This window comes from Acrocarpospora catenulata (genome assembly GCF_018476525.1).
Taxonomy (GTDB): Bacteria; Actinomycetota; Actinomycetes; order Streptosporangiales; family Streptosporangiaceae; genus Acrocarpospora; species Acrocarpospora catenulata.
Map to the genome: position 1 here is coordinate 57672 of NZ_JAHCST010000001.1, position 115343 is coordinate 173014.

101 protein-coding genes (2 of these 101 cut by a window edge) are annotated in these 115343 nt (G+C 71.2%); 59 read left to right on the top strand and 42 right to left on the bottom strand.

Features of this window, described 5'->3' with window-relative positions; genetic code table 11:
• On the top strand, positions 1–1145 hold the 3' end of the coding sequence (locus KIP79_RS00245; protein ID WP_214102598.1) for a cation-translocating P-type ATPase. The gene continues 3121 nt to the left of window position 1, outside the view; 1145 of the gene's 4266 nt are visible here — the last part of the coding sequence; its start codon lies off the left edge, out of view; its stop codon occupies positions 1143–1145.
• A gap of 163 nt (positions 1146–1308) precedes the next feature.
• The gene (locus tag KIP79_RS00250) at positions 1309–1689 is read left to right on the top strand and encodes a cellulose binding domain-containing protein (RefSeq protein WP_214102599.1); all 381 of its coding nucleotides are present in this window, start codon (positions 1309–1311) and stop codon (positions 1687–1689) included.
• Here KIP79_RS00250 and KIP79_RS49100 read toward each other — a convergent pair.
• Both KIP79_RS49100 and KIP79_RS00260 read right to left on the bottom strand, forming a co-directional pair.
• The gene (locus KIP79_RS49100) at positions 1670–4135 is read right to left on the bottom strand and encodes an ATP-binding protein (protein ID WP_214102600.1); all 2466 of its coding nucleotides are present in this window, start codon (positions 4133–4135) and stop codon (positions 1670–1672) included. The genes KIP79_RS00250 and KIP79_RS49100 overlap by 20 nt on opposite strands.
• Before the next feature lie 47 nt (positions 4136–4182).
• Entirely contained in the window at positions 4183–4887 is a 705-nt protein-coding gene (locus KIP79_RS00260) for a cellulose binding domain-containing protein (RefSeq protein ID WP_214102601.1), read from the bottom strand.
• A gap of 291 nt (positions 4888–5178) precedes the next feature.
• Between KIP79_RS00260 and KIP79_RS00265 the strand changes: the two genes are divergently transcribed.
• Entirely contained in the window at positions 5179–6390 is a 1212-nt protein-coding gene (locus tag KIP79_RS00265; protein WP_214102602.1) for a cytochrome P450, read from the top strand.
• Positions 6391–6436: 46 nt separating this feature from the next.
• Here the strand turns inward: KIP79_RS00265 and KIP79_RS00270 are convergent, their stop codons facing one another.
• On the bottom strand, positions 6437–7255 hold the full coding sequence (locus tag KIP79_RS00270) for an IclR family transcriptional regulator domain-containing protein (RefSeq protein WP_214102603.1): 819 nt from the start codon (positions 7253–7255) through the stop codon (positions 6437–6439).
• Between the two features lie 332 nt (positions 7256–7587).
• Here KIP79_RS00270 and KIP79_RS00275 point away from each other — a divergent pair, with 332 nt between their 5' ends.
• The 25 genes from KIP79_RS00275 to KIP79_RS00395 all read left to right on the top strand — a co-directional run bounded on the left by KIP79_RS00275 (position 7588) and on the right by KIP79_RS00395 (position 32562).
• Positions 7588–8910: a Rieske 2Fe-2S domain-containing protein gene (locus KIP79_RS00275; protein WP_214102604.1), complete on the top strand. Its 1323-nt coding sequence runs from the start codon at positions 7588–7590 to the stop codon at positions 8908–8910.
• Positions 8907–9146: a ferredoxin gene (locus KIP79_RS00280; RefSeq protein ID WP_308169481.1), complete on the top strand. Its 240-nt coding sequence runs from the start codon at positions 8907–8909 to the stop codon at positions 9144–9146. The genes KIP79_RS00275 and KIP79_RS00280 overlap by 4 nt, the downstream gene beginning before the upstream one ends.
• The gene (locus KIP79_RS00285) at positions 9143–9469 is read left to right on the top strand and encodes a type II toxin-antitoxin system HicB family antitoxin (protein ID WP_214102605.1); all 327 of its coding nucleotides are present in this window, start codon (positions 9143–9145) and stop codon (positions 9467–9469) included. Before KIP79_RS00280 ends, KIP79_RS00285 begins: the two co-directional genes overlap by 4 nt.
• Before the next feature lie 65 nt (positions 9470–9534).
• Positions 9535–10566: a thiolase family protein gene (locus tag KIP79_RS00290; protein WP_214102606.1), complete on the top strand. Its 1032-nt coding sequence runs from the start codon at positions 9535–9537 to the stop codon at positions 10564–10566.
• Entirely contained in the window at positions 10563–11846 is a 1284-nt protein-coding gene (locus tag KIP79_RS00295; RefSeq protein ID WP_214102607.1) for a CaiB/BaiF CoA transferase family protein, read from the top strand. The genes KIP79_RS00290 and KIP79_RS00295 overlap by 4 nt, the downstream gene beginning before the upstream one ends.
• A complete protein-coding gene (locus tag KIP79_RS00300; RefSeq protein WP_214102608.1) occupies positions 11843–13069 on the top strand; it encodes a CaiB/BaiF CoA transferase family protein in 1227 nt (408 codons plus the stop codon). The genes KIP79_RS00295 and KIP79_RS00300 overlap by 4 nt, the downstream gene beginning before the upstream one ends.
• Positions 13070–13091: 22 nt before the next feature.
• Positions 13092–14201 carry a zinc-binding dehydrogenase gene (locus KIP79_RS00305; RefSeq protein WP_214102609.1) on the top strand — a complete coding sequence of 370 codons (1110 nt, stop codon included), beginning with the start codon at positions 13092–13094 and terminating at the stop codon, positions 14199–14201.
• Complete coding sequence (locus KIP79_RS00310; RefSeq protein WP_214102610.1) at positions 14201–15382, top strand: NAD(P)/FAD-dependent oxidoreductase; 1182 nt, start codon at positions 14201–14203, stop codon at positions 15380–15382. Before KIP79_RS00305 ends, KIP79_RS00310 begins: the two co-directional genes overlap by 1 nt.
• Positions 15382–16632, top strand: coding sequence for a cytochrome P450 (locus KIP79_RS00315; protein ID WP_214102611.1), 1251 nt, complete (start codon positions 15382–15384; stop codon positions 16630–16632). Before KIP79_RS00310 ends, KIP79_RS00315 begins: the two co-directional genes overlap by 1 nt.
• Positions 16629–16832 carry a ferredoxin gene (locus tag KIP79_RS00320; protein WP_214102612.1) on the top strand — a complete coding sequence of 68 codons (204 nt, stop codon included), beginning with the start codon at positions 16629–16631 and terminating at the stop codon, positions 16830–16832. Before KIP79_RS00315 ends, KIP79_RS00320 begins: the two co-directional genes overlap by 4 nt.
• Entirely contained in the window at positions 16829–18304 is a 1476-nt protein-coding gene (locus tag KIP79_RS00325; protein ID WP_214102613.1) for an aldehyde dehydrogenase family protein, read from the top strand. Before KIP79_RS00320 ends, KIP79_RS00325 begins: the two co-directional genes overlap by 4 nt.
• Positions 18305–18328: 24 nt before the next feature.
• The gene (locus KIP79_RS00330; protein ID WP_214102614.1) at positions 18329–19093 is read left to right on the top strand and encodes an SDR family NAD(P)-dependent oxidoreductase; all 765 of its coding nucleotides are present in this window, start codon (positions 18329–18331) and stop codon (positions 19091–19093) included.
• 16 nt (positions 19094–19109) lie between these two features.
• Positions 19110–20552 (top strand): aldehyde dehydrogenase, encoded by a 1443-nt coding sequence (locus KIP79_RS00335; RefSeq protein ID WP_214102615.1) that lies wholly within the window; start codon positions 19110–19112, stop codon positions 20550–20552.
• Entirely contained in the window at positions 20549–20974 is a 426-nt protein-coding gene (locus tag KIP79_RS00340; protein ID WP_214102616.1) for a Zn-ribbon domain-containing OB-fold protein, read from the top strand. Before KIP79_RS00335 ends, KIP79_RS00340 begins: the two co-directional genes overlap by 4 nt.
• Positions 20975–21025: 51 nt before the next feature.
• Complete coding sequence (locus KIP79_RS00345) at positions 21026–22471, top strand: aldehyde dehydrogenase family protein (protein ID WP_214102617.1); 1446 nt, start codon at positions 21026–21028, stop codon at positions 22469–22471.
• A gap of 29 nt (positions 22472–22500) precedes the next feature.
• Positions 22501–23001 (top strand): cupin domain-containing protein, encoded by a 501-nt coding sequence (locus KIP79_RS00350; protein ID WP_214102618.1) that lies wholly within the window; start codon positions 22501–22503, stop codon positions 22999–23001.
• Complete coding sequence (locus tag KIP79_RS00355; protein ID WP_214102619.1) at positions 23001–24005, top strand: dihydrodipicolinate synthase family protein; 1005 nt, start codon at positions 23001–23003, stop codon at positions 24003–24005. The genes KIP79_RS00350 and KIP79_RS00355 overlap by 1 nt, the downstream gene beginning before the upstream one ends.
• Positions 24002–24634, top strand: coding sequence for a nuclear transport factor 2 family protein (locus tag KIP79_RS00360; RefSeq protein WP_214102620.1), 633 nt, complete (start codon positions 24002–24004; stop codon positions 24632–24634). The genes KIP79_RS00355 and KIP79_RS00360 overlap by 4 nt, the downstream gene beginning before the upstream one ends.
• The gene (locus KIP79_RS00365) at positions 24631–25914 is read left to right on the top strand and encodes an FAD-dependent oxidoreductase (RefSeq protein WP_214102621.1); all 1284 of its coding nucleotides are present in this window, start codon (positions 24631–24633) and stop codon (positions 25912–25914) included. Before KIP79_RS00360 ends, KIP79_RS00365 begins: the two co-directional genes overlap by 4 nt.
• A 58-nt stretch (positions 25915–25972) precedes the next feature.
• Positions 25973–27160, top strand: a complete 1188-nt coding sequence (locus KIP79_RS00370; protein WP_214102622.1) for an FAD-dependent monooxygenase — start codon at positions 25973–25975, stop codon at positions 27158–27160.
• 22 nt (positions 27161–27182) lie between these two features.
• A complete protein-coding gene (locus KIP79_RS00375) occupies positions 27183–28052 on the top strand; it encodes a DODA-type extradiol aromatic ring-opening family dioxygenase (RefSeq protein ID WP_214102623.1) in 870 nt (289 codons plus the stop codon).
• Positions 28049–29497, top strand: coding sequence for an MFS transporter (locus tag KIP79_RS00380; RefSeq protein WP_214102624.1), 1449 nt, complete (start codon positions 28049–28051; stop codon positions 29495–29497). The genes KIP79_RS00375 and KIP79_RS00380 overlap by 4 nt, the downstream gene beginning before the upstream one ends.
• Before the next feature lie 191 nt (positions 29498–29688).
• Positions 29689–30504, top strand: coding sequence for an ABC transporter ATP-binding protein (locus tag KIP79_RS00385; protein WP_214102625.1), 816 nt, complete (start codon positions 29689–29691; stop codon positions 30502–30504).
• The gene (locus KIP79_RS46290; RefSeq protein ID WP_214102626.1) at positions 30501–31394 is read left to right on the top strand and encodes an ABC transporter permease; all 894 of its coding nucleotides are present in this window, start codon (positions 30501–30503) and stop codon (positions 31392–31394) included. The genes KIP79_RS00385 and KIP79_RS46290 overlap by 4 nt, the downstream gene beginning before the upstream one ends.
• A 58-nt stretch (positions 31395–31452) precedes the next feature.
• Positions 31453–32562, top strand: a complete 1110-nt coding sequence (locus KIP79_RS00395; RefSeq protein WP_214102627.1) for an ABC transporter substrate-binding protein — start codon at positions 31453–31455, stop codon at positions 32560–32562.
• Between the two features lie 46 nt (positions 32563–32608).
• On the opposite strand, the gene KIP79_RS00400 is transcribed toward KIP79_RS00395, so the two are convergent.
• Positions 32609–33772 (bottom strand): CaiB/BaiF CoA transferase family protein, encoded by a 1164-nt coding sequence (locus KIP79_RS00400; protein ID WP_214102628.1) that lies wholly within the window; start codon positions 33770–33772, stop codon positions 32609–32611.
• 80 nt (positions 33773–33852) lie between these two features.
• Between KIP79_RS00400 and KIP79_RS00405 the strand changes: the two genes are divergently transcribed.
• Positions 33853–35040, top strand: a complete 1188-nt coding sequence (locus tag KIP79_RS00405; protein WP_214102629.1) for a thiolase family protein — start codon at positions 33853–33855, stop codon at positions 35038–35040.
• Here KIP79_RS00405 and recD2 read toward each other — a convergent pair.
• The 3 genes from recD2 to KIP79_RS00420 form a co-directional block, all read right to left on the bottom strand.
• Positions 35037–37172, bottom strand: a complete 2136-nt coding sequence (recD2, locus tag KIP79_RS00410) for an SF1B family DNA helicase RecD2 (RefSeq protein ID WP_308169482.1) — start codon at positions 37170–37172, stop codon at positions 35037–35039. The genes KIP79_RS00405 and recD2 overlap by 4 nt on opposite strands.
• A gap of 91 nt (positions 37173–37263) precedes the next feature.
• Positions 37264–38922: a hypothetical protein gene (locus tag KIP79_RS00415; protein ID WP_214102631.1), complete on the bottom strand. Its 1659-nt coding sequence runs from the start codon at positions 38920–38922 to the stop codon at positions 37264–37266.
• A 320-nt stretch (positions 38923–39242) separates the two neighbouring features.
• Positions 39243–39710, bottom strand: a complete 468-nt coding sequence (locus KIP79_RS00420; protein WP_214102632.1) for a MarR family winged helix-turn-helix transcriptional regulator — start codon at positions 39708–39710, stop codon at positions 39243–39245.
• A 396-nt stretch (positions 39711–40106) separates the two neighbouring features.
• Between KIP79_RS00420 and KIP79_RS00425 the strand changes: the two genes are divergently transcribed.
• Complete coding sequence (locus tag KIP79_RS00425; RefSeq protein ID WP_214102633.1) at positions 40107–40643, top strand: NUDIX hydrolase family protein; 537 nt, start codon at positions 40107–40109, stop codon at positions 40641–40643.
• Here the strand turns inward: KIP79_RS00425 and KIP79_RS00430 are convergent.
• The 3 genes from KIP79_RS00430 to KIP79_RS00440 are packed head-to-tail and all read right to left on the bottom strand — an operon-like array spanning position 40640 to position 42380.
• Positions 40640–40969, bottom strand: a complete 330-nt coding sequence (locus KIP79_RS00430) for a YnfA family protein (protein WP_214102634.1) — start codon at positions 40967–40969, stop codon at positions 40640–40642. The two genes, KIP79_RS00425 and KIP79_RS00430, sit on opposite strands and share 4 nt — an antisense overlap.
• Positions 40966–41736, bottom strand: coding sequence for a nucleotidyltransferase domain-containing protein (locus KIP79_RS00435; protein WP_214102635.1), 771 nt, complete (start codon positions 41734–41736; stop codon positions 40966–40968). Before KIP79_RS00435 ends, KIP79_RS00430 begins: the two co-directional genes overlap by 4 nt.
• Positions 41733–42380: a nucleotidyltransferase domain-containing protein gene (locus KIP79_RS00440; RefSeq protein ID WP_214102636.1), complete on the bottom strand. Its 648-nt coding sequence runs from the start codon at positions 42378–42380 to the stop codon at positions 41733–41735. The genes KIP79_RS00435 and KIP79_RS00440 overlap by 4 nt, the downstream gene beginning before the upstream one ends.
• Positions 42381–42570: 190 nt before the next feature.
• On the opposite strand from KIP79_RS00440, the gene KIP79_RS00445 reads away from it, so the two are divergent.
• The gene (locus tag KIP79_RS00445; RefSeq protein ID WP_214102920.1) at positions 42571–44610 is read left to right on the top strand and encodes a spermine/spermidine synthase domain-containing protein; all 2040 of its coding nucleotides are present in this window, start codon (positions 42571–42573) and stop codon (positions 44608–44610) included.
• On the opposite strand, the gene KIP79_RS00450 is transcribed toward KIP79_RS00445, so the two are convergent.
• The 5 genes from KIP79_RS00450 to KIP79_RS00470 all read right to left on the bottom strand — a co-directional run bounded on the left by KIP79_RS00450 (position 44611) and on the right by KIP79_RS00470 (position 50200).
• Positions 44611–47010, bottom strand: coding sequence for an ABC transporter permease (locus tag KIP79_RS00450; RefSeq protein ID WP_214102637.1), 2400 nt, complete (start codon positions 47008–47010; stop codon positions 44611–44613).
• A 94-nt stretch (positions 47011–47104) separates the two neighbouring features.
• Entirely contained in the window at positions 47105–47524 is a 420-nt protein-coding gene (locus KIP79_RS00455; RefSeq protein WP_214102638.1) for a DUF6221 family protein, read from the bottom strand.
• 18 nt (positions 47525–47542) lie between these two features.
• On the bottom strand, positions 47543–48721 hold the full coding sequence (locus KIP79_RS49105; RefSeq protein WP_214102639.1) for an NADAR family protein: 1179 nt from the start codon (positions 48719–48721) through the stop codon (positions 47543–47545).
• 25 nt (positions 48722–48746) lie between these two features.
• Positions 48747–49076 carry a hypothetical protein gene (locus KIP79_RS00465; protein WP_214102640.1) on the bottom strand — a complete coding sequence of 110 codons (330 nt, stop codon included), beginning with the start codon at positions 49074–49076 and terminating at the stop codon, positions 48747–48749.
• Entirely contained in the window at positions 49073–50200 is a 1128-nt protein-coding gene (locus tag KIP79_RS00470) for a serine/threonine-protein kinase (RefSeq protein WP_214102641.1), read from the bottom strand. The genes KIP79_RS00465 and KIP79_RS00470 overlap by 4 nt, the downstream gene beginning before the upstream one ends.
• 1292 nt (positions 50201–51492) lie before the next feature.
• Between KIP79_RS00470 and KIP79_RS00475 the strand changes: the two genes are divergently transcribed.
• Positions 51493–52812, top strand: a complete 1320-nt coding sequence (locus KIP79_RS00475; RefSeq protein WP_214102642.1) for a condensation domain-containing protein — start codon at positions 51493–51495, stop codon at positions 52810–52812.
• Between the two features lie 32 nt (positions 52813–52844).
• On the opposite strand, the gene KIP79_RS00480 is transcribed toward KIP79_RS00475, so the two are convergent.
• Both KIP79_RS00480 and KIP79_RS00485 read right to left on the bottom strand, forming a co-directional pair.
• A complete protein-coding gene (locus KIP79_RS00480) occupies positions 52845–55916 on the bottom strand; it encodes a non-ribosomal peptide synthetase (RefSeq protein WP_214102643.1) in 3072 nt (1023 codons plus the stop codon).
• Between the two features lie 96 nt (positions 55917–56012).
• Complete coding sequence (locus tag KIP79_RS00485; RefSeq protein ID WP_214102644.1) at positions 56013–57233, bottom strand: hypothetical protein; 1221 nt, start codon at positions 57231–57233, stop codon at positions 56013–56015.
• A gap of 214 nt (positions 57234–57447) precedes the next feature.
• Between KIP79_RS00485 and KIP79_RS00490 the strand changes: the two genes are divergently transcribed.
• Together KIP79_RS00490 and KIP79_RS49110 are read left to right on the top strand one after the other, a co-directional pair.
• A complete protein-coding gene (locus KIP79_RS00490) occupies positions 57448–58638 on the top strand; it encodes a protein kinase domain-containing protein (protein ID WP_214102645.1) in 1191 nt (396 codons plus the stop codon).
• A 4-nt stretch (positions 58639–58642) separates the two neighbouring features.
• The gene (locus tag KIP79_RS49110; RefSeq protein ID WP_214102646.1) at positions 58643–59257 is read left to right on the top strand and encodes a 4'-phosphopantetheinyl transferase family protein; all 615 of its coding nucleotides are present in this window, start codon (positions 58643–58645) and stop codon (positions 59255–59257) included.
• Here KIP79_RS49110 and KIP79_RS00500 read toward each other — a convergent pair.
• Genes KIP79_RS00500 through KIP79_RS00515 form a run of 4 tightly spaced genes read right to left on the bottom strand, consistent with a single transcriptional unit; the run spans position 59238 to position 63435 of the window.
• Complete coding sequence (locus KIP79_RS00500) at positions 59238–60218, bottom strand: alpha/beta hydrolase (RefSeq protein ID WP_214102647.1); 981 nt, start codon at positions 60216–60218, stop codon at positions 59238–59240. The two genes, KIP79_RS49110 and KIP79_RS00500, sit on opposite strands and share 20 nt — an antisense overlap.
• A gap of 8 nt (positions 60219–60226) precedes the next feature.
• Positions 60227–61102, bottom strand: a complete 876-nt coding sequence (locus tag KIP79_RS46310; RefSeq protein WP_214102648.1) for a carbohydrate ABC transporter permease — start codon at positions 61100–61102, stop codon at positions 60227–60229.
• On the bottom strand, positions 61099–62064 hold the full coding sequence (locus KIP79_RS00510; protein ID WP_214102649.1) for a carbohydrate ABC transporter permease: 966 nt from the start codon (positions 62062–62064) through the stop codon (positions 61099–61101). Before KIP79_RS00510 ends, KIP79_RS46310 begins: the two co-directional genes overlap by 4 nt.
• 24 nt (positions 62065–62088) lie before the next feature.
• Positions 62089–63435: an ABC transporter substrate-binding protein gene (locus KIP79_RS00515; protein WP_214102650.1), complete on the bottom strand. Its 1347-nt coding sequence runs from the start codon at positions 63433–63435 to the stop codon at positions 62089–62091.
• A 160-nt stretch (positions 63436–63595) separates the two neighbouring features.
• Between KIP79_RS00515 and KIP79_RS00520 the strand changes: the two genes are divergently transcribed.
• Positions 63596–64597, top strand: coding sequence for a LacI family DNA-binding transcriptional regulator (locus tag KIP79_RS00520; RefSeq protein WP_214102651.1), 1002 nt, complete (start codon positions 63596–63598; stop codon positions 64595–64597).
• Here KIP79_RS00520 and KIP79_RS00525 read toward each other — a convergent pair.
• Complete coding sequence (locus tag KIP79_RS00525; RefSeq protein WP_214102652.1) at positions 64594–65412, bottom strand: metallophosphoesterase family protein; 819 nt, start codon at positions 65410–65412, stop codon at positions 64594–64596. The genes KIP79_RS00520 and KIP79_RS00525 overlap by 4 nt on opposite strands.
• A gap of 154 nt (positions 65413–65566) precedes the next feature.
• Between KIP79_RS00525 and KIP79_RS00530 the strand changes: the two genes are divergently transcribed.
• The 3 genes from KIP79_RS00530 to KIP79_RS46315 all read left to right on the top strand — a co-directional run bounded on the left by KIP79_RS00530 (position 65567) and on the right by KIP79_RS46315 (position 68486).
• Complete coding sequence (locus KIP79_RS00530) at positions 65567–66145, top strand: AAA family ATPase (RefSeq protein ID WP_214102653.1); 579 nt, start codon at positions 65567–65569, stop codon at positions 66143–66145.
• A 272-nt stretch (positions 66146–66417) separates the two neighbouring features.
• A complete protein-coding gene (gene ligA, locus KIP79_RS00535; RefSeq protein WP_250212473.1) occupies positions 66418–68316 on the top strand; it encodes an NAD-dependent DNA ligase LigA in 1899 nt (632 codons plus the stop codon).
• On the top strand, positions 68313–68486 hold the full coding sequence (locus KIP79_RS46315; RefSeq protein WP_250212474.1) for a BRCT domain-containing protein: 174 nt from the start codon (positions 68313–68315) through the stop codon (positions 68484–68486). The genes ligA and KIP79_RS46315 overlap by 4 nt, the downstream gene beginning before the upstream one ends.
• On the opposite strand, the gene KIP79_RS00540 is transcribed toward KIP79_RS46315, so the two are convergent.
• From KIP79_RS00540 to KIP79_RS00550, 3 genes are all read right to left on the bottom strand, one after another.
• Positions 68483–69679, bottom strand: coding sequence for a low temperature requirement protein A (locus KIP79_RS00540; protein ID WP_214102654.1), 1197 nt, complete (start codon positions 69677–69679; stop codon positions 68483–68485). The genes KIP79_RS46315 and KIP79_RS00540 overlap by 4 nt on opposite strands.
• 232 nt (positions 69680–69911) lie before the next feature.
• Positions 69912–70532: an FMN reductase gene (locus KIP79_RS00545; protein WP_214102655.1), complete on the bottom strand. Its 621-nt coding sequence runs from the start codon at positions 70530–70532 to the stop codon at positions 69912–69914.
• A gap of 22 nt (positions 70533–70554) precedes the next feature.
• Complete coding sequence (locus KIP79_RS00550; RefSeq protein ID WP_214102921.1) at positions 70555–71643, bottom strand: LLM class flavin-dependent oxidoreductase; 1089 nt, start codon at positions 71641–71643, stop codon at positions 70555–70557.
• A 103-nt stretch (positions 71644–71746) separates the two neighbouring features.
• On the opposite strand from KIP79_RS00550, the gene KIP79_RS00555 reads away from it, so the two are divergent.
• The 3 genes from KIP79_RS00555 to KIP79_RS00565 are packed head-to-tail and all read left to right on the top strand — an operon-like array spanning position 71747 to position 74135.
• Positions 71747–72298, top strand: a complete 552-nt coding sequence (locus tag KIP79_RS00555) for an NUDIX domain-containing protein (RefSeq protein ID WP_214102656.1) — start codon at positions 71747–71749, stop codon at positions 72296–72298.
• Between the two features lie 57 nt (positions 72299–72355).
• On the top strand, positions 72356–73030 hold the full coding sequence (locus KIP79_RS00560; protein ID WP_308169486.1) for an HAD family hydrolase: 675 nt from the start codon (positions 72356–72358) through the stop codon (positions 73028–73030).
• Between the two features lie 52 nt (positions 73031–73082).
• Positions 73083–74135 (top strand): hypothetical protein, encoded by a 1053-nt coding sequence (locus tag KIP79_RS00565; protein ID WP_214102657.1) that lies wholly within the window; start codon positions 73083–73085, stop codon positions 74133–74135.
• On the opposite strand, the gene KIP79_RS00570 is transcribed toward KIP79_RS00565, so the two are convergent.
• From KIP79_RS00570 to KIP79_RS00585, 4 genes are all read right to left on the bottom strand, one after another.
• Positions 74124–74852 carry a PP2C family protein-serine/threonine phosphatase gene (locus KIP79_RS00570; RefSeq protein ID WP_214102658.1) on the bottom strand — a complete coding sequence of 243 codons (729 nt, stop codon included), beginning with the start codon at positions 74850–74852 and terminating at the stop codon, positions 74124–74126. The two genes, KIP79_RS00565 and KIP79_RS00570, sit on opposite strands and share 12 nt — an antisense overlap.
• Positions 74853–74922: 70 nt before the next feature.
• Complete coding sequence (locus tag KIP79_RS00575) at positions 74923–77025, bottom strand: tetratricopeptide repeat protein (protein WP_214102659.1); 2103 nt, start codon at positions 77023–77025, stop codon at positions 74923–74925.
• A gap of 126 nt (positions 77026–77151) precedes the next feature.
• Complete coding sequence (locus KIP79_RS49115; RefSeq protein WP_214102660.1) at positions 77152–80901, bottom strand: CHAT domain-containing protein; 3750 nt, start codon at positions 80899–80901, stop codon at positions 77152–77154.
• A 36-nt stretch (positions 80902–80937) separates the two neighbouring features.
• Complete coding sequence (locus KIP79_RS00585) at positions 80938–81177, bottom strand: hypothetical protein (protein WP_214102661.1); 240 nt, start codon at positions 81175–81177, stop codon at positions 80938–80940.
• Between the two features lie 281 nt (positions 81178–81458).
• On the opposite strand from KIP79_RS00585, the gene pgm reads away from it, so the two are divergent.
• Both pgm and KIP79_RS00595 read left to right on the top strand, forming a co-directional pair.
• Positions 81459–83102: a phosphoglucomutase (alpha-D-glucose-1,6-bisphosphate-dependent) gene (gene pgm / locus KIP79_RS00590; RefSeq protein WP_214102662.1), complete on the top strand. Its 1644-nt coding sequence runs from the start codon at positions 81459–81461 to the stop codon at positions 83100–83102.
• Between the two features lie 37 nt (positions 83103–83139).
• Complete coding sequence (locus tag KIP79_RS00595; protein ID WP_214102663.1) at positions 83140–84108, top strand: acetylxylan esterase; 969 nt, start codon at positions 83140–83142, stop codon at positions 84106–84108.
• Positions 84109–84124: 16 nt separating this feature from the next.
• On the opposite strand, the gene KIP79_RS00600 is transcribed toward KIP79_RS00595, so the two are convergent.
• Both KIP79_RS00600 and KIP79_RS00605 read right to left on the bottom strand, forming a co-directional pair.
• Positions 84125–87400 carry an ATP-binding protein gene (locus KIP79_RS00600; protein WP_214102664.1) on the bottom strand — a complete coding sequence of 1092 codons (3276 nt, stop codon included), beginning with the start codon at positions 87398–87400 and terminating at the stop codon, positions 84125–84127.
• Complete coding sequence (locus KIP79_RS00605; protein WP_214102665.1) at positions 87400–87768, bottom strand: hypothetical protein; 369 nt, start codon at positions 87766–87768, stop codon at positions 87400–87402. The genes KIP79_RS00600 and KIP79_RS00605 overlap by 1 nt, the downstream gene beginning before the upstream one ends.
• 85 nt (positions 87769–87853) lie before the next feature.
• Here KIP79_RS00605 and KIP79_RS00610 point away from each other — a divergent pair, with 85 nt between their 5' ends.
• A complete protein-coding gene (locus tag KIP79_RS00610) occupies positions 87854–89116 on the top strand; it encodes an FAD-binding oxidoreductase (protein WP_214102666.1) in 1263 nt (420 codons plus the stop codon).
• 360 nt (positions 89117–89476) lie between these two features.
• Positions 89477–89650: a hypothetical protein gene (locus KIP79_RS00615; RefSeq protein WP_214102667.1), complete on the top strand. Its 174-nt coding sequence runs from the start codon at positions 89477–89479 to the stop codon at positions 89648–89650.
• A 32-nt stretch (positions 89651–89682) separates the two neighbouring features.
• On the opposite strand, the gene KIP79_RS00620 is transcribed toward KIP79_RS00615, so the two are convergent.
• The 4 genes from KIP79_RS00620 to KIP79_RS49120 all read right to left on the bottom strand — a co-directional run bounded on the left by KIP79_RS00620 (position 89683) and on the right by KIP79_RS49120 (position 93811).
• Positions 89683–91026: an MFS transporter gene (locus KIP79_RS00620; protein WP_214102668.1), complete on the bottom strand. Its 1344-nt coding sequence runs from the start codon at positions 91024–91026 to the stop codon at positions 89683–89685.
• Between the two features lie 52 nt (positions 91027–91078).
• Positions 91079–91717 carry a TetR family transcriptional regulator gene (locus tag KIP79_RS00625; RefSeq protein WP_214102669.1) on the bottom strand — a complete coding sequence of 213 codons (639 nt, stop codon included), beginning with the start codon at positions 91715–91717 and terminating at the stop codon, positions 91079–91081.
• A 196-nt stretch (positions 91718–91913) separates the two neighbouring features.
• A complete protein-coding gene (locus KIP79_RS00630) occupies positions 91914–93074 on the bottom strand; it encodes a thiolase C-terminal domain-containing protein (protein ID WP_308169487.1) in 1161 nt (386 codons plus the stop codon).
• Positions 93071–93811 (bottom strand): Zn-ribbon domain-containing OB-fold protein, encoded by a 741-nt coding sequence (locus tag KIP79_RS49120; RefSeq protein ID WP_308169488.1) that lies wholly within the window; start codon positions 93809–93811, stop codon positions 93071–93073. The genes KIP79_RS00630 and KIP79_RS49120 overlap by 4 nt, the downstream gene beginning before the upstream one ends.
• Here KIP79_RS49120 and KIP79_RS00640 point away from each other — a divergent pair.
• From KIP79_RS00640 to KIP79_RS00705, 14 genes are all read left to right on the top strand, one after another.
• Complete coding sequence (locus KIP79_RS00640; RefSeq protein ID WP_308169489.1) at positions 93801–94643, top strand: MaoC family dehydratase; 843 nt, start codon at positions 93801–93803, stop codon at positions 94641–94643. The genes KIP79_RS49120 and KIP79_RS00640 overlap by 11 nt on opposite strands.
• A gap of 71 nt (positions 94644–94714) precedes the next feature.
• Complete coding sequence (locus tag KIP79_RS00645) at positions 94715–95632, top strand: SDR family NAD(P)-dependent oxidoreductase (RefSeq protein WP_214102925.1); 918 nt, start codon at positions 94715–94717, stop codon at positions 95630–95632.
• Positions 95629–98019 carry a CaiB/BaiF CoA-transferase family protein gene (locus KIP79_RS00650; protein WP_214102671.1) on the top strand — a complete coding sequence of 797 codons (2391 nt, stop codon included), beginning with the start codon at positions 95629–95631 and terminating at the stop codon, positions 98017–98019. Before KIP79_RS00645 ends, KIP79_RS00650 begins: the two co-directional genes overlap by 4 nt.
• A gap of 130 nt (positions 98020–98149) precedes the next feature.
• Positions 98150–99505, top strand: coding sequence for a cytochrome P450 (locus KIP79_RS49125; protein ID WP_214102672.1), 1356 nt, complete (start codon positions 98150–98152; stop codon positions 99503–99505).
• 4 nt (positions 99506–99509) lie between these two features.
• Positions 99510–99749, top strand: coding sequence for a ferredoxin (locus KIP79_RS00660; protein WP_214102673.1), 240 nt, complete (start codon positions 99510–99512; stop codon positions 99747–99749).
• Positions 99746–100993 (top strand): NAD(P)/FAD-dependent oxidoreductase, encoded by a 1248-nt coding sequence (locus KIP79_RS00665; RefSeq protein ID WP_214102674.1) that lies wholly within the window; start codon positions 99746–99748, stop codon positions 100991–100993. The genes KIP79_RS00660 and KIP79_RS00665 overlap by 4 nt, the downstream gene beginning before the upstream one ends.
• A gap of 23 nt (positions 100994–101016) precedes the next feature.
• A complete protein-coding gene (locus KIP79_RS00670; RefSeq protein WP_214102675.1) occupies positions 101017–102132 on the top strand; it encodes an NAD(P)-dependent alcohol dehydrogenase in 1116 nt (371 codons plus the stop codon).
• 21 nt (positions 102133–102153) lie between these two features.
• Positions 102154–103596: an aldehyde dehydrogenase family protein gene (locus KIP79_RS00675; protein WP_214102676.1), complete on the top strand. Its 1443-nt coding sequence runs from the start codon at positions 102154–102156 to the stop codon at positions 103594–103596.
• 35 nt (positions 103597–103631) lie between these two features.
• On the top strand, positions 103632–104090 hold the full coding sequence (locus KIP79_RS00680; RefSeq protein WP_250212518.1) for an HtaA domain-containing protein: 459 nt from the start codon (positions 103632–103634) through the stop codon (positions 104088–104090).
• A 325-nt stretch (positions 104091–104415) separates the two neighbouring features.
• The gene (locus tag KIP79_RS00685) at positions 104416–104640 is read left to right on the top strand and encodes a hypothetical protein (protein ID WP_214102678.1); all 225 of its coding nucleotides are present in this window, start codon (positions 104416–104418) and stop codon (positions 104638–104640) included.
• A gap of 31 nt (positions 104641–104671) precedes the next feature.
• On the top strand, positions 104672–105709 hold the full coding sequence (locus KIP79_RS00690) for a LysR family transcriptional regulator (RefSeq protein WP_214102679.1): 1038 nt from the start codon (positions 104672–104674) through the stop codon (positions 105707–105709).
• A gap of 156 nt (positions 105710–105865) precedes the next feature.
• Positions 105866–107095 carry a cytochrome P450 gene (locus KIP79_RS00695; RefSeq protein ID WP_214102680.1) on the top strand — a complete coding sequence of 410 codons (1230 nt, stop codon included), beginning with the start codon at positions 105866–105868 and terminating at the stop codon, positions 107093–107095.
• 27 nt (positions 107096–107122) lie between these two features.
• Entirely contained in the window at positions 107123–107338 is a 216-nt protein-coding gene (locus KIP79_RS00700; RefSeq protein ID WP_214102681.1) for a ferredoxin, read from the top strand.
• A gap of 125 nt (positions 107339–107463) precedes the next feature.
• Positions 107464–108576 carry a DUF3500 domain-containing protein gene (locus tag KIP79_RS00705; RefSeq protein ID WP_214102682.1) on the top strand — a complete coding sequence of 371 codons (1113 nt, stop codon included), beginning with the start codon at positions 107464–107466 and terminating at the stop codon, positions 108574–108576.
• 26 nt (positions 108577–108602) lie between these two features.
• Here KIP79_RS00705 and KIP79_RS00710 read toward each other — a convergent pair whose 3' ends face one another.
• The 7 genes in view from KIP79_RS00710 to KIP79_RS00740 are tightly spaced (at most 31 nt apart) and all read right to left on the bottom strand, a layout consistent with a single transcriptional unit that may run on beyond the window.
• A complete protein-coding gene (locus KIP79_RS00710) occupies positions 108603–109772 on the bottom strand; it encodes a CaiB/BaiF CoA transferase family protein (protein WP_214102683.1) in 1170 nt (389 codons plus the stop codon).
• Entirely contained in the window at positions 109762–111078 is a 1317-nt protein-coding gene (locus KIP79_RS00715; RefSeq protein WP_214102684.1) for a CaiB/BaiF CoA transferase family protein, read from the bottom strand. The genes KIP79_RS00710 and KIP79_RS00715 overlap by 11 nt, the downstream gene beginning before the upstream one ends.
• Positions 111079–111088: 10 nt before the next feature.
• The gene (locus KIP79_RS00720; RefSeq protein ID WP_214102685.1) at positions 111089–111409 is read right to left on the bottom strand and encodes an antibiotic biosynthesis monooxygenase family protein; all 321 of its coding nucleotides are present in this window, start codon (positions 111407–111409) and stop codon (positions 111089–111091) included.
• On the bottom strand, positions 111406–111708 hold the full coding sequence (locus tag KIP79_RS00725) for a Dabb family protein (protein ID WP_214102686.1): 303 nt from the start codon (positions 111706–111708) through the stop codon (positions 111406–111408). The genes KIP79_RS00720 and KIP79_RS00725 overlap by 4 nt, the downstream gene beginning before the upstream one ends.
• Positions 111709–111739: 31 nt before the next feature.
• Positions 111740–112900 carry an iron-containing alcohol dehydrogenase gene (locus KIP79_RS00730; RefSeq protein WP_214102687.1) on the bottom strand — a complete coding sequence of 387 codons (1161 nt, stop codon included), beginning with the start codon at positions 112898–112900 and terminating at the stop codon, positions 111740–111742.
• Positions 112897–115047, bottom strand: a complete 2151-nt coding sequence (locus KIP79_RS00735) for an acetate--CoA ligase family protein (protein WP_214102688.1) — start codon at positions 115045–115047, stop codon at positions 112897–112899. Before KIP79_RS00735 ends, KIP79_RS00730 begins: the two co-directional genes overlap by 4 nt.
• A 14-nt stretch (positions 115048–115061) precedes the next feature.
• Positions 115062–115343 carry the end of an enoyl-CoA hydratase-related protein gene (locus KIP79_RS00740; protein WP_214102689.1) on the bottom strand. 636 nt of this gene lie beyond the right edge of the window, so only the last 282 of its 918 coding nucleotides appear in the window; the start codon falls outside the window, past its right edge — the gene reads right to left on this strand; the stop codon is at positions 115062–115064.

Genomic DNA, 115343 nt, shown 5'->3' on the forward strand with positions numbered 1-115343 from the left:
GCCAGGGCTACCGGGTGCTCGCGGTCGCCGAGCGGCCCGCCTCCGACCGCCGCGACCTGGACGAGTCGCGCATCGACGGGCTGACCCTGCTCGGCCTGCTCGCCCTGGCCGATCCGGTACGGCCGACCGCCGCCCTGGGCGTGGCCCGCCTCCAGCGGGCCGGGGTGCGGCACGTCATCGTCACCGGGGATCACCCCAGCACCGCCGAGGCGATCGCCGTCGAGCTGAACGCGCTCAACGGCGGGCGGATCCTCACCGGCGCCGAGCTGGACGCCCTGGAGGAGGGGAAACTGGCCGCGGTGCTGCCGCAGGTCACCGTGTTCGCCCGGGTCACCCCCGCCCACAAGGTGCGCATCGTCAAGGCGTTCAGGGACAGCGGCCGGGTGGTCGCGGTCACCGGCGACGGCGCCAACGACGCCCCGGCCATCCGGCTCGCCGACGTGGGCATCGCGCTCGGCGCGGGCGCGACCCAGGCCGCCCGCGACGCGGCCGACGTGGTGGTCACCGACGACCGGATCGAGACCATCACCGACGCGATCGCCGAGGGCCGGGCCATGTGGACCTCGGTGCGCGACGCCCTCGCCATCCTGCTCGGCGGGAACGTGGGCGAGGTCGCCTACACCGTCGGCGCCGGCGCCCTGGGCGGCGCGGCCGCGCTCAACGCCCGCCAGTTGCTGCTGGTCAACCTGCTCACCGACATGCTGCCCGCGCTGGCGGTGGCGGTGCGGCCCCCGGCCGGAGTCGACCCCGAGCAGCTGCTCGCCGAGGGCCCGGAGGCGTCCCTCGGCAGGCCGCTGGGCCGGGACATCACGCTCAGGGCGGGCGTCACCGCCGCGGCCGCCACGCTCGCCGCGCTGCTCGACAGCATGACGGGAGTGCGGTGGAACACCAGCACGGTCGCCCTCGTCTCGCTGGTGTCGGCGCAGCTGATGCAGACGATGGCGGTCAGCCGCGGCGACCGCACCGTGCTGGCGGCCGGCGCGTTCTCGCTGGCCGCACTGGGGCTGATCGTCTCCGTCCCCGGCGTGAGCACCCTGTTCGGGTGCCGCCCGATCGGCCCCCTGGGGTGGAGCATCGCCATCGGCAGCGCCGCGGCCTCCACCGCCGTCGGTCTGGCCGCGGCCCGCGCCCGGCTGGTCGGCTAGTGTCAGGGGCCGTCCGGGTGCTCCCGGGCGGCCCCCTGAACAGCCGTCGCGAAACTTTCACCGTCCAGCGGGACGAACGTCGCGCGTCACCCTGGTTCGTTGACCACGTGACGGGAGCGCGCCAATAGTGTGCCTCACGCCGGGAAGAGCGCGAGGAGTTGCCATGGCGGGTGTCAGGTCGGCTGTCGCGGCGCTTGCGATGATCGTGGTGCTGGCGGCGCCCGCCCGTGCCACAAGTTCGCCCTTCAGCTGCGAATACACCTTCACCAGCTGGACCGGCGTCTTCATCGCGGAGCTGACCGTCGTCAATCACGGTCCGCCCGTCACTTCCTGGGAGGCCCGGTGGTCCTTCCCCACCGAGACCGCTCTGCTCGGGGTCTGGAACACGCGCATCACGCAGCTTGATCCTTACCGGGTCATCGCCACCGGCCTGATATGGAACAACGCCATCCCGACCGCCGGGACCATGAAGATGGGCTGGACCGCCCGCGCGGCCACCACCGGGGCGCCGGCCGACCTCACGGTCAACGGCCTTCCCTGCTGAGCGGTCGTACGCCGAGCCGCTGGTAGATCGCCGCCGCCGCGTCCCGGTGTCGGCGGGCCCGGGTGGGATGGCCGATGGTGTCCTGGACGCGGGCGATGCCGTCCAGTGCCCTCGCGGTCTCGTACTGGTCGCCGGTCTGTTCGGCGAGGGTGCGGGCGGTGCGGTGCCGGGCCAGGGCCGCGTCGTTCTGGCGCAGCGCGTGCAGGGTCTCGCCGAGCGTGTTGAGGGTTTCGGTCTCGAGTCCGCGGTCTGCCGTCTGGCGGCTGAGGGCCAGGGCGCGGTGCAGGTGGTCGAGAGCCTCCGGGTGGCGTTCCAGCCGCAGGAAGGCCGCGCCCATCGCGGCCAGGGCGCTTCCCTCACCGCCGGGGTCGCCGCAGGCGACGCAGTTGGCCAGCGCCTGCCGTAGGTGGGTGAGGGCCTCCTGGTAGCGGCCGAGCAGGGTGCAGAGCGCGCCCAGGTTGCCCAGCGCGTACCCCTGGAGGCGCAGGTCGCCGAGTTCCGCGAACACGGCGGCGGCCTGGAGCTGGTGGTCGGCGGCCTCCTCGTGGCGGCCGGTCCGCCGGTGGAGCGCGCCCAGGTTGATGAGCTGGGTGCCGAGGCCGTGGGCGTCGCCGATCGCGCGGTAGCGCGCCATCGACCGCCGGAAGTGGTCGATGGCCTGGTCGGTCGCGCCGAGCCGTTCGTGCACGATGGCCAGGCGGCCCAGCGCCCTGGCCTCGGCGCCCTGGTCGCCGGTCTCCCCGGCGGCGGTCAGCGAACGCTCGAACCACGCCCGGGCCTCCCGGTAGTGCCCCAGCCACCAGTGCACCCCGCCCAGATCGGCCAGCGCCCCCGCCCTGCCGTACCCGGCGGCCAGCGCGGCCCGCGCCGCCTGGGTGTGCACGGCCAGCGCCTCCTGGTAGTGGCAGCCGACCTCGAAGTACCGCCAGAGCGTACGGGACAGGTCGACGCAGTGCCCCGGCCAGCCGTGCCCGGCCGTGTGGAGCGCCACGGCCACCAGGTTCGCCCGTTCCCGCGCAAGCCAGGACACCACGTCGTCCGGCACCGGAGTATCCGCCTCCGGTACCTCCGGCCGTCCTCGTTCATAGGGGAACAGACGGTTCATCGCCAGCGCGGCGGCGTACCGGTAGTGGTCGAAGAGCCGCGTCAGGGCGGCATGCGTGGCACCCGCCCGCTCGATCGCGAAATCCCGCAGCAGATCGTGCATCGTGTACCGGCCCTCGCCGGAGGACTCCAGCAGATGCCCTTGGGCGAGCTCGGCCAGCAGCTCTTCGGCCCGCTCCAGATCGGTCCCCAGCAGCGCCGCCGCCGCGTAAGCGTCCAGTTCCCGCCCGGGATGCACGCCCAGCAGGTCGAAGAGCCGGGCCGCCTCGCCGCCGAGCCGCCGGTAGGACCAGGAGATGACGGCCCGGACGGCGGTACGCGGATCCCCGGCCGCGTCCAGCAGGTCCAGCCGCCGCTGCTCGTCCCGCAGCCCGGCGACCAGCTCGGCCAGCGGCGCCCGCGGCCGGGCCGCCGCGAGCTCGGCGGCGATCCGCAGCGCCAGCGGCAGCCGGGCGCAGCTGGCCGCGAGGGCGATCGCGTCCTGCGGGGCCTCGTCCACCCGCGAGCCGATGAGCGCGCGCAGCAGGTCCACCGCCTCGGCGAGCGGCAGCAGGCCGAGGTCGATCCTGCCCGCGCCCTCCCGGGCCACCAGCCCGGCCAGGTCGTCCCTGCTGGTCACCACCACGAAGCAGGAGGGCGTGCCGGGCAGCAGCGGCCGCACGTGGTCGGCCCCCGCCGCGTTGTCGAGCACGATGAGCATGCGCCGCCCGGCCAGCAGCGTACGGTACCTGGCCGCGCGTTCGCCCTGGTCGTCGGGGATGTCGCCGGGTGGTACGCCGAGCGCCCGCAGGAACCCGGCCAGGGCGTCGGCCGCCGCGACCGGGCGCTCGGGATCGTACCCGCGGAGATCGAGATAGAGCTGGCCGTCGGGGAAACGCCTGGCCACCCGGTGGGACCAGCGCACCGCCAGCGCGGTCTTGCCGACCCCGGCCGTCCCCGCCACCGCGGAGACGACCACGGCCGGGCGACGCTCGCCCGCCGTGAGCAGGGCGTCCAGCTCGCCGAGTTCGGCGGCGCGGCCGGTGAAACCGTACACGTCGGCCGGGAGCTGGCGGGGGGCGGGGGCGGTCTGCCTGCGGCCCTCCTCGACCTGGTCGCGGGCGGTCGCCAGGGCGCCCTGCTCGGCGGGTGTGGCGCCGAGCAGGGCGATCAGCACGTCGAACCGGTCGGTGGGCGGCAGGACCCGCCCGGACAGGTACTCCCCGATGATGCCGTGCGACCAGCCGGTGGCCGCGGCCAGCTCGCGGTAGGTCAGCTCGGCGCCGCCGCGCCGCCGCGCGTGCCGCCGCCGCAGCCCGCGCAGCAGGCGGGACAGGTCGGCCAGGGTGCGCGCCCCGGCCACCCCGGAGAGTTCGGTGTCGTCGATGGCTGACAGGAAATCACGATTGCTCAGTTTGTGCAGGGTGTCCCGTTGAGGGTGAAGGCGCTGGGCGGGGTGAAGGGCGTGCCGGAGGCGCTGAAGCCGACCGTGGTCTGCACGCCGGGATTGACGGTGTTGATCCAGATCGCCGGGGTGAACGTCGCGGTGGCGCCGCTGCGGGTGACCGTGCCGTTGAAGGCGGAGGTCACCGTCATCGTGGTGGGCAGGGTGAACTGCGCGGTCCAGCCGCTGACCGGCGCGGTGGTGGTGTTGATCAGTGTGATCGTGGCCATGAGCCCCGGGCTGAAGGTGATGATCTGCACCCGGCAGGTCGGCGTGGTGGTGATGGCCAGCGTGCTGAAGGTGCCGGGATCCGACCGCGCCGACTGGTTCCCCGCCGCGTCGAACGCGATCACCGCGAACGTGTGCGCGGTGCCAGGGGCCAGCCCGCTGACCGCCTGGAACCGCTCGGCGGCGCCGACCGTGCGGACGGTGGTCCAGCTGCCGCTCACCAGCTGTTGCAGGTGGTAGCCGGTGACCTGGACGTTGTCGGTGGCCTCGCCCCAGCTCACGTTGGCGGCCGTGGTGGTGACGCTGCTGAACGTCGGAGCCGGCGGCTTGGACGGGGGTACGGTGTCCACCCCGGCGGACGCGGGTGCGGCGGTGATCGCCGCCATCGCCACCGCGACCACGGCGACTGCCAGCCGCCTGAGCACGGCCATACGAGTGTGCATACGAGTGAGCTCCCATGACTCGACCGGCGAACCCGCCGGAAGACGACAGAACCACCCGCAATGATCGGAACCACGGCCCCGAAACCATCCGAATCCTGGACACGGTTGGACAGCGCCCGGGTTGACCTCACAGCGCGCCTCTCTCTACTGTGGTTTCGTTCACCTATCGCCCGAATGTGCGTTGAGCGAACAATTGGCGCGGTCCCTAAGGCAGGCGATGAAATGGTTGACCAGAACACACAGGAAGCGCCGGCGGCTCGGTGCCCGGTCACGGGGCTGGGCTCGGAGTCGATGGCGACCCGGCTGAACCCGTTCGGGCCGGAGTACCTGGACGATCCCTACCGGGTGTTCAAAGACGCCCGAGCCGATGCGCGGGCCTATTACAGCGAAGACCTGGGGTACTGGATCCTGACCAGGTACGAGGACATCAGGCAGGTCATCCGCGACACCGTCAACTTCTCGGCCGACGCCGCCAACACCCCGCTCCAGCCGTTCGGGAAGCCGGTGCTTGAGGAACTGGCCAAGGCCGACTTCCGCCCGGTGCGCGTGCTCGTGGACAACGACCCACCTGGGCACGTACGCGTGCGGCGCCAGGTCAACAAGGCGTTCAACGCGCAACGGGTGAAGCTGATGGAGGAGCCGGTCCGCGAGCTGACGCGCCGGCACATCGACCGGTTCGCCGGCCAGCAGGAGGTCGAGTTCGTCTCGGCGCTGGCCTGGCCGCTGCCGGCGCTGGTGCTCTTCCACCTGTTCGGCATGCCGGACTCCTACCTGGAGGTCGTCAAGAACGGCTCGGCCGACCGGGTCATCCTCACCACCGGCAGGCCGGACGAGCAGGAGGCGCTGCGGGCGGCCAAGGGCCTCGCCGACTTCTACGCGCTCTGCCGCCAGTTGATCGACGACCGGCTCGAGAACCCCAGGGACGACTTCCCCAGCGACCTCATCCGGGCCGGGGAGGGCCAGGAAGAGCCGTTGACCACCCGTGAGCTGGTCCAGGTCATGTACTCGATGCTCTTCGCGGGTCACGAGACCACGACCGGGCATCTCACCCACCTGGTCCGGCGCGTGCTGCTGGAGCCGGGCCTGTGGCAGCGGCTGCGCGAGGACCGGAGCCTGATCCCGAACGTGGTGGAGGAGGTCCTGCGCCTGGAGGCGCCGGTCATCAACTGGCGGCGCCGGGCCAAACACGACGTCGAGGTGGGCGGCGTGACCATCCCCGCCGACGCGAAGATCCTGCTCCTGCTCGGCTCGGCCAACCACGACGAGGAGTTCTTCGAGGACGCCGACGCGCTTCAGCCCGAGCGCCGCAACGCGCGTCACCACCTGACGTTCGGCTTTGGCGAGCACCTGTGCCTGGGCGCTCCGCTGGCCCGGCTGGAGGGCCGGGTGGTGCTGGAGGAACTGGTCGACCGCTTCGCGTCGCCGAGCCTGCCGGAACAGGAGCTGGAGTTCACGCCCAGCATCCTGTTCCGCTCGCCGAAGGCTCTGACGATCACGCTGTAGAAACCCGGCATCGGTCGGCCGCGTCAGGCGGCCGGCCGATCGCGCGTCAGTTGCGCAGGCGCAGGATGCGCTCGATCTCGGCGCCCGTCGCGCGCAGGGCGGGCAGGTACTCCCGCTCGATCGTCTCGATGGAGGTGCGGCTCGCGTGCGCCGCCACGCTGATGCCCATGGTCGGGCGATTGGCCTGGCGTACGGGCACGGAGACGGCGCAGATCCCCGCCTCGATCTCCTGGTCCATGATGCAGTGGCCCTGGTTCCGCACGGTCTGGATGACCTCGCGCAGGCGGCCGGGGTCGGTAATCGTCCGGTCCGTCTCGCGGCGTAGCGTGGTGGTTCGCAGGTATTCGTCGAGCTCATTGTCGGTGAGCTCGGCCAGGAGCACGCGGCCGATGGCGGTGAGGTAGGCGGGGATGCGGGTGCCGACCGACAGGGCGAGCGTCATGATGCGCGGGAACGACGTCTGGGCGCGCGCCACGAAGACGACATCGTGGCCGTCGAGCACCCCTGCCGAGCACGACTCGTGAAGTTTCTCGGCGAGATCGTGCAACTGGAACTGGAAGACGCTGTCGACCGACATCGTGGACAGGTAGGAGTAGCCGAGCTCCAGGATGGTCGGCCGCAGCCGGTAGCGCCCGTTCTCGCAACTGGCGTAGCCGTCGGTCTCCAGCGTGTGGAGGAAGCGGCGGGCCGTCGCGCGGTTCAGCCCGGCCGCGCGGGCGACCTCGGCGATCGTCAGAGTGGGCTGGCTCTGGGAGAAGCAGCGGATGACCGCGAGACCCCGGCCGAAGGCGCTCACATAGGCCGAGCGAGCCTGGTCGTCGCCCCATTCTGGGCCGTTGTCGGTCTCCTGCGTGTTCTGGCTCATGGCATCCTGTGTTCGGTCTCGGGAGGCGGGTTTCGATCGCGATTCAGCGGACTGCGCCCTCTGCGGTGCCATCGAGATCCTACCCCAGTTATCGATCAGGTGGGCGTCAGGCGAACACTTCCGCCCGGCGCCAGTGCCCGAAATCTCCCGATCTCACGACCTGTCCGGCCTCGCCACCTGGGTTTTTGCCGCGACTGACCGGTTTGGGGCGCCTGGCTGCGCCTTGACAGGACATGACGGGCTCTCATAGCTTGGTGGAGCCACAGCGACCATGTGGGCGCTATGCGAACGGCGAACGGTGCGGAGAACACCACTCACTGGGAGGCGCTGCTTTGATTTCCGTCCAAGAGACCGACAACCTGACTCGCGTCGGACCGGGCACGCCCACTGGTGAGTACCTCCGTCAGTTCTGGCTGCCCTTCCTGGGGTCGGACGCGGTGGAGCCCGGCGGCGAGCCGTTCCCCGTCCGCCTGCTCGGCGAGGACCTGATCGCCTTCCGGCGGGAGGACGGCCTGGTCGGCCTGGTCGACGTCGCGTGCGCGCACCGCCGCGCGCCCCTGCTCTACGCCCGCAACGAAGGCTGCGGCCTGCGCTGCGTCTACCACGGCTGGCAGTACGACATCGACGGCCAGTGCACCGACATGCCGGCCGAGCCGGCCAACAGCCGGTTCAAGAAGCACATCAAGATCAAGGCGTACCCGTGCCGGGAGCGTAACGGGGTCGTCTGGACCTACATGGGTAAGGGCGAGCCGCCGGAGCTGCCCGAGCTGGAGTGGAACCTGCTGCCGCCCGAGCGGGTGCACATCTCGTTCCGGGTGCAGGAGACCGACTGGCTCAGCTCGTACGAGGGCGAGATCGACTCGGCGCACGCCCCCATCCTGCACGGCCGGCTCGACAAGACCAGCAAGCGCTCCCGCACGACGATGGCCAGGTCCGGCCGCCCGATCTTCGACGTCATGCAGCAGCCCTTCGGGGTCAGCGTCGGCGCCCGCCGCGAGGTGCCGGAGCGCGACGAGCTGTACTGGCGGGTCAACCAGTTCGTGATGCCCTTCTACACGCTGGTGCCCCCCAAGAGCGAGGAGTGGGCCGAGCTCACCGGCCACGCCTGGATCCCCATCGACGACACGCACACCCTCGCCGTCGGCTTCACCTACCTGCCGGACCGGCCGCTGAAGGAGCGGATGGTCGACGTCTTCACCCACGGATACCAGGGGCGCGAGACCGGCCACCCCAGCGACCAGGCGCAGGATCTCAACGTGCCGCACAACGTGCCGTACTGGAAGTACGTCACCAAGTTCATGCGCGCCAGCAACTACCTGTTCGACCACAGTCTCCAGCAGACCACCTACTTCTCCGGCCTGCCCGGCCTGTGGGTGCAGGACGTCGCCGCGCAGAGCGGCGCGCTGGCCGTCCCGCGGACCTTCGAGAACCTGACATCGAGCGACGCCGGCATCGTGGTGGTGCGTCAGGTCCTGCGCGACTGCGTCGAGGCCTACGCCGCGTCCGGGGAACTCCCCGCCTCCGCCGTCGATCCGTCCCTCTCGCGGGTACGCGCGGTCGCGGCCCTGCTCAAGCGCGACGAGACGTGGGTGGAGGCGCTCGGCGAGTTCATGTTCAAGCCGGTCGGCGACCCGCTTGGATACACCGTCCCGTGAGCGTCAGTGGAGAGGAAACACCGTTGAAGATCGTCGCCAGCCGCGAGCTCTGCCGGGGCCACGGGCAGTGCGAGTTGTTCGCCCCCGACTACTTCCAGATCGACGACGACGCCCTCGTCGTGGTCGTCAAGGACGAGGTGGCGCCCGAGGACGTGATCGCCGTCCAGGACGCGGTCACCCACTGCCCGGAGGCCGCTCTCCGCCTGGAGCAGGCCCGAGACGGCGCACGGCAATGAAGGTCGGTGACTACCTGCGGGTGCCGTACCTGGTGACCGCGCAGTCGGTGCCGCGCGAGGACGGGACCTGGGTACGCCACGTGGAGCACCCCGAGCTGCCTGACTGCGTGGCCGAGGCGGAGTCGATCTTCGACGCGCTCCGGCTGCTGGAGGCCAAGCGGATCGAGACGGTGCTCGACATGCTCGCCGCCGGGCGGACCCCGCCCACCAAAGGTTTCCTGCTCGGCGCGACGCAGGCCTGGCAGCGGGTCCAGCGGGCCGGGCTCGCGGACCGGATCGAGCCGGTCTGGGAGCACGACGCCGAGTCGCTGCGGGCGCCATGAACACCGGAGCCGCATTCACAGGTGTCGGTTACTCCGCGATCGATCGGCAGACGGATCGCGGCATCGTGTCCTACGCCCGCGAGGCCGCGCTCGACGCGCTGCGGATGGCGGGCGTCGAGCGGGACCTGATCGACGGATACGTCGGCATCGGCCAGAACCCGAACCCGTCGGCGATCGCCGGTGACGGGGCCGACCACGTGTCCGCCTACCTGATGGTCGACACCCTCGGCCTGACCGGGCTCTCTTGGGTCAGCGACGTCTCCGGCTTCGCCGTCAACATGGCGGCGACGGCGGCGGCGGCGATCGCTTCCGGCCAGTGCACGGCGGTGCTCGGGGTGCGCGCCGTCCACCACGGCGGGGGAGGGGCACCCAGTCCGGAGGCGGCGGGGACGGCCCAGTGGACCCTGCCGTTCGGCGCCGGACCCGGCGGCACGCGCTTCGCCCTCAGGATGCGGCAGTACCTGGAGCGTTCCGGCGCGCGGCGTGAGCAGGTGTGGCAGATCGTGGACGCCGCGCGGGCGCACGCCCGCAACAACCCGGTGGCCTACTTCCGCGACCGTGAGCTCTCGCTGGAGGAGTACCTGGCGGCGCCGATGATCAGCGACCCGGTCTCGCTCTACGACTGCGACCTGCCGGTCACGGGAGCCGGGGCCTTCGTGATGATCTCGGCAGAAGCGGCCCAGCGCGAGGGCCGTCCGGCCGCGTACCTGCGCGCCCACGCGAACTGGACCAACGCCGACGGCATCCTCGACCGGGCAGGACTGACCCCGGGCGACATCGACGTCTGCCAGCTCTACGACGGCTACTCCTTCATGGTCTACGAGTGGCTCGAACGGCTCGGCTGGTGTGCGGAGTACACGGCCTGGAAGTTCGTGGCGGACGGACACACCCGCCCAGGTGGCGACCTCCCGGTGAACACCTTCGGGGGAGCGCTGGGCGAGGGCCGGCTGCACGGCATGGGTCACCTGCGCGAAGGCATCGCCCAGGTTCTCGGCGCGGCCGGACCGCGCCAGGTGCGCGACGTGGAGCACTGCCTGGTCCAGATCGGTCCCTACGACCGGTCGGCGCTGGCGGTACTGAGCCGGGAAGCGGCATGAGGAGGACGGACGTGCCGACGGCACAGGCGGAAGAGGGCGCCCTGGCGGGCTGCCGGGTACTGGAGATCAGCCATCTGGCGGCCGCCGTGGCGGGCAAGGTCCTGGCCGATCTCGGCGCCGACGTGGTGAAGATCGAGCCCCGGGGCGGCGAGCCGGCCCGCACCGCGGAACCGGCCCACGTGGACGGCGGCGGCCAGCGGCACGGCCTGAACTTCCTGGCGTTCAACCTGGGCAAGCGGAGCGTGACGCTGGATCTGGACAGCGAGGCCGGCCGGGAGATCCTCGCCAGGCTCGCCCGGACCGCCGACATCGTGCTGGTGGACTGGGAGCGGATCGGCGACCCCGCCGAGGCCGACCGGCTCCGCGAGATCTGCACCCGGGACAACCCCGCGCTGGTCTGGTGCGAGATCTGGCCCTACGGCCGGGGAGAGCACGAGTCGACCCTCGCCACCGAGCTCACCCTCCAGGCACAGGGCGGGCACCTCAACCTCAACGGCGAGATCGACCGGCCGCCGGTACGGATCAGCGCGCCGGTGGCCACCGCGCAGAGCGGGGCGGAGGCGGCCAGCGCCGCCCTGATGGCCTACTACCACGCGGTCCGTACGGGCGAAGGCCAGCGGGTGGACGTCTCGGTCCAGGCGTGCGTCGTCTGGACCCTGCTGAACACGACCATGACCTGGCAGTGCCTGGCCGTGGACGAGGTACGCGGCGGCTCGGTCAAGAAGGAGCGCGGCAACACCTTCTTCACCCGCCTGGTCTGGCCGTGCCGCGACGGCTTCATCCAGTTCGGCCCGGTCGGCGGCGGTGGCGGGGCCGTACGCGAGCAGTCCTACGCGACGCTGGTGGACTGGATGCGGCAGGAGGGCCACTACCGGCCCATCCTGGAGGCCCACGACTGGAACGGGCAGGGCCGCTTCGACATCCCGCAGCAGGCCTACGACGAGGTGACCGAGGCGATCGGCGACTTCATCCGCACCCGCACCCTCGCCGAGCTCATCGAGCACGGCATGAAACGCCGGATCCTGCTGGCGCCCGTCTACTCGATCCCCCAGTTGCTGGCGGCCGAGCAGCTGGTCGCCAGGAACTTCTTCCGCAGGGTCGAGGACGACCGGCGGGACGCGACCGCGCTCCACCCCGGTCCGTTCGCCGTACTCTCCCGGACCCCGCTGGCGGCCCCGCGCCCCGCACCCGTCACGGGCGCCGACACGGTACGGGTGCTCGCCGAGCTCGGGTTCACCGGCGACGACATCGACAGGCTCGCGGCGGCGGAGGCGGTATGACCGAGCGGATCGACCAGGGCATCTTCGCCGGCCTGAAGGTGCTGGACTTCACCTGGGCCGCGGCCGGACCCATCGTCACCAAGCAGTTCTCCGACAACGGCGCCGAAGTCATCAAAATCGAGTCCAAGACGCACCCGGACAGCGTCCGGCTGGGCGGCCCGTTCTTCGAGGCCAAGCCGGGCATCAACCGGAGCGGCTTCTTCGCGGACTTCAACAGCTCCAAGAAGAGCGTCGCCGTCGACATGCGCAGCGACGAGGGCCGCGACCTGGTCCGGCGACTGGTGAGCTGGGCCGACATCGTGGCCGACAACTTCCGGCCCGGCGTCCTCACCCGGTGGGGTCTCGGCCACGACGTCCTGCAGGAGATCAACCCGCGCGCGATCCTGCTCAGCTCCTCGCTCTACGGCGAGGACGGCCCCTGGGCCACCCTGGCCGGGTTCGGCGCGCAGGGGGCCGCCGTGGCGGGCATCCACGGCCTGACCGGCTGGCCGGACCTGCCGCCCGCGCTGCCGAAGGGCGCCTACACCGACTCGGTGTCGCCGCGGTACGCCATGGCGGCGGTCACCGCCGCGCTGATCCACCGCGAGCGCACCGGCCACGGCCAGCGCATCGAGCTCTCCCAGGTGGAGACCACCGTGGGCATCCTCGCCGCGCAGTTGCTCCAGTGGCAGCTCACCGGACGCGAGCCGGTCCGCTCGGCGAACCGCGAGCCGGGACGCCGGCTGCACGCCGTCCTGCCCTGCGCGGGCGAGGACAACTGGATCGCGGTCGACGTGCGCACCGACGCCGAATGGCGGGGACTGTGCGACGTCCTGGCGCGGCTCGGCGGTGTCGACCTCGCCGCCAAGCTGTCCGCGGTCGAGGCGATCGCGCGGGCCGAGGAGGTCGAGGAGCTGGTCGCGGGCGTGACGGCCGGCGCCGACAGGTTCGAGCTGATGGACCGGCTCCAGGAGGCCGGCGTGCCGGCGGGCGTCGTGCTCAAGGGCTCCGACCTGCTCGCCGACCCGCGGCTGCGCTCGCGCGGGCACTTCTGGGCGCTCGACCACGCCGAGATGGGGACGCTCGACTACAACGGCCCGGCGTACCGGTTCGAGAAGACCCCGTCCCGGCTGACCTCGGCGGCGCCGCTGATCGGGGAGCACACCGACGAGGTCATGCGCGAGGTGCTCGGCCTGGACGACGACACCATCGCCCGGCTGCGAGCCGACGGCGTCCTGCAGTGAGCACGGCGACCAGGAGGAAACCATGAGTACCGTCAAGGCACGCGCGCTCGTGCTGGAGGAGCCGGGCAGCAAACCGGTCCTGGCCGAGATCGACGTCCTGGACCCCGGCCCGGGCGAGGTCCGGATCAAGATCGCCGCCTCCGGCGTGTGCGGCACGGACGGCCACGCGATCGAGGGCACCCATCCGCTGGCCCGGTGGCCGGTGGTGCTGGGCCACGAGGGTGCCGGCGTCGTGGAGAGCGTCGGCGAGGGTGTCACCGACATCGGCGTCGGCGACCATGTGGTCTGCGCCCTCGCCGTCCCGTGCGGGACCTGCCGGCAGTGCCGTCGCGGCCTGGCCGAGCACTGCAACAGTCCGGCGCGCCGCCAGGCGATGTCCGGGGTGATGGCCGACGGGGGGAGCCGCCTGCGCCATGGCGGCGAGCCGGCGTATCCGTTCTTCGGCGTCGGGACGCTCGCGGAGTACACCACGGTCCGCCGGCAGCAGGCGATCCCGATCGACCCCGCCCTGCCGCTCGACGAGTTCTGCCTCGCCGGCTGCGGTGTGATCACCGGTTACGGCGCCGTACTGAACGTCGCGCAGGTACGCCCGGGCGACACGGTGGTGGTCGTCGGTGCCGGCGGGGTGGGGGCCAACGTCATCCAGGCGGCACGCGCGGCCGGGGCCTCGACGATCGTGGCCGTCGACGGCATCCCAGAGAAGCTCGACCTGGCCCGTACGTTCGGGGCGACCCACACCATCGAGGCGTCCCGCGACGTCGCGGCGGAACTGCGCGCGATCGAGCCGGACGGCGCCGACGCCGTCTTCGAGGTGGTGGGCAAACCCGAGCTGCTGAGCATGTGCCTGAGCCTCACCAGGGTCGGCGGCGCGTGTGTCATGGTCGGCATCCCGCCGATGGGCGCGCAGGTCACCTTCGACGCGTTCACCCTGAACGCCAACCGGCGCCTGCTCGGCTGCCGCGGCGGCGCCGTCGTGCCGACGCGTGACATCGACCGTCTGGTGTCCCTGTACCGGGGCGGGGCGTTGAACCTCGCGGGCCTGATCGGCCGGCGCCTCGGCCTCGACGACGTGTTCGAGGCGCTGGACCAGCTCGGCAGGAGCGCCTTCGCCCGAAGCGTGGTGGTGTTCTGATGAGCCATGACGCTGTGGTGATCGTCGGAGGTTCGCTCGCGGGCCTCCACACGGCCGAGGCCCTGCGTGGCGAGAACTGGACCGGCCCGATCGTGGTGGTGGACGCCGACGACGAGCCGCGCTTCGACCGCCCGCCGATGTCCAAGGAGTACCTCGCCGGCACGGTTCCCGACCAGAAGCTGCTGCTCCGCGACCGTGCGCGGCTCGACGGCCTGGGCGCCACCTGGCTGCTGGGGCAGGCCGTCACCGCGGTCGAACCGGCGCGGCGCGTGGTCCGGCTCGCGGACGGCCGCGAGCTGGCCTACGCCGACCTGGTGATCGCGACCGGGGTCTCGCCGATCCTGCCGCGCGCCCTCGCCGTGCCCTCGGCGCACCTCCTGCGCAGGAAGGCCGACGCCGACCGGCTCCGTCAGCACCTTCGCCCGGACAGGTCGCTGATCGTGATCGGCGCCGGCTTCATCGGCCTTGAGGTGGCCGCCACCTTCCGCGCGGCGGGCGCCCGCGTCGACGTCGTCGAGGCGCTCGCGACCCCGCTCCTGCGCCAGGTCGGCCCGCAGGTCGGCGGCGCGCTGCGGCGGATCCACGAGCGCGCGGGGGTCGTCTTCCACCTGGGCCGCCAGGCGACGTCGGTGACCGAGCAGGGCGACGGTGTCGCCGTGACGCTCGACGACGGTGCGCGGCTGACGGCGGACGCCCTGCTGGTGGCGGTCGGTTCGGTCCCGGGCACCGCCTTCCTGGAAGGCTCGGGCCTGGAGGTGGCCGACGGCGTGGTCGCCGACGGCCACCTCCAGGTCGCGCCGTACGTGCACGCCGCCGGCGACGTCGTGCGCTGGCCGCACCCGCTCGCGGGCAGGTCCGTACGGATCGAGCACTGGATGACCGCGATCGAGCAGGCGAAGTACGTCGCCAAGCGGATCGCGGGCACCGGCGGGGACGAGCCGTTCGCCGCGCTGCCCTACTTCTGGTCCGACCAGTACGACCGGAAGCTCCAGGTGCACGGTTTCCCCAGCGCGGACGCGCACCTGGAACTGCTCGACGGCGACCTCGACGCCGACCGGTTCGCCGCGGTGTACCTCGTCGACGGCCGGGCGACCGCGGTCGTCGCCGTCAACCATCCCCGCCAGGTGCTCGCCGGCCGGCGCCGGGTACTCGCCGAACTCGCACTACAGGAGGCACCGTGATGACCGACGCGAACATTCAGGCGTACCCGATGTCACGGGACGCGGGCTGCCCGTTCGCGCCGCCGCCGCAGTACAAGGAGCTGCGCGAGACCAGCCCGGTCACCCGGGTCCGGCTGTACGACGGCCGCGAGGCCTGGATGTTCACCCGATACGAGGACATCCGCGCGGTGCTGTCCCATCCTGCCGTGAGCGCGGAAACCCTCAACCCGGACTTCCCCTTCCTGACGCCGGGCGACAAGGTCTCCAAGCGGGCGCAGTCCTTCCAGCGCTGGGACGACCCCCGGCACGCCACCCGCCGGCGCATGCTCATGCCGCACTTCACCATCAAGCGGGTCGAGGCGATGCGGCCGCGGATCCGCCGGATGATCGACGACATCTACGCCCGGATGATCGAGATCGGCCCGCCCCTGGACCTCGTCGAGCACCTCGCGCTGGCGCTGCCGTCCTCGGTGGCCTGCGAGCTGCTCGGGGTGGACTACGACAACCACGAGTTCTTCGAGTCCCGCTTCGCCGTACGCCTGGACCGCCGGGCCTCGGCGGAGCAGGTGGCGCAGGCGAACGCCGAGGTGATGGCCTTCGTCGAGGACGTCGTCCGGTCCAAGTACGGCACCAACCGCCCCGACCTCATCGGCCAGTTCGTCACCCAGCGCGTCGAGACCGGCGAGGTCACCCACGAGGACGCGGTCACCGACGCGACCCTGCTGCTCCTGGCCGGCCACGAGACCACGGCGAACATGATCGCGCTTGGCACGCTGGCGCTGCTGCGCCACCCCGAACAGCGGGACCGGATCGTCGCCGACCCCGGCCTGGTGCCGAACGCGGTGGAGGAGCTGCTGCGCTTCCTCACCATCTCGCAGTCGATGGGCGTCCGGGTGGCCAAGGAGGACTTCGAGGTCGCGGGCCGGCGGGTCGCCGCCGGGGACGGCCTCATCGTCCCGGTGGCGGCCGGCAACTGGGACGACTCGGCCTTCGAGTGCCCGGAGAAGCTCGACGTGACCCGCGAGGCGCGCGGCCACCTCACCTTCGGGTTCGGCCCGCACGTGTGCCTGGGCCAGCCGCTGGCCCGGATGGAACTGCAAGAGGTGTTCTCCACCCTGTTCCAGCGATTCCCCGGCCTGCGGACCGACATCCCGTTCGAGGAGATTGGCTTCAAGTTCGACGCCGTCTTCTACGGACTCTACGACCTGCCCGTGACCTGGGACGCCGAGGCGGCCCGCGCGGTCGCGGCCGAACAGGAGGCAATGGCATGAAGATCACTGTCGATGAGTCGAGGTGCGTCGCGGCCGGACTGTGCGTGACGACCGAGGAGACCGTCTTCGACCAGGACGAGGCGACCGGGATCGTGTCCCTGCTGACCGACACCCCCGAGCCGCAGGCGCGGGAGGCGGTCCGCGAGGCCGCGCGGATCTGCCCCGCCCTCGCCATCGCCGTCCACGAGGACCCCGCATGACCACCGCAGTAGAGATCGACTTCGACATCCGCGTCGGCATCGCGTTGCCGCCGACGGACCTGCTCGTCGGCGGCGAGTGGCAGCCGGCCGCGGTGGGCGAGCGCTTCGAGGTCATCGACCCGGTGACCGAGCGGGTGATCGCGCACGTGGCCCGCGGCCGGGAGGCCGACGTGCAGCGTGCCGTGGCCGCGGCGCGCGCGGCCGTCGACGGGGGCGCGTGGTCCCGGCTCTCCGGGGTTGAGCGGGGGAGGCTGCTGTTCCGGCTGGCCGACCTCATGGAGCGCGACTTCGCCCAGCTGACCCAGGTCGAGACGCTGGACATCGGGCAGCCCCTGAAGAACCCTTCGGCCGCCATCGCCACGCTCCGCTACTTCGCGGGCTGGGCCGACAAGATCGACGGCCGCCACGTCGTGCTGCCGGACAGCAACGGCAGGCCCACCCACACCTACGTCCGGCGCGAGCCGATCGGCGTGGTCGCCGCGATCACCCCGTGGAACTCGCCGCTGATGACCGGCGCCTGGAAGATCGCGCCCGCGCTGGCCGCCGGCTGCTCGGTCGTCATCAAGCCCCCGGAGGACGCGCCGCTCAGCACGCTGTACCTCGGCGCGCTCGCGCTCGAGGCCGGCTTCCCGCCGGGAGCGATCAACATCGTCCCCGGCCTCGGGACCGAGGCGGGCGCCCCGCTGGTGACCGCGCCCGGGGTCGACAAGGTGACCTTCACCGGCAGCACCGCCGTCGGCCGGCAGATCGGCGCGCAGGCGTCGGGCCTGCTCAAGGCGGTCACCCTCGAACTGGGGGGCAAGTCGCCCCAGGTGGTGTTCGCCGACGCCGACCTCGAGCGGCACATCCCGATGATGGCGCGCCAGTTCTATCTCAACAGCGGTCAGGTCTGCGCCGCCGGGACCCGCCTGCTGGTCGAGCGGCCGGTGCTGGACCAGGTGATCGAGGGCGTCGCCCGGCAGCTGGAACAGGTCAGGGTCGGCGACCCGTTCAAGCCGGACACCCAGATCGGCTCGCTGATCAGCCGCAGGCAGTTCGAGCGGGTCTCCGGCTACATCGACCGGGGCCGCGCCGAGGCCACGCTGGTGACCGGCGGCAACCGGCTCGGCGACACCGGCTTCTTCCTGCAGCCCACGCTCTTCACCGGCACCAACGACATCACCATCGGCCAGGAGGAGATCTTCGGCCCGGTCGGCCTGGTGGTGCCCTTCGACAGCTACGAGGAAGCGATCAGGCTCGCCAACGACACGCCGTACGGCCTGGCGTCGGTCGTCTACACCGCGAACCTCGGTACGGCGCACCGCGCCGCCGCCGACATCAGGGCCGGCCTGGTCCGCGTCAACGGCGGGGCCGGCGTGCCCGCGCCCCAGGTCCCGTTCGGCGGCATGAAGAGCAGCGGCCTCGGCCGCGAGCTCAGCTACGCGGGCATCGAGGCCTGCACGGTCGAGAAGACCGTGAGCCTGGAGCTCTGACAGTACTTACGTCCAAGGAGAAAGATGTTCGACGATCTCACGGGCAAAGTCGCCATCGTGACCGGAGCCGGCCGCGGCATCGGCCTCGCCTACGCCACCGCGCTCGCGGAGTCGGGGATGAAGGTCGTGCTGTCCGACATCCTCGACGAGGAGGGGGAGAAGGCCGCCGCCGAGCTGCGCGGCAAGGGCCACGACGCGATCTACATCCACGCCGACGTCAGCGACCAGGAGTCCGTCCAGGCCCTGGCCAGGCAGACCGCCGAGGCGTTCGACGGGATCGACACGCTGGTCAACAACGCCGGCATCTGGGGCGACCTGGAGTTCGCCTCGGTGTTCGACATCTCCGCCGAGCGCTGGGACCGCTCGTTCGCGGTCAACGTCAAGGGCGTCTTCCAGATGTCGGTCGCCGTCGCGCCGTACATGAAGGGACGGCCGGGCGCCGCGATCATCAACCAGGCCTCGACGGCCCCCTACATCGCGACCCCGCGCACCGCCGACTACAGCGCGGGCAAGGCCGCGGTCATCACGCTCACCAAGACCCTCGCCAAGAGCTTCGGCGACCTGGGCATCCGGGTCAACGCGATCGCGCCCGGCGGGATCGCCACCGAGGCGTCCCTGAACAAGTCGGTCAACCTGTTCGCCGACGAGCAGATCGCTCAGCAGTGCGTCAAGCGCCCCGGCCAGCCGTCCGACCTGATCGGACCCCTGCTGTTCCTGGCGAGCCAGGCGTCCGGCTACATGTCGGGCCAGACCCTCGTAGTCGACGGCGGAAAGACGATGACCGCCTGACCAGGAAGGATCGACGATGACGATCAGTCACGACCGCCTCTACCTCGGAGGCAGGTGGGTCGAGGCTTCTGCCGCGGACCGGATCCCGGTGATCTCGCCGGCCACGGAGCAGGTCATCGCCACGGTGGCGGCGCCGACGCCCGACGAGGCGGACGCCGCCGTCGCCGCGGCCCGGGCGAGCTTCGAGTCCGGTGCCTGGCGACGGACGCCGGTGGCCGAGCGCATCGCCACGATGCGCCGGCTGGCCGACGCGTACGCGGCCCGGGTGCCCGAGCTCGGCCGGACGCTGACCTCGGAGATGGGCGCGGTCATCGGCTGGACCCAGCGCGTCCACGCGGGCGGCTCGGTGCTCCTCATCCAGGCCATGTGCGACGAGGCCGAGCGTTACCCGTGGGAGGAGGAGCGCCTGGGCGGGGCGGCCAGGGTCATCCGTGAGCCCGGCGGCGTGGTCGTGGCCATCCCCCCGTGGAACGTTCCCCAGTCCACCCTGCTCTCCAAGCTGGTCCCCGCGCTCCTCGCGGGCTGCTCGGTCGTCGTCAAACCGTCCCCCGAGACCCCGCTCGACGCGCTGATCCTCGCCGAGCTGATCGACGGCCTCGGGCTGCCCGAGGGAACCGTGAGCATCCTGCCCGCCGGGCGGGAGATCGGGGAGCGGCTGGTCGCCCACCCGCAGGTCGACCACGTCGCCTTCACCGGTTCCACCGCGGCCGGTCGCAGCATCGCCGCCGTCTGCGGGCGCGACCTGAAGCGGGTCACCCTGGAACTCGGCGGCAAGTCGGCGGCGATCGTCCTGGACGACGCGGACCTGGACGCCGTGGCCGCCGGGTTGCGGGCCACCGCGTTCAACATCAGCGGTCAGGCCTGCATCGCCCAGACCCGGGTGCTCGCGCCGCGCAGCCGGTACGGCGAGGTCGTGGACGCGTTGGCGGCGATGGCCGGCAAGCTCACGCTGGGCGACCCGTTCGATCCGGCCACGGATCTCGGGCCGCTGGTGACCTCCGCCCACCGGGACCGGGTGCGCTCCTACGTCCGGCTCGGGGTCGCCGAGGGCGCGCGGGCGGTGGCCGGCGGCCCCGACGCCCCGACCGGCCTGGACCGCGGCTGGTACCTGCGGCCGACGGTCTTCGCCGACGTGGACAACCGGATGCGGATCGCCCGGGAGGAGATCTTCGGACCGGTGCTGTGCGTGATCCCCTACGCCGACGACGCCGACGCGGTCCGCCTGGCCAACGACTCCGAGTACGGCCTGGCCGGCACCGTCTGGACCACCGACGCGGCCCGCGCCGACGCCGTCGCGCGGCAGGTGCGGACCGGCATGATCGGCGTCAACGGGTTCCGGCCGCACTTCTCGCTGCCGTTCGGCGGGGTCAAGGCCTCGGGCATCGGGCGTGAGTTCGGCCGTGAGGGCCTGGACGCGTTCGTCGAGCCCAAGGCGTACTACCACCCGGCCCCGGCATGACGGCGGACCGTCCGCGGCCGGTGCCCACCAGGGAGACCCGCCCCTTCTGGGACGGGCTCGCCGCGTACGAGCTGCGGATCCCGTGGTGCGCCACGTGCGGGCGATACGAGCACCCCGGCGCCGTGGGCTGTCCCCGGTGCCTGGGCGACCTGGAGTGGCGGGCGGTCTCGGGCCGCGCGGCGGTCGTGTCGTGGACGGTGGTCCGGCGGGCGTTCACGCCGGGGTTCACCCCGCCGTACGTCGTGGCGCAGGTGAGCCTGGCGGAGCAGCCCGACCTTTGGTTGGACACCGCCATTGACGCCGATCCGGCGAGCCTGCGGACGGGCCTGCCGGTGGCGGTCGTCTTCCACGATGACCTGCGGGGTTTCTCGGTCTACGGGTTCCGGCCCGTTGACAGGGAGCCGGGGGAATTGGAATCCTGATGTGCGTAAAGCGACCGGATGTTCGTACAGCGAACACATGAGGAGGGGGACATGAAGCTCCAGGCGACCCATGGCGACCTGTTCATCGACGGGCGTCCGGTGGCGACCGACCGGCGGATCGAGGTCCGTGACCCGGGGCGTACCGCCGATGTGGTCGCGACGATCGCCGAAGCCGGTGCCGAGCACGTCGCCGCCGCGGTCGCGGCGGCCACCCTCGCCGGCCCCGGCTGGGCGGCCACACCGCTCCAGGAGCGCCTGAACCTGCTGGCGGACGCCCTCGCCGCGGTACGGGCGAGGATCGACGACCTGGCGCCGATCCTGGCCAGGGAGAACGGCGGCACCCTGTTCGAGTCGACGATGGACCTCTCCCGGGGCGCGGACCTCTTCGACGACTTCCTCGGCCGCGCGCCCGGCGTGCTCGGGGAGCGCACCACCGACAACGGCCAGCACTGGTTGTCCGTGGCACGCCGGCCCGTCGGCGTGTGCGCCCTGATCGTCCCGTGGAACTCGCCGGTCGTCCTCACCGTCTCCAAGCTGGCCCCCGCGCTGATCGCCGGCAACACCGCCGTGGTCAAGCCGTCGATCCTGGCCCCCGTCGTCGTCGCGGAGGTGCTCCGCACCGTCGCCGCGCTGCTCCCGCCGGGGGTCGTCAACGTCGTGCACGGCGACGCCGAGGTCGGCCACGCCCTCGTCGCCCACTCCGGCGTGCGCAAGGTCTCCTTCACCGGCAGCGTGGCGGTCGGCCGCCAGATTATGGCCACGGCGGCCGACGGCGTGAAGCGCGTCAGCCTGGAGCTGGGGGGCAACGACCCCGCCATCCTCCTCGACGACGTGGACTTGGACGCCGCGACCCACCTGCTCGCCCGGGGGATCTACACCCGCGCCGGCCAGATCTGCTTCGCGGTCAAGCGGCTTTACGTCCCCCGCGCACGCCACGACGAGGTGGTCGAGGCGATCGCCTCGGTGGTGGACGGATACCGCGTGGGCCACGGCCTGGACGAGCAGGCCACCTTCGGTCCCCTGATCACCGCCGCCGCCCGCGCACGCGTCGAAGGGCTGCTGGCCCGCGCCCGCGCCGCCGGCGGCGCCGTCCGCGAACTCGGTCGGCCGACGGACTCCGTCGACTGGGACGGCGGCCACTACCTGCTCCCGCACCTGGTGACCGGACTCGACCAGAGCGCCGAGCTGGTCGAGGTCGAGCAGTTCGGCCCGGTCGTCCCGGTGATCGCCTACGACGACGTCGACCAGGCCGTCGCGATGGCCAACGACTCCGACTTCGGACTCTGCTCGTCGGTCTGGAGCGCGGACGTCGACCGGGCCGTCGCGGTGGCCCGCGGGATCGAGGCCGGCGCGACGTTCATCAACAGCCACAACGTCTCGTCGCTCTCCTTCGACATGCCGTTCGGCGGCGTCAAGCACAGCGGCATCGGCAGGGAGCGGACCGAACTCGGCCTGCTCGAGTACGTCGAGGAGCACGCGATCCGGCTGGCCCACTGAGCCGGCAAACCATCGCTGAGAGGACGCCCATGCAGAACTTCGAGCAGGAGCTCGCCACCCTGCGAGCCCAGATCAAGGCGCAGCGTACGCCGCTGCCGCGCCCGGTGGACAACCCCGACCTGGTGGTGCGCGAGAAGGACCTCATCTGGTACGAACCGGCCGACAACCCGGCCCGCCTGGCCCCCGTGCTCGGCACCCCCATCAAGGCGTTCGAGCTCTTCCTCCAGGAGTTCGTCCCGGGCGGTTCGTCCGACATGCAGCGGCACCACCACGAGGCCGTGCACTACGTGCTGGCGGGGCAGGGCTACAGCGAGATCGGAGACCGCCGTTACGACTGGGCTCAGGGCGACTTCGTCTGCGTGCCGCCGATGATGTGGCACCGCCACTACAACGGTAGCGAGACCGCGCCCGTCCGCATGCTCATCATCGAGAACTCCAAGATTCTGGAGGCGCTCGGCATGAACTTCCGCGACTCGGCCGGCCTGCTGAGCTGGGACGAGTTGCAGAAGAAGCGGCAGGGCGAGGCCTGATGGGCGCCCTGCGGCTGACCGCCGACGCCGTGCGCGGCGTCTTCGCCATCATGCCCACGCCGGCCCTCGACGGCGCCGACGACCCGGCCATGGCCGACACCCTGGACCGCGCCGAGACCGAGCGGGCCGTCAACGCCCTGATCGCCGACGGCGTGCACGCGATCATGAGCACCGGCACGTTCGGGGAGTGCGCCACCCTCACCTGGGCGGAACTCCGCGACTTCGCCGAGATCCTCGTCTCCACCGCCGCCGGCCGCGTCCCCGTCCTGGTGGGCGCGACCACCCTCAACACGCGCGACACGATCGCCAGGGCCAGGGCGCTGCGCGACCTCGGCGTCGACGGCCTGCTGCTCGGCCGCCCGATGTGGGCCCAGTGCGACGAGGAGAACCTCGTCGCCTACTACCGCGCCGTCGCCGAGGCCGTCCCCGAGCTCGGCATCATGGTCTACGACAACCCCGAGGCGTTCAAGGGCAAGATCAGCACCGAGGCGTACGCCGCGCTCGCCGGGATCCCCCAGGTCGTGGCCGCGAAGTACCCCGTCTTCGGCCCCCAGTTCGAGGCCGACCTCAACGCGGTGGCCGGACGCGTCCGCCTGCTCCCGGTGGACCGCGACTGGTGCACGGCTTACGAGCTCGGCCCCACGGACGTGGTGGCGTGCTGGAGCGGATCTGCCTCGTGCGGGCCGCTCCCGCACGTCGAGCTCAGCCGGCGGTTGCTCGGCGGTGACGTCGCCGGGGCCCGCGCCATCGCCGGGGAACTCGGCGCCGCCTCGGCCGGGTTCTTCCCCGAGGGCTCCTTCGCGCTGTTCTCCCGCTACAACATCCAGCTGGAGAAGATTCGCATCAACGCCGCCGGTTACATCAAGGCCGGGCCGTGCCGTCCCCCGTACGTGCACTGCCCGGAGGAGTACGCCGCGGGAGCGCGTGCGTCGGCGCGGCGCTTCGCCGAACTCGACGCTGCCTACCGGGCCAGGGTGCCCGCCGCGGCGAGGGGACAGCGGTGAACGCCGCGTCCGAGTGGCTGGACAAGCTCGTCATCGCCGAACTCGCCCAGACCGAGCGCGTCGCCAGGGACACCCGGCGGTGGGACCTCATGGCCGACTGCTATCACCCCGATTCGCGGGTCTTCCTGTCCTGGTTCGACGGCACCGCCGCCGAGTTCATCGCCGCGTCCAAGGCGATGGGCGAGGAGCCGGGGGGCCACGCGATCCACTCCCTCGGTCCCACGCTCGTCCGGGTCGCGGGGGACAGGGCGCTGGCCGACACCCCGTGCGCCATCCTGTTCCGCCGCGTCTTCGCCGGTGTCGAGTGCGACATGACGTCCTACTGCCGCCACTACTCACGGGTGGAACGGGTCGAAGGCCGCTGGCGGCTGCGCTCGTTCGTCGGCGTCTACGAAAAGAACACCCTGGCCCCCGTCGTGCCAGGGCAGGTGCCCGCCATCGACACCGCCAAACTCGCCACCTTCCGCGCCAGCTACGCGTTCCAGGCGTACTTCCGTGCCCAGCAGGGCAAGCCCGTCAACGACGACCGGCCCGGCCTCGACCGGCCTGACCTCGTCGAGCGCTTCCACGACGCCGAGGACCGGTGGCTCGCCGGCGCCGACGTCCCGCTGGGAGTCGGGGAACCATGACCGACCTGGTGGTCGCCGGTGGCGGGCTGGCCGGTCACGCAGCGGCGCTGGCGGCGGCGGAACTGGGCGCGGACGTCGTCCTGCTGGAGAAGACGGAGCACTTCGGCGGCTCATCGGCCATGGCCGGGGGCGGTCTCGTCTTCGCCGGAACCGAACTGCAGCGACGCGAGGGGGTGGACGACTCTCCCGAGCGGCTCCGGGCGGCGCTCGCCGAGGCAGGCAGGGGCAGGAGCGATCCGGCGCTGCTGGACGCCTACGTGGACACCCAGCTCGCGGTCCACGACTGGCTCCGCGCACTGGGCGCGGAGTTCTCGCTCACCGGGCAGCCGGTACGGCGGCTGCACACGATGCCCTCGGGCGCGCTCGTCGGCCTCCTGAACAGCAGGGCGCTCGACCACCCCTCGGTCGACTACCGCACACGTTCGCGGGTGGTGTCGCTGCTCCACACGTCCGACGGCGTGACCGGCGTCGTCGTGGACGGCGGCAGGCGGATCACGGCGCGGTACGGGGTGGTGCTGGCCTCGGGCGGGTTCTCCCGCAACCCGGAGCTGGTGGCGCGGTTCGCCCCGCAGTGCGCCCAGGCCGTCGCGATGGGCGGCGCCGGCAACGACGGGGACGGCCTGCTGCTGGCCCTGGCCGCGGGTGGCGCCCTGGCCGGGATGGAGTTCGTCGAGGCGTCGTTCGGCGCGTCGGCGGCCGAGGGCGTCGAGCCCCGGCTCCTGTACGCGCAGTCCGACGGCGCGGTGGTCGTCAACACGCTCGGGCGGCGGTTCGCCGACGAGGGCGCCGATATCAAGACTCTCGGCAGGGCGGTGGCCGAGCAGCCGGGGGCACTCGCCTTCCAGGTCTTCGACCAGGCGGTGATGGCGAAGTCCCGGCCGACGCCCAAACCCCGCGACTTCGCCGCGGCGGCCCGCGACGGCCTCCTCGTCCAGGCGCCCACTCTCCCGGAACTCGCGGCCCGGATGGGGGTGCCCGCCGACGCGCTCGCCGAGTCCGCGCGCGAGCTCTCCCGGCCGCCCTATTACAGCTACGCCTGCAAAGCAGGCCTGACCTCGACCTACGGCGGCCTCCGAGTGGACGGCACCATGCGCGTGCTGGACGCCGAGGGCGCGCCGATCCACGGGCTGCGTGCCGCGGGCGAGCTCGTCGGCGGATTCCACGGAGCGGGCTACCTGATCGGCAGCGCGCTCGGGAAGGCCGCCGTCTTCGGCTACCTCGCCGGCCGCGGCGCCGTGCCGGCCGCCGGTGAGGCGGCGCGGAACGTACCGGTGTCCTGATGCCCGGCCGCTCCGTCAACCGCACCCCATCCTTTGTCCGCTTAATGAGAACCAGGTGATGACAGTGGCAGGAGACCCCATTCAGATAGTCGTGGTCGGCGGCGGCATCGGCGGGCTGGCAGCCGCCAACGCGCTCCTGCATCGCGGCATGGACGTCCACGTTTACGAACAGGCACCCGAACTGGGGGAGATCGGCGCCGGTGTGTTGATCACCCCCAACAGCCTGCGCCTGCTTGACCGCTTCGGGATCGGTGACGCGATCGCCGCGGTGGGCGCGACCGTCGGCGAGGGCTCGCGGTACTACCGGGAGGACGGCGCGACCGTGGCCCCGATCCTGACCGTGGACTCCAGCGGGTGGAACGGCATGTTCGGCGTGCACCGCGCCGACCTGGTCGGCGTGCTGGCCGACGCGCTCCCCGCCGACCGCGTGCACACCGGCCACCGGGCGGTCTCCTTCGCCCAGGACGAGCGGACGGCCGTCGTCGGCTTCGACAACGGCGCCGAGGTGCGGGCCGACGCGGTCATCGCGGCCGACGGCATCCACTCGGTCCTGCAGAGGTACGTGGTCGAGCCCTCCGCGCCGGTCGATTCCGGCTCGGTCGCCTACCGCGGTCTGGTGCCCGCCGAACGCGTGCCATGGTGGCCGAAGGGCGTCTCCCAGCTGTGGATGGGCGAGCAGCGGCACTTCCTGGTCTATCCGGTCCGCCGCGGCACCCTGATCAACTACGTCGGCTTCGTCCCTTCGCACCAGCAGACCGTCGAGTCGTGGACCGCCGAGGGCGACGTCCAGACGCTCCGCGCCGAGTTCGCGACCTGGGACAGCCCCGTCCCGCGCCTGCTGGCCGAGGTGGAGAAGACCCACTGGTGGGGCCTGTACGACCGGGACCCGCTCGCCACCTGGACGCGGGGCCGGCTCACCCTGCTCGGTGACGCCGCCCACCCGATGCTGCCCCACCTCGGGCAGGGCGCGAACCAGTCCATCGAGGACGCGGTCGCCCTCTCGGTCTTCCTGGCCGACGCCACCGCCGAGGACGTGCCCGAGGCCCTGCGCCACTACGAGGACCTGCGCCGTGGCCGTACCACCGAGGTCCAGCTCGGCGCGCGGGCGAACGGCCGCCGCTACGACTCGCACTTCCAGGACCTGGCCGAGCGCGACGCCGAGATCGCGGGCTCGGTGCGGTTCCGTTCCTGGCTTTACGACTACGACGCCGAGGCCGCCGCCCTGGAGGCGCTGGCGGTCCGCTGACCCCCTAGACGAAGAGAGACCCATGACATCCGAGACGCACCGGGCTTTCATCTGCCTGTCGCACAGCCCGTTCATGGCGCTGCCGGAACGGAGCGACGCCGGTTACGAGTACCGGGCCGCTGTGGAGGAGACCAAGAAGTTCATCCTCGACTTCGGGCCTGATCTGGTCGTGATGTTCGCCCCCGACCACATGAACCTGCTCAACCAGGTCCGGCCGCCGTTCACCGGGATCCTCTCGGGCGAGACCCTGCCGGAGTTCGGGATACCGAGGCTGGAGCTGAACATCCATCCGGTCGCGGAGACCCTGTTCCAGGACCTGGTGACGATGGACGTCGACCTGGCGGTCGGCGAGGAGGTCGCCATCGACCACGGTCTCGGCCTGACCCTGCTGCAGCTCTTCGACGAGCCGGGGGAGGTGCCGCTCGTGCCGATCATCGTCAACGCGATCGGCTACCCGCTCTTCCCCGTCGCCCGGGCCCGCCGGGTGGGGGAGCAGGTCGGCCGCGCGCTCCAGTCGTACGAAGGAAAGGCGCTGTTCATCGGCACCGGCGGCTTGAGCCACAACCCGCCGTTCCCGGCACCCGCCCCCGGCGTCCGCCGGTTCACCCCGCAGGAGCGTGCCGAGTCGCTGACGACGGCGCTGGACTATCTCGATCCGGTGTGGGACCGGGAACTGCTCGCCAGGATGGCCGACGGTGACGCCGACTGCTTCAGCGGCCTGTCCCAGGCGGAGCTCGACGTCCGTGGCGGCGGCGCCAACGAGGTGCGCACCTGGGCCGCCGCCTGGGCCGCCGGTGGCTCGCCGCCCGCGACGTTCACCAGCTACGAGCTCGTCGAACCGTGGATCACCGGCATGGGCGTCGCGTTCGGGACCACGCCGGTCCACCCGTGAGCGACCCGCCTGACGGTGACGCTCATCCGCTGCGCTGGCGGGTCCTGCGGGTCAGCCTGGTCATCGCCTTCGTCTCGCTGCTCGACGTCACCTTGGTCAATGTGGCGGTCCCGTCGATGCGTTCCGCCCTGGCCACGGACGCCGCCGCGATCCAGTGGGTGGTGTCCGGGTACTCCCTGGCGTACGGGCTCCTGCTGGTCGCCGGTGGCGCCCTGGGTGACGCCTTCGGCCGGCGGCCGATCCTGCTGACCGGCCTGGCCGGGTACGTCGTGGCCAGTGCGGCCGTGGGCTTCGCGCCGACGATCGGCTGGCTGATCGTGGCCAGGCTGGTGCAGGGCGCCTGCGTCGGCGTCCTGACTCCCCAGGCCGCCGCGCTCATCCAGCAGTTCTTCGCCGGGGAGGAGCGGGGGCGCGCGTTCGGTTTCTACGGGCTGACCGCGGCGGTGTCGTCCATCGTCGGGCCCCTCCTGTCCGGATCGGTGATCGCGTTCGCGGGCGCCGAGCACGGCTGGCGATGGCTCTTTCTGATCAACGTGCCCATGGGGCTGGCGGCGCTCGTGGCGGTCCTGCGCCTGGTGCCGCGCAAACCGGCGGAACTGCGCCGGCGGGTGCGGATCGACCTGCCCGGCATGATCCTGCTGGGGCTGACCGTGCTGGCGTTGCTGTACCCGATCGTCACGGTCGGGGACGGCCCGCGTGCCGGCCTGTTCCTGCTCGTCGTCGTGCCCTTGCTCGCTTTCGCCTTCGTCCGGTGGGAGCGCAGGACGTCGCGCCGTGGCAGGCTCCCGCTGCTCGACGTCGCGTTCCTGCGCACGCTGCCCGGCTACGCGAGCGGGCTGGGCGTGGGCACCCTCTACTTCGGCGGTTTCGCCGGCCTGCTCCTGGTCCTGTCGGTCTACCTGCAGGAGGGACGCGGCGTCACCGCCCTCGTCGCGGGGCTGCTGCTCACCTCCTTCGCCCTGGGCTCGGCGATCAGCGCCCCCTTGACCGGGCGTCTGGTCTCCCGGCTCCGACATCGGGTCGTGCTGATGGCACTGTCGGTGATGATGACGGGCGTCGCCCTCGTCGCGGTGCTGGTCCCCGGGCGACCGCCGGACGCCCTGTGGTGGCTGCTGCCGCCGGCCCTGCTCGTCAGCGGGCTGGGCAGCGGCGCCGTGACCTCGCCCAACTTCACCCTGTCGCTGGAGGGCGTGCCCCGGGGGATGAGCGGGGTGGCCGGTGGGGCGTTGCAGACCGGCAACAGGATCGGCGCCTCCGTCGGCGCCGCGCTGGTGATGACCGTCTACGGCGTCGCGCTGCGGGAGGCCGGGAACTCCGCCGCCGCGCTGCGCGCGGCACTGGTGGCGTCCCTGGTCGTCGTGGGGCTGGCGCTGCTGATCGCGGTCTGGGGAGCGAGGTCGGACCGGGTGCGCGCGCCGGGGGGACGAATTCGGTCCGACCGTTGACTTGGCGCTAAATGCTCGTTAATTTCTCTTAAAACGAACTTGTGATCGCACAGCGAACACATCAAGGGTGCCGGACCGACGTCGGCGAGGGGACGCGGTCCCTCGTCACAGCTGAGACGTCTCAGAGTGACTGGTCGCCGCTGGTTGTCGGTGAGAGCCGAGGGCGCGGTGAAGAAGATGGGACACACACGTTGAACGCGAAGATTGACGCGAAGGACGTCCGCCGGAACTTCACGACGAAGTCTGGTGAGGTCGAGGCCCTCGGCCCGTTCACCATGCAGATCGAGGAAGGCGAGTTCGTCTGCATCGTCGGCCCGTCCGGGTGCGGCAAGTCGACCATGCTGCGGGTCGTTGGAGGGTTGCTGAACCCCAGCTCGGGATCGGTACGCATCCGCCACGACGGCCCGGAGTCCCAGGCGGTCTCGATCGTCTTCCAGGACTACAGCATCTACGCCTGGAAGACGGTCGAGGCCAACATCCGCCTCGGCCTGGACATCGCGAAGGTGCCACGCGAGGAGGCCAACGAGCGGGTCGAACGCTGGCTCCGCCGGATGGGCCTGTGGGACTTCCGCAAGGCCTACCCCCAGACCCTCTCGGGCGGCATGCGCCAGCGGGTGTCGCTGGCCAGGGCGCTGGTGGTGGAGCCGGACATCCTGCTCATGGACGAGCCGTTCGCGGCGCTGGACGCCCAGATGAGGGCGGTCATGCAGGAGGAGTTGCTGGCGATCTGCCAGGCCGAGAAGCGGACCGTCCTGTTCGTGACCCACAGCCTCGACGAGGCCATCCTGCTCGCCGACCGGGTCTTCGTCATGAGCGCCCGCCCCGGCAGGCTGCTGGCCGGCTACGACGTGCCGTTCGAGCGTCCGCGCACCCCCGACCTGCGCGGCACCGAGCAGTTCGCGCACCTGGAGAACGAGATCTGGACCCTGCTGCGCAACGAGGTCAACCGGGATCTCACCAATGTCGCGGCCGACGGCCGGAGCAAGAAGTTGGAGGCGATTTCGTGAGCATCGAGACCAGCACTCCGGCCGCGAGCCGGGCGCGGACGGGAACCGGCCAGGCGTCCGCCGGAGTGATCGAACGGGTTCCCGGGCCCGCCGAACGCGACGCGAAGGCCTACCGCCGCCGGGGCCAGCTCAGCGACAACCTGCTGCGCTGGGGGACGCCGATCCTCGTCCTGGTGCTCTGGCAGCTCTTCGCGATGGCGAAGATCCTGGACCCGCAGTTCTGGCCCTCCCCTGGCGCGGTCGCCCAGAGCCTGGTGGAGAACGTGAGCTCGGGGTACCTGATCGACCAGTTGCAGGTCAGCATGCTCCGGTTCTTCGCGGGCTGGGGCGCGGGAGCGCTGTTCGGCCTGGTGCTCGGCGCCGTCCTCGGAACGTTCCGACCTGCCAGGATGGCGATCGAGCCGCTGGTGTCGGCGGTGTTCACCGTGCCGAAGCTCGCGCTCTTCCCGCTCATGCTGCTGCTGTTCGGCCTGGGCGAGATGCCGAAGATCATCCTCATCGCCCTCACGGTGTTCGTCGTCGTGACGATCTCGACGGCGACCGCGATCGTGGCGATTCCCGAAGGCATGAAGGAGCCGCTGCGCTCGGCCCACGCCACGCGCTGGCAGACCTTCCGCCACCTCACCTTCCCCATGGTGCTCCCGGAGATCTTCGTCTCGCTGCGCATCACCACCGGCATGGGCGTGCTGGTGCTCGTCGCGGTGGAGATGGTGCAGGGCGCCTCGGGCCTCGGCTACGTGATCTGGAGCTCGTGGCAGGTCTACGACGTCGAGCGGATGTACGTCGGCATCATCACGATGTCGCTCGCCGGCGTGGCCCTGCAGTACCTCGTGATGTGGGTCGGGCGGCTCGTGATGCCCTGGCGTACGGCCGGCAAGCGAACCGCGTGAAGCCCACCCGATTTCTTACGCATGTGAAATACCCGAGTTCAATGGGAGAACGGTTTCGATGAATGGGACTGCGCGGCCTCCGCACCTCAGCCGGTTCCGCACGCGAGCGATGGCCGCCACCCTGGTGGCGGCGGCGGCTCTGCTGAGCGCCTGCGGCGGCGACTCCTCCGCCGGCGGCGGGGACGTGACCGTCGTGCCGACGGCCGCGGCGGGCCAGGACCCCCTGGCGCCGCAGGCGCTCAAGGAGCGTACGACGATCAAGGTCGGCCTGAGCTCCAAGCTGGAGGTCTACCTGCCGATCCTCCTCGGCCAGGAGTTCGGCGAGTTCGAGAAGGAGAACCTCGAGGTCCAGGTGGAGTACATGCCGCCGACCGACAGCCCGCTCCTGCTCACCCAGGGCAAGCTCGACATCATCTACTCGGGTTTCACGGCCGGTGTCCTGAACCTCATCTCGGGCAACAAGTCGGTGCGCTTCGCCTACCCGGGCGGCACGGTGTCCTCGGACACCCAGGGCATCTACCTGACCAACGCGTTCCCGGAGATCTCCGCCCTCACCGCGGCGGACTTCAAGGGCAAGAAGATCATGACGTCCTCCGGCTCGGCGAGCAGCACGTCGTACTTCCTGTGGAAGAAGGCCACGGAGCTGACCGGCGGTGACAGCCTCCAGCCGACCGACATCAACTGGGAGGCCAGCCAGCTGCCGGAGATCCCGCTGATCCTCAAGCGGGGGGCCGCCGACGGTGGGCAGGTCATCAGCCCGTACCACAACCAGCTGCTCAGCGAGTCCTGCTGCAAGATCTTCCCGGGCGCCTACCCGAAGTCGCCCCAGACCGGTTACCTGGTCGGGCCGGCGCTGGCCGGCAAGAAGGACGTGGCGCTCGCCTTCTTCCGCACGCTGGCGCGCACGGAGCGGACCTACCTCCAGGGCAACTACCACGACGACGCGAAGGTGCTGGAGGCCATGGCCAAGACCATGGAGCAGAAGAGCGACGTCCTGGCCAAGGGCGACCCGACGGTGTTCGGCCCCGCGCTCGAAACCAACGCCAACGTCTTCCCCGACCTGCAGAAGTTCTTCCGGGCCTTCGGCGACATCTCCTACCCGGAGGACCTGCCGATCGAGCAGATCTACGATCTGGACTACGTCAACACCCTGACCGGCAAGCGTTAACCGAAAAGGGCGGCGCCTCTCCACCAAGAGGCGCCGCCCTTTCGATTCACACCACCACCTTCTCCTCGCGGAGGGCGGCGATCTCGGCCGCGGACAGGCCCAGCTCGGACAGGACGTCGCCGGTGTGCGCGCCCGGCGCGGGCGCCGGCTGGGGAGCCCCGGCCGGAGTCGCGCTGAAACGTGGCGCAGGGGCGGGGTGGATCACGCCGTCCTCGTCCGTCAGGAAGGTCGCGCGTGCGGCCAGGTGCTCGTCGTACGGGGCCTCGGCGGGGGAGAGGACCGGGGTCACGCACGCGTCTACGTCGGCGAACCGCCGCGCCCACTCCTCCCGCGGCCGGGCGGCGAACGCGGCGGCGAAGTGCCGGTGTTGCTCGTCCCAGGTGGACCGGTCGGTCTGCCGGGCCACGTCGACGACCTCGGAAAGCCCGAGCCGCTCGACCAGGGCGGCGAAGAACTTCGGTTCGCTGGCGCCGACCGCGACGAAACCGCCGTCGGCGCACTCGTAGGTCGTGTAGTACGGACGCACCCCGCTGAACACGCTGGCGCCGCGTTCGGCCGGCCACTGCCCGCGCGCCAGGTTCCCGTAGACCATCGCCATCAGCAGCGCCGAGCCGTCGACCATGGCGGCGTCGACGACCTGGCCGGGCGCGCCGCCGCGGGCCCGGAGCACGCCCGCCAGCACGCCGACCGCCAGCAGCATGCCGCCGCCGCCGAAGTCGCCGAGCAGGTTCAGCGGGGGCAGCGGTGGACGGTCGGCGGTGCCCAGCGCGCCGAGCACGCCCGAGGCCGCCACGTAGTTGATGTCATGGCCGCCGCGCTGGGCCATCGGCCCGCTCTGGCCGTAGCCGGTCATGCGGCCGAACACCAGCCGGGGATTGGTCCTGAACAGGTCCTCGGGGTCGAAGCCGAGCCGCTCGGCGACCCCGGGCCGGAACCCTTCGATGACCGCGTCGGAACGGTCGATGAGGCGTCGTACCAGGGCCACACCCCGGGGCTGCTTCAGATCGACGGCCAGGGACCGGCGGCCTCGGGCGAGCACGGGGTTCGGACTGGTGCCGACCTCGGCGGGCCGGTGGATGCGTACCACGTCAGCGCCCAGGTCGGACAGCACCATGCCACAGAACGGCACCGGGCCCATCCCGCCCAGTTCGACGACGCGGAGCCCGGTCAAGGGACCCTGGGTGTTCTCAGAGCGAACATGTGAGCGCATGCGGGGAGTATGCTTTGGTCGCCAAGTCCCGGTCAAACCGGGGTGGCTTCGGGCGCGTACGGACAGTGAAGAGGAAAAGCATGGGATCGGCCTTCGTCTACGCAGCGGCACGCACACCGTTCGGCAAGTTCAACGGGGCGCTCGCCGGTGTCCGCCCGGACGACCTGGCGGCCACCGCGTTGCGCGGCGTGCTGGCCAAGGTCCCTGAGCTGGACCCGGCGGAGATCGGCGACGTGGTGTGGGGCAACGCCAACGGCGCGGGCGAGGACAACCGCAACGTGGGCCGGATGGCCGTGCTGCTGGCCGGGCTGCCGGTGACCGTACCGGCCACCACGGTGAACCGGCTGTGCGGGTCGAGCCTGGACGCGGCCATGATCGGCTCGCGGACCATCGAGAGCGGCGACGCCGACGTCGTCGTGACGGGCGGCGTGGAGTCGATGACCAGGGCCCCGTGGGTGCTGCCCAAGCCGTCGCGGGCCTTCCCCGCCGGTGACGTGACCGCCGTCTCGACCACGCTCGGCTGGCGGCTGGTGAATCCCCTGATGCCCAAGGAGTGGACGGTCTCCCTCGGCGAGGCCAACGAGCTGCTGGCGGAGAAGTTCGGCATCTCCCGCGAGCGGCAGGACGAGTTCGCGGCGCGGTCCCACGCGCTGGCCGACGCGGCGTGGAACGACGGGTTCTACGACGACCTGGTGGTCCAGGTCGAGGGCGCGGGCCTCGCGCGGGACGAGGGGATCCGGCCCGGCACCACGCCGGAAGTTCTCGCCGGGTTGAAACCGGCCTTCCGCCCGGACGGCACCATCACCGCCGGAAACGCCTCCCCGCTGAACGACGGCGCCTCCGCCGTCGTGTTCGGCTCCGAGGCCGCCGCGGGCCGCCTCGGCGCCGACCCGATCGCCCGGGTCGCGGGTCGCGGGGCCGCGGCGCTCGAACCCCAGATGTTCGGGTACGCGCCGGTCGAGGCCGCCAACCTGGCCCTGCGCCGGGCCGGCATCGGCTGGGGCGACGTCGGCGCGGTGGAGCTGAACGAGGCGTTCGCCGTCCAGTCGCTGGCCTGCCTGGACGCGTGGGAGGTCGACCCGGGCATCGTCAACACCAGGGGCGGCGCCATCGCCATCGGCCACCCGCTCGGCGCCTCCGGCGCGCGCATCCTGGGCACCCTCGCCCACGTGCTGCGCGAACGGCGCGAACGGTGGGGGGTCGCCGCCATCTGCATCGGCGTCGGCCAGGGCCTGGCCGTCGTCCTGGAGAACGTCGCCGCGCGCTAAGAAAGGGCGACCGACAGCCGCCGGGCCAGCCCGGTGTTGCGGGGCGCGCCCAGGCGGTGGATGGCCAGTTCCAGCGACGACCGCTGGCCGACCAGCACCACCCAGGAGCGCGCCCGCGTGATCAGCGTGTACAGCAGCCGCCGCCGCAGCATGATCCCCCCGGATTCGGCCACGATGGGCGCCACCACGAAGGGGTACTCGCTGCCCTGGGCCCGGTGCACGCTGATCGCGTAACAGTGCGTGAGGTCGTCCAGTTCGTCGAAGCCGTACTCGGCGTGCGTGCCGTCGTCGGTGGTGAGCCGGAGCAGCCGTTCCTGCGGCAGCACGGCGGTCACCGTGCCGGTCTCCCCGTTGAAGATGCCCTTGTCGTAGTCGTTGCGGATGGGCATCACCCGGTCCCCCGGCCGGAAGACCGCCGCACCCGACCAGTGCTCCGGCAGATCGTCCCTGGCGGGGTTGAGCCGGTCCTGGATGGTACGCCCGATCTCAGCGGTCCCGGTCGTCCCCCGGCGCATCGGGCAGAGCACCTGCACCTGGCCGGGGGAGATGTTCTGCTTGCGGGGAATGGCGACGGTGGCCAGGTGCACCACCCGCTCGGCCACCTCCCGCGGATCGTCGATCTCCTCGAACCAGAACCCGGCCCGGCCGGGCAGCTCGGGCAACCAGCCGGTCCGGACGCGGTGCGCCGCCTGGATGATGCCGCTGTCCTCGGCCTGCCGGAACACGTGCGTGAGCCGCACCCTGGCGATCTCCTCCACCCGGAGCAGGTCGGCCAGCACGTTCCCGGCGCCGATGCTGGGCAGCTGGTCGGCGTCCCCGACCAGGAGCAGGTGGCTGCCGGAGGGGATGGCGGCGGTGAGCCGGGTGGCCAGGTGCAGGTCCAGCATGGACGCCTCGTCCACCACGATCAGGTCGGCCTGGGCGGGGGAGTCGTCGAAGAGCGTGGTGCCGTCCCCGCCGGCGTCGGCGCGGGCCAGCAGCCGGTGCACGGTCATGGCGGGCAGGCCGGTCAGCTCGCTGAGGCGTTTGGCCGCCTTGCCGGTGGGCGCGGCCAGCGTCACCGTGCCGCCCATCGCCCGCACGGTGGCCGCGATGGCCCGCACGGTGTGGCTCTTGCCGCAGCCGGGGCCGCCGGTGAGCACGGTGACCGTGCTGGTCAGGGCCAGGGTCAGTGCGGCGCGCTGGGCGTCGTGCAGGGACGGGTCCTCCAGGTAGGGCCGCATCGGCAGGGTCGAGGGGGCGTTGAGCAGCCGGGTCAGGTGGCCGGTGAGGGCGATCTCCCGGCTGTGCTGCTCCTTGGCGTACACGACGGTGTGGCCGGGCCCGGCCTCCAGCACCACCCGGCGTTCCGCGGTGAGCGCGTCTAGGGTCTGCCGGACCAGCGCCTGCTCCTGGCCGATCAGCTCGGCGGTCTCCGCGAGCAGCGCGGTGAGCGGCAGGTAGCAGTGCCCGGCGCGGGCCCCGGCCGACTCCAGGCGGTCCACGACGGCCGCCTTGACCCGCTGTGGACTGCGTTCCGGCACGCCGGAGCGGAGCGCGATGCGGTCGGCGATCCCGAACCCGACACCGCGCACCCGGCCGATCAGCTGGTACGGATCCGTGGCCAGCACCTCGGCCGAGGCGGCCCCGTACGCCTGGTGGATCTTGGCGGCCAGCAGCGGGGAGACGCCGAAGCCCTGGAGGGTGAGCATCAGGGCCGCGATGCTCTTCTGGTCCTGCCAGGCCTGGCTGATCTGGGCCTGCCGGGCCGGGCCGATGTTGACCACCTCGCGGAGCCGGTCCGGCTCGGTGTCGATGACGGTGAGGGTGGCCTCGCCGAAGTGGCCGACGATGGCGTGCGCCAGCCGGGGGCCGATGCCGCGGATCAGGCCCGAGCCCAGGTAGGCGCGGATGGCGGGGAGGGTGGCCGGGGCGACGCGCTCGGAGGCGGTCACCGCGAAACGGCGGCCGTGCCGGGGGTGTTCGTTCCAGTCGCCGGTCAGCCGCAGGGTCTCCCCGGGCTGCACGCCGGCCAGCGCCCGCCCCGCCGCCACGAACGTGGTGCCGTCGGCGCCGTCGTTCACGCGGGCGACGGTGAACTCGTCGTCCCGCACGAACACCAGCCGTTCGACCGAAACCTCGGCAACCTCCACCCCGAGATCCAATCACCTCGCCTGACCACCTGGGGCCACCGTACGCGGGCCCACCGACGAAACGGCGGGCCCGCGCCGGGGCTCAGGGGGCTCAGGCGGTGACGAGGTCGAACTGCTCCCAGCCGCCGATGGCGCCCCGGTTGGCGATCAGCGGTTGCGCGCCGGCGGCCTCGGCGCAGACGTACTGGTTGTTGGCCTGGGCGCGCAGGGTGACCGAGCCGTTGGAGTTGGTGATCAGCGCGAAGGTCTCCCAGGGGCCGATGGCGGCCCGGTTGGCGATCAGCGGCTGGGCCCCTGCCGCCTCGGCGCAGACGTACTGGTTGTTGGAGCGGGCGCGCAGGGCGATGTTGCCGTTGCCCAGGTTGACGCGCTCGAACTGCTGGGCGGTCCCGATCGAGCCGCTGCCCGCGATGAGCGCGGCGCCGTTGTTGGCGGTCACGTACTGGTTGTTGGCCCGGCTGCGCAGCGCGACGTACGTGGTCGTCGGCGGGGTGGTGACCACGGGCGGGGTGGGCCGGTTCGGGGTGAGCGCGATCTGGCCCTTCAGCATGCGCCCGCCGTCCCGGGTGAGGCGCAGGTAGTAGTCGGAGGAGCAGAACGTGCCGTCCTCGTCCAGGGCCAGCAGCCCGGAGTTGGCCGGTACGCTCGCCAGCGTCTCCGCCGTCTTGGCGATCTGGTTGCCCTCGTTGAACTCGTCGAACATCGAGATGTAGATGCCCTGGCAGCCGGCCCGGATGACGTTGTAGAACTGGCGCCACATGAAGTCGCCGTGCCGCCGGTGCCTTCTGGTCACCTCGCCTGGCATCACGCAGGGCTGGTAGTCGATCCCGCGCGCGTTGCATTCGGCCTGGTCGGGGACGGTGAGGTTGGTGTAGAAGTTGTCGGCGTCGGCGATGGTGCTGATCCGGCCGACCATCCACGGCGAGATCATGTGGAAGGCCCGGTAGACGTCGCCGAAGCCGGCCCGGGAGTCGTTGATGCCCTGCCGCCAGTACGTCGGCACGCCGCCCATCACGTACACGCCCTGGCTCTTGAACCAGTTGATCACGTCCAGGCAGGGGCCGGGGGCGAACGGGCGGCCGGGGTCGTTGAAGCCGAAGCCCCAGATGCCGACCACGGGCTTGCCGTTCTGGCGGGCGTACATGGGGGAGGCCACGTGCGCGGACATCTTGTTCTGCCAGTCGGCCTTGATCTCCGACTGCATGTTGGTCCAGCTGGTGATGTCGTACATGACGTACCACTTGATGCCGTTGGCCTCGGCCGCGGTGCGCACCTTCTGCGTCATCGCGTCCCGGGTGGGGCCCTCCCCGCCGTTGGGGTTGAAGCGCTGGAGCGCGGCGGTGTCGATGCTGTTCTCCCGCATCCAGCGGAAGTGGGTGTCCACCACCTGCTGGTCCCAGCTGGAGAACAGGGTGGCGGGCTGGCCGTTGCCCAGGTTGGCGTAGGCCGTGACGTAGGTCTTGGTGAACTCCCGCATGTCCGGCCAGGCCACGATGGTGTTGTTGCTCGGCGACGGCGGCTGCTGGTTGTTGGCGCCGCTCCAGTGCCACCACGCGTTGATGGGGGCTCCGTCGCCCTTGCAGGCGAACCAGCCCTGATAGCCGACCGTGATCTTGCCCACCACGTCTCCGGGCGGCGACGCCGCCCGGGCCGCGCTGGTCATCGCCGACAGGACCTGCGACGACGACACCGCGGCCACGGCGGACCCGGTCACTGCGGAAGCCAGGAATCCCCGGCGCGAGACGGCCACGTGCACTCCTTCTGTCGAGGGACGTTCTGGTACTCGCGCCCCTGGCGGAGGTCGCTGCCCTCGTCAACAGGAGAGATGCGGCGCGCCCGGTATCGCCGGACCGGGCGACAGGCCTGCTGGATCGCCACCAGGAGACACGAAGCGGAGCCTGTTATCGCCGCGTAACATCGGACCGCTGGCGTCATCTTGACAGGATTTGATGCACAAACGCAACAGCCAAAATGTGCGGAGGAAACTTCTGGACAGGCTGCCTGCAAGAAGCTGCGCGAGGCTGGATCGCTCCAGTCGGGGCGAGTAGGTCGCCCGGCTAGACATCGGATCTATCGCTCCGGATCGCCCAGTCGTTCCAGTGCCGGGACCGCTCTGAGCAGGGCGGTCAGCTCCTCCGGGGACAGGCGCTTGAGGTGCTCGGAGAGCCAGACCTCGCGGCTGCGCAGGATGCGGGCCCGCTCCAGCATGCCGGCGTGGGTGAGCCTGATCAGGGTGGTACGCCGGTCCACGCTGTCCTGTTCGCGGGAGATCAGGCCGAGGTCGTACAGGCGGTTGAGGGAGCGGGTCACCGAGGGCGGGCTGACACCCTCGCTGGTGGCCAGATCCCCGGCCGTGGTCGGCTGGTTGCGGGCCACGTTGAAGAGCACGGAGATCAGCGCGTACGAGAGCCCCTCGTCGTTCTGCTGGCGGAGCACCCGGCCCAACCGGCCGATGGCCATCCGCAGCCGGGTCAGCTCCTCATGGCTGATGGGCGCCGGGTCATTCCCGGCGGAAGCCTGTGCCGAACCGTAGCCCAATTCCTATCTCCCGCGTTACTTTGCGAAAAAACGCAACCCGGAATGCGCGGCACCGGGTATCCCCACCAGCGAGAATAGTTTTAGTGGAACAAGCCTGACAGCTACTAGTTTCGACTAGTAAATGCGCTTCGCCAAGACCTGAAGTGAAATTTCCTGGATTGGCGTGGACCGGGCGTGCCGTGACCAGGATCCCGGCCGCGCCGAAATTCCGGTGGATTCCCGTTCTGAGCATTGTCAGGATTCCCGGCACGAGGACGTGGTGGCGTCCTCGGCGTTCCACCGCGCGAAGATCCCCCGATGGGGGTGCCGCCCGCGGCAAGGGGGCCTCCATGAGAATGATCGACGCGGGACTGCCCCTGGACGCCAAGATGAACCAGTACTGAGTACGATCGGTCAATGACCGAAATGACCGAAACGGCGGCTGGCTGGCTGGCTCCGGAGGAGCTGGAGTCCATCCGGGGCCGCATGCCGATCCTGTACGTGGACGCGGTGCCCGTGAGGGTGGACGAGTCAGGCGTGGTAACCCATGTCGGCCTGCTGCTCCGGATAGGAGCGGACGGCACGGTCAGCCGGGCCCTGGTCTCCGGCCGGGTGCTCTACCAGGAACGGGTACGGGACGCGCTCCTGCGGCACCTGGAGAAGGACCTCGGACCGGTGGCCCTGCCCCGCATCCCGGCCTCGCCGCAGCCGTTCACCGTGGCCGAGTACTTCCCGGCCCCGGAGGTCACGCCGTACCACGACCCCCGGCAGCACGCGGTGTCGCTGGCCTACATCGTCCCGGTCGCCGGCGACTGCCGCCCGCGCCAGGACGCGCTGGACCTGGTCTGGTTCACCCCGGAGGAGGCCGCCTCCCCGCTGGTCCAGCAGGAGATGACCGGCGGCCACGGCGTGCTGCTCCGGCAGGCCCTGGCGCACGTCGGGCGGTTGCCCTAACGCGGCGCGTACATGATCACGGCCACGCCGATCAGGCAGATCACGGCCCCGGCGACATCCCAGCGGTCCGGCCGGAACCCGTCCATCACCACGCCCCAGATCAGCGAGCCGGCCACGAACACCCCGCCGTACGCGGCCAGTACCCGCCCGAAGTTGGCGTCAGGCTGAAATGTCGCAACAAAGCCGTACGCGGCCAGCGCCACAATCCCCGCGATGATCCACAACAGCCCGCGTTCCTCCCGCCACCCCTGCCAGACCAGCCAGGCCCCACCGATCTCGGCGACAGCGGCGACAGCGAACAGGGCGAGAGACCGGAGGATCGTCATGACGGCATTCCAGCACGCCCACCGAGCCGCGCCCGCACCACGATCTCGTGCACCAGCTCCTGCCCGGCCGCCACCGCGGGCAGCCGGGAGTCCTCCCGGGCCCGCTCCAGCTCGGCCGTCAGCGCGGCCACGTCCGCCGCGAGCACCGCGTGCTCCGGCGCACCGTCCGGCAGCAGCCCGTGCTCGGCCGCCTGCTTGGCGGCCACCAGCTCCGGCAGGTACGACGGGCCACCCTCCTGCAGCCGGGTCAGATCGGCCACAACTTCTCCGGTCCGCATCAGATGGATGCCGGTGAGCAGCACCCGGAACGTGTAAAGCAGCGGCTTCAGCTCCGAGGTGCCCTCGAAGAGCCGCCACTGGGTGCGGGCGAACCCCAGGTAGTGATGGGCGTGGTGGCTGGTCAGGCAGGCGGGCGCTGCCTCGGCCAGTTCCCGGTGCAGCGGCGAGGTGGCCACCACCAGCGGGGAGAGCAGCTGTTCCAGCACGTAGCCGTTCCGGCTGAGCAGCAACCGGCAGAACTTGGCCAGGTCGTGGGTGACCAGGTCGACCTCCACTCCGTGACGCTCCCAGGAGTGGGTGATCGTCTCAGGGCCATGACGCAGGCCGACGATCTCCGGCAGCGGCAGCAGGTGGACCCCGCGCAGGTCCACGTCCGAGTCGGCGGACGGGAACCCGTACAGGTGGGCGCCGCTGACCGTCGCGAACACCAGCGGGTGGGGCTGTTCGGCGGGGATGTCGGCCAGCCAGGCGGGGAGCGTGGCGGTCACAGGCAGGATCTCCGTACGGTGGTGAGGAAGTCGTCCACGGCGGCGCGGTCGGGGTGTTCCGGAAGCGGGCAGGGGAGGTCGGTGAGGCCGGTGGTCAGGGTCTGCCGCCAGTGGTCCAGCTCCGGCCAGGGGAGTTCGCCGCGGCGTACGGCGAGCAGGCGGTCGCGGTAGGCGTCCACGCGGACCAGGGGTTCGCCGTGTTCGACCAGGTGGCGGCCGGAGATGAGCAGGCGGAGCATGTGCATGGCCTGCTTCCAGTTGGGGCGGGCCGGGTTGAGGCGTTTGAACTGGGCGTTGGCGTACCCGGTGAAGGTCTCCCTGGCGCGCTGGGAGAGGAAGGCGCGACGCAGGGCCAGGAGGTCGGCGCCGGTGGGGGTGACGCGCTCGACGATCGGGGACCAGAGGCATTCCAGGACGGTCGGGTTGGCCCCGAGGGCGAGCGTGACGAAGCGTTCGACCTCCCAGGAGAACTGTTCGGGGAGGGGGCCGTCCAGGTGGGTCGGGGGTTTGTCCAGGCGCCAGAAGAGCGGGGTGGGGGCGGCGTAGACGCCGCGGCGGTCGGTGTCGGACTCGCCGGTTTCCAGCCCGTACGCCCGGGAGCCGACCACGACGGAGAGGATCGTGTGCTCGGCAACCAGGTCCATAGCGGCTAATCGTGTCATTCCTGGGTAGATGACCGCACATCGCTGAGCAGGAAGTCCAGCACCTGCTCGGTCTGCCTGCCATCTCCGCCGCGTCCTCCAGGTCGCCGATGATGACGCGGGAAGGATGCAACGCAGAGAATCGGGCATCTGGCTCGCGCAGGGCGATGTTCGCTAGCGTTCAGCCGTGACGATGCAAGCAGACAAGGATCTGCACGAGGATGACGGCGCACCTCCCAGCCACTGGATCCCGGTGCGCCCCCGGCTGGTCGTGGCCAGCGCGTTCATGTTGTTCCTGGAGCTGGCGCTCATCAGATGGACGGGATCCAACATCGTCCACCTGAGCTACTTCACGAACTTCGTGCTGCTCGGGTCATTCCTCGGCATCGGACTGGGCTTCCTGCGGGTCGGGCGGACCAAGCGGCAGCCGTACTACTCGCCGATCGTGCTCGCCGCGTTGGTGCTGGTCATCAGCTTCTTCCCGGTCGTGGTGAACCGGGAGGCCGACGGCATCCTGTACTTCACCAGCCTGGAGACCAGCGGCCCGCCGGCCTGGCTCATCCTGCCGGTGATCTTCGTGGCGGTGGCGCTGGTCCTGATGGGCCCCGCCGAGCTGGTCGGACGGTGCTTCCCCGAACTGGGCCGCCTGGAGGCCTACCGGTACGACCTGATCGGCAGCCTGATCGGCATCGGCCTGTTCACGCTGCTCTCCTTCCTCAGCGCGCCCCCCGTGGTCTGGGGCCTGATCGCCGCCGCCGCGTACATCGTCCTGCTGCGGCCCAAGTCCGCCGTGCTCCACTTCGGGCTCGTGATCGCGCCCGCCGTGCTCGTGGTCACCGCGCTCGCCCTTGAAACTTTCACCGCCGGAGCCCTCTGGTCGCCCTACTACAAGGTGACCACCGAGCATTTCGAGCGCGAGGGCGCGCCGATCATGAAGATCTCCGTGAACGGCATTCCGCACCAGGAGGCCATCCCCGCCAATCGCCGCCTTGAGTGGGAGCCCCAGTACGGCATGCCGTACGAGCGGGCCGCCACCAAGACCCTGGACGACGTGCTCATCGTCGGCGCGGGCTCCGGCACCGACGTGGCCATCGCGCTGGCCAAGGGCGCCAAGCACGTGGACGCCGTGGAAATCGACCCCAAGCTCCGCCAGCTGGGCGGCGAGTTCCACCCCGACAAGCCGTACGACGACCCCCGGGTCACCACCCACATCAACGACGGCCGCGCCTTCCTGGAGCGCACCGACAAGCGGTACGACCTGATCCTGTTCGCGCTGCCCGACTCGCTCACCCTCGTCTCCGGGGCCAGCTCGCTCCGGCTGGAGAGCTACCTGTTCACCGAGCAGGCGATGCGCTCGGCCCAGGAGCACCTCAAACCCGGCGGCGCGTTCGCGATGTACAACTACTACCGCGAGATCTGGCTGATGGACCGGCTGGCCAGCACCGCGCAGGCCGCCTTCGGGCACAAGCCGTGCGTGGACGTGGTCGGCTGGGGCCAGCAGGCCGTGATCACCGCCGGGCTCACCCCGGCCGACCAGGTCTGCGCCGCCGAGTGGGGCGGCGCGCCCGCCGGCACCCCGCCGCCGACCAGTGACGACCGGCCCTTCCTCTACCTGCACGACACCTCGATCCCGGCCCTGTACCTGATCGCGCTCGGGCTGATCCTGCTGGTCAGCGTGCTGGCGGTGCGGGCGGTCGCGGGGCCGTACCGGACCATGCGGCCGTACGCGGACCTGTTCCTGCTGGGCGTCGGCTTCATGCTCCTGGAGACCAAGAACGTCACCGGCTTCGCGCTGCTGTTCGGCACCACCTGGCTGGTGAACGCCATCGTGTTCGCGGGCGTGCTGGTCGCGGTGCTCGCCGCCGTGGAGGTGACCCGGCGGTTCCGCACCCCGTCACTACCGGTCATGTACGGCGTGATCCTGGTCGGCCTGGTCATCGGCTGGCTGGTGCCCAACTCGTGGCTGCTCTCGTTGCCGCTGCCGCTCCGGCTGATCACGGCGGTGGTGATCGCCTTCCTCCCGATCTTCGCCGCCAACGTGGTGTTCGCCAAACGGTTCGCCGAGACCGAGAACGCCACCATGTCCTTCGGCGCCAACCTCCTCGGCGCCATGGTCGGCGGCTGCCTGGAGTACTTCGCCCTGGTCAGCGGCTACAACGCGCTGCTGATCGTGGCCGGCGTGCTCTACCTGGGCGCCTTCGCGCTGCTGCCGCGAGCCGCCAGAGCGGCCTGATCACTCGGCCCGCAGGACGGCCGCGACGCGGGTGCGCGCGGCCGTCCTGGCCGGCGAGGCCGCCAGGGCCATGGCCGCGAGCAGCGCGGCCGGGGTGATCAGCAGCAGCGTGGTCACCGGTGTCGGCGCCGCATAGAGCAGCGGGGCGCTCTCCGCCACGACCCGCCAGAGCGTGCGGCCGAGCGCCAGCCCGAGCGGAACCCCGGCCACCAGACCTGCCAGGGCCAGCACTCCGGCCTGGGTGAGCACCACCCACCGGGCCTGGGCCGGCGTCATGCCGAGCGCGCGGAGCACGGCCACCTCGTGACGGCGGCGGCGGACGGCCGCGCGGAGGGTGTGCCCGGTGGCGGCCAGGGCCAGGGCGGCCAGCAGCGCGCCCAGTGCGGCGGGGAGGGCGGACAGGCCGCGGATCTGGACGAGCTGACGGGGCTGGAAGAACGGGACGAAACCGAGACGGATGCCGCCGGTGGCCGTGGCCGCGGTGGTGCTCAGGCGGCCCATGGCCGCGGGCAGGTCCGCCCCCGGCCGCAGGGCCACCGCCAGGAAGTCGACCTCGTAGGCGGAGAACAGCGAGCGGAAGCCGTCGGCGGTGGTCAGCGCGCCCTCGGCGTAGTTGTTGGCCGGGCCCTCGGGGACGAAGCCGATCCCGGTGACGGTGAAGTCGCGGGTGCCGAGGGTTCCCGTGATCGGGACGCGGTCGCCGACCCCGGCGTGCAGGGCCCCCGCCGTACGGGCGGCGAGCAGGACCTCGTCCGGGCCGGAGGGCGGGCGGCCCTCGACGAGCCTCCCCGCTGGGATGGGCGTTTCGCCCGGTGAGCGGGCGTACAGCGAGATGGTGAGGTTGCCGGAGAGCGCGGTGGACATAGGGCGGTCCTCGGCGCCTGCGACGTCCGGGTCGGTGGCGATCGCGCGCAGCACGGCTTCCGGTGGCGCGCCCTGGCCGTTGAAGCCGAGGAAGACGATGAGCTGGTGGGTCTGGCCGTACCTGGCGGGGTTGGTGGCGGCGTCGTGCACCCCGGCGGCGAAGGTGAAGGCGGTCAGCACGCCGAGCACGCCCGCGACCGTGCCCACCAGCGCCGAGGTGACCGGCAGGCTGTTGCCGCCCCGGCCCCGTTCCAGCGCGAAGCGCAGGCCGGTCTGCACCGGGACCGGCCAGCCGCGCCGTCCGGCCGCGGTGGCGATCATAGAGGGGGCCGGGCGGGTGACGGTCCGCGTGGTGGCCAGCAGCGCCCAGGCGTACCCTGCCCCGCCTGCCGCCAGCAGCGCGGGCACCCCGAGCAGGCCGGGGAGCAGCACGGCCCAGTCCAGGTCCAGGCCCGGGGCCGGCTCGTACAGGGCGGCGGCGCCGATCGGCATCCACACCGAGGCCACGGCCGCCGCCAGCACGCCGAGCACGGCTCCGGCCGCCCCCGTCAGCGCCGGTCCGAGGGTCGCCGCGGCCACCGCCTGCCGGGGGGTCAGCCCGGCCGCGCGCAGGTTCCGCAGTTCGGCCAGGGACAGGCCGACGAGGCGGGCCAGCAACTGGGCGACCAGCAACGCGCCCGCCGCGAGAGCGGCCAGGCCCAGGGCCACCAGTACGGTGGCCTCATAGATGAGCAGCTGGTTCGCCTGGCGGCGGCGGTCCTCGAGATTGTCGATCTTGATGGCCGGGATTCCGGTCAGTTCGGCGTACGCGGCCCGGAACGCGGGGAGCCCCGCCTCGCCCTCGGTCAGCCGGACCAGCGCGATCGTGAACCCGCCCCGCCCGTCCACGCCCAGAAAGTTCTCCTGATATTTCTGGAAAAGTCCGGGGGAGGGCAGGACGGTCCCGGCCCCGTCACTCGGGTCGGTGAAGTACGGCGAGCGGATCACCCCCACGATCCGGGCGGTGATCTCCGGCCCGTGCGCCTCCGGCGTCCCCGCCGAGTCCGCCACCAGGTTGACCTCCTCCGGCGTGCTCAACTGGATCACCACGGAATCCCCGACGCCCTTGCCGTACTCCTCGACGAACCGCGGCAGCACCACCACCTCGTCGGCACGCGCCGGATCCGGCAACCGCCCCTCCAGCACCGCCGGCCGCTCCACCGACCGCCACAGCTCCGCATCCGTGGGCGGCGCGGAATCCCACCCCAACCGCACCCCCCGCACCCGAAGCGCCGACACCGCCGTCGGCGCCACCGCCGCCACCCCCGGCAGGGCCCGCACCCGATCCCAGTCGAAATCCGGAATCTGACTCTGCACCAGCAGATCGGCCGCCAACGCCCCCTCCCGCAGCCGCTCCTGCGCCGACGCCCCCCGCCGCGCCCCCGCGAACGCGGCCAGCACCACCCCAAGCGCCACAGCCACCAACACCGCGAACACCAAATGCGCCCGCCACCGCCGCACGGCGACCAGCCCCCACCAAACGGCAACAAACCTCATCAGCGACCCTCGGTTCGACGAAGATGCCCCGACTATCCGCCCCAACCGAACGGAACCACCACCGGGCTAGCCCCAAATGCCTTACGACGGCCTCTCATTCGCCGGACAGGCTTACTCTCCAGTCCTCCTTGAAGTCCTCGTGGCCTTCGTATCGGAGCGCCAGCAGGAGCACAGTCGGGCACCACCCGTATCGGTAGCTGCCGACCCCTTCGTGGTAGCTGCATCTCCTGCAGAACTCCTCCGAAGTCAGACCGTGGAACTCCTGCTCCTCAGTCCAGGTCCCCCCTTCCCATATCTCCAGGCCGTGATCGTCGAGGATGCGCCGCGTGACCGCGACGTCGGCGAGCACGGACGCGGGATCGTTCAGGTTGACATGCCGACGGACCGGTTCGGCAAGTTGGGAGAGGTCGAACCCTCGCTTGCCGTCCTGGGCCAGGTGCTCGATGACCTGCTGTGCGATCCGTTCCCGCTCCTCCAGCCGAGCGTGTAAGAACGCGATCGGACTGTTTTCCATTTGCGCACCTCTTTACCGTCAGGATCGCTCACTCGTGCGGATGCCCGCACGGGCGGCGAGCAACTCGGCGCGCACGAGTTCGAGCAGGCGGCCCGCCCAGTTCCTCCCCCGCGACGAGTCGGCGTGCCAGTAATCCGAGCCGAACTGGCCGTGGTGAATCCGCGCGTCCCCGGTGGCGATCAGCAGGTCGGCGAGATCGGGATACTGGGTGAACTTCGCCCGGACCAGGTCGGCCATGACCGCGAGACGCACCTGCGGCCAGTCGGCGCGGCGCGGCGCCTGGGCCGCGATCTCCTCGGCCTTCTCGGGCCTTTCCGTGGCCCGGATACGGTCACGGGCTGCCTCGTCGGTGGTGGACAGCGCCCAGTAGGCGTGGGCGACACTCGGGTACTCGACGGAGCCGACCGTGATCGGGGCGGGATAATCGTGGCGGAACACAGCGTTGCCGCGGGGGAGCCGGGGGGTGGAGAGGCGCAGCGTGCGTGGCTCGATGTCCGGGTCGTCCGCGTGCGGCTCCCGCAGAGGGCCGTCCTCGTCGTCGTACGTTTGCTGACGGGTCAGAAGGTCGTCGAGGTGTTCGATGAAGTAGTCGACGGCCCACTGCCGTGCGTCCTCCGTCACCACCGTCGGCTGGCCTTCGGGGGGCTCGGCCTCCAGTTCCGCGATCGTGTTGCCCCCTGTCGCGGGGGAGCCCATATCCGAGCACAGGATGCGTAGCGGGGCATCCCGGTAGAGCGGGTCACGCAGCGCGTTCGATCGCAGGTGCCGGGGAATGGCCTGGTAGATCGCAGACAGGGCCAGCCGGTCGGCCTCGGAGCGGGTCTGCAGGAACCTCCGGACCGCGAGCAGGCAACGGCCGATGGAATCGGGGCGGCCGTTGAGCTGCTCGATATAGTCGGCCACCTCGGCGACCAGGTCCCACGGATAGATGGACATGTCAGGATTGCCGAGATGCCAGCTGCCCAGCCCGGCCGCTGACGCCCGCGCCCCGTGCCTGAGCGTGGTCGCGATGTGTCCCGACATCACCTTGTCGCGCAGGCCGTCCAGGTCCATCCACTCCAGACAGCGGATGGCGCCATCGGCGTAGATCTCCAGATCCCACAGAAAGTAGCCGGGTCCCATCTGAACGAAGACCAGCCGCCAGGTTCCATCGATGCGTTCGCCGTCGACATAGCGATAGGTTCTCTTCGGTAACACGCCGTCACCCCCTGATGCCGGCTGATCAGCGCGTCGGCGGGCGCCTGCGAGCCCTGATCGCGAGTACGGCGTCCTGGGCGCCGCTGACCACGGCGAAGGCGGCCAGTCCGTTCAGGTACGTCAGCGCACCGAGCACTACCCATTTGATGTCAAACACATCCGCTTCCTCCGTCGGCGCGCCGTAAAGGGCCACCAGGATGATCGGCAGGAGAGGCAGCGCCGTCAGCGCCACCAAGACGCGATGACGGCCGAGGAAGTCCCGGACCTGGGGGTTGGCCAGCGCGACCCCGCCCATGATCGCCGAGATAACGACAGAGATGAGAATGACCAGGTAAACGGCCAGGTTTGTGTTCACGACGAGACCTGTTCCTCCTTGGGTGCCTTGCGCCGGGCTCGCCACGCCGCGACTCTCAGCACGATCGCGACAACGGTGGTCAGGCCGAGGCAACCGAACATGTACGGCCAGAAATCCGGGCGTACCCAAGGGAGAAAATTGTCCCCGTACGTGTCCTGGCCGTAGCCGACCCTGTAGGCCAGCAGGTACGTTCCGGCACCGGCGGCAAGCTGCAGGAAAAACGCCAGCAGGAAGGGCCGGCGGTGGGTGGGCGCTGCCGGGCGGACGTCGTCGGCAGGCGTGTCACGGCGGCGAACCGCGACCGTGATCTGCCGCCTGACATCGTCTCCGGTTCCCTCCTGGCCGGCTTGCCTCGCGTCACTCTGGCGCAGGATGCGCTGAAGCAGCTCATCCGCACTCGGCCGATCTCTGGGATCCTTGGCCAGACACTCCGTGATGAGCCCGCGCATATCGTCGGGCAGCCCGTCCAGGTCGGGGTCATGGCTGAGGATGCGGTTGAGCACGGCAGGGATGCTGTCCTGGCCGAAGGCGGGGCGCCCGGTGGCGGCATACACCATCGTGATGCCCCAGGAGAACACATCCGAAGCCGGTCCGACCACTGCCCCGGACACCTGCTCCGGGGACATGTACATCGGTGTGCCGAGCACGCCGCTGGACGACACGCTCGTGCCCTCAAGAGCACGGGCGATGCCGAAATCGACCACTCTGGGCCCGTCCGACCCCAGCAGGATGTTGCTCGGCTTGAAATCCCGGTGCACGATCCCCGCCTGGTGGATGGCCTGCAACGCCGCGGCGGTGGCCAGGGCCAGACGGCGCAGGCCACCGGCATCGCGCGGCCCGTCCCGGCGGATCAGCTCCTGCAGCGACTCCCCATCGACGTACTCGCTGACGATGTAGGGCTGATGCCCGGTGATGTCCGCGTCCAGGACCCGAGCCGTGCTGAACGGCCCCACCTTGCGGGCCGCCTCGACCTCGCGGAGAAACCGCCGACGGGACTCCTCGTCCGTGGCCATACGCGCATGAAGGATCTTGATGGCGACCCGGGCGCCAGATTCGTCCTGACCGAGATAAACGGCCCCTTGCCCACCCTCGCCCAGCAAGCTCAGCAGCGAATAGGGCCCCACCTGCCGAATATCTCCCGGCCTAAGTTCCTGAGGCATCGACGGCCTCCACGTCCCAGTTCGACAGCATCAGGGATGAAATCGGGGGACAGGTGCCCGCCGTTACCGCTGACGAGCGCTCGTACCCAGCGCTCACGGCGTTTTTGTGTGAGGCGGTGGCAGTGAACCGCGGCTTCTCTCCGCTCCTGCACCGACGCCCCTCGCCGCGCCCCCAGCACCACCCCAAGCGCCACAGCCACCACCACCGCGGACATCAAATGCGCCCGCCACCGCCGCACGGCGACCAGCCCCCACCAGACGGCAACAAACCTCATCAGCAACCTCGCGACACGAAGATGCCCCGACTATCCGCCCAACCGAACGCGCCCACCATCGGGCTAGCCCCAAAGGCTCTTCCACGACCTGACGGAACCCGCTCATCGTTGACTCGGCGAAATTTCGCCCAGTGTCGGTATTTGTCATCTTGCGTGTGGATCATGCCCAGGTTACTTTCTGAATGTTTCCTGTGAGATCACGCTCGGGATCGCGCCCTGCTCTTGAGGATGCGGCTCAGGCGTTTTGGCCGCTTTGTGTCTGATCTGAGTGTGGTCGGAGGGTGACTCCCGTATGCGCACATCTCTGTTTGGGCTGCGCGGAAAGAGCCGTCGCCGTTTGTCGATGGTGCTGGTGCTCGTGCTCGCTCCCGGTCTGGCGCAGTTTTAGGCAAAACCGGCCCAGGCGCGTGAGCCGGAGATGCCGTTGAGCTGGAGTCTCCGTCCCGGCGGTACGCGTCGAAGGTCTCCGATCTCACGGATGCTCCGCGCCAGCTCGTTGAAGCCGCTCTGTCGGTGTTGCGCGGAGAATTACCGGTCCGGTTCTCCTTCAACCTCGAACCGGCAGAAATGCGATGGGTGCTGGAGCGGGATGAAACTGACGTGCTCAACGCCCTGCGTGTGGCCTTGGCTCTTTGATTGAAGTGAACGTGTTGGCGTGGGTACGACATAGACTTCTCCAGCGGGCTTAAAACCATATCGATCTGACCCGGGGCTCCTGACTGATCGGGCTCACGGCGGATGCGAATGTACGTTTCGTGTGTGGCTTCAACGGTCCGAACGCCTGAAGACTTACATCACAGTTGCAGGAGGCGGCTGAGCTTGGGCGATGCCGGTCGCATTTGAGGCGACCGTGTGGGCCTGCCCGCATCGGGCCGGGAGGCCGGGCTTCTGGTTGACCGTGTTCGGTGGTGCTGGCTAGCATCCGGGTGCGCTCCGTCGAAAGTTTCGTGCTTCATGGAAAAGTTTCGGGGAGGAAGCCGGGTGTATGCGGAGTTCGGTGGCGGGAGGGCCGGGCAGGGGCCGTTGACCTGGGGGCAGCAGGGGATCTGGGAGGCGATGGGCCGCAATCCGCCGGGGCATTTCAATATCGGGCGGGTGTTAATGGTGCCTCGGCGGGGTGGAGTGGAGGCCGTTGAAGCCGCTCGGGCGGTGGGGCGGCTGGTTGAGCGGCATGAGGCGTTGCGGACTCGGGTGGTGGTGACGGGGGAGCCGCGACAGGTGGTCAGTGCGGCTGGGCGGATTCCGTTGCGGGTGGTGGAGGCCGAGCCAGGTGGGGACACCGCGGCGGAGATGCTGGCGGAGATCGCTGCCGAGGAGTTCGACCATGCGGTGGAGTGGCCGATCCGGGTTGGACTGGTCACGTCAGGTGGGCGGGTGCGGTGGGTGGTGTTGGTGCTGTCGCATCTGGCGGCGGACGGCCATGCCACCGAGATCGTGGTGCGTGATATGCGTCGGTTGTTGCGTCAGGGCAGTATCGGCGGGCCGTCTCCAGCGCAGCCGCTTGACCTGGCTTACGACCAGAGGGCGCGGGGCGCACGCAGGACCAGCGGCGCTGTCGCGTTCTGGACCGGTCAGTACGAGCGCCTGCCTCCGGCCACGTTCACACCTGACTACCCGGGCCGCGGACATCGGCGGCTGCGACTGACCTCCGAGACGTTGGCCGTCGCCGTCGATCGGTTGGCGGCTCGGCACCAGGTCAGCTCGTCCACCGTGCTGCTGGCCGCCACCGCCGCGCTGGTCGGCGCCCGTACGGGCAATGCGGCCGTTGCCCTTTCCACGGTGGTCGGCAACCGCTTCTCCAATGGGTTGCGGGAGATGGTGACCACGCTCGACCAACTCGGGTTGTTCGTGCTCGATCTGGACGGAGGGCCGAGCTTGGACGAACTGGTGCCCCGGGCCTGGCGGGCCGCGCTCACGGCGTATCGGCATGCCTATTACGAGCAGCCGGAGCTGGATCGGGCGCTTGCCCGGCTGGGGGAGGATCGGGGGGCGGAACTGAACCCCTATGGGTGCTTCAACGATGTGCGCCGTGCCGCCTCTGCGCCCAAGCCCTCGCCGAATGTTCCGAAGGCAACCGACACCCAGAATGTCCACAACGGCTCGGCTGACAAGAATTCGCGGCTGGATCGCTTGCCTGCCCCCGAGGGGTTGCGTTGCCGGTTCTGTCTGCTGGTGCTGGATCACGAGGAGGACACCGGAGCGGTGGTCCTCCAGCTCACCGCGGACACCCGTTGCCTGCCACCGGAACAGGTGGAGGGGTTCTTGCCGGAGTTGGAGAACCTGGTGCTGGCCGCAGCCTGAGCGCTTGTCCCCGGGCCGAACCGCAGGGCCGATCACTCTCCGCCGAGCAGGCGTTCGGCCTCCTCGTCGGTCATGCCGGCCAGTTCGGCGGCCAGGCCCTCCTCCACCGCGATCGCCAGGTCGGCCACCGTACGCCGGGTGAACATGGTCAGGATGGGCAGTTCGACGCCGGTGATGGCGAGCAGCCGGGCCGCCACCCGGACCGCCAGCAGGGACTGCCCGCCGAGGCGGAAGAAGTCGTCGTGCGCACCCACCCGGGGCACAGCGAGCACCTCGCTCCACACGTCGGCGACCAGGGCCTCGGCGTCGGTGCGGGGTGGGACGAACTCGGCGCGCAGGGCGGCAGGGCTGGGTAGCGCCTTTCGGTCCACCTTGCCGTTGGGGGTCAGGGGCAACTTCGGAAGGCGGATGAAACGGGCGGGCACCAGGTGGGCGGGGAGGATTCCCGCGAGTGCGCGGGAGAGGGCGCCCAGGCTGACCTCGCCGACGATGTAGGCGATCAGGTTCTCCTCGTGTACGGCGGCCACCGCCTGGACCACGCCGGGCTGGGCCTCGCAGGCCGCCTCCACCTCGCCCAGTTCGATCCGGTGGCCGCGCACCTTGACCTGGTTGTCGTTGCGCCCGAGGAATTCCAGTTCGCCGCCGGGGCGCCAGCGGACCAGGTCGCCGGTGCGGTAGAGCCGGCCGCCGGGAGCGCCGTACGGGTCGGGGACGAAGCGTTCCGCGGTCAGCGCCGGACGGCCGTGGTAGCCGTGGGCGACCCCCGCGCCGCCGATCAGCAGCTCCCCGGGAACCCCCTGGCGGACCGGGTTGAGCCGCTCGTCGAGGACGTACACCTGGGTGGCCCGGATCGGCCCGCCGATGCGGACCGCGGCGGGCTGTTCGGGGACCTCCCAGCTGGTGGACCAGATCGTGGTCTCGGTCGGCCCGTACACGTTGACCAGCCGCCCGACCGACGCGCGCAGCCGCCGGGCCAGTTCCGCGCCGAGCGCCTCGCCGCCCACCAGCGCGGTCAGGGCGGTGTCGCGGAAGCCGGAGTCCAGCAGCATGCGCCAGCCGGACGGGGTGGCCTGCACGTGGGTGACCCCGGCCTCCTTGATCAGCCGCGCCTGGGCGAAGCCGTCGAGCGAGGTGGCCGCGTCGGCGATCTCCAGTCGGCCGCCGGTCACCAGCGGCAGGTACAGCTCCAGCGCCGAGATGTCGAAGGAGAGCGAGGTCAGCCCCAGCCACACGTGCTCCGGCGCGGAACCGACCCGCTCCGCCATGTCCGCCAGCAGGTTGGCCAGCGCCGCGTGCGGCACCCGCACCCCCTTCGGCCGCCCGGTCGAGCCGGAGGTGTAGAGCACGTACGCGGTGTCGGCCCCGCGCGCGGCCACCGGTGTGAAGGAGAAAGCGGCGGGCGGCGGGTCGTCGGCCAGCACCGTGGGCAGCCCGTGGCCGGGGAGCGCGCCCGCGGTCTCCGTGGTCGCCAGGACCAGGGACGCGCCGCAGTCCTCAAGCACGAAGGAGATCCGGGAGGCGGGATAGGCCGGGTCGATCGGCACGTACCTGGCCCCCGTACGCTGCACCGCCAGCAGCGCCACCAGCGATTCCGCGGTGCGCGGCAGGCAGACGGCCACCGCGTCCCCGGGCCGGACCGGAAGCCGGGCCGCCAGGTCGGTGGCCCGCCGGTCCAGCTCGGCGTAGCTCAGCCGGGTGTCGCCCGAGCTGACCGCGATGGCGGCGGGGCGGAGGCGTACCTGGCGGTCGAACAGTGAGAGGACCGGTTCGGTGGCGGCCGGGGCGGTCCGGTTCCAGCCGTGGAGCAGCCGCTCGCGCTCGGCGCCCGTGGGCGCGGTCAGCTCGGACAGGCGCAGGTCCGGATCCGCGCCGACCCGGGCCAGCAGCTCCTGGAACTCCTGGGCGTAGCCGACCGCGGTGGCCTCGTCGAACAGGCCCTTGTTGTAGACCAGCAGCAGTTGCCAGATCCCGCTCAGCCCGAAGATGTCGACCTTCAGCTCGTACGGCGTCTGCCCGAATCCCGCGTCGGCGCGCTCGCACACCACCCCGCTCAGCTGGAGCCCCGGCCCCCCGGTCTGGTGGTGCATGCCGAACATGGTCTGGAACAGCGGCGCCCGGCTGAGATCACGCTCGATGTCCAGCGCGGCGAGCAGCCGCTCGAACGGCACCCGCTGGTGCCGGTACCCCGCCAGCAGCCGTTTCCGCGTCCGCCGCAGGATCTCCCGGAAGGTCGGATCCCCGCCCAGCTCGGCCCGGATCACCACCGTGTTGGAGAAGTACCCGACCAGCTGTTCAAGTTCCTCCTTGTCCCGCCCGGCCGTCGGAAAGCCCACGCAGAAGTCCAGCTGCCCGCTCCGCCCGGCCAGCAGCACCTGGTAGACCGCCATCAACCCCATGAACACGGTGCACCGCTCCCGGGCGATCAGCGCCGCGAACGGCCCGGTCACCTCGTCGGGCAGCGCGTGCAGCAGGTGCGCGCTGGTGCTGGTGGCCACGGCGGGGCGCGGCCGGTCGGTGGCCAGTTCGAGCGGCGGCGCCCCGGTCAGTTCCCCCGTCCAGTACGCCAGGGACTCCTCGCTCTCCGGCTCCACGGTCAGCACGTCGGCGTACTCGACCGGCAGGGGAGGCAGGTCGGGCTCGGCCCCGGTGCGGTACGCCTCGTACAGGGTGGTCAGTTCGTCGGCGATGATGCCGATCGACCGGCCGTCGGCCACGATGTGGTGGGTCACCAGCGACAGGACGTGCTCATCCGGCCCGCACTCCACCAGCCAGGCCCGCAGCAGCCGCCCCTCGGCCAGGTCGAACGGCCGCTCGACCAGCTCGCTCACCAGCCGCTCCGCCGGGCCGTCCAGCGTCACCCTGGTCAGCTCCACCCGCCAGGGCGGGTCGATGACCTGCACGGGGCCGCCGTCCCCGGCCGGGAACCTGGCCCGCAGCGCCTGGTGCCTGGCCACGATCGCGGTCAGCCCGCGCGCCAGCAGATCGGGATCGATCGGGCCGGTCAGCCGGGTGGTGTGCGACAGATGGTAGGACGCGTCCCGCGGGTCCACCTGCTGGAGGAACCAGACACGCTCCTGGGCGGCCGTCAGCGGCAGCTCGATCATGGGGGTGCGCTCCTGCGAAAAGAGGCTGTACGGGGTGATCGGTACCTGGGAGCGCTCGCGCCCGACCATATGAGCGCCGCCCGCGCCGCGTCAAGATCAGCCCAGCGCCGAGGTGTTGAGCAGCCAGTACTTCTCCGGCACCGCGAACAGCGCGTCCACGCCCTGGTGGGTCATCGCGAAGGCGGCCGCCGAGCGGACCAGATTCCGCTTGATCTCGCTCTTCGGCGGCGCGGTGGCCCGGTCGGCGCTGGCCCAGTAGACCAGGGGCCCGGCCACGCCGGGGTTGACGCCGCCGGCGCCGAGCACGGGCTCGGTGCCGTACAGGGTCATCAGGGTGGCGGTCAGGCCGGTGTCCAGGTCGTACAGGACGGAGCTCGGGGCCTTGTCACCGGCGGTGGAGCCCGCCGGCGGCACGGTCTGGAGCAGCAGGTAGCGCTGGTCGAGCAGGCCGAACGGGAAGACCACCCAGCCGGGCAGCATGGTCCTACGGGATCCGCCGGGGCGCTGCACGAAGACCCGCACGCTGGTGCTGGAGACGATCTGGGTGCCCACGCACCATTCGGGGCCGCAGTTGATGTCGCTGTCCTTCGGCGCCTTGACGGTGATGCGCTCGCCGGTGACCAGGTTGATCAGCCGCTGGTCGTTCCCGATCCACGGCCAGTCCTTCAGCCGCAGGCCCGCCGTGCCGTCAATCCGCTCGACCGCGCCGCCCTTGAGCGGCACCCGGTCCACCCCACCCTGTGGGAAGGACCAGAACAGGTCCTCGCCGGCGATGGCCAGCCGCGGGTCCCGCCCCGCGGTGACCCCTTCCACGGTGGCCAGCAGCACGGCCGTGCCGCCGGCCAGGGGCATCGTCCAGAACTCGCCCGTCAGGGACCCGCCGACCTCGGCGGTCCGGTACCAGGCGATGGCCACCTCGCCCGCCACGGCGGCGGTGATCTCGTGCTCCTGCCGCCCGCGCCGGTGCGGAATGGCGCCCAGCCGCGTGGTCACGCCCATCTCCGTCTGGTACGCCACGAGCGTGGACGCCTCCCCGGGATTCCCCACCTCCTCCATCAGCACCTGGCCCTGACCCAGGGTGGCCAGCGGGCGGAGCGGCCAGTCCCGGTCCGACCAGGCGGGCACCTTGGCCACCGCCTTCGGCCAGACCTCCGTCGCGGCGGGGAAGGCGGCCAGTTCGGCGGGGAAGCTCGGAGTGGCCGGCGGGCGCGGGGCGGGCGGCGGCGGCGCCGGGTGCAGCACCAGGGCGGCGACCCCGCCGAGCACCACGACGAGGAAACCCGCGAATGCGACGTCTCCCCATGATCTGCGCGCCACGGGTCCTCCTCGGCGAAAGTGTGCGTACTCATCGTGAGACGACTGGCGCGCGATGTCGAGTGCGCCGGGAAATGCGGGGGTTTCGGCGGTCTCGACAGGGTAGAGGATCGATGGTTAACGTCAAAGGCGAGGTGGTCTGGCCCCATTCATAGGGGAGGCCGTGATGGCGGGCCCGCATGATGTCCGGCAGGTTTCCGGTGGCGGAGTTCGCGTCGTGCGGGAGTTTGTCGAGGGAGAGGGCGGCAGCGCGATCGTGGTGGAGACGGTGCACGGGGCGGGGCTGCGCCGGTTGATCAGGGAAGAGGGCGCGACCGGTCCGGCCGCCGCGCTGCTGGTGCTCAAGGGCACCCTGCACGGCCTGGCCGCCGTGCACCAGACCGGGGCCGCGTACGGCGACCTCACTCCGGACAATGTCGTGGTCACCCCGGCGGGGAAGGCGAAGCTGACCGCGGTCCGCGCCGCCGACCCCACGGCCAACGCCCCCTACCTGGCACCGGAACGCTGGCGCGGCGTCCCCGGCGGCCCGGCCGCCGACCTGTACGCGGCGACCGCCGTCTTCTACGAATGCCTGACCGGCGCCCCGCCCTTCCAGGCCGCCACCACCCCACGGCTGGGCTGGGCCCACCGGACCCTGCCGCCCGTGCTCGACCGGGTGCCCGCGGACCTGCGGCGCCTGGTGGAACGCGGCCTGGCCAAGGCGCCCCAGCACCGGCCCGCCTCGGCCGCCGTCTTCGCCGCCGAGCTGGAGACCGCGGCCGTGGCCTCCTTCGGCCCCGACTGGGAGCGCTCCGGCCGCGCCGCGCTGGCCGCCCTCGCCGCCAGCTACGCCGGCCTGCCGGAACCCGAGCCGGTACGGCAGGCGGCCAGGACCGGCAGCATCCGCATCGCCAGCATGGCCGCGCTGGCCGCCGCCGCCCTGGCGGTGGCAGTGATCAGTGCCGGCGACCGCCCGGCCCCGGAGTCCACCCGCGCCGCGCCCTCCCGGCCCGGCGTCACGCTGCTGCCGACCCCGCAGGAGATGATCGGCCAGCCAGGGGCCACGGTCCGGCCGCTCCCGACGTACGAGCCGGTGGCGGGGGCGGAGAAGACGCCGCCGCCAGGCCGGAAGACCCAGGGCGAGGTGTCCGACAAATCCGTCGCGTCCGAGGAAACCAGGAAGCTCAAGCCCTCCGCCCAGGCCTCCGCCTCCACCGCGCACACGTCAGGCCCCACGTCGGGCCCCAGCTCGGCCCCCGCCACCCAGCCGCCCGCTTCCGAGCCACCCGCCCTGGTCCCCGACACGAGCGGCCCGCCACCCTCCCGGCAACCCGTCGTGGACGTTCAGGTCTCGGCAGGCCTGCCCGTGCTGGACGTCTCGGTGGGCGTCCGGAGTGGGCTGCTCGGCGTCTCCTTGTCGCTATCGTGACGGTGTGATCGAGAAGATCCTCCCCGCCTGGGTGGCGAGCGCCGAGACCTTCCACGACCCGCCGGAGGCCGTGCTCTTCCCCGAGGAGGAGGCCTACATCGCGCGTGCCGTGGACAAGCGCAGACGCGAGTTCACCTCCGCCCGCCACTGTGCCCGCCGCGCCCTGGCCGAGCTGGGCCTGCCTCCCGCCCCCATCGTCCCCGGCGAACGCGGCGCCCCCGCCTGGCCAACCGGCGTCGTCGGCGCGATGACCCACTGCGACGGCTACCGCGCCGCCGCCGTCTCGCTGACCGCCGCCGGGGTCGGCATCGACGCCGAACCCAACGCCCCCCTCCCGGAGGGCGTGCTGGACGCCATCGCCCTGGACCGGGAACGGGTGCCGCTGGCCGGTCCCGTGCACTGGGACCGGCTGCTGTTCAGCGCCAAGGAGTCCGTCTACAAGGTGTGGTTCCCGCGGGCGCGGCGCTGGCTCGGCTTCGAGGAGGCCGAGATCACCCTCGACCCGGGCGGCACCTTCACCGCCCGCATCCTGGTCCCGGGTCCCTTCGCCGAGCTCAACGGCCGCTGGCTCTGCGAATCCGGCCTGGTGGTCACCGCGATCACCCTCCCTCCAGGGTGAGACGCAGGGCCCCGGGGTCCCAGTGCGCCATCCGCAGCCAGTCGATCGCCGCGTCCTGCCAGTCCCGGGCCGGGGCCCAGGTCCGGGTGAGGAGCAGGCTGGTGCCGTGCAGCGCCCCGGGGTAGCGCACCGCCGTGGCCAGGCCGCCGTCGGCGGTGACCCGTTCGGCGTACCGCTCGCCCTCGGCGTGCAGGGGGTCGTGCTCGGCGGTGAGCACCACCGTCGGCGGCAGCCCGGCCAGGGAAGGCGCGAGGGCGGGCGAGACGTACGGATCCCGGGCCAGGCCGGGATCGCGCAGGTAGAACTCGACGGCCGAGACCAGATCGGGCAGCAGGCTCGGCGCCTCCTGGGCCGTCGCGGCGGCCCTGGCGCTCTCCAGGGTCAGGTCGAGGAACGGCACCTCCAGCAGCTGCATCGCCGGCGCGGGCTCGCCGCAGTCCCTGACCTGCAGGGCGAGCGCGGCGGCCACATTGGCCCCGGCGGACGAACCGCCGACCGAGATACCGGCGGGATCGATACCCAAGCCGTCCGCCTCGGCGCGCAGCCACCGCAGCGCGGCGTGCGCGTCCTCCAGGGCCGCGGGGAAAGGGTGTTCCGGTGCCAGCCGGTACTCCAGCGAGACCACCACCACACCGGCCTCCGCGCAGCGCCGCCGGCACAGGGCGTCGTTGACCAGGTCGTCGATCGAGCCCTGCCACCAGCCGCCGCCGTGCAGGTAGAGGTGCGCGGGCAGCCGCCCGCCCGCCCGGGGACGGTAGAGCCTGGCGGTGCGGTGGCCCCCCGGCGCCGGTACGGCGTGGTCGGCGATCTCGTGCACCTCCGGGCCGGGCAGCCCGAAGCGCAGGAAGTTGAGGTCGATCATCAACTGCTTGTAGCGGCGCTGCCGTACCGTGTCGAGATGGCCGATGTCGCCGGCCGGGTTGCTGAGCAGGAAGTCCAGGACCTCTGGATCGAGGGACATGAAGGCTCTCATTTCAGGGCGCCGGCGAGGAGTCCCCGCACGAAGAACCGGTGGAGGAAGACGAAGATGAGCATCGGCAGGGACATGGCGACGAACGCCGCCGCCGTGAGCAGCTCCGCGCCCTGGCCGGTGGAGGTGTTGACCAGGTTGGCGATGGCCACGGTCAGCGGCGCGACGGTGGGATCGCCGCCCAGGAAGATCAGGGCGATCAGCAGGTCGTTCCAGATCCAGATGATCTGGAAGATGGCGACCGAGGCCAGGGCCGGCCGGGCCAGCGGGAGCGCGATCCGCACAAACATCTCCAGCGTCGTGGCCCCGTCCAGCTCGCCCGCCTCGAACAGGTCGCGCGGCAGCGCCGCGAAGAAGCTGCGCAGCAGGTAAATCGCGAACGGCAGCGCCAGGCCGGTGTGCACCAGCCAGACCCCGGCGAACGTCCCGGCCAGGCCGGCGCCGTTGTACAGCCGCAGCACCGGGGCCAGCGTCACCTGCACGGGCACCACGGCCAGCGCCAGAATCCCGGCGGCGACCGCGGCCCGGCCCGGGAACTCCATCCTGGCCAGCGCGAACGCCGCCGTGGCCGCCACGCACATGAGCACCGAGACGGCGGGGAAGGTGACCAGCAGGCTGTTGACGAACGCCTCCCCGAGATGGTTGGCGGTCAGGACCTGCCGGTAGTTCTCCAGCGAGAGCGCGCCCCCGTCGGTGAACGCGTGCCACCAGCCGGTGGCGGTCACGTCGTAGGCCGTACGGAAGGAGTTCACGAACAGCCCGAGCACGGGCACCGCCCACAGCCCGCAGATGAGCACGAGCGTCACGTGCACCGGAATCCGCCGCGGGAAGGCCGACCCGACGCGCGGCCGGACGTGCCGGGTAACGGCCGTCACCTCGCCTCCCCGGCGCGCTGCACCCGCTGGTTGAGGGCGATCACCGGGGCCGCCAGCACGACCAGGAGCAGCGCGATGGCGCTCGCCTTCCCGTAGTCCTGGTTCACGAACAGCTGCCGGTACAGCACGTTGGCGATGACATTGGTCTGGTAACTCCCGTTGGTCATGACGTAGACGATGTCGAAGGCCTTCAGCGCGGCGATGGCCACCATGACCGACACCACCAGCAGGGCGGGGCGCAGCTGCGGCAGCGTGATGTGCCGCAGTTCCTGCCACCAGCTCGCCCCGTCCACCCGCGCCGCCTCGTGCAGCTCGGCGGGGATGCCCTTCACCGCCGCCGACAGCACGACCGTGGCGAACCCGGCGGTCATCCACACCCCGACGGTGATCAGCGCGGGGTTGCCGGTCCGCTCGTCGGCCAGCCAGGCGATCGGCTCGGCCGAGGTGAGCGCGGTCAGAACGGCGTTGAGGGTGCCGGTCTGCGGCAGCCCCGGTGGGGCGTAGTCGTACATGGACCGCCAGATGACGGCGCCGGACACGAACGAGATGCTCAGCGGCGCGATCACCGCCGCCTTCGCCGCCGCCTCGTACCTGACCCGGTCGCCGAGCAGCGCCACCACCAGCCCGACGGCCGTGCAGGCGGTGACCAGCACGACCAGCCAGAGGGCGTTGTTGGCCAGCGCGTCGTGGACCTCGGGGTCGCCCGCCAGGTAGCGGAAGTTGTCCAGCCCGGCCCACCGGTCCCCGGCCGCGTCCCGGAAGCTGAGGAACACCGTGGAGAGCAGCGGCCAGAGCAGGTACACCCCGAGCAGGGCCACCGCCGGGCCGAGCCAGACCGCCGGCCGGGCCGCGCGCCCGGCCCGGCGGGGGAGGGCCCTGCTCAGCCGCTCGCCGCACCACAGCCAGGCGTACAGCAGAACCGGCGCCCCCAGCGCGCAGCCGAAGGCCAGCAGCAGTGTCACGTGCGTCTCACTTCTTCCAGAGGGTCAGTACGCGGTCTTCTGGACCTGGTCGAGCTCGGCCAGCAGCCGGTCCAGGCTCCCCGGATCGCGGACGTAGGCCACGACGCTCTTGTGGAAGGCGGCCGACATCGGGGCCGGCATGCCGTCCTGCGCGCCGTAGACCACGGTTTCGGCGGAGGTGTACAGCTCCGCGGCCTTGCGGGACAGCACCGAGGTGTAGTCGGCCAGGGCGGTGCGCCTGCTGGGGCCGATCCACTGCCCGGTGCCCGCGATCAGCGAGCTGAACGCGGGGGAGGCGACGTACCGCATCAGCGCCCGGGTCTGCGGGGTGTCGCGCAGCGCGCCGAACATCTCGCCGGAGGTCACCAGCGCCGGAGCCCGCCCGGCGGCCGTGGCGGGGAACGGGAAGAAGTCGATGTCCCTGACCGGCTGGACGTCCGGCACGGTCTGCGCCATCGAGTTGCCCAGCCAGTCGTTCTGCACGTGCAGGTAGCAGGCGGGGGGTTTGCTGAACAGGCCGACCGGGCTCTTGGCGAAGTTGGCGGTCAGCACGGCCTTGGACCCGCCGCTGACCAGCTTGGCGTCGGTCGCGTACGCGCCGAACGCGGCGAAGGCGGCCCGGACCTGGGGCGAGGTCCACGGGAGCCGCCCCTGCCACCACTGGTTGTAGGCGTCGGCGCCGGCCTGTTGCACCATGAACTGCTGGATCCAGACCGCGCCTGGCCAGCCGCTGGTGGGCCCGGACTCCAGGCCGATGCACCAGGGCGTCTTCCCGGCGTCGGCGGACTTCCTGACCCAGGCGTCCAGGTCGGACAGGGTGCCGGTGGTGGGGCCCTGGTACGACTTGGGGTCGTACCAGACCAGTCCGGCGACGGCGGAGGTGCCGGGCAGGGCGTACAGCTTGCCGTCGGCCGAGCCGAGCTCGACCAGCCCGGCCGGGAAGTCCTTCCGTACCGCGGCCACGTCCACGATCCCGTCCAGGGCGATGAGCTTGCCCTGGACCGCGAGGCTGTGGATCTGGCCCGCGCTGGGGTTGGAGACCACGTCGGGCGGGTTGCCGCCGGCGATCCTGGTCTGCAGGACGGCGGTGAGGTCCTGGGTGCCCTCGTACTTGATGGTGATGCCGGTGGCCTCCTCGAACGGCTTGAAAGTGCTCAGGTACGCCGTCAGGTAGGGCCCGCTCAGCACGCCGAGGATGCTGACCGTTCCCCCGATCCGCTTCCCGTCCGCGGCCTGCGCGGCGGCGGCGTGCGCCGCGTCGACGGCTTTGGGAGCCGCGGAAGGGGGCGCCTGCCGGGGCACGGCGGCGCCGCCCCCGCAGGCGGTGACGAGGAGGGCGAGGAGAGGCAGGAAGGTTCGTTGGACGGCCATGGTGGCTCCTTATTGCCGAGCCGGTGAAATCCGAGCCGGGGGGTGGAGACCTCAGTGAAATGCCGCCGAAACGAAACTGTCAACTGCTTCTGTCGAAGCACTTCGATGCTTATCTTGGAGCCGTTGACCTGGCCGGTGAGACTGCCTGGAGGCTCCGGACGTGCCGGAAAGAGTGACGATCTACGATGTGGCCGCGCGGGCGGGGGTCAGCATTTCCACCGTCTCGCTGGCGATGAACTCGCCGACCCGGGTCAGCCCGGCCATGCGCGCCCGGGTGTACGAGGCGGCCGACGCGCTCGGCTTCGAGCCCAAGACCGAGGCGGTCGCCCGGGCCCGGCGCGGCGTCGGCCGGATCGGGGTGCTGGCCCCGTTCAGCTCCTACCCGTCGTTCTACGCCAGGCTCAACGGGGTCTTCGCGGCCGCGCGCGACCATCCCACCGAGATCGTGCTGTTCGACCACCCGTGGGCCGGCGCCGCGTCACCGCTGCTCAGCAGCCTGCCCAGGTCGGGCGGGCGGCTGGACGGCCTGATCGTCATGGGCGTGCCGATGGAACAGGCGGTCGCCGACCGGCTGCGCGAGTCGTCCATGGCGATCGTGCTGGTCGAGGGGCGGCACGACCACTTCGACTCGGTGCGCGTCGACAACGTCGCCGGGGGCCGCCTGGCCGCCGACCACCTGGTGGAGCGCGGGTACGAGACCTTCGGCTTCGTCGGCGAGGCCCAGCGCTCGCACCGCTACCGCTCGCCGTCGGAGAACCGGCTCCAGGGGTTCCGGGAACGGCTGGACGAGCTCGGCAAACTCCTGCACCCGCAGAACATCACCCTGATCAACCTGCACGGCGAGGACCCGCCCCAACTGCCCAGACTGCTCCGCCCGCCCGCGGCCCTGTTCGCGCACAGCGACACCGTCGCCGCCCGGGTGCTGCGCGAGATCCGCTCCCGGGGGATCAGGGTGCCGCAGGACCTGGGCCTGATGGGCTTCGACGACAGCGAGCTGGCCACCGGCCTCGATCTCACCTCGATCCGCCAGCCCCTGCACGAGTCGGGCAAGCTGGCGGTCGAACTCCTCCTGGACCGCCTCCGCGACCGCGACGCCCCCGCCCGGGAGATCTCCCTCAGCCTCCGGCTGACCCCCCGCCTCACCACGGCGACCCCCGGCTAGGCCGCCGGAAGGATCTGGCGGAGCACTCCCGGCGGGTTGGCGCGGCGGCTCCACTCGCGGGGGTAGCCCAGCGAGACCTCCTCGAACCGTACGCCGTCGTACCAGGTGGTGCGGGGGATGTGCAGGTGGCCGTAGACGACGGTGACCGCGTTGAAGCGGATGTGCCAGTCGGCCGTGCGCTCGGTGCCGCACCAGATGGCGAACTCGGGGTAGCGCAGCACGAACGTCGGGTCGCGGACCAGCGGGTAGTGGTTGACCAGCACGGTGGGCAGCGCGGGGTCGCGTTCGGCCAGGCGGCGTTCGGTCTCGTCGACGCGGGCCTCGCACCAGGCATCGATGCTCGGGTACGGATCCGGCCGCAACATCATCTCGTCGGTGCAGACCACCCCCGCCTGCTGCGCCACGGCCAGCGCCTCGGCCTTGGTGGTCACCCCCGGTGTGCGGAAGGTGTAGTCGTACAGCAGGAGCAGCGGCGCCACGGTGGCCTGGCCCTGCCAGACCGGGTACGGATCCTCCGGCGTCACCACCCCCAGTTCCCGGCACGCCTTCACCAGCCGCTCGTACCGCTCCACGCCGCGGGAGCCGTCCGTGTCGGCCGGATGGGTCCACAGGTCGTGGTTGCCCGGCGCCCAGACCACCTTGGCGAACCGGTCGGCCAGCAGGCCCATCACCCACTCGAAGTCCGCGATCTTCTCCGAGACGTCCCCGGGCACCAGCAGCCAGTCCCGCGGCGTGCGCGGCCGGAGCCCTTCGACGATCTCGCGGTTCTCCGGATAGCCGATGTGCAGGTCGCTGATGGCCAGCAGAAAGCTCATGAACGGCAGTCTCTCAACTCAACCGCGCCGATGGCACCTGAGCCCCCGCCACCGGGAGTGAGACCGGCTCTCCGCGTGATCACCTCAAGCCGCACGGCCGCCGGTGCGGCAGGTGTAACTTTCAGCTATTCGGCGTCAGCCACGGGGGGACTGGATGACCAGCGGCACGGCCACCGAGATCGTCTTTCCGCCTCGGGCGCTGGTCCTGCTCACCGGCCTGCCCGGCGCCGGCAAGAGCCACCTGCTCACCCAGCTGTACGGCCTGAGCGGCGCCGAGCCCCGGCCGCTCCGCGTCGGCCAGACCCTGGTGATCGACTCCCGGCAGGCCCGGGTGCGCTGGGCCCGCCTGCTGCCCCGGTTACCCCGCCGGGCCCAGACCCTGGTGGTCCACCTCAGCCACGTCTCCCGGATCGCCCGCGCCCTCCCCTTGGGAGACGCCGTGGTGGCCCACTCCCGGGCCGCCTGGCCGCACCTGCTGTACGGCTTCGCGCTGCTGGCCCGGCTGACCGGCCGCCCGTTCCACGTGCTCATGCTGGACGTGCCGCCGGAGACCGCCTGGGCGGGACAGCTGGCCCGCGGCCGGGCGGCCTCCCCGGCCTCCTTCGCGCGGCACCGGCGCCGCTGGGAGGTGCTGCTGTCCCAGGCCAGGAGCGGTTCGCTGCCGCCCGCGCACGGGGTGCACGTGATGGACCGCCCGGCCGCCGACGTGCTGCGCCGCATCGAGTTCCGCTGAAACGTTCACGCTTCGAGCAGGCGGACGCCCGCTCGTTGTTGACCTTCCGGAGCGCCCGGTCTACGATCCACCTGGCCCGGACCGAAAGATTTTCGCCTGTTCATTGAAAACTTTCGTGACCGGCGGACGTGACAAGGCCAACCTCCCAGGGGGCGCGCGGGTCCGTAAGGTCGGGACGGATCCGCGCGCCCCGACCCCCGCTCGTTTTCTGCCGGTCTGGGGTGGTTTCGGCGGTGGGCGATTCTGTCGGTGGCAGGGTGCACGATGGCTTCATGAGTGACGCCCCGCACGCCACGCCCCTCGCTGACCAGGCCGCCTACGCCGAGGCGGTCGCCGCGGCCGTCGCCGCCGCGGCGGCCTACTACACCGACGGTTCCTCGCCGCTCGACGACGACGCCTACGACCGGCTGGTGCGCGGCATCGAGGCCTACGAGGCGGCCCACCCGCAGCAGGTGCTGCCCGGCACCCCGACCGGCAAGGTCGCCGGGGGAGCGGTGGTGGGCGACGTGCCGCACACGGTGCCCATGCTCAGCCTGGACAACGTGTTCTCCGCCGCCGACCTGGTCTCCTGGGCGGCGGGGCTGGAACGGCGGCTGGGCCACCCGGTGGCGCGGTGGAGCGTGGAACCCAAGCTGGACGGGCTGGCGGTGTCGGCACGCTACCGGGCCGGGCGGCTGACCCAGCTGGTCACCCGGGGCGACGGCGTCGCCGGGGAGGACGTCTCGCACGCCATCGGCACCGTGCTCGGCCTGCCCGCCACGCTGACCGAGCCGGTCACCGTGGAGATCCGCGGCGAGGTGCTGATGACCGCCACCCAGTTCGAGGCCGCCAACGCGGCCAGGACGGCGCACGACGGCGTCCCGTTCGCCAACGCCCGCAGCGCCGCCGCCGGCACCCTGCGGGCCAGGGAACGCGCCTACAAGTGCGAGATGACCTTCTTCGGGTACGGTGCGCTCCCTTTCCCGCCCGACGACGACTCCGAGCTCGCCGGGCGGCTGCGCGTGCTGGCCCACAGCGAGCTGATGGACCTGGTGGCCGCCCTCGGCGTGGCGACCACGGCCGCCACGCCGGTGGCCGGAACCACCGCCACCACGCTCGACGAGATCCAGGCCAGGATCGGGGAGATCGCGGCACTCCGCGCCGAGCTGCCGTTCGGCATCGACGGCATCGTCGTCAAGGCCGACCTCGCCGCCGACCAGGAACGGGCGGGCTTCAGCTCGCGCGCCCCCCGCTGGGCCACCGCCTACAAGCTGCCCGCCACCGAGAAGATCACCAAACTGCTCGCCGTCGAGTGGAACGTCGGCCGCACCGGCGTCATCGCCCCCCGCGCCGTCCTGGAGCCGGTCCGGCTGGACGGCAGCCTCGTCACCTACGCCACCCTGCACAACCCCGCCGACATCACCCGCCGGGGCCTGATGCTCGGTGACTCCGTGACCGTCTACAAGGCCGGCGACGTCATCCCCCGCATCGAGGCTCCCGTGGTGCACCTGCGCACCGGGGACGAGCAGCCGATCGCCTTCCCCGAGCTGTGCCCGCGCTGCAACGGCGAGATCGACACCTCCCAGGAGCGCTGGCGCTGCGTCCGCGGGCGCGCCTGCCACGCGGTCGCCTCCATCAGCTACGCGGTCGGCCGCGACCAGCTCGACATCGAGGGGCTGGGCGGGACCCGGATCGTGCAGCTGGTCGAGGCCGGGCTCATCGCCGACTTCGCCGACCTGTTCACCCTCACCCGCGACCAGATCCTCGGCCTCGACCGGATGGCCGACATCAGCACCGACAACCTGCTCGCGGCCATCGCCAAGGCCAAGGAGAAGCCCCTCAACAAGGTCTTCTGCGCCCTGGGCGTGCGCGGCACCGGGCGGTCCATGTCCCGGCGCATCGCCCGGCACTTCGGCACGATGGAGGCGATCCGCGCCGCCGACGTGGCGGGTGTCCAGGCGGTGGAGGGCATCGGCCCAGAGAAGGCCGCCGTCATGGTCGAGGAACTGGCCGAGCTGGCCCCGCTGGTCGAGAAGCTCGTCGTCGCCGGGGTGAACATGACCGAACCCGGCGTGACCCCACCCGACGAGACCTCCCCCGCCGAAACCTCCGCCCTGCCGCTCTTGGGAATGTCCGTGGTGGTCACCGGCTCGATGGCGGCCCGCTGGCCGAGCTGTCCAGAAATCAGATGAACGAACTGATCGAACGCGCCGGAGGCAAGGCGTCCGGGAGCGTGTCGGCGCGGACGTCCCTGGTCGTGGCGGGCGAGAAAGCCGGATCCAAGCGGGAGAAGGCGTCGGCCATGGGCCTGCGGATCCTCAGCCCGGAGGAGTTCGCCGAACTGGTCACAGACTTCATCTAGCCCGTCGCCTTCCCGCGGAGGAGGGGGTGGAAGATGACGCCGGCCAGGCCCAGGGCGATCAGGGGGAGGGGGATCGGCAACAGGGGAACGGCGATGATCGCTGCTGCGATGGCCAGGATGCCCAGCGTGCCGCGCATGCTTCCGGGGTGGTGGGGGCGGATGTGGACCCACCAGACGCTGACCAGGAAGACGGCCACCGGGACGGCGGTGGCGGCGGCCGCGGCGTAGGGGCCGACGTGGGCGGTATGGGTGTGATAGTCGATGGAGACCGCCAGACCGGCGCCCACCGCCGCGGCGGAGGCGAAGATCAGGTAATGGCCGTAGCCCCACGGGAAGGCGGTCCGGTTGGAGGTCAGCAGGGGGTGGGCGGGCCGTTCGAAGTAGAGCCACCACATGGCGAAGACGATCACTGTGCCGCTGACGGCCACCCAGAGCAGCGGGACGGGGGCGATGCCCCGGGCCAGGCCGGTCTGGATGGCGACGGTGGCCTGGAGGATCGATTCGCCCAGGACGATGATGGTGAACAGGCCGTAGCGTTCGGCGATGTGGTGCGGGTGCCAGGTGGTCGGCTGGAAGCGTTCGGCCCAGAGGGGCACCGCCAGTTCGGCCGCCGCCAGGGCGAAGAAGGTCACCAGGCCCGCCGTGCCGGTCAGCCCGGTCAGCTCGGCGAGGGCCAGCCTGGCCAGCCAGCCCGCCTGGACGACCGCGATGCCGATGGCGTACCGGGTGGCGCAGGAGCGCCCGGCCGGGTTCTCCCGGGCGGCGCGCAGCCAGAGCGCCACCATGGCCAGGCGCATCACCGCGTAGCCCAGGGTGATCAGCCCGAAGTCCTCGTGCTCGAAAGCCCGGGGGACCCCGGCGGCCAGGATGAGCACGCCCACGATCTGGATCAGCACCAGCAGCCGGTACGGCACGTCGTCGGTGTCGTACGCGGAGGCGAACCAGGTGAAGTTCATCCAGGCCCACCAGATGGCGAAGAACACCATCAGGTAGTGGAGCACCCCCGCCCCCGCGTGGCCCTCCGACAGCGCGTGGTGCAGGCTGGCCGCCGCCTGGGCCACCCCCACCACGAAACACAGGTCGAAGAGCAACTCCAGCGGCGTGGCGGCCCGGTGCCCCTCCGCCCGGCTCCGCCCGGCCATGACCTGTCGCCAGGCCGGCCTTCTTTCCGGGCTGACGGCGGGCTCGCTCATCGCCGCTCCTGCCCGGGTAGACCTGACGCCGGGTGGGCTTGGTACATGGCTGCTCCCGGGGAAAGCTCGCGGACTCGCCGCCCGATCGTAGTGCCCCGGGGTTACGGCGCGGAAAATCGCGTTGCGGCGGCGTCGGCGGGTGGCTGAGACTGTGCCGGTGCTGATCCGACGAGAGACACCCCAGGACGTCGCGGGCGCTTTCGGCTACGCCAAGCCGTTCGACGAGCTCTGATCAGGCCGGGCGCAGGGCGGCCAGCTGCTCGGCGAACGGGACGACGCCCTTGACCTCGGGGGCCGCCGCCGGCGGGCGGTGCCGGATGAGGGCGGCCAGTTCGCCGGCCGCGCGGGTGATCCGGCCGGCCAGCGAGTTCTCCGTGCCGGAACCCCAGTCCTCGGCGGAGGCGTACACGGCGGTGGGGGCCACGATGGCGCGCAGGTAGACGAAGAGCGGGCGCAGCGCGTGCTCCAGCGCCAGGGAGTGGCGCGCGGTGCCCCCCGTCGCCCCGATCAGCACCGGCTTGCCGGCCAGCGCGGTGTTGTCGATCACGTCGAAGAACGACTTGAACAGCCCGCTGTAGGACGCGGTGAAGATGGGGGAGACCGCGATCAGCCCGTCCGCCTCGGTCACCGTCTCGATGGCCTCGGCCAGGGTCGGCGCGGGGAACCCGGTGACCAGGTTGTTGGCGATGTCCACGGCCAGCCCGCGCAACTCGATCACGCGGACGTCCACCGTCGTGTCCCCGGCCTCCGTCAGCCGGACGCGGACCGCCTCGGCCAGGCGGTCGGCCAGCAGCCGGGTCGAGGACGGCTGGCTGAGCCCGGCGGTCACCACGGCAAGCTTCACGGAGTGCATGTGCGTCCTTTCTCGACAGACTTCAGACGGTGACCGCGGCGGCGGCCCGGGAGCGGAGGAACTCGTGGGTCGGCCCGGCCGGCACCTCGGCGGGCCGGTTGACCGCGAACTCCCGGCGCAGCACCGGGAGGACCTCCTCGCCGAGCAGGTCCAGCTGCTCCAGCACGGTCTTGAGGGGCAGCCCGGCGTGGTCCATCAGGAACAGCTGCCGCTGGTAGTCCCCGAAGTGCTCGCGGAAGGTCAGCGTCTTGTCGATGACCTCCTGCGGGCTGCCCACGGTGAGCGGCGTCTGCTCGGTGAACTCCTCCAGCGAGGGCCCGCCGCCGTACACGGGGGCCTTGTCGAAGTACGGCCGGAACTCGCGGACCGCGTCCTGGGAGTTCTTCCGCATGAACACCTGGCCGCCCAGACCGACGTAGGCCTGCTCGGGCGTGCCGTGCCCGTAGTGCGCGTATCGCTCCCGGTACAGGCTGATCAGCCGCTGGAAGTGCTCCTTCGGCCAGAAGATGTTGTTGGCGAAGAAGCCGTCCCCATAGTACGCGGCCTGCTCGGCGATCTCCGGGCTGCGGATGGAGCCGTGCCAGACGAACGGGGGCACCCCGTCCAGCGGGCGCGGGGTCGAGGTGAAGCCCTGCAGCGGCGTGCGGAACCGGCCTTCCCAGTCGACCACGTCCTCCCGCCAGAGCTGGTGCAGTAGCGCGTAGTTCTCGATGGCCAGCGGGATGCCCATCCGGATGTCCTGCCCGAACCACGGGTAGACGGGACCGGTGTTGCCCCGGCCGAGCATCAGGTCCACCCGGCCGTCGGCCAGGTGCTGGAGCATCGCGAAGTCCTCGGCGATCTTGACCGGGTCGTTGGTGGTGATCAGCGTGGTGGCGGTGGACAGGATCAGCCGCTCGGTGCGGGCCGCGATGTAGCCGAGCATGGTGGTGGGGGAGGAGGGCACGAACGGCGGGTTGTGGTGCTCGCCGGTGGCGAACACGTCCAGGCCGATCTCCTCGGCCTTCAGCGCGATGGTCACCATCGCCTTGATGCGCTCCCGCTCGCTGGGGGTCCGTCCGGTGGTCGGGTCCGGCGTCACGTCCCCCACGGTGAAGACTCCGAACTGCATCTGGTCCACCGATCCTCCTCATTTCTGGATTCAGCCTGCTCAGCACCAGGACACGGCAAGTTATTCCGCGCCGCAACAATCATGACCGCTACGATTGGGGCCCATGACCGAGGTGGAGGGGCCGGTGATCCGGACCATCTCGTCCAAGGTGGTCTACGCCAACGCGTGGATGACCGTACGGGAGGACGAGATCGAGAGGCCGGACGGGTCTCCCGGGCTGTACGGATACGTCGACAAACCGGATTTCGTCCTGGTGATCCCCATGGAGGGGGACGGATTCCACCTGGTAGAGGAGTACCGGTACCCCATCGGCCGCCGTACCTGCAGTTTCCCGCAGGGCGTGGCCGTGGCGCGGGACCGGGAGGAGGAGGCCCGCACCGAGCTGGCCGAGGAGACCGGGCTGACCGCCGACCGCCTGGAGTGGCTCGGCCGCCTGGACAACGCGCACGGCACCACCAGCCAGGGCTTCCACGTCTTCGTGGCCACCGGGCTCACCCCGGGCCCGGCCCGGCGGGAGGCGTCCGAGCAGGACATGACGCACCGCTGGGTGTCCAGGGCCGAGCTGGAGCGCATGATTCACGACGGCCGCATCGGGGACGCCTGCTCGATTGCCGCATACGCCTTGCTGCTTCTGCGTGAGCGAACCGCCAAGTAGTGCTTTATTGGAAATATCCAAAGATGCTTGGGGGCGGATGTGCGGCGGGACGGACAGGTGCTCATCTTCGATGCGGATGACACCCTGTGGGAGAACAACGTTCTGTTCGAACGGGTCATCGAGGACTTCTTCGAGTGGCTGGCCCACCCGACCCTGGCCCGCCCGCAGATCCGGGTCATCCTGAACGACATCGAACGGGCCAACGCGGCCGCGCACGGCTACGGCAGCAAGGTCTTCCTGCGCAGCCTCGCCGAGTGCCTGGAATCGCTGTACGAGCGCCCCGCCACCGAGGCGGAGCGCCGCCACATCGACGGGCTCGCCAACCGGCTGGTGGCCCGCGAGATCGAGCTCCTGCCGGGTGTCGCGGAGACCCTGGCCGACCTCGGCGCCCGTCACCGCCTGCTCCTGCTCACCAAGGGCGACCCCACAGAACAGCAACGCAAGCTCGACGCATCCCAACTTGCCCGATTTTTCGGAAATGTCCATATTGTTCCGGAGAAGGAGGTGGAGGTGTACCAGCGGCTGGCCCGGGAGCACACGCTGGAGCTCGCCGCCACCTGGATGATCGGCAACTCCCCGAAATCCGACATCACCCCGGCCAGGCAGGCCGGCATGAACGCGGTCTTCATCCCGCACGAGCACACCTGGGTGCTGGAACACGCCGAGCTCGACCCGCACGACTCCGGGGTGCTCCGGCTGACCCGCTTCCCCGAACTGCTCAACCACTTCTGAAGCCCGCAACCTACGCTTTCCCAACCACGGCGCCTCGGCGAGGGGGTCCCGGATGTCAGGAAGTCCACGGTACGTAGCGGTGTCACTGGCGGGGGAACGTGCCAGAGAGTTCGCGGAGGAGCGCCGCCGCAGGATCGACGAGCGCCGCCGCCAGGAAGAGGAACGGCGCAGGGTCCGCGCCGCCGCGCACGCGGCCCGGCTGGCCGCCGAACGGGAACGCCTCTCCGGCCGCCTGGTCGCGCTGGCCCGCCGCGCCGAGGCGCTGGCCGGTCCACGGGTCTCCGGCGGCGCCGAGGACGCCCGCCAAGGCGTGCTCCGCACCCTGGCCGTGCTCGGCACCCGCCTGGCCCGGGTCGCCAACCAGGCCGACGCCGACGCGGTGCACCTGGACCTGGTGGCCGCCGCCCGCCGCCTGGAGGCCGTACGGGCCGGTCTGGCCGCCGTGCTGACCGAACAGGAGCGGGCGGCGGCGCTGGTCCTGGCGGAGAACCTGCTCGGCGAGTGGGCCAACCGCACCGCGCTGGACGCCGACGGCGCCCAGGCCGTGGCCGACCAGCTGGCCCGGGTCCGCGCCGAGCTCGCCGACGCCCGGGCCTTCCGGTTCGGCTACGCCCGCCTCAACGACCTGATGGGGGAGCATCTGCTGGTGGTGGCCCGGCGCACCGCGCTGCTGGCCGAGGCACGGGAGAGCGCCGCCGAGGCGGGCGAGTCCGTGGAGGCCATCCTCACCGAGGCCGCCGACTCCGGCGTCGACCTGCCCGGCGGCCAGGCTGCCCAGGAGGCCCGCCACCTGCTCGCCGAGCACCTCGCGGCCGGCCGTTTCCAGGAGGCCGCCCACGGCGCTGTACTGCTGGCCGGCTCCGCCCCCGTCCTGGAGAAGGCCCTGGAAGACCGCCTGGACCCCCGTGAGCTGGCCCGTCACCTGATCGAGGCCGCGTTACGCGCCGGCTTCGAGGTCCCTTCCCGTAACCCGGGCTCCGGCGGCCAGCTGGTGGAGATCGTCGCCGACACCACCGGCGCCCGCCTCTGCTTCCCCGGCGCCGAACCGGCCCAGGTGCCCGACTTCCTGGGGAGACTCAAGAAGGAGGGCGTGCTAGCCGACTGACTCCCGCCGGGCCAGCACGATGGTGATGTTGTCCCGGCCGGAGGCCGCCATCGCCATGGCCCAGAGTCGTTTGACCGCCTCCGTGTCGTCCTGCGCCTCGTTGAGCACCGCCGCCATCTCGGCTATCGGCACCAGGTCGCTGAGGCCGTCGCTGCAGACCAGCCAGCAGCCGGTGCGCAGGCCGGCGCCGGTGTGCACGTCCAGTTCCAGGCCGTCGCCGCCGATCACCTGGGTCACCAGGTGGCTGGGCTCGCCCCAGGTGGGGGAGTCGTCCTCGGAGAGCTGGCCCAGGATGCGGCCCTCGTGCCGGTAGATCCGGGAGTCGCCGACGTTGAACCAGGTGGTGGCCTCCGCGGTGAACAGCAGCCCGGCCACCGTGGTGGACATCCCGGTCAGGCCCGGCTGCCCGGCGGCCAGCGCGGTCACCTCGGCGTCGATCTCCTTGATCAGCTCGGGCAGGCCGGCGGGCTCGCCCGGCAGCCGGTCCCCGGCCAGCGCCTGCGCGGTGTGCGCGGCCGCGATCTCCCCGCCCGGATGCCCGCCGAGGCCGTCCGCGACCGCCACCACGGCCGGGCCGGACAGGGTGAGCGCGTGGCTCACCGGCTCGGCCAGCGACACCTCCGACAGCACCAGACCGGCGGCGGCCACCGCATCCTCGTTGTGGTCGCGCACCGCGCCCACGTGCGTCAACGCCGTGACGACGAGCCGATCATCCATAGAGCTGACAGTATTGATGACAAGGGCGTGCTCTGGACAGCCACTGCGGCGAGTCGTGTCCATGGAACGGTTACAGGTCTTCCCACAGCCGGTCCTCCGGCAGTGTGGACGGTGGGTCGCCCACCCGGGTGGCCAGGGCCAGGGCCTCGGCCAGCAGCGGGTGGCCGTCCCCCAGGGCGGGCTTGCGGTGCGGCAGCGCCTTGCGGTCCAGCAGGGGAGCCAGCAGCTCCCGCACCTCGCCCGCGTGCCCGGTCCTGGCCCGGTGCAGCGCGCTGTCCAGGCGACCGGCCAGCAGCAGCGGGTGGGTGGGGTCCATCGCCTCCTTGCCCAGCGCGGCCAGCGCCGCCGCCGCGCTCTCCGCGGCCACCTCCTCGCCCAGCGCGATGGCCGCCCGGGCCGCCAGCAGCAGGGTCGCGGCCTGTCCTGGATGGTCGTCGTCGAGGTCGTGCTCGGTGGCCGCGATGGTCTCCAGCAGCCGCGCGGCGGCCTCGGCGTCCCCCAGGGCCAGCAGCGCGCCGGCCCGGACCCGCCGCGCCGCCCGGTCCGGCGGCAGCAGTTCGAGTTCCTCCAGCGCCGCAGGCACGTCCCCGTCGGCCACCAGCGCCCGGGCCCGGAGCAGGAGGGCCTCCTGCCTGAGCCGGGGCGAGACCCGCTCGGCGAACCAGTCGCCCACCACGACGGAGTCGGCGAGCAGCCGCACCGCCTGGGCGGGGAAGCCCGCGGACAGTTCGATCTCGGCCAGCCGGACCAGGTCGTACTGCGGCCAGTAGCCGTCGGTGGGCAGGTGCAGGGCGCGCAGCCGCATCGCCTCGGTGAGCTGGTGCCTGGCCTGCGCCGGATGGCCGGCGGCCAGCAGCGCCTCGGCCAGGGTGACCCGCGCGGAGGCGGTGTTGACGTTGTCGGGGCCCAGTCGCTCCTCCCGGTCGGCGACCACCTCCTCGGCCCGGACCACCCCCTCCACCACCCGCCCGGACTTGGTGGAGGCGGCGGCCAGCGCCTGCCGGGTCAGGGTGAGCCGCCGCCACCCGGCGCTCAGCCCCGTCGTCGCCACCCCGGCCGCCCGCTTCTCGGCCACCGTCAGCAGCCGCGCCCGCCCGGCCGCCGGGCGGCCCTCCTCCACCAGCACCTCGGCCAGGTTGTGCTCCGCCCTGGTCAGGTACGCCTCCCGGGTCTCCTCCGGCAGCTCCCCGGCGATCTCCTGGGACGCCTCGAAGCAGGCCCTGGCGGCCCCGGTGTCGCCCAGCCTGAGCAGCGCCAGACCCCGGCGGCTGGTCACGTCGAAGCGGGCCCTGGCGTCCCTGGCGTCCCCGGGACGCGCGGCCAGCAGCCCGTCCAGCTCGCCGCCGACCTGCGCCCCCCTGGCCAGCAGCGGCGTCTCGTCCAGCAGCACGTGGAAGACCACCGCCAGCGCCCTGGTCCTGGCCCGCCGGTCCCCGGCGACGCGGTGGGTGAGCTCGGCGGCCCGCTCCGCGGTGTGCAGCCGGTCGGCCCACTCCCCGGCCAGCGGCACCAGGTCCCGCGCCATCCAGTACGCGGCCAGCGCCTTGGCCTGGTGGTCCACCGGCCCGTCCTGGTCGTCCACCATGGCGCGGAAGGCCAGCTCGGACAGGCGCTCCGCGCTGGTGACGGCCCAGTCCTGCGGCGGCACGGTCACCGTCAGCGCGGCCTGCCGCAGCCGGGGGGCCAGGTACTCGGCGTACGCGGTGATCCGGCCCTCCCAGCCGGCGGCGGCGGCGCGGCCGAAGGTGCCCGGCTGCCAGCCGGGCGGGGTCTGGGCCGCCGACGGGCGTTTCTCCGAGGTGGAGATGTCGCCGATGCCGAGCCGTACCTGGGTCAGCATGAACCGCTCCAGCTGGTGGAAGCGGGCGATCCTGCGGAGCGCGGACGTCACCACGGCCTGCGCGTCCAGCATGGCGGCGGTGGCCGGTGGCGGCGGCTCGTCGGCGGTGAACTCGTCGAAGGCGTGTTTGACCGCCAGCGCCACCAGCACCCGGCGGCTGCGCACCTCGTTGTAGAGCCAGACCGCGCTGCGCCCGCTGTCCTGGTCGGCGCCGCGCGGCAGCCTGACCCGTTCCGCCACGTCCTCGGCGCGTACCTGGTGGTAGTCGTTGCGGCGGAAGGCCGCGGCGGACGCCGCGGCGATCGCGGCGAGCCTGCGCTCTTGGGCCAACATCGACTCCCCCTCGGGCGAATCCGGTGAATTTATCTCACTATGGCTGAGCGAACCTTAGGCTCCGAACCTGACTCTGACAAGCCCGCAGGCCCGGAACGGCTGTGCTGACCTGCGCCTTTTCGGTCATCAGTGCGGCGAGGCGACCGCGGTGAAGGCCGCCCACGTGCCCGGATGACCAGCCGAATCCAACCAATTCCAGTAGTCCGAATCCTTGGCGGCCAGCGCCGCCCTGGCCCCGCGCAGCCGTTCGCCTTCCGCGCTCGCGGTGCCCCGCCCGAGCAGGCGGAGCACCGCCCGCTCGTGCTGTGCCCGGCTGCGCCGCCGGAACACCTCCTGGGTGCGCCGCAGCGCCTCCGGCACGGAGCCGCAGCGGCGCAGCCGCCGGTGGAAGTCGGCCATGAACACCGCCGTGGCCAGGTCGTGCACCGGCCAGAGCGCCACCACCGCCGCCCCGGCCCCGGCCGCAAGCACGCCGCGCAGCAGCCCGCGCACGTCCTCGCCCTGGGCCAGCCCTCCCTGCCCCGTACGGCAGGCGCTGAACACCACCAGGTCGGCGTCGAGCGTGGCCCCCGCCAGGTCGGCCACGCTCAGCGACTGCCCGTCGGACAGGAGCACCGCGGAGGAGAGCGGGCTGGCCTCGTTCAGCCAGGCATGGGTGGCCAGGTGCACCACGGTGGCCTCGCGCGCCTCGCGGAGCACGGCCTCCCTGGTGGCCTCCGCGCCCAGCAGCACCCGCGCCTGGCCGGGGAAGGCAGCGGCCACCGCGTCCACCTCCAGGCCGCTGGCGGGCAGCCGCCTGGCGTGCCGGACCGGCAGGCCCGCCCCGCCGGGGGAGCGCATGAACACGGGGTCGCCGACCGCCAGGAGGCGTCCGGCGGCCAGGTGCTCAGGCAGTACCGGACGGAGCGAGGCCAGCGCGCTCGCGTCGGGGAGCACCGAGAGGGTGCGCTGGGCGGCCAGCGGCGCGCCGCGCCAGGGCAGCGCCGCGAAGGGCAGCGAGTGCAGCGCGCCGGACGGCACCAGCAGCACCCGGTCGGCGGTCAGCAGCGAGCCGTGCACGGGGGTCAGCAGCAGTTCGGCCAGCGCGGCGGCGGGCCGGCCCGGGTGGCCGCCGCCCGCGCACGCCTGGCGGACCCGCTGGACCAGGCCCTCCACCCCGGTGGCGGTCAGCGAGTGGCACTCCCGCAGCCCGGTCCTGTCGATCGCCCAGACCAGCAGCTCGTCCTCGCGGAGCAGGTAGGCCACCAGCAGCGCGCCGGGCGGCAGCAGCCGGGCCGCCTCGGCCACCCCGATCGGCTCGGCCCGCGCGTCCAGCGCCCGCCACAGGGCCGGGCGCTCCCCGGCCAGTTCCTTCTCCAGCCGGGCCAGCTCGGCCTCGGCCTCGGCCAGCCGCCGCTCCAGCCGGGAGTCCGGCGGCTCGCCCGCCACCTGCCTGGCCGTGCTCAGGTGCTGGCAGAGCGCCACCTCGGCGGTCGCCGTACGCCAGAGCGCCAGCTCACGGACCTCCGGCTCGCCGGTGGCCCGGCGCGTCTCAAGCAGGGTCAGGAAGGACCTGGCCCTGGACCGCTCGGCCACCAGGAAGGCCTCCTCGGCCAGCGCGCGGGACCGCGCCGCGTCCTCGATCCGGACCGCCGCGGCGGCCTGGAGCAGGCAGCGCGCGGCGCCGAACCGGATGCGGGCCACCGTGTGCGGGTCCGGCTGGGCGCGGCGCACCGAACCCTCCCGCCGCACGCCCTTGCCGGCCTGGGCGTCCCTGACCACGTTGAGGGCGCGCAGCGCCTCCCGGTAGAAGGCCACCGCCCGGCCGAAGCCGATCCCCGGCCCCTTGCGGCGGGGCCCGGCCGCCAGGCCGCGCGCGGTCTCCGCCTCGATCTCCAGCGCGTTCCACGGCTCAGGCGAGCGGCGCCACCAGTCCTCGCCGAGCCGCCCGCGCAGCGCCTGGAGCTCCTGCTCGGCGTCGGTGTGGGCGTGGAAGGTGGTGAACGCCAGGGCGGCCGTCTCGTGCTCCTCGGGGCCCGTCCCGCCGCGCGCCCGCGCCCGGGTCACGTGCGCCCGGTACACCGCCGCCGCCTGGGCGCGCTCCCGGCGACCGCCGAGCACGGTGGCCCGGTGCACGTCGCGCCACTCCGGGTCGGCGCGGTCGGCCGCCGCCATGGCCTCGTCGAACAGTTCCTCGGCCCGGCCCGCCTCGCCCCTGGCCAGCGCCGCCCTGGCCCGGAAGGTCGGCGCCTGCACGTCGGTGATCTCCAGCACGTGACCGGCCTTGCGGCCGAGCACCCAGGCGGCCAGCAGCTCGGGCAGGTCGGGGGCGGCAAGATCGGAAGGGTCCGCCGCGGGATCGAGGGTGGCCAGCGCGTTGTCGTCGCCGAACGCGGGCAGCCCCGCCATGGCCGCGCGGATGCGGTCGGCGGTGCGGCGCAGGCCGTCGGGGTCGGCCCGCCTGACATCCAGCGGATGCAGGTCGAGCAGCAGGATGGCCACCAGCCGGATGCTCTCCCGCAGGTCCGGCTCCGGCCGCCGCCGGATGCCGGCCTCCAGTAGCGTGGCGGCCTGCTCGAAGGCCGCCCTGGCCCCGGCCTGGTCGCCGATGCGCAGCCGCAGGGTGCCCAGGTCGGCCGCGCACTGCGCCTCGTTCCCCGGGTAGCCCAGCGCGGCGTGGATCTGCCTGGCCAGCAGGTGGCAGGCCTCCGCGCGGGCGTAGTGGCCGGTGGCGGCGGCGTGGTGGCCCTCCTGCGAGCAGAGCGCGCCCAGCCCCTCGGCCACGCTCAGGCTGCCGGGGCCGTGCGCCCAGGCGGCCAGCCGGGCGGTCTGGCCCTGCGGGTCGAACGGCGTGTCCGTCGCGATGGTGGCCAGCGCCAGGTGGACCCAGGCGGTCCAGCGCAGCTGCCGGTCCCCGGCCGCCACGGCCAGTTCCACCGCCTCGGCCGCCAGCGTCACCGCCTCGTCGTCCCGTCCGGCCAGCCGGGCCAGGAAGGAGCGGCGCAGCCGCAGCCCCGCCCGCAGCCGCCTGGCGGTCACCCCGGAGCCGGTCAGCACCAGCTCGGCCCGGTCGTAGGCGGCCGCCGCCGCGGCCGGGTGTACCCGGCGGCCGGGGAAGACGCGGGTCCCGGTGCGGTCGGTGTCGGGGCCCAGGCTGAGCACCGGCCAGTGGTCAAGCAGCAGCGGGGAGGTGCGGACGGCCGCCGCCCAGTCGCCGCGCATGATCTGGGACTGCGCGTACCCGTGCGGGTCGGCGGCGCACCGCTGCTCGGCGTCGGTGAGCAGGTCGGCGGCGGTCTCGTCCAGACCGGCCTCCCGGTGCAGGGTGGCCATCGCCCGGGAGACCAGCGCGGTGACCGGGGCGGCGGCCGGGATCTGGCCGAGCGCCCGGTGCAGCGCGGCCAGGTCGCTGGTGAGGAAGACCAGTTGCTCGTCCAGTTCGGCGGGGGACAGCCCGGTCCCGGCCGCCGCGCGCAGCGCCGACTGGGCGTGCGGCAGCTCGGCCATGATCCTCAGCGTCACCCCGGCCTGCAGGTCCAGGCCGAGGTCGACGTTCCCGCTGTCGCGGGCCGCCTGGTAGGCCAGCTCCAGCCGGGTCTCGTCCATGGCGGCGGTCTCCAGCCAGGGCTCCCTGGCCTCGATCTCCGGGGCGATCGGGCCGCAGCCGTCCGGCCACAGGCCGTACCGCCCGACCCTGGCCAGCCGGGTCCAGGCCAGGCAGCGCACCAGCAGCGCCGAGCCGTGCGGGACCAGCCAGCCGACCCGGTCCAGCAGGGCGAGCGCGGCGCCCTGGTCACCCGCCAGGACGGCCGCTTCGGCCTGGGCCAGGAGCAGTTCGGGGGAGCCGCCGGGTGACTTCCCGGCCGGTCCACCGTACGCGGGGGAGAAGAAGTCCACTGGAATCCACTGTTCCGATCTGTGACCGGGGCTCGCTCAGCCGAGCCTCCAGGCGCTGACGTCCAGAATCAACGTGCCGTTCCGCTCCATCCCGGTGCCGGGGAGCAGGGCGATGTGGCCGCCGCACCGATCGGTCTCGGCCGCCGTGGCCGGGGGCGTGCGACGCACCATGAGCAGCACGGCGAGCCCCGCCGCGAGGGCGACCACGAACGTGGTCAGGATGCCGACCAGCAGATACAGGCTCCGGGGAACCCGGGGGCGTGCGACGGTCACCACGGGCGGGAGGGTTTCCCGGGCCGGATCGCGGGGGAGGGTCCGGTCTTGGCGTTGCTCTGACATTGCCTGGCCGATCACTTTAGGGGAGCCTGGTTAGGCGGCGTTGATGTTGTTCAGTCAGATTGACGATTCCCAGGGCAATTTGGTTTACCCCACTATTCTGCCACGACGAGCCGTTCGTGGGGGTGGGTGGATCGCAGACCGGATGATCCGGGTTTGGCAGACTTGGCGCTGTCCGGTCTGACCGGCTCTGCCGGGTACTCGTGGGAGCGTGCAAAGTCATGGTTCATGAGCGAGCGGGACAGCCCGCCCAGCCTTCCGACCTCGCCGACATCGCCCGGCTCGTCACCGCGTACTACGCGCTCCACCCCGACCCCGAGCAGCCGGGGCAGCGGGTGGCGTTCGGCACCTCCGGGCACCGGGGCTCGTCCCTGAACACGGCCTTCAACGAGGACCACATCCTCGCCACCAGCCAGGCCATCTGCGAGTACCGGGCCGCCCAGGGGGTGGACGGGCCGCTCTTCCTGGGCGCCGACACGCACGCGCTCTCCGAGCCCGCCAAGGTGTCGGCGCTGGAGGTGTTCGCGGCCAACGGGGTGCGGGTGCTGATCGACAGCCGGGACGGGTACACGCCCACCCCCGCCGTCTCGCACGCCATCCTCACCCACAACCGGGACCGGTCGGGCGGACAGGCCGACGGCGTGGTGGTGACGCCCTCGCACAACCCGCCCGCCGACGGCGGCTTCAAGTACAACCCGCCACACGGCGGACCTGCGGGCGGCGAGGCCACCTCCTGGATCCAGGACCGCGCCAACGCGCTCATCGCCGGCGGGCTCAAGGAGGTCAACCGCATCCCGTACGAGCGGGCGCTGCGCGCCGACGGCACCGGCCGCTACGACTTCCTCGGCCGGTACGTGGACGACCTCGGCGCGGTGGTGGACCTGGCCGCCATCAGGAAGGCCGGGGTGCGGATCGGCGCCGACCCCCTGGGCGGGGCCAGCGTGGCCTACTGGGGCGAGATCGCCGAACGGCACCGCCTCGACCTGACCGTGGTCAACCCCCTGGTGGACCCGGCCTGGCGGTTCATGACCCTGGACTGGGACGGCAAGATCCGCATGGACTGCTCCTCGCCGTACGCGATGGCCTCGCTGATCGCCAACCGGGACGCCTACGACGTCTCCACCGGCAACGACGCCGACGCCGACCGGCACGGCATCGTCACCCCGGACGCCGGGCTGATGAACCCCAACCACTACCTGGCCGTGGCCATCTCCTACCTGTACACCAACCGCCCCGACTGGCGTGCCGACGCCGGGGTGGGCAAGACCATGGTCAGCAGCAGCATGATCGACCGGGTCACCGCGGGGCTCGGGCGGCGCCTGGTGGAGGTGCCGGTCGGGTTCAAGTGGTTCGTGCCGGGCCTGCTCGACGGCTCGATCGGGTTCGGCGGCGAGGAGAGCGCCGGGGCCTCCTTCCTGCGCCGGGACGGCTCGGTCTGGACCACCGACAAGGACGGCCTGATCATGGCCCTGCTGGCGGCCGAGATCACCGCCGTCACCGGGGTCAGCCCCAGCGTCATCTACGCCGGGCTGGCCTCCCGGTACGGCGACCCCGCCTACGCCCGGGTGGACGCCCCCGCCAGCCGCGAAGAGAAGAAGGTGCTGGCCGGGCTCTCGGCCGAGCAGGTGACCGCGGCCGAGCTGGCGGGCGAGCCGATCACCGAGGTGCTCACCAGCGCGCCCGGCAACGGCGCCGCGCTCGGCGGCCTCAAGGTGGGTACGGCCAGCGCCTGGTTCGCGGCCCGGCCGTCCGGGACCGAGGACGTCTACAAGATCTACGCTGAATCTTTCCAGGGGCCCGGACATCTCGCCCAGGTTCAACAGGAGGCCCGGTCGGTGGTGTCGGCCGCGCTCGGCGTGAGCTGATTGACGGGTCTGGGGCCAAAGCTGGGAAGATGCGGGAATGCCGCTGTTTGATCTTCCGGTGTCGGAGTTGCGACGCTACGCCCCCCAGGTCGATGAGCCAGGGGATTTCGATGAGTTCTGGTCGGCCACCCTGGCCGAGACCCGCGCCGCCGCCGAACTGGCGCCGGAGTTCGTCCCGGTGGACACCGGGCTCGAACTGGTGGAGGTGTTCGACGTCACCTTCTCCGGGTTCGGCGGGCAGCGGATCCGCGGCTGGTTCCTCGTTCCGGCCGGGCGGCCGGGGCCGCTGCCGTGCGTGGTGCAGTTCCAGGGGTACGGCGGCGGGCGGGGGCTGCCGCACCAGTGGCTGTACTGGGCGAACGCCGGGTACGCGCACCTGTTCATGGACACCCGAGGGCAGGGGAGCGGGTGGTCGTTGGGGGACACCGCTGACCCGGTGGGGTCGGAGCCGGCCCACCCCGGGTTCATGACGCGGGGTGTCGGGGATCCGTCGACGTACTACTACCGGCGGGTGTTCTCGGACGCGGTCCGGGCGGTCGAGGCGGCTCGGGCGCATCCGCTGGTGGACGCCTCGCGGGTGTTCGTGACCGGCGGCAGCCAGGGAGGCGGCATCACGCTGGCGGTGGCCGGGCTGATCCCGGACCTGTCAGGCGCCATGCCGGACGTCCCGTTCCTCTGCGACTTCCGCCGCGCAGTAGAGATCACCCCCAACGACCCTTACACCGAAATATCCCGCTACCTGAAGGTCCACCGCGACAAGGTGGCCTGCACCTTCCGAACCCTCTCCTACTTCGACGGCGTCTCCTTCGCCCGCCGAGCCACCGCCCCCACCCTCTTCTCCGTCGCCCTGATGGACCAGACCTGCCCACCCTCCACCGTCTACGCCGCCTACAACGCCTACGCCGGCCCCGACAAACGGATCATCGAATACCCCTTCAACGACCACGAAGGCGGCGGCCCCTTCCACGACCGCGAACAACTCACCTGGGTCCGCACCCGCACCTGAACGTTCTTGACGGAGTTCAGCGGCTGAGCCGGTCGAGTAGCGCCTGGCTGCGTCGTTCGAGGTGGGGGATCGCCAGGCGGCGGTGCGTCGCGGCCGCCGCGGTGGCGTGGTCGCGGGCCCGGGTGAGGTCGCCTGTCGCGGCGTACAGTTCCGCGACCGCCTCGTGGATGGAGCCCCACGACACGCACCCGGTGCCCAGGGTGGCGATCTGCCCGGCCACCGGGAGCAGCACGCCGAGCATCGCCTCGGGGTCGGGCTGACCGAGCCGGGCCGCGATCAGGCCCCACTGCCAGGCGACGAACTGCCAGGTCCAGTCGCGGGGGATCTCGACGCCCCAGCGGGCGACCAGTTCCCTGGCCAGCGCCGGGTCGCCCGACTCCAGCGCCGCCAGGATCGCGGTCGGCCGCACCAGCCGGTCGGAAGGATCCCCGGCCCGGCTGACGAGGGTGCCGAGCAGGCCGGAGTCGCGGTCGCCGGCGGTCCATCCGGCGTAGAAGTCGCTGATCAGCTCGATGACGTCGGGCCCCCACAGGCTGGTCCGCCGATACCACTCGGTCGCCAGCGCGCTCAGCCGCCGGGCCTCGGCGCGGTCGCCCTGGAGGGTGGCCCGGCCGGAGGCGGCGTAGTTGACCTGCGCGGCGATCTCCGGGATGCGCAGTTCGGCGGTCAGCCGCAGGCAGCGGGCCAGTTCGGCGTCGTAGTCGGCGAGTTCGCCGTCCTGCATGAGGCCCTGCATGCGGTGCAGCCGGGAGATCACCTCGGTGAGCCGGGGCAGGCCGGGCAGGGTGAGGATCTCGGCGGCGGCGGTGAAGCGTTCGGCGTCGGTGTCGGGTGACCAGGCGGCGATCACGTAGTTGTTCAGGGTCTGGGCCAGCAGCAGCGGGTCGCCGGTCCGCCGGGCCAGTTCGACCGCCTCGGTGGCGAGGGCCAGCCCGTCGGTGCGCTCGCCGTAGTAGAGCTCGACGGCCAGGGTGCCCAGGAGTTCGGCCCGGCGGGCCAGGTCGTCGGCCGGCAGCCGGGCGAGCTGGTCTTCCAGGACCGCGATCATGCGGGGGTCGGTGCTGCCGTACGAGCGCCAGTTCCACAGGGTCACGCCGCCGAACACGCTGGCCGCCTCGATCACGGCCGCGTCCTCACCGAGCCGGGTGCCCAGGTCGACGGCCTCGTCGAGGGGCGCCCGCGCGCCGATCACGTCACCGGTCAGTCGGCGGGCCCGGCCGAGTTCGATCAGCAGGCGGCAGCGCTGGGGCGTACCGGCGGGACCGAGACAGGCCAGGGCCAGCTCCCAGTAGCGCACCGCCTCGTCGTAGGCGAGCCCGGCCGCGGCCTGTTCGGCCGCCTTGACCGCGTACGAGACCGCCCGCTCGCCGTGCCCGACCCGGGCCGCCTGGGCGAAGTGGTGGGCGAGCACCGAGATGCGATCGGGGTCGCCGCCGCCGAGGGACTCGATGGCCGCACCGATCCGGCCGTGGAGCTGGGCGCGCTGCAGACGGGTCAGCTCGCCGTAGAGGGTCTCCTGGACGAGCGCGTGCGAGAAGCTGTGGTCCCAGCCGCCGTCGACCTCGACGAGCAGGCCGGTCGCCACGGCCGGTTCGAGCAGCAGGAGCAGCCGGGCGGCGTCGATCCCGGCGGCCGAGGCCAGCACGTCCGCGCCGACCTCCCGGCCGACGACGGAGGCGGCCCGCAGCAGCGCCTGGGTGTCCTCGGGAAGGCGGGAGACGCGCTGGGCGATCACGTCGCGCACCCCGTCGGGCACGGGCAGCGCCGCGATGTCGGCCGACCGGGTGCTGGCCGCGAGTCGGAGCAGTTCACCCAGGTAGAAGGGGTTGCCGCCGGTCCGGTCGTGGAGCACCCCTACGTGCTCGCGCAGCCGTTCGTCGCGGCCGTCGAGGTAGGCGGCGACGTCGGCGGCGGTCAGCGGGCCGACGGTGAGGCGTTCGGTGCCGCGCTGGCGGGCCAGTTCGGCGAACGCGTCGATCCGGGCCTGGGGGGCGGGGTCGTGACGTACCGTCACCAGCACCAGGAGCGGGACCCGGTGGAGATCGGCGCCCAGGAACGTGAGCAGCTTGAGGGTCGCCGCGTCGGCCCAGTGGGCGTCCTCCAGCACGATCATGATGGGCTGGTCGGTGGCCTTGCGTTCGAGGGCCCGCGCGACGGCGTCGTGCAGCAGGAACCTGGCCGCGTCGGGGTCGGCGGCCTTACCAGGGGCGGCCAGCCGTTCCGCGCTGTCCGGGTCGAGGCGGCGCAGCGCCTGGATCCAGGGCCAGAAGGCGGGCGCGTCCTCGGCGCAGCGGCTCCACACGGTCGTGAAACCCTGTTCTGCGGCCAGGTCCGCGGCGGCCTCGGCCAGGGTGGTCTTGCCGATGCCGGCCTCCCCGCCGACCAGCAACACCCCGCCAGAGCCGCGCGCGGCGTCGGCGATCCGGTCGTGCAGCCGACGCAGGTGCGGGGCCCGGCCGACCAGGCGGGGGAGCGCGGGGCCCGGCTCAGGGAGCACGGGCAGGGTCGCCACCGGGCGGGTTGTGGGGGCCTCCTCCTGGCGGAGCACGGCTTGTTCGAGGGCGCGCAGCTCCGGACTGGGCAGCAGGCCGAGCTCCTCGTCGAGGAGGGTCCGGCACCGCTGATAGGCGGCCAGCGCGTCGGCCTGGCGCCGGTCCGCGTACAGCGCCCGGATGAGCAGCGACCACAGTCCTTCGCGGTAGGGCGCGGACTCCAGCAGCCGCTCGACCTCCACCGCGACCTCGCCCGCCCGGCCGAGCGCCAGCCGCGCCTCGGCCCGGGTGGTCACCGCGGCCAGTCTGGCCTCGGTGAGGTGGGCGACGGCGGGCCGCAGATACTCCTCGTCCGGCAGGTCGGCGTAGGGCTCGCCGCGCCAGGCGGCCAGGGCCGGGTTGAGCAGCCGTTCGGCCTCCTCGGGGTGTCCGGCGGCGAGGGCGGCCTGGGCCTCCTCCAGGGCGGTCAGGAAGCGGTGGGCGTCGATCTGGGCCGGGTCGATGTCGAGCAGGTAGCCCGGGGGCAGGGTGCGGAGCACGCGGGCGGGGGTGCGGGGGCTGCGGCCGGGCTCCAGGGCCTTGCGGATCTGGAAGATGTACGCCTGGAGCGTTCCCGTCGCACTGGAGGGCGGCTCCTCGCGCCAGAGGAAGTCGATGATCTGGTCCAGGGGAACCACCCGGGGGGCGTGCGCGAGCAGCAGGGCCAGGACCGCGCGTTGCTTGCGCGACCCGAGATCGACGACCTGGCCGGACTCGCCGACGACTTCCACAGGTCCGAGCAACCGGAAGTCGAGCCTCATCACAACTCCTGCTCACACCACTGGACGTCCGGCGCATCATATTCGAGCTCGGCGTCGCTTTCGTACTTGAATGTCCGTACGCCGCAGGCCCGCAGCTCAGCCCGGAGGTCGGTGAACAGGCGAGCGCGCAGTCCGGTACGCGGGGTGCCCACGGAGGCCCGCACCAGGATGGCGCCGTGGCCCTCGATCTCCACCAGCGCCGCCGCCAGCGGCGGCGCGTCCGGAGCGGCGGCGAGGTCGCTGAGGACGTAGAGGCGGCAGCGCGCGGACGATCCCGCGAGCGCGTCTGCGAGCAGCGCGGCACCCGGCGAGCCGGCGCGCGCGGGCACCTCGCGCAGCAACATGGTCGGGAACTCGGAAGGCGACATTGCCGCAGCGTGCCCCGGGTCGCTAGGACACCGCTAGGACGGCGTCCCAGCCGGACACTAGACCGTCGTGGCACACCTATGTCCCATGAACGAGATTTCAGGATTCAACCTTTCCGTGGTGCACCGGCCCGCGCTCGTGGCCGTCGCCGAGACCGTCGAGGACGTGGTGGAGGCCATCCGGTACGCCGCCGCCCGGGATCTTCCCGTTGCCGTGCAGGCCACCGGGCACGGGGCCGTGCAGGCGGCCGACGGGGCGGTGCTGGTGCTCACCTCGCGGCTGCGGGAGATCAGCGTCGATCCGGCGACCCGGACGGCGACCATCGGGGCGGGCGTCACGTGGGGCGAGGTCGTGCGGGCCACCGCTCCCCACGGGCTGGCGCCGCTGACCGGGTCGGCGTCCGGGGTCGGGGCGGTCGGGTTCACGCTCGGGGGCGGCATCGGGCCGCTGGCGCGGACTTTCGGGTTCGCGGCCGATCACGTACGGAGCCTGACGGTGGTCACGCCCGACGCGCGGGTGCGTTTCGTCGACGCAGGCAGCGAGCCGGACCTGTTCTGGGCGCTGCGCGGCGGCAAGGGCGGTTTCGGGGTGGTGACCTCGATGACCGTCGACCTGTTCCCGCTGACGTCGGTCCACGGCGGCGGCTACTACTTCGCGGCCTCAGACGCCGCCGCTGTACTGCGGGCCTATCGGGAGTGGGCGCCCGGCCTGCCCGAGTCGGTCACCACGTCCGTGGCCCTGCTGAGGCTGCCGCCGCTGCCCCAGCTTCCGCCCCCGTTGCGGGGGCAGTTCGTGGCCCATCTGCGGGTCGCCTCGGCAGAGCCGCTGGGTTCGGTACTCGATCCCATGCTGGCGGTCGCCTCGCCAGTGCTCGGGGGAGTCGGGCCGCTTCCGTACACCCACCTCGACACGATCCACAACGACCCCACCGATCCGATGCCGGTGACCGAGCGGAGCACGTTGCTCCACGACCTGACCGCCGACGGCGTCGAGGCGCTGCTCGCGGCGGCCGGGCCTCAGATCGAGTTGCCGGTTCCCGTGGTCGAGGTACGGCACCTGGGCGGGGCGCTGGGGAGAGAACCCAAGGAGCCGAACGCGGTCGGGGGACGCGATGGGGCGTACTCGCTGCTGGTCATCGGGCTGCCGGGGAGCGCGCCCGAGGCCGTCGTGGGGGCGCTCGCGCCTTGGTCGACGGGTGGGGCGTTGATCAACTTCCAGGGATCCGACCTTGCGCCCGAGGCACTGGGGAGGGCCTGGCCGGAGGCCACCCGGCTGCGACTGGGAGAACTGCGGGAGCGGTTCGACCCGCGCGACCTGTTCAGGATCGGGCACGTCGCGCCTCGGCTGTAGGACCTGTCGGATGCCCGCGGTAATCCTGATGACCGGTCGATCGGGGGGCGGCTAGGGTGGCGGGCATGAGTTGGCGACATTGATCTTCGGGTGAGGGTCGGGTTGCGCGGAAGCTTTATGCTTACGCGTTTTTCGAGGACTCCGTTCTGTTCTATCCGGTTTATGCGGTGTTGTTTGCCGATACCGGGTTGTCGGCGGCGGAAATGTCCTCGCTGCATCTGGTCAGTGACGGCGTTTGTTGTCGAGATCCCTCGGGGGTCTGGGCGGACGTTTTCTCGCGGCGGCTGCTGCTGCTCGTTGCGCCGGTGATCACTGCGGGCGGGTTCGCGCTCTGGACGTCCGGTCCCGACCGGCCACGTGGTGGCCGGGGTCGAAAACGAGCTGGGCCGCGAGGCGCGACCATTCTCGCTGGAGCTCATCGTGCTGCCTGTGCAGGACGACGAAATCCGCGCCATCCATCCTCACCGCTACCTGGTACCCGAGCGGCGATCTACGGCGGTCCCCAATGGCCTGACCTACTGCGGTCGCTGGTGACGCCAATCGCTTGATATCGACGAGACCCCTGGCTAGGCGGTACGGGGGCCGCTGAGCCCTAGGCTGAGTCCGGTGGCTAGTAGGAGGCAGCCCGAGGCGGCCACGAACACCAGGGCGAACGGGCCGGGGTGGCTGGAGTCGGCGGCCATCGCGGTGGCGACGCCGATGCCGATGACGCCGCCAACCTGGCTTGATGTCTGCTGCAGTGAGACGACCAGCCCGATCTCGGGCTCGCTTGCGTTCTGGCTGGTGGCCGAGACGAGCGCTGGCTGGATGTGCCCGAGGGCGGCGCCGGTCGTGGCGAGCAGGACGATCAGGATGGCCAGGGCGTGGAGTTCGGTGGCTGCTGCCATGGTGAGGGTGAGCAGCGTCATTGCGCCGCTCGCCACCAGGAGCATGCGGCGTTCCCCGCGCAGCTCCCCGAGGCTGGCTGCGCTGGGCGCGGCGGCCACGATGAGAGTGGTGCGCGGGACGAGGGCCAGGGAGGTGGCCGCCGGCGACAGGCCGAAGACCGACTGCAGGAGCAGGGGTGCCGTGACGAAGTTTCCCATCCACGCGGCGTTGACCAGAAACGAGACCGCGCACCCCAGCGCGGTCGTGCGATTGGTCAGCACGCGGAGTGGGAGCAACGGGCGTTCCGCGCGCCGCTCAACAAGCACCAGAGCGGTCACGTAGACGGGCAGCGGCCCGAGTGCCGCGGCAGCGAGTCCGGTGCTGCCGGCGCAGAGGCGATTCAGCCCGAAGGTGGCCGCGAAGGTTACGGCACCCAGCAGGCCGGCCCCGGCCAGATCGAGGGAAGACCGGACGGAGATCGGCCGGTGCCGCGGCAGGACGGCGATCGCCGTGGCCAGCGCCCCAAGCGAGGCGACGAGTTGAACGACGAAGATTGCCCGCCAGCAGGCGTACTGTACGAGGGGCCCGCCAACCAGCACGCCGCTGACTGCCGCCCCGGCCAGGGTTGCCGAGGCGAGCGACGACGCGCGGACCCGGCGCTGGCCTGTGTAGGTCGAGAAGAGGATGGCGTAGGTGCTGGGAACCATCGCCGCAGCGCCGGTCTGCGAAATCGTCCGAAAGGCGATCACGCTGGCAGCGTCCCAGGCCGTCGCGGTCAGCCCGGCGAAGACGGTGGCAACGGCCAGCCCGGCCAGGTAGATCCGACGATGTCCGTAGGTGTCGCCAAGCCGCCCGAACAGCGGCGTCGCCGTCGCCGCGGCCAGCGACGGCGCGGTGGTAACCCAGGTGATCGTTGACGGCGTCGAATGCAGGTCGATCGCCAGCTGCTTGACCGAAATGGTCAGAATGGTGACCGGGAAGGTCGTCACGAAGATGCCGAGCAGGCAGACAGCTAGCACCAGACCTGGGCGGGCCGGCTTCATCGCCGCGCGGTCCTCGCATTCGCCTCGGCCTCGGCCACGGTGCGATGCGGGGTTAGTCCGCCCGGCGTCCGCCGCCGGGCGGACCGGACGGCTCGACGAGCAGTCGCGCGGCGGCGAACCAGAGCCGACGTTCGACGTAGTCCGGTGTCATGTGCCCGTTGAGCCAACTGATGACGCTGCTGTTGAGCAGGGATTCCAGCAGGTACAGGGCCAGATATTCGTCGTCGGTCGGCTGGTGCCCGGACCCCCAGGCGGCGTAGGCCGCGATGTCGATGAACGAGGCCCGGTGCCCCTCCTCGATTGGACGCGCCTGCGTGCCCAGTGGCTGGGGAGTGTGGTAGATGCACATCGCCGCCTGAGCGAACCCGCGATCGCGCGTCATCGCGTGGAACGCCCGGATGAACACCGCGGCCGCGCGGGCGCCCGGGTTCGCGTCCTGCGGCGGCCGGGCGACGACATCGGCGCGGAGCAAGCGGACCTGCGCATCGACGAACGCGCGAATCAGGTCGTCCTTGGAGGGGTAGTAGCGATACAGCGTGGCCAGCGCGACCCTGGCTCGTTTGGCGACCTCGCGCATCTGGACGGCTTCGTACCCGCCTTCGGTGGCGAGTTGCCTGGCTGTCTCGATGACCCGGTCGGCGCGAAAGGCTTGAGCTTCGGGGGACCGTCCGTTCATTCGAGCCGTTGCCATAGTCACTCCGAGATCCCTCGCCGCGGGTTGCCAGGTGACGGCCCGCTTCGGTGTGCCCGGCTGAGGCCGCGATCCGGTGACCCAGCGATGCAGCGCCTGGGCCGGGATGTTCCCCATAGTGTACGCCCGCAGGCCGGTCGGGTTCCGGTGGCCGACCGGCCGCTAGCCGACGGTGGGTGAGGGGCATGGGGGCGGGTCAGCGTGGTTCCCGCGCGAGAACCAGGCTGCCGGCGGCCGCGAAGAACATGCCAACACCCTGGACGAAGCTGATTCGTGCGTCCGGCAGCTGCTCGACGGCCTCGCCACGTAGCTGACGCACCGCTTCCTGGATGGCGAACATGCCGTACATCCCGGAATGCGTGTACGACAACCCGCCGCCGTTGGTGTTCATCGGCAGTCGGCCACCCTTGACTGTGTTGCCGGCGGCGACGAAATCCCCGGACTCGCCCCGCCCCACGAATCCCAGATCCTCCAGCATGTAAAGCGGGAGGTGGGCGAACGCATCATAGGCCATCAGGTGATCCACATCCGCATGGGTGATACCCGCGGTAGCGAAGGCCTCGGCTCCGGCCGCGCGAAACGCCGCGAACGATCCCGGGTCGGCCATCTGCGACACGACGGCACCCTCGGCCGACTCGCCGGAACCCAGCAGGTACACGGCTCGCCCGGCGGAGGGCAGGTCGGCTGCGCGCTCCGCGCTGGTGACCACAAGGGCCCCGCCGCCGTCGGTCACCACACAGCACATGTCGCGGGTGAAGGGGTAGGCCACCATCGGCGCGTTGAGTACTGCGTCCACGGTGAGCGGTTCGCGGCGGGCTGCGCGGGGGTTGTTGGCAGCCCAGTTTCGCTGCGCCACGGCCACGTGGGCAAGGTGTTCGCGCGTCATGTTCCGGTCGTGCAGGAACCGCAGGGCCGGCACGGTGAAGGTGGAGTATGGCGCCTGCGCGCCGTACGGCAGTTCGAACTGACCGTTGATCGACGCGGGGTTGCGCACCCACGGGTCAGCGCCGATGCCGGACCGCCCGGATTCGCCATGGGTGATCAGCACCACGTCGGCCGCGCCGGCGGCGATCGCCGCGGCGGCGTGGCGGACGTGAAGCATGAAGCTGCAGCCGCCGACGAGGGTGCCGTCGAGCCAGCGCGGGGTGATCCCGAGGTAGTGCGAGATGTCTTGCGGATACAGGCCCGCGGTGGCGATGCCGTCGACGTCGTGGATTGACATCCCCGCGTCGCGCAGGGCGTTCCTGGCGGCCTCGGCATGCAGCCCGAGTACCGAGATATCCGGTCGCTTGCCGATCGTGTCGGTCTCGGCCGCACCGACGATCGCGACCTGCCCGCCGTGCATGGAGCGGCTCACGCGGCAGCCGCCGCGGGTTCGAAGACCGGCAGTTGCACCGCACCCTGGGCAACGAAGGTGACGGAGAGCTCCAGATCAAGCGGAAGGTGGTCGGGGTCGGGGGCGACTCCGACGATATTCGTCATCATCCGCGGTCCCTCGGCGAGTTCGACCAGGGCGACGATGAGAGGAGTCCGCGGATCGAACGGCGGCAGTGGCCGGTAGTTGATCACATACGAAACGAGACGAGCCCGCCCAGTGGTGGCGCGCCACTCCACGTGGACGGATCCGCAGTTCGGGCACTGTGGGCGGGGGTAGAAGTAATATCGGGCGCATGCGGTGCAGAACTGCACCGCGAGCTCACCCCGGGATGTCGCATCCCAGAACGGTGCCGTCTCCGGCGTCGGGGTCGGCTCGAAGCCGGACATAGTGGTCCTCTCTTCGGACATGCTCGCTACTCCGCCGTCACGACACGCCTGATCGTGCCGGGCCTGGCTCCCGGGCTCGCACGGCGCCGCTAGGCCGCGTTCACACCCGCGACGGAGGTCTTGTCCAGCGACAGTGACCCGCGTGATCGGCCAGGGACAAGCCAGTGTCCGTTTGTGGCATGGGACTATCCGGAGAACGGCTGATCGGTTGTGTACCGGGATCGGCCCGTGGTGACGTGAATGAGCGCGAAGGTTGGAGCCGTTCTTGGTCGGCCGGGCGCGAAACAGGTGATGTGAACCCCAAGACAGTGAGGTGGACGTGACGCGCATCGACGGGGCGCTGGTGGGGCGTACGAGCGCCACCGTGCATCGGTCGTGGACGGCAGACGACGCGATGCTTTACGCGCTCGCCGTTGGAGCCGGCCAGATGAATCCGCTCAGCGAGCTCGAGTTCACGACGGAGAACACGGCCGGGCACGACCAGCTCGCGCTGCCGACCTTTGCCAACGTGGCCTTCGGCGTCGAACCGCCGCTCCCCGAGGACCTGGACTACGCCACGATGCTCCACGCCGAGCAGGCGTTCGAGCTGTATGACGTCATGCCCACCGCGGGCGAGGCGCACGCCAGCTGTGAGGTCGTCGGCGTCTACGACAAGGGTTCCGGGGCCCTGATCGAGACTCGCACGAGCGCGCGCGACAGCCGCGGCTCGCTGCTGGCGACCTTGCGCACCTCGGTGTTCTTCCGGGGACATGGCGGTTTCGGTGGTGACCGGGGTGAGTCCGCCCGGTGGCTGCTGCCCGACCGCGCACCCGATCACGTGGTCATCTACCCGACGCGTACCGATCAGGCTTTGCTGTACCGGCTCACCGGTGACCACAACCCGCTGCACACCGATCCGTCATACAGCTCACGTGGCGGCTTTGAGCGGCCGATCCTGCACGGCATGTGCACCTATGGGTACACCGGCCGGGCACTCCTGCACGCCGTAGCCGAGTCCGACCCGAAGCGATTCAAGGCGATGACGGGCCGGTTCACCAAGCCGATCCTGCCGGGCGAGACGATCACCGTGAGCATCTGGGTCGACGGCGAGACGGTGCGCTTCCGGACGACCGACTCCCGCGGTGCCGCCGTCATCGACCACGGCAGCGCGGTCATCGTCTGAGCCGGCGCTCGCCGGGTCACCAGCAGATTGTTGAGCTGCCGCTGATGCAAGCGGCGAATCGGAGGAACTGGATGGCAAGCCTTGAAGGGCGAGTCGCGATCATAACCGGAGCCGGTCGGGGTATCGGCGCGTCCGTGGCCCGGCAGTTCGCGGCCGAAGGAGCCCGCCTGATCCTGAACGACCTCGGGGCCGAGGCCGACGGGCGAGGGGCGGACTCCAGCCCGGCCCGCGAGATCGCCGACGAGATCGTGGCCGCCGGCGGTCAGGCTGTCTCCGACGGCGGGGACGTGGCCGAGACCGCGACCGGCCAGCGCCTGGTCGATCTCGCGCTGGAGCACTACGGACGGCTTGACGTCCTGGTCAACTCGGCCGGCATCCTGCGCGATCGCATGATCTTCAACCTGGCCGAGGAAGACTGGGATGCCGTGATCCGCGTGCACCTGCGCGGGCACTACAGCACCATCCGTCCGGCCTCGGCCTACTGGCGCGCCCAGCGCAACCCGGACGGCCACTACCGGATCATCAACTTCACGTCCGATTCGGGACTGCAGGGTTCCCCGGGACAGGCGAACTACGCGGCGGCCAAGATGGGCGTGGTCGGGCTCACGATGTCGCTGGCCAACGCCCTGGGCCGGATGGGGGTCACGGCCAACGCGATCGCGCCCGGCGCGGCGACGCGCCTGACTGCCACCGTCGATCCGGACAAGGCAGCCGCGGTCGACCCAGAGGTGCTGGTCGCGATGTCTCCGGAGAATGTTGCGCCCGTCGTTACCTACCTCGCCGGGACCGACTCGGACTGGCTGTCGGGGCGGATCATTGGCGCCGTGGGCTACCAGGTGACGTTGTGGAACACGCCGGAGGTGCTGCGCTCTATCGAGTCGGACGGTCCATGGAGTCTCGCCGAGCTCGGCCGGCGGATCGAGAAGGAGTTCCGGCCTGTGGCCGACGGGCCTGCCCCGTCAATTTTCACTTCGCAGATTCCGACGTGAGCGCGACGTCACCCGCACCCCGCCGCGCATCCGGATCCGCCGCCGGGAACGACGGTGACCTCCTCGACGGCGTGCGAGTCCTCGAACTGGCCGACAGCGTGGCCGGAGCCGTGACGGGCATGTTCCTGGCCGACTTCGGCGCGGACGTCATACTGGTGGAGTCGGCTGACCGTGGCCGGGCCCGCCGGCGCGAGCCTGGATTCGCCATGTGGGACCGGGGCAAGCGCTCAGTCCGGATCGAGCCGGCCGCCGGCGACGAAGGCTCCCGCTGGCTGGCTGCCGCGATGGCCGGGGCCGATGTCTGCCTGCTCGGGCCGAACCAGCGGCCGGCGGACTGGGGCGGCGCGGTTGCCGCGGCCGAGGTAGGAAACGGGCGGCTCGTGGTCGCCGAGCTGCCTGCCTATCTTGCCTCAGGCGCACCGTGGCTGGGCGGCGAGGAATCGGAAGGGCTGCTGTCCGCCCATGCCGGCGTGTCGTGGCGGCAGGGCTCGGAAGACGGTAGCCCCGTCGAGTTCGTGCTGCCCTACTTGACCCACATCCAGGGGATCTGGGCCACGGCGTGCGTGCTGGCCGCCCTTCTTGAGCGACAGCGCAGCGGCCACGGCCAGCGGATCACCGTCACCGGGATCAATGCCGTGATGGAGGCCAGCTCGTACAACCTCGCGGTCTCGCCCGATGCTCCCGACGTCGACACCGCCGTCGGCGTCCTGGGCCGGCACCCGACCTATCGTCCGGTCCGTGCGGCCGACGGCTGGCTCGCTTGCGGCGCGCTCGGGCCGAAGTTCGAGCGGCAGGTGCTCGAGATGCTCGGCCTGGCCGAGATCCTTGACGATCCCCGCCTGGCCGGGAACACCACGAATATGGTGCTGCCCGACAACCTCGCGTGGGTCATGGAGCGGGTATCGACCGCCTTCCGGTCTCAGCCACGCGAGCACTGGCTGGCTCAGCTGGCCGCGCGAGGGGTTCCTGCCGGGCCCGTGCTCGATCGTGACGAGTGGCTGGATCACCCGCAAGTGGTCGCCAACGGACTCCGGGTCGAGGTCGACGACCCCGACCGGGGGCCGGTTGTCATGCCCGGCGTGCCGTTGCTGCTTTCGCGGACTCCCGGCCGGGTGCGAGGACCAGCACCGTCGCTGGGGCAGCACGACGGCATGGCCCCCTGGCCGCCGCGGCCCCGCCCGGCCACCCCGTCCCCTCTGGTGGCTGCGGGCCCGCTCCAGGGTCTGCGGGTGCTGGACATGGGCACCTTCGTCGCCACCCCGTACGCCGGTTTCCTCCTCGCCGAGCTCGGCGCCGACGTGGTGAAGGTGGAGCCGCTGGGCGGCGACCCGTTCCGCGGAGCCGGGTTCGTGTTCAACCGCGGGATGCGCAGCCTGGCCATCGACCTCGGCGGCGAGCCGGGACGCGCGCTGCTGCGGCGGGTCTGCGCCGGGGCCGACGCGGTTCTCGATGGTATGCGGCCGGGGGTGATGACGGCCTTGGGGCTGGACTACGACAGCCTCCGGCGGGATAACCCCGACATTGTCACCGTCTCGTTGTCGGCCTATGGCACCAACGGGCCGCTGGCCGGTGCCGGCGGAGTCGACATGGTCGTGCAAGCGATGAGCGGGATGATGCTCGCCCAGGGCGAGCCGGAACGTCCGGTCTGCACCACGGTCGCCGTGGTCGACGTGACGGCGGCCGCTGTCTGCGCGCTGGGTGTCATCGCCGCGGTGCTGCACCGCGAGCGTACCGGAGGCGGGCAGTGGGTCTCGGCCTCGCTGGTCGCCACGTCCACCCTGCTCGGCTCGGGCGCGCTGATCCGCTACCCCGGCCGTTCCCCTGCGGTGCGGGGCCGGGTGGACTTCAAGGGTCCGGCGCCGCTCGACCGCTACTACCGGGTCGCCGACGGCTGGATCCGGGTGCAGTCGCGCACCCTCGGGCTCGCCGTCGACCAGGTGCTGGCCGGCCGATCCGGGGCCCGCCCTGATGACCGGCCACGCGCCGGAACCGAATCGAACCCTGCCACCGGGGTCGAGCGCGCCGCCGCGATGCTGGCCGGGCTGACCGGGGACGAGGCGGTCGCACTGTTCGAGGCGGTCGGCGTGCCGGCGGTCCGGGCCCGCAAAGTGTCCGAGGTAGTGCGCGACTCCCAGTTGCGGGCCGAGGAGTTCGTCCATCTCCGCACGGCGATCGACGGTTCTGTGTTCGCGATGACCGGGCGTCATGCCACGTTCTCTCGCACCCAGCGCAGCGGCCCGCTGACACCGCCGGGAATCGGGGAGCACTCCGAGGCGGTGCTGACCGAAGCCGGACTGACCTGCTCAGAAGTGGACGCGGCCCGGGCGGGGGACATCGTGCGCCAGGGCGAACCGATGCCGATGCGGCTCCAGGCGGTCTACCGGTGAACCGCCACACCCGGCGCGACCGGCGCCCGGGCCGGACCTGCGAGGTCTTTGCTCAGAGGCCTTGACATGTGACCGGGACCACATGAGACTACCACAACAAGAACGTGGTTCTACATAGAACCCGGCCAGCGTGGATCTATTCCCGCAACTTCTTCACAACCTAGATCGCGGTCCGTGCGGACGCACGGATGACGCCGACAATGAGGCGGCCATGACCCGACAGCTCTTCGCCAACGAACACGAGGTGACCTCCGGACAGGACATCTCAAGCATGGCGTTCTGGCGCAAGCCGTTCATCGAACGAGATGAGACCTTCGCCTGGCTGCGCGAACACGCGCCGGTGAGCTGGCAGCCGCCGATCGAGGACGCCGACCTTCCCTCCGAGGTTCACGGTGAGGCCGGGTTCTGGGCGGTGACGCGGGCCGAGGACATCTCCTACGTCAGCCAGCACAATCAGCTGTTCACGACCTCGCAGGGCAGCGTGTCCCTTCGCCCGCGACACCCGGACACCGTGACCACGCCGAACTTCCTCGAGATGGACCCGCCGCAGCACACCCGGTACCGCCAGATCATGAGTGCGGCCTTCACCCCGAAGGCGGTGGCACGGCTCAACGCCCAGATCCAGCAGCGCGCGCACGACATCGTCAGCGCCGTCGCGGGTGCCGGTGAGTTCGACTTCGTCAAGGAGGTGTCGGCCAAGCTGCCGATGCTGACGATCGCCGACATGGTCGGTGTCCCGGAGAACCTGGTTCAGACCTTCGCCGACGCGGGCGACAACTTCGTCGGCGGACGTGACGAGGCAATGCTGCCGCCGGGCATGACACAGATCGAGTTTGTCATCGAGCAGCTGAACATCCTGCGCGACATCGGCGTGGACTTGGTGCACTACCGTCGCGAGCACCCCTCCGACGACATCGCGACCGCGCTCGGCGAGGCGCGGATGGACGGTCAGCCCCTGTCCGACGACGAGATCGCCTCGACGATGCTGCTGCTCAGCGTGGCCGGCAACGACACCACCAAGCAGACCACGAGCTGGACGACGCTGTCCCTCGATCGCAATCCCGACCAGCGTGCGTGGTTGGTCGAGGACTTCGACGCCCGCATCGGCGGTGCGATCGAGGAGTTCGTCCGGCACGCCACTCCGGTCATGTGCTTCGGTCGGCTGGCGACTCAGGATGTCGAACTGGGCGGCCGGCAGATCAAGGCCGGCGACAAGGTCGGCATCATGTACTGCTCGGGCAACCGCGACGAGCGCGTGTTCGACGATCCGCACCGCTTCGACCTGCAGCGGCCCCGGTCTCCGCACGTCGGCTTCGGTGGCGGCGGTATCCACTACTGCCTGGGCAACGGCATCGCCAAGGCTCAGCTCCGCGCACTGTTCCGCGAAATCCTGACGCTGCTGCCCGACCTGGAGGTCGGCGCGCCCGAAATGCTTTACAGCGAGTTCATCAACGGCATCCGGCGGCTGCCGGTGCGGACCAACTGAGCCGATGACCCAGCTCAGTCACAGGGATGTCGTGGCGTCCGGAAGTGGTGCCGTGAGAATTGTCGTGGACCGGGCCCGCTGTTCGGGCATCGGGATCTGTGAGTCGCTCGACCCGTCGCACTTCGAGATCGGCGACGACGGCGCGCTCATGCTGCTGTCCGACATCGCCGCTGAGGACGACGATACCGTGCTGGAAGCGGTGCGCTCCTGCCCCGCGTTGGCCTTGTCAGTGCAACCAGAATGAACGCGGTAACCGGGACGGCCGACGACGTTGACGGTTTCGTCGTCGTCGGCGCTTCGCTGGCTGGTCTGCGCGCGGTCGAGTCGGCCCGGCGAGCGGGATACCGCGGCCGGATCACCCTGATCGGCGCGGAGGAGCATCTGCCCTACGACCGGCCGCCGCTGTCGAAGGCATTCTTGACCGGCCCGGACACGCCGGTCTACCTCGCTACCGAGGCCGCGTTGCGGGACGACCTCGGCGTTGACCTGCGGTTGGGTCAACGCGTCACGGCGTTGCACCCCGATGAGGGCGTCGTCGCTGCCGGCGGCGGACTCGTGCCTTACCAGCGTCTGCTCATCGCCACCGGGGCGCGGGCGCGGACCCTGCACCCGCTGCCGGTGCTGCCCGGCGTGGTCACGCTGCGCAGCCTCGACGATGCACGCGCCATCCGCGCTGCGCTGGGCCGGGCACGGCGGGTCGTTGTCGTTGGCGGCGGCTTCATCGGCGCCGAGATCGCGTCCTCGGCTCGCACTCTCGGGGCGAGCGTCACCATCGTCGAGGCGGCCCCGACGCCACTCGTCCGGGCGGTCGGTGAGGTGGTCGGTGCCGCACTGTGCGTCATGCACGAGCGGTACGGCACCGAGCTGCGATGCGGGGTCCAGGTCAGCGAGCTGATCGGCCGCGACCACGTCGAGGGCGTCCTGCTCGCGAACGGGCAGATCGTGCCCGCCGACCTCGTCGTGGTCGGAGTCGGCGCCCTCCCGGCCACCGGCTGGCTGGCCGGATCCGGCGTCGAGCTGGATCAGCGCGATGGCGCGGTCGTGTGCGATGAGTACCTGCAGACCTCGGTGGATGGCGTCTACGCCGCGGGCGACCTTGTCCGCTGGCCCAACGCGGTCTTCGGCTCCTCGATGCGGCTGGAGAACTGGACCAGCGCCGCCGAGCAGGGCACGAGAGCGGCGGTCAACGCTCTGGTCCCGGCTCGCCGCGCCCCTTACGCCTCGGTGCCCTACTTCTGGAGTGACTGGTACGGGCAGCGCATCCAGTTCGTCGGGACCGCCCAGGCCGACAGCGTCGTATTCGTCTCGGGCGATCCGGCCGCCGACCGCTTCGTCGCCCTGTTGCGTCGCGGCGACAGGCTTGTCGGCGCCGCCACCCTCAACGAGCCGAGCAAGATCATGAAATACCGGCGATTCATCGCCCAGGACGACGGTTGGGCCGCGGCCAGCGCGTTCTCCCGCGACGGCGGCCAACCCGTGCGTCCCTAGTTCATCGGTAAGGAAGGGGTCCCATGAGGACTAGTCAGGCCGCGGTGCTGCGGTCACCGGACAAGTCTTACGAGATCACCGAGATCACGCTCGACGATCTGCGCCCGCACGAGGTGCTGGTCCGTGTGGCGGGCGCCGGCCTGTGCCACACCGATCTGCAGCTGCGCAATCCCGATCAGCAGCTCGCCCGCCTGCCGATCGTCCTCGGGCACGAGGGCAGCGGCGTCGTCGAGCAAGTCGGCGCGGCCGTGACGGCGATCAAACCGGGTGACCACGTCGTCTTGAGCTACGGCTCGTGCGGCACGTGCGTATCCTGCCAGTCCGGGGCGCCGGCCTACTGCGCTGAGTTCGAACTTGCCAACCTGACCGGCACCGACGCCGACGGGCGCCTGTCAGCCCGCGATCGTGACGGCATCCCCATCGCCAACCGGTGGTTCGCCCAGTCGTCCTTCGCGCAGTACGCCGTGGCCACCGACCGCAGTGTGGTCGTCGTCGACGCCGGTCTGCCGCTGGAGATCCTGGGTCCGCTCGGATGCAGCCTGCAAACTGGAGCCGGCGCGGTCCTCAACGAGATGCGACTCGCCCCCGGGCAGAGCATCGCCGTGTTCGGCGTGGGCGCGGTAGGCCTGGGCGCGGTCATGGCGGCCAAGGCTGCCGGCGCGGCCAGGATCATCGCGATCGACGTCCGGCCGGACCGCCTCGAGCAGGCGCTGGACCTGGGTGCCACGCACGGCGTCGATGCCCGGACCGACGACCTGGTCGGAGACGTCCGGGCCACCGGCGGCGGAGTCGACTTCAGCATTGACACCACCTCGATCACCGACGTGATAACGGCCTCCGTCCGCGTCCTTGACCGGCCAGGGACTGCGGTCCTGGTCGGCGGCGGACCCGGCGAGGTGCACCTGACGGCTTACGAACTGGCGGGCAAGCACGTCACGTTCGTCTACGAGGGCAGCGCGGTGCCGCAGATCTTCGTGCCGCGACTGATCGAGCTCTGGCGGCAGGATCGCTTCCCGTTCGATCGCATCGTGCGCACCTACCCCTTGGCCGAGATCGACGCGGCCGAGGCCGATGCGATCGCGGGCACCACGATCAAGCCCGTGCTCATCCCAGCGCCCGTCCCCGAGTCGTCCCGCTGATCGAATTACTAAGGAGCGACCATGACCACGACGGACATTCCGCTCGACCACTATCCGCTGACCGTGGGCGGGAAGGATTTCGCCGCCCACGCGCACTTCGATGTCGTCAACCCGGCCACGGCAGAGGTATTCGCCCACGCCCCGGCGCTCGGACCTGGCGACCTGGACAGGGTCTTCGGCGCGGCGGCCGATGCCTTCGGCTCCTGGCAGCGCGACGACGCGGCCCGCGCGGCCGCTCTGCGGGCGGCCGCCGAGGCCCTCGACGCGAATCTCGACCGGCTCAGCCGGCTGCTGACCCTGGAACAGGGCAAGCCACTGGCCGATTCGGTCATCGAACTGCAGGGATCCTCTGCCTGGCTGCGTTACTACGCTGACCTGGCTTGGCCCGACGAAGTACTGCGCGACGACGCGGTGGGTTTCGAGGCCGTGCTGCGGCGGCCGGTCGGCGTGGTAGCGGCGATCACGCCGTGGAACTTCCCGATCATGCTGGCCATCTGGAAGATCGCGCCCGCCTTGCGGGCCGGCAACACCATCGTCGTCAAGCCCTCCCCCTACACACCGTTGACGACACTCGCGGTCGGGGTCGTCCTGCGCGAGGTCTTGCCACCCGGCGTGCTCAACGTGATCACCGGCCCCGACCAGCTCGGTGCGGCCATGGTCGCCCACCCCGTGCCACGCAAGATCAGCTTTACCGGGTCCACCGCGACTGGCCGGCACGTCGCCACCGCGGCCGGCGCGGACCTCAAACGAGTGACCCTGGAACTCGGCGGCAACGATTCCGCGCTCGTGCTCGCCGACGCCGACGTGGAGAGCATCGCCCGCAGTCTGTTCTGGGGTGCCTTCGGCAACAACGGGCAGATCTGCCTGGCGGTGAAGCGGGTCTACGCTCACCGCCGCGTCCACAGCGACCTGGTCGAGGCGCTGGCCGTGATCGCCCGCCAGACCAAGGTCGACGACGGTCTCGCTGCCGGAGCGGAACTCGGACCGGTGAACAACAAGCCCCAGTTCGACCGGGTGCGAGAACTCGTCGGCGACGCGCTTGATCATGGCGCCAGGGCCGTGAGCGGAGGCGGCCCGTTGGATCGGCCCGGATACTTCTTCGCGCCGACGATCCTGGACCGTGTCGATGACGGTGTGCGCGTGGTCGGCGAGGAGCAGTTCGGGCCGGTCTTGCCGGTGCTTGCGTTTGACGACGAACAGGACGCGGTCCGACGGGCCAACGATTCGCCCTACGGGCTGACCGCGTCGGTGTGGTCGAGCGACCTCGATCATGCCTACGACATCGCGCGCACCGTGGACAGCGGTCAGGTCTCGGTGAACGCACACGGCGGCGGCGTGCAGATGCACCTGCCGTTCGGTGGCCACAAATTCAGCGGTATCGGTGTGGAGAACGGCCCGTGGGGCCTGTTTGAGTACACCGAACTACAGGTTATCGCCGGCCCGCCGCGAAAGGGGAAAGTCTGAAGAGCCAACGAGCCGGTCATTGCGCCGGCCTGTCACTGCATTGGCGGATCAAAAACAGTTTCCTCCATTACGTGAACGCCGTCGGGGGCACGATTGAGACTGCCGGTCCAGCCCATTTCGACGGCGACGAGTTCGGTTTCCCCGCCGATCCTGACTCGGCTGACGATCGTGCCGGCGTGTCGCTGTCGTATCACGGCTCGGCGCGTGTGCGGGCCCACGGGGGCCTGATCGACCTCGGGTTGGCCGACCCTGTCCTTCTCGCAGGTGCGGGCGACGTCGCCGAGGTGAGCTTTGTGGCCCGGGTGGGCGGATCCGGTGGTTTCGGCCGGGTAGCGGTAGCCCGGCTCGACCGCCGGATCGGCGAATTGGCGGGCGCGATCGTGGCCGGTGAGAGCGTGCCCGCGGTATTGCTCGGCGCTGCCACGTGGCTATTCGATCATCGTTATCCACCGGGCACCGAGCTGGCCCCGATGCGGTGGTCTGCCGGCATGTAAGCGGGTGTCACCGCGCGGTAATTCCATGGCAATTCGGGCACCGGTATCCGGCAGTGATAGATCGCGTGAAAAAGGATTGGTTATGCCTCTTGACTGCGCCGGGCTGTGATATAGAGTAACCAACAAGTAGAACACGGTTCTGGTTGCGGCTCGCCGGCCGCCACAAGAGCTGTCCGGACTGAATGAGTCCGGACATCCACAGCACACCGACCGCTGAGGGCCGATCGGTTCGATGCGTTCGGCTCGATAGCGCTGAGCACGCTGGTGTACATCGGCGGCGTGTCGGTCGCGACCGGAGCGGTGTTCGCCGGGCTGACGGTCAACGGTGGGCATCGGATTCCTCCTGCGGCGGGATGCGATCCCGCCGCTGAGCGAGTGCTACACGCTGATCTCCGTGCTGCTGCTGGTGACGGTGGTGGCCAATCCCCACGGAGTCGTCGTAGCCAACCGCCGGCTGCTGCGTACCGCGCGGGCCAAGGCCGGCAGCCGGAACCAGGAAAGTCCACCGGTGAGCGTGGATTCGCCCCGCCTGCCGGTCACGTCCAAGTGAACGCGCCGGGCAACTTTCGAGAGGGGACGTCGTGCAGGTTGATTGGTTGATCAGCTTCGTCGCCGTGGTGGACCACGGTGGGTTCGCTGCGGCCGCCAACGGCACCTTCCGGGCCCAGTCGCGGGTGTCCGCGCACATCAGCGCGCTGGAACGGGAAGTGGGAGTGCAGCTGTTCGACCGGCGCTCCCGTCCGGTCGCGCTGACCCAGTCGGGTGAGGCCTATCTCACGCACGCCCGGGCCGTGCTCGGCCAGCTTGAGCTCGGCCGCAACGCGGTCGCCGAGATCAGCGGCATGGTCCGCGGCCAGATCGCCATCGCGGCGCACCCCAGCGCGGCGGCCACGTTCCTGCCACGCGTGATCCAGGACTTCGGCCGGCGCTACCCGGGCATCCATATCGACCTAGTCGAGGAGTTCGCCCAGGTCAACGATGCACTGCTCACCGGGCGTGTCCAGCTCGGGCTACGCCCGCTCTACCCGGCCAGCAGCGACGCACGGCTACGGCGGGTGGCGTTGTGGCGCGAACCCATGCGCGTCGTGGTGCATCCGCAGCACCCGCTGGCGGTACGCGGAGCCGCGGTCGAGCCGGCCGACCTCGCCCGCTATGACCTCGTCGTGCCCGGACACAGCTTCAGTCAGACCGAGGCGTTTCAACTGCTCACACAACGCGGCGTCACGCCCAAGGTCGGCTACCTGACCAACGTCCCGCAGACGCTGATCGCGCTGGTGCGCAGCGATCTCGGGGTGGGCTTCACCAACGAGCTGGCGGTCGCCAGCTGCGTCACCGACGGGGTACGGGTACTCCCGCTGGCCGATACGACGCTGGTGCGTGAGGTGTCGGTGGTGTTCGAGGCGAGCCAAGCCGGGCTGATCACCGCCAACCCGTTCTGGAAGACGCTGATGGCCACGCGGCTGCCGCGGGGCGCCATCGATGCCAGAATCCACGCCGGCGGCTCCGTCGCCGTGAGCGACATCAGCGATCGGCAACATCCAGACCCGGTCCAGCTGCGTCCCCGGTCGATGTCGCGACGGGCCACGCCGCCGCGGGCCCTTCCGTCGATGACCGCCTGATGCGCCGGCGCCTAATCCGGCGCGTAACGAGGCGGCGGCGTTGCAAGAATGCCGCGCCGGTTGCCTCTCTTATTAATACCGGGCTGCGGACCGGGAAATAAATTGTCTTCGCCGGTGTCGGCATCGCGTCTTTTGAACAACGAGGAGTCACCCGCTATGCATCCAGCCGACTGCGACCTGACCGCACCAGAGGTCGTCGCGCACCCCGAGGAGCTCTTCGCCGCGATGCGCCGCTCCTGCCCGGTGTTCTACTCCGAACAGATGGATACCTACATGCTCGCCCGCTACGACGACGTGCGCGAGGCGATGCGACTGCCGATCGAGTTCTCCAGCGACAGGCCATTCTTCGGCACTGGCGACGCCGAGCTCGAGGCCATCCAGGCCGAGGGCTACCCGCAGGTCCCGACGTTGACCATGACCGACCCGCCGATCCACACTCGCTACCGCAAGCTGGTCAACCAGGCCTTCTCGCCCAAGGCCGTGCGGGAACTCGAGCCCAGTATCCGCCGCATCGTCAACGAGATCATCGATGTGTTCGCCGCGGGCGGCGAGGTCGAATTCGTCCGGGAATTCGCCGGCCTGGTGCCGGGCTACGTGATCGCCGACGCGCTTGGACTTCCGCGCGCCGATCAGGATCGATTCATGGAATGGGCCGACAATTTCGTCGACTCGATCCAAGGGCGGGAGATCCTTTCTCGTGAGCGTCAGCTCGAATGTCAGCGCAGCTTCATCGAATTTCAGCGGTATTTCGCCGGGGTCATCGAGCAGCGGCGCCGGCAGCCGGGATCGGACCTGATCTCCAGCCTGGTCACCGCTCGGGTCGCGGGCGAGCGTCCCCTGGAGATGGAGGAGATCCTGGATCTCATCCGGATCTTCCTCACGGCCGGCAACGAGACGACCGCGAGCTGGCTGTCGGGAACCATGCTGCTCCTGCTGACCCACCCGGACCAGTTCGCGGAGGTGCGCGCCGATCGCAGCCTGATCCCGGTCATGCTGGAGGAGTCGGTGCGGCTCGTCTCGCCCGCGCGCTGGACTCGACGAACCCTGACGGGCGAACCGTTCGAGATGAGCGGCGTCACGATCCCGCCAGGTGCGACCGTGCGCCCCTTGTGGACTTCCGCCAACCGCGACGAGGCCTACTTCCCCCACCCCGACGAGTTCGACATTCGCCGTGACAACTCAGCCCACATGGCCTTCGGGCATGGCGTGCACTTCTGCCTCGGCGTGAACCTCGCCCGTGCCGAGGCGCGTGTCGCGTTTGAAGTCCTCCTGGACCGGCTCGCCGATATCACCCTGGCGATCCCCGCCGATGAAGTGCGCAACCTGCCGGTCGTTGGAGTGAACCGGCTGGCCGCACTGCCCCTCCGGTTCACGGCTGCGGCCTGACCCACGCGAAGCGAGAGAGGAATCCGTATGCACGTCGTCGTCGACCTGCGTCGCTGCGACAACCACGGTCAGTGCACGTTCTCCGCGCCCGCGGTGTTCACCCTGAACCAAGACGGGCTGCTGTCGTTCCGGAGATCCGGGCTGGACTCGTATGCCAGCGAATCCCTGGACGAAGATCTGCGTGCGGACGTAGAGGAGGCGGCGCTCATGTGCCCGATGCAGGCGATCATGGTGGAGTCATGAGACCAGGTCGTTCGAGCGGGCCGGCCGTGCCTGATCTGCCTGTGTACCGAGGCGCCCGGCCGAGCGCCGTCCGGCGGCCTTTCCGCAACGGTCACATCGACCCCACCATGCCACTGGGTCCCGAGGTGTTCGCCGCCGTGTCCGAAGCCGCTCCCGTGGTGCGCACCGCGGCCGAGCCCTTCGTCGGTCTCACCACCGACGGCACGCCCATGTCCGGGCTATTCGGCTTCGCCGACGAGGGCCTGCCGGTGGCAGCGATCGCCGGCGCCGCCCTGGCCTGGCTGGATGCCCTCGACGCCGACGACCGCAACGCCGCGCAACTGCCGATCGACGCGATCGAGTGGCAGCACTGGATCAACGCGTTCTTGATCTTTCCCGAGCACGGGGTGCTGCTCGATCGCCTGGCGCCGGCCCAACGCGAGGCCGCGCTGCGGGTCGTCGCCGCGACCGTGTCGGCCGCCGGCATGCACGATATCCGTACGGCGATGCGCCTCAACGCCGGGCTGGGAGAGTTCTGCGCCGGCTACGAGGACACGCTCAAGGAGTACATGTACTGGTTCACGATCTTCGGAGAGCCCTCGGAGACCGAGCCCTGGGGCTGGCAGCTGATGGGCCACCACCTGGACCTCAACTGCTTCGTCCGCGGCCCGCAACTGGTGCTGACGCCGAGCTTTCTGGGAACCGAGTACGAAGGACATGAGCTGTTCGCCGAGCACATCCGCGCGGGTGTGGAGTTCATGCGATCCCTGGACGGACCGCAACGTGACCGCGCCGTGGCCTACCCCTCGATCCGCAACGCCGACCTGCCGCCACACCTGAACGGCCCGATCAACGGTCGCCATGTCGCCGGCGCCGGCCAGGACAACCTGGTGCTGCCTTACCACGGGCTGCGCGGCGACAGCTTGAACGCCGGGCAACGCCAGCTGCTGCGTGACCTGATCGCGCCCTATCTGCGGGTGCTTCCCGATGGCTCGCTGCAGGCCCGTCAAGCCGAGGTGGAGCGTCACATCGACGAGACTCACCTGCTGTGGATGGGCGGCTGGGGCGACGGGGAGCCATTCTATTACCGCGTGCACAGCCCGGTGATCGTGGTCGAATACGACAACCATTCGGGAGTCTTCCTCGACAACGACGAGCCGGAGACCTATCACGTACACACGATCGTTCGTACGCCCAACGGCAACGACTACGGCAAGGATCTGCTGGCTCGCCACTACGCCCGGGAGCACCGCACCTGACACGCCGTGTTCAGGGATCCGCAGGATCAGCTTCCGGAGCCGGCGACTGCTCGGATGGCCGCCTCGTCGAGCCCGGCGAGGCGGGCGAGCACCGTTGCGGTGTGCTGGCCGAGGTGTGGAGCCGGACCGATGTCGAAGCCGGCGTCGGTGGTGAACGGCGGACCGGGCACGCGCACCACTCCGACTCCGGGCTGCTCGACGGTTCGCCAGATGCCGGTCGCCGCGAGGATCGGATCCTCCAGCAGGTCGTCGGGCCCGGCGACGTACGAGAACGGCGCCCCGAACTCGACCGCAGCCGCGTAGACCTCCTTGCTGGTGCGTTCAGCGCACCAGCGCGCTACCAGGTCGCGCATCTCGCCGGCCAGGAAGGCCTTGTCGGACATGCGGTCGCGCAGGTCGCTGCGGCCGAGGGCGGCGAGCAGTGAGGGGATGTTCGCCGGGTTGACGAAGATTCCCACCTGTCCGTCGCGGCTCGGATAGTAGGACCAAAGCGAATGGGTCGTGTTGCCGATGCGCCTGCCGTAGCCGGGGTAGGGCGGGTCGCCGTTGTAGGCCATCGGGCCCTGCATATCCATGGCGCTGGCCTGAAGCTCCTGGATCGACAGCTCAACCGAGGAACCGCGGCCGGTCCGTCCGCGCCGGTAGATCGCCGCCATCGCCGCACCGAATACCGACAGTGCGGCCTGGCAGCCCGCCTGGTCACCGTAGGGCTTGACCGGTTCGCGGTCGGGTGAGCCCATCAGCGACAGTTGGCCTCCGGCGGCGATCATCGTCAGCTCCGTGGCCAGGTACCCGGCGTGTGGTCCGTCGGCGCCGTAGGGCGAGACCGCCACGACGGACAGCCGCGGTGCTTCCCCGGCCAGAACGGCGTCGTCGAGCCGCAACCGCTCCCGGCGTGCCGTCGGGAGGTCGGTGAGGAGGATGTCGCCGGAGTGCACAATCCGCTGCAGAGCCGTGCGCGCGGCCTGGTGGTCGAGGTCGAGGACGACCGATGACTTGCCGCCGTGGAAGTACAGGTGGGCCGCGCTCGCTTCGCCGTCGGCCCGGCCGGGCGGAAACGGGCCGACGCGACGCAGCCGGTCGCCTTCGGGTGGTTCGATCTTGATGACGTCGGCGCCGAACCCGGCCATCGCGCGGGCCGCGAGGGCGATGGCGATGCCGTCGCCCAGTTCGACGACGCGCAGATCATTGAGCATGCCGGCTCCTCGTTCGTGTTGCGGGGGTCGGAGACGTGCCGATCACGCCGGCCGCCTCCAGCTCGGCGATGCGCTGCTCGCTCAGGCCGAGCCGATTACGCAGGATCATCTGGTTGTGCTCACCGAGTCGCGGCGCGGCCCGCAGCTCGGTGTCAAGCCCCTGGAAGTGCCAGGTGGGTGCCGTCAGCTTCATCGGCGGCATCGTCGCGTGCGCCACCATACGCAGGAAGCCGCGTGCGGTGAGCTGGAGATCGTCGCGCAGCTCGGCCGGCGTGAGAACGGGGGAGGCCGCGACACCGGCGCGCTGGAGCTGTTCGGCCGCGTCCAGGGACGTGAGTGTCGAAGTCCAGGCGGAGATCTCGTGGTCGAGTTCGTCGTGGGCGGCCAGCCGGGCCGGCACGTCCGGCCAGCGCGGATCGTCGGCGAGCTCGGGCCGCCCCATGGTCTTCACGAGCGCAAGCCATTGGGCGTCGCTGGTGACCGACAGCGCGACCCATGAGTCGGCCCGAGCGGCCGGTGTGCCGTCGGCTCCCAGACTGGGATAGACCCCTTGGGGCGCGGCGTAAGGGCTGCGGTTGCCCGACCGCTCGGCTCGGTGGCCGAGCTGGTGGCCGACCAGGGCGTCGCCGATGAAGCCCATGAGCAGATTGCGCTGGCTTACCTCGATACGCTGGCCCACGCCGGAGCGCTCCCGCGCGACCAGGGCCATGAGCACGGCGGCGGCGCCGCCGAGACCGGCGACCGGGTCACCGTAGGAGATGCCGAACTTTTGCGGTGGCCCCCCGGCGTAGCCGCTGAGGTGGGCGATACCGCTCATCTGCTCGACGTTGGGACCGTAGCCGGGAACGCGCCGCTCGGGCTCGCGCCCTGAGTAGGCCGGCAGCGACACCATGATGACGCGCGGGTTGACCGCGCGGATGGTGTCGTACCCCAGGCCGAGACGTTCGATGACGCCGGGCCGGAAGTTCTCCACGATCACGTCCGACCCGGCGGCCAGCCGCGTGACGATGTCCCGGCCGGAGTCGGTACGTATGTCGACAGCGAGCCCGTACTTGTTGCGGTTGTACTCGTTGAAGTACCGGCTGTCATTGTATGGCTCGGCGACATTGCGGTCGGGGACGGACAGTGTTCGCACGTGGTCGAGATAGGAGGGCCCCTCGACCTTGATCACTTCTGCGCCCAGATCGGCGAGGTGCTTGGTCGCAAACGGCCCGGCCCAGATCATCGACAGGTCGAGGACACGGATGCCGGTGAGCGGCGGCTCCCCGGCATCAGCACCACCTCGCTGCGCTGCGAGACTGCTCATGACGGGCCGGTCACCCACCCGTTTTGGTGCGGCGCAGGTCAGTCCCGACCGGCTCGAAGTGCAGCAATTCCGGGGTGCCGTCGAACAGCGAGCCGACAAGGTCGAGGAACCGCGCGAGCAGCCCGTCCTCGGCGAATCTGACGGTCTGATCCTCGACATGCTCCCACGTCGCTTCGATGACGTAGCGGGTCTCGTCCTGCAGACAGCGCAGCAGCCGGGCCGAGTGCCAACCCCGTGCCTGCTGGTAGATCGCGGCCGCATCGGTGAAGGCCGTGTGGAACCGGGCCCGGTCCGCCGGCCTGATCCGGACTGTCGTGAGCTCGACGATCACGAGCCGTCCACCGCGAACTGGATGGCCGCACCCGAGGAGTAGACCGGGACGACGAGCTCGTCGGCGAATTTCTCGTGCGCCGGATGGGCGAGATAGGCGCGCCAGCTCTCCTCGTCGTCGAAGTGCGCGATCAGCACGACGTCGGCATTGTCGCCGCCCAAGCCAAGATCGGCGCCACAGCTGAACGAACGGATCCCCGGGATCTCCTGCGGCAGGCAGGACATGCCGTCGACGACGGCCTGCCGTTGCTCAGCGGTGCTTTCCGGCTTCATCCGCATGCCCCACACGTGACAGATCATCTATCGCTCCTTCTGGTCAGTTCTGGTCGGGTCACCGGTCGAACACCCCGGTGTAGAGCTGCTCGATCTGCTCGGCGCTCGGCATCCGCGGATTGTTGGCCGGCGACCCGGAGGCGAGCGCCTGCTTGGCCATCAGCGGCGTGAGTTCGTCCCAGCGTTCCCGGTCGATGCCGCAAGACGCCGGGGTCGGCACGTCGAGGGCGTCGTTGAGCGCGGCGAGAGCGTCCACCAACCCGAGGCATGCGGTGGCGTCGGGGTCGTGCTCACTCGCCACGCCGAGCGCGCGGGCGCAGGTGGCGTAGCGATCCGGCGCCCCGTCGATCGAGAAGTCGGTGACGGCCGGCAGGAGCATGGCGTTGGACAGTCCGTGCGCGAGATAGAAGTGGGCGCCCAGCGGCCGGCTCATTCCATGGACCAGGGCCACGCTCGAATTCGAGAACGCGATGCCGGCTTGGGTCGCGGCGAGCATCATGGCCGCACGGGCCTTGCGGTCGTCCGGGGCCTCGTACACGCGGCGCACGTGGTGGAATATCGATCGCATCGCGATCAGGGCCAGGGCGTCGGCGAACGGGTTGGCCCGTCGGCTGACATAGGCCTCGATCGCGTGGGTGAGCGCGTCGATGCCGGTGTCAGCGCTGAGCCGGGGCGGCATGCTGAGCGTCAGTTCGTAGTCGACCAGGGCTGCCGTCGGCAGGAAGGCGAGCCCGGCACAGAGCATCTTGTCATTGGTCTCGGTGTCGGTGATGATCGTGAACCGCGTGCACTCCGAGCCGCTGCCGGCCGTCGTCGGGATGGCCACGATCGGCAGGCTCGCGTTGTCGGTCTGAGCCGGGGCCCGGTAGTCCCGCATGCGGCCACCGGAGGCGGCCAGGATGCTGGCCGCTTTCGCGGTATCCATCGGGCTGCCGCCGCCGAGCCCCACCACACAGTCGAAGTCGCCGTCGCGTAGCACCGCTGCCGCCGCCTCGACGCACACGTCGGTCGGGTCGGGAACCGTGTCTGCGAAGACCGCTGCCTCGATGCCGGGCCCCAGGGAGCCGACCACCTTGTCGACCACCCCGGAATCGCGCAGGTACGCGTCGGTGACGACCAGCGCCCGGCGCCGCTGAAGGCTTCTGAGCACGTCACCGAGCCGGCGACTCGCGCTGGGGCCGACCCGCAGTTGCCGTGGCAGAGCGATGGTTGTGATCATAATGCTGCCGCCAGGGGTTCATCGGCCCAAAGTGCCACGGCGTCGAGGACTTCGATCTGGGAGCCGTCGACGCGGATGGGGTTGACCTCGATCGCCGACAGGGCCGGTCCGCAGGCCACGGCCAAGGCGCCGATGTGGGCGATCACCTCGCTGAGCGCGTCCAGGTCGGCTGGTCGCGAGTTGCGCGCTCCCAGAAGCAGGGGAGCGCTGCGCAGGCTCGTGAGCATGGTCCGGACGTCGCCGGCCGCCACGGGAAGGAGCCGGGTGCTGACGTCCTTGAAGATTTCCGTCCAGGTGCCGCCAAGTCCCACGGTGAGCACCTGACCCCACTGGGGATCGGTCGTTACACCGACCAGCAGCTCGAGCGCGGGCGGCCGCATGGGACTGACCAGCACGCCGTCGATCACGGCATCGGGCCGCAGCCGGGAGGCGCTGTCCACGATCGCCTCGTACGCCGCGGCGACGCTTGCGGTATCGGTCACGTCGAGACGGACCCCGCCAATCTCGGTCTTGTGCAGAATGTCCGGTGAGACGATCTTGAGCACCACGGGACCGCCGAACTCTTCGAACGCGGCCACGGCGGCTGCTGCCGATCGCACGACCCGGCGCGGAACCAGCGGCACCGACCAGGACGAGAGGAGATCGCTCGTGCGGGCCTCGCTCCACTTGCCACGGCCGGGCTCGACCTGTGGCCGTGGCCGTGGGGCCGTCGTCGGCTGCGCCAGGGCATGCCGGCGTTGTTGCGCCCACCAGCGCTGGCGTGCCAGGCCGCTCAGGATGATCTCAAGCCCGCCCCCAAGATAGGGGATGTCGAACTCGGCCAGGCTCTGCTTCTGCTGCTCGGTGAGGCCCTCGCCCGTCGCCGAGATCAGGTAGGCCGGGATCGCGGCCTCGTGCATCGCCTTGGCCCCGTTGATGATGGACTCGGTCGGGCGGCTTCGCTTACCGAGGTTCTCCTGGCAAAGCACCATGTCGGCCTGCCCGTCATCGGCGATCGTGGTCAGCACGTCGGCGAGCAATCGGGGGTGCCGCACGATCGCACCGGTCAGGTCAAGGGGATTGTGGGCGCCGGTGAAGTCGGGCAGCACCTCGCTCAGCCGGGCGCGGGTGTCGTCACGGAACTGGGGGAGGGGAATGCCCAGACGATCGCACCCGTCGGCGGCGAGATCGCAGACCCCGCCAGAGATCGCGGCTACCGTCAGCCCGCGCACGGGCGTGGGGCCGACCTTGGCGAGCACGCCTGCCGTCCCGACCAAGACCTCGAGGGAGTCGACCCGGATGATGCCGTCCTGCGCCAGGACCGCGTCGACGACCGCGTCGTCACCGACGATCGAGCCGGTGTGGGTCGCGGCGGTGCGGGCCGCCAGTTCGGAGCGTCCGGCCTTGAGCATGACGATCGGCTTGCCGGCCTCCAGGGCGCGGCGGGCCGCGCGCCGCAGGCCGGCCGGGTTCCTGATGGCTTCGGCGAACACGCCGATCACCTTCGTGGCGGGGTCGTCGACCGCGTAGTCGATGATGTCGCTGACTGTCAGGTCGGCCTCGTTACCCGTGGCACAGAGAAAGCTGATGCCGATCGCGTGGGCTGCGGCGTATCCGGTCATCATCCCGCCAAGGGCGCCGCTCTGGGTCACCAGGGCAACCGAGCCGGGACTGACGTCGCGCAGACCGTTTCCGGCCGGGTACAAGAAGGTGTTCGTAGTGAAGTTGACGTACCCGAGCGTGTTGGGTCCGAGCATGGTCTGCCCCTGTGCGCGTACGGTCTCGCCGATAGCGCGCTCGAGGCCGCGGCCGGAAGCGCCTGACTCGCCGAAGCCGGCCGACAACACGATCAGGCTGGGGATCTTGGCCTGACCCGATTCGACCACGGTGTCGAGCACGGCCGCGGCGGGCGTCATGACGTAGGCCAGGTCGACCGGGCCGTCGATCGCGGTAAGCGTCGGTACCGTCGCCACGCCGTGCACTACCTGAGCGCGTGGGTTCACCAGCTCGACGACGATGCCGGAGCGGCGAAGCGCCTCGTGCACGAGGCGTGACCACGCCGACCGGTCGCTGGCGCCGACGATGGCGACCCGGCGGGGGGTGAACAGGCGGGCGGCCCGCGCCGAGGCGTCGAGGTCACCGGGTGCTCGGCTGGCCGAGCTCGTCATAGTCGAGATCCCTTCTAAGATGCGGCTGCGGAGGTGTAACCCTGGGGTCCGTGCGGTCGATCGAGCAGGCGGCCTTCGCCGTCGAAGGGATCGGGCCCGCTCACGTTGACGATTCCCGGACCGAACAGGTCGTGGCGTCGCTGCTTGAGCACGGAGATGTACTGGTCACGCGGGGTCTCGGCGAGCATTCGGGCGGTCGGCGAGGTCATGGCGCTGCCGTCGGTCATCGCCGCTACCTTGTGCAGCATGTGCAGGCCCATCAGTTCCAGGGTCGTGTTCTCGATGCGCTTCTGGCT

Excerpts from the sequence above, each read along its gene's own strand:
- KIP79_RS00405 (WP_214102629.1), top strand. The coding sequence starts at position 33,853 with ATGGGATCGGCCTTCGTCTACGCAGCGGCACGCACACCGTTCGGCAAG.
- KIP79_RS46315 (WP_250212474.1), top strand. The coding sequence starts at position 68,313 with ATGAACGAACTGATCGAACGCGCCGGAGGCAAGGCGTCCGGGAGCGTG.
- KIP79_RS00675 (WP_214102676.1), top strand. The coding sequence starts at position 102,154 with ATGACCACGACGGACATTCCGCTCGACCACTATCCGCTGACCGTGGGC.
- KIP79_RS00500 (WP_214102647.1), bottom strand. The coding sequence starts at position 60,218 with ATGTCCCTCGATCCAGAGGTCCTGGACTTCCTGCTCAGCAACCCGGCC.
- KIP79_RS00350 (WP_214102618.1), top strand. The coding sequence starts at position 22,501 with ATGCAGAACTTCGAGCAGGAGCTCGCCACCCTGCGAGCCCAGATCAAG.
- KIP79_RS00605 (WP_214102665.1), bottom strand. The coding sequence starts at position 87,768 with ATGTCGCCTTCCGAGTTCCCGACCATGTTGCTGCGCGAGGTGCCCGCG.
- KIP79_RS00400 (WP_214102628.1), bottom strand. The coding sequence starts at position 33,772 with ATGCGCTCACATGTTCGCTCTGAGAACACCCAGGGTCCCTTGACCGGG.
- KIP79_RS00320 (WP_214102612.1), top strand. The coding sequence starts at position 16,629 with ATGAAGATCACTGTCGATGAGTCGAGGTGCGTCGCGGCCGGACTGTGC.
- KIP79_RS00610 (WP_214102666.1), top strand. The coding sequence starts at position 87,854 with ATGAACGAGATTTCAGGATTCAACCTTTCCGTGGTGCACCGGCCCGCG.
- KIP79_RS00575 (WP_214102659.1), bottom strand. The coding sequence starts at position 77,025 with ATGTTGGCCCAAGAGCGCAGGCTCGCCGCGATCGCCGCGGCGTCCGCC.
- KIP79_RS00440 (WP_214102636.1), bottom strand. The coding sequence starts at position 42,380 with ATGGACCTGGTTGCCGAGCACACGATCCTCTCCGTCGTGGTCGGCTCC.
- KIP79_RS00665 (WP_214102674.1), top strand. The coding sequence starts at position 99,746 with ATGAACGCGGTAACCGGGACGGCCGACGACGTTGACGGTTTCGTCGTC.
- KIP79_RS00265 (WP_214102602.1), top strand. The coding sequence starts at position 5,179 with ATGGCGACCCGGCTGAACCCGTTCGGGCCGGAGTACCTGGACGATCCC.
- KIP79_RS00620 (WP_214102668.1), bottom strand. The coding sequence starts at position 91,026 with ATGAAGCCGGCCCGCCCAGGTCTGGTGCTAGCTGTCTGCCTGCTCGGC.
- KIP79_RS00300 (WP_214102608.1), top strand. The coding sequence starts at position 11,843 with ATGACCGAGCGGATCGACCAGGGCATCTTCGCCGGCCTGAAGGTGCTG.
- KIP79_RS00395 (WP_214102627.1), top strand. The coding sequence starts at position 31,453 with ATGAATGGGACTGCGCGGCCTCCGCACCTCAGCCGGTTCCGCACGCGA.
- KIP79_RS00545 (WP_214102655.1), bottom strand. The coding sequence starts at position 70,532 with ATGCACTCCGTGAAGCTTGCCGTGGTGACCGCCGGGCTCAGCCAGCCG.
- KIP79_RS00425 (WP_214102633.1), top strand. The coding sequence starts at position 40,107 with ATGACCGAAATGACCGAAACGGCGGCTGGCTGGCTGGCTCCGGAGGAG.
- KIP79_RS00450 (WP_214102637.1), bottom strand. The coding sequence starts at position 47,010 with ATGAGGTTTGTTGCCGTTTGGTGGGGGCTGGTCGCCGTGCGGCGGTGG.
- KIP79_RS00670 (WP_214102675.1), top strand. The coding sequence starts at position 101,017 with ATGAGGACTAGTCAGGCCGCGGTGCTGCGGTCACCGGACAAGTCTTAC.
- KIP79_RS00330 (WP_214102614.1), top strand. The coding sequence starts at position 18,329 with ATGTTCGACGATCTCACGGGCAAAGTCGCCATCGTGACCGGAGCCGGC.
- KIP79_RS00625 (WP_214102669.1), bottom strand. The coding sequence starts at position 91,717 with ATGGCAACGGCTCGAATGAACGGACGGTCCCCCGAAGCTCAAGCCTTT.
- KIP79_RS00530 (WP_214102653.1), top strand. The coding sequence starts at position 65,567 with ATGACCAGCGGCACGGCCACCGAGATCGTCTTTCCGCCTCGGGCGCTG.
- KIP79_RS00565 (WP_214102657.1), top strand. The coding sequence starts at position 73,083 with ATGTCAGGAAGTCCACGGTACGTAGCGGTGTCACTGGCGGGGGAACGT.
- KIP79_RS00340 (WP_214102616.1), top strand. The coding sequence starts at position 20,549 with ATGACGGCGGACCGTCCGCGGCCGGTGCCCACCAGGGAGACCCGCCCC.
- KIP79_RS00600 (WP_214102664.1), bottom strand. The coding sequence starts at position 87,400 with ATGAGGCTCGACTTCCGGTTGCTCGGACCTGTGGAAGTCGTCGGCGAG.
- KIP79_RS00310 (WP_214102610.1), top strand. The coding sequence starts at position 14,201 with ATGAGCCATGACGCTGTGGTGATCGTCGGAGGTTCGCTCGCGGGCCTC.
- KIP79_RS00645 (WP_214102925.1), top strand. The coding sequence starts at position 94,715 with ATGGCAAGCCTTGAAGGGCGAGTCGCGATCATAACCGGAGCCGGTCGG.
- KIP79_RS00250 (WP_214102599.1), top strand. The coding sequence starts at position 1,309 with ATGGCGGGTGTCAGGTCGGCTGTCGCGGCGCTTGCGATGATCGTGGTG.
- KIP79_RS00315 (WP_214102611.1), top strand. The coding sequence starts at position 15,382 with ATGACCGACGCGAACATTCAGGCGTACCCGATGTCACGGGACGCGGGC.
- KIP79_RS00715 (WP_214102684.1), bottom strand. The coding sequence starts at position 111,078 with ATGAGCAGTCTCGCAGCGCAGCGAGGTGGTGCTGATGCCGGGGAGCCG.
- ligA (WP_250212473.1), top strand. The coding sequence starts at position 66,418 with ATGAGTGACGCCCCGCACGCCACGCCCCTCGCTGACCAGGCCGCCTAC.
- KIP79_RS00550 (WP_214102921.1), bottom strand. The coding sequence starts at position 71,643 with ATGCAGTTCGGAGTCTTCACCGTGGGGGACGTGACGCCGGACCCGACC.
- KIP79_RS00365 (WP_214102621.1), top strand. The coding sequence starts at position 24,631 with ATGACCGACCTGGTGGTCGCCGGTGGCGGGCTGGCCGGTCACGCAGCG.
- KIP79_RS00305 (WP_214102609.1), top strand. The coding sequence starts at position 13,092 with ATGAGTACCGTCAAGGCACGCGCGCTCGTGCTGGAGGAGCCGGGCAGC.
- KIP79_RS00480 (WP_214102643.1), bottom strand. The coding sequence starts at position 55,916 with ATGATCGAGCTGCCGCTGACGGCCGCCCAGGAGCGTGTCTGGTTCCTC.
- KIP79_RS00370 (WP_214102622.1), top strand. The coding sequence starts at position 25,973 with ATGACAGTGGCAGGAGACCCCATTCAGATAGTCGTGGTCGGCGGCGGC.
- KIP79_RS00525 (WP_214102652.1), bottom strand. The coding sequence starts at position 65,412 with ATGAGCTTTCTGCTGGCCATCAGCGACCTGCACATCGGCTATCCGGAG.
- KIP79_RS00455 (WP_214102638.1), bottom strand. The coding sequence starts at position 47,524 with ATGGAAAACAGTCCGATCGCGTTCTTACACGCTCGGCTGGAGGAGCGG.
- KIP79_RS00540 (WP_214102654.1), bottom strand. The coding sequence starts at position 69,679 with ATGAGCGAGCCCGCCGTCAGCCCGGAAAGAAGGCCGGCCTGGCGACAG.
- KIP79_RS00335 (WP_214102615.1), top strand. The coding sequence starts at position 19,110 with ATGACGATCAGTCACGACCGCCTCTACCTCGGAGGCAGGTGGGTCGAG.
- KIP79_RS00345 (WP_214102617.1), top strand. The coding sequence starts at position 21,026 with ATGAAGCTCCAGGCGACCCATGGCGACCTGTTCATCGACGGGCGTCCG.
- KIP79_RS49120 (WP_308169488.1), bottom strand. The coding sequence starts at position 93,811 with ATGCGCGTCACGTCCACCTCACTGTCTTGGGGTTCACATCACCTGTTT.
- KIP79_RS00515 (WP_214102650.1), bottom strand. The coding sequence starts at position 63,435 with ATGGCCGTCCAACGAACCTTCCTGCCTCTCCTCGCCCTCCTCGTCACC.
- KIP79_RS00710 (WP_214102683.1), bottom strand. The coding sequence starts at position 109,772 with ATGCTCAATGATCTGCGCGTCGTCGAACTGGGCGACGGCATCGCCATC.
- KIP79_RS00430 (WP_214102634.1), bottom strand. The coding sequence starts at position 40,969 with ATGACGATCCTCCGGTCTCTCGCCCTGTTCGCTGTCGCCGCTGTCGCC.
- KIP79_RS00260 (WP_214102601.1), bottom strand. The coding sequence starts at position 4,887 with ATGCACACTCGTATGGCCGTGCTCAGGCGGCTGGCAGTCGCCGTGGTC.
- KIP79_RS00285 (WP_214102605.1), top strand. The coding sequence starts at position 9,143 with ATGAAGGTCGGTGACTACCTGCGGGTGCCGTACCTGGTGACCGCGCAG.
- KIP79_RS00295 (WP_214102607.1), top strand. The coding sequence starts at position 10,563 with ATGAGGAGGACGGACGTGCCGACGGCACAGGCGGAAGAGGGCGCCCTG.
- KIP79_RS00660 (WP_214102673.1), top strand. The coding sequence starts at position 99,510 with ATGACCCAGCTCAGTCACAGGGATGTCGTGGCGTCCGGAAGTGGTGCC.
- KIP79_RS00700 (WP_214102681.1), top strand. The coding sequence starts at position 107,123 with ATGCACGTCGTCGTCGACCTGCGTCGCTGCGACAACCACGGTCAGTGC.
- KIP79_RS00695 (WP_214102680.1), top strand. The coding sequence starts at position 105,866 with ATGCATCCAGCCGACTGCGACCTGACCGCACCAGAGGTCGTCGCGCAC.
- KIP79_RS00375 (WP_214102623.1), top strand. The coding sequence starts at position 27,183 with ATGACATCCGAGACGCACCGGGCTTTCATCTGCCTGTCGCACAGCCCG.
- KIP79_RS00735 (WP_214102688.1), bottom strand. The coding sequence starts at position 115,047 with ATGACGAGCTCGGCCAGCCGAGCACCCGGTGACCTCGACGCCTCGGCG.
- KIP79_RS00730 (WP_214102687.1), bottom strand. The coding sequence starts at position 112,900 with ATGATCACAACCATCGCTCTGCCACGGCAACTGCGGGTCGGCCCCAGC.
- KIP79_RS00270 (WP_214102603.1), bottom strand. The coding sequence starts at position 7,255 with ATGAGCCAGAACACGCAGGAGACCGACAACGGCCCAGAATGGGGCGAC.
- KIP79_RS00725 (WP_214102686.1), bottom strand. The coding sequence starts at position 111,708 with ATGATCTGTCACGTGTGGGGCATGCGGATGAAGCCGGAAAGCACCGCT.
- KIP79_RS00445 (WP_214102920.1), top strand. The coding sequence starts at position 42,571 with ATGCAAGCAGACAAGGATCTGCACGAGGATGACGGCGCACCTCCCAGC.
- pgm (WP_214102662.1), top strand. The coding sequence starts at position 81,459 with ATGGTTCATGAGCGAGCGGGACAGCCCGCCCAGCCTTCCGACCTCGCC.
- KIP79_RS00355 (WP_214102619.1), top strand. The coding sequence starts at position 23,001 with ATGGGCGCCCTGCGGCTGACCGCCGACGCCGTGCGCGGCGTCTTCGCC.
- KIP79_RS00595 (WP_214102663.1), top strand. The coding sequence starts at position 83,140 with ATGCCGCTGTTTGATCTTCCGGTGTCGGAGTTGCGACGCTACGCCCCC.
- KIP79_RS00325 (WP_214102613.1), top strand. The coding sequence starts at position 16,829 with ATGACCACCGCAGTAGAGATCGACTTCGACATCCGCGTCGGCATCGCG.
- KIP79_RS00555 (WP_214102656.1), top strand. The coding sequence starts at position 71,747 with ATGACCGAGGTGGAGGGGCCGGTGATCCGGACCATCTCGTCCAAGGTG.
- KIP79_RS00570 (WP_214102658.1), bottom strand. The coding sequence starts at position 74,852 with ATGGATGATCGGCTCGTCGTCACGGCGTTGACGCACGTGGGCGCGGTG.